Origin of the sequence: Halovenus rubra (genome assembly GCF_026586665.1) — an archaeon.
Taxonomy (GTDB): domain Archaea; phylum Halobacteriota; class Halobacteria; order Halobacteriales; family Haloarculaceae; genus Halovenus; species Halovenus rubra.
The window spans coordinates 53,903-168,488 of the sequence record NZ_JAODIY010000005.1; the positions used below are offsets into that span (position 1 = coordinate 53,903).

General features: G+C 54.9%; 110 protein-coding genes, 5 tRNA genes and 4 pseudogenes (2 of these 119 cut by a window edge). 63 read left to right on the top strand and 56 right to left on the bottom strand.

Annotated features, from left to right (window positions below):
• Nucleotides 1–14: the end of a phenylalanine--tRNA ligase subunit beta gene (pheT, locus tag N5098_RS04865; RefSeq protein WP_267636597.1), read on the top strand. 1,756 nt of this gene lie to the left of the window's left edge; 14 of the gene's 1,770 nt are visible here — the last part of the coding sequence; the start codon falls outside the window, past its left edge; the stop codon is at nt 12–14.
• A gap of 59 nt (nt 15–73) precedes the next feature.
• Nucleotides 74–697: a riboflavin synthase gene (locus tag N5098_RS04870; RefSeq protein ID WP_267636599.1), complete on the top strand. Its 624-nt coding sequence runs from the start codon at nt 74–76 to the stop codon at nt 695–697.
• Here the strand turns inward: N5098_RS04870 and N5098_RS04875 are convergent.
• Nucleotides 658–1,848 (bottom strand): tryptophan--tRNA ligase, encoded by a 1,191-nt coding sequence (locus tag N5098_RS04875; RefSeq protein ID WP_267636600.1) that lies wholly within the window; start codon nt 1,846–1,848, stop codon nt 658–660. The genes N5098_RS04870 and N5098_RS04875 overlap by 40 nt on opposite strands.
• Nucleotides 1,849–2,183: 335 nt before the next feature.
• On the opposite strand from N5098_RS04875, the gene N5098_RS04880 reads away from it, so the two are divergent.
• Complete coding sequence (locus tag N5098_RS04880) at nt 2,184–2,714, top strand: 50S ribosomal protein L16 (RefSeq protein WP_267636601.1); 531 nt, start codon at nt 2,184–2,186, stop codon at nt 2,712–2,714.
• 82 nt (nt 2,715–2,796) lie between these two features.
• Nucleotides 2,797–3,513 carry a hypothetical protein gene (locus tag N5098_RS04885; protein WP_267636602.1) on the top strand — a complete coding sequence of 239 codons (717 nt, stop codon included), beginning with the start codon at nt 2,797–2,799 and terminating at the stop codon, nt 3,511–3,513.
• 91 nt (nt 3,514–3,604) lie between these two features.
• Here N5098_RS04885 and N5098_RS04890 read toward each other — a convergent pair.
• The 3 genes and pseudogenes from N5098_RS04890 to N5098_RS04900 form a co-directional block, all read right to left on the bottom strand.
• Nucleotides 3,605–4,257, bottom strand: a pseudogene (locus N5098_RS04890) (APC family permease); the annotation flags it as partial.
• A complete protein-coding gene (locus N5098_RS04895; protein ID WP_267636603.1) occupies nt 4,254–4,694 on the bottom strand; it encodes a universal stress protein in 441 nt (146 codons plus the stop codon). The gene N5098_RS04895 and the pseudogene N5098_RS04890, both read right to left, overlap by 4 nt.
• A 486-nt stretch (nt 4,695–5,180) precedes the next feature.
• A tRNA-Arg gene (locus N5098_RS04900) sits at nt 5,181–5,253 on the bottom strand.
• 102 nt (nt 5,254–5,355) lie between these two features.
• Here N5098_RS04900 and N5098_RS04905 point away from each other — a divergent pair.
• From N5098_RS04905 to N5098_RS04940, 8 genes are all read left to right on the top strand, one after another.
• The gene (locus N5098_RS04905) at nt 5,356–5,970 is read left to right on the top strand and encodes a DUF7504 family protein (RefSeq protein ID WP_267636604.1); all 615 of its coding nucleotides are present in this window, start codon (nt 5,356–5,358) and stop codon (nt 5,968–5,970) included.
• Between the two features lie 150 nt (nt 5,971–6,120).
• The gene (locus tag N5098_RS04910) at nt 6,121–7,548 is read left to right on the top strand and encodes a single-stranded DNA binding protein (protein WP_267636605.1); all 1,428 of its coding nucleotides are present in this window, start codon (nt 6,121–6,123) and stop codon (nt 7,546–7,548) included.
• A gap of 54 nt (nt 7,549–7,602) precedes the next feature.
• Nucleotides 7,603–8,043 carry a histone gene (locus N5098_RS04915; protein ID WP_267636606.1) on the top strand — a complete coding sequence of 147 codons (441 nt, stop codon included), beginning with the start codon at nt 7,603–7,605 and terminating at the stop codon, nt 8,041–8,043.
• Entirely contained in the window at nt 8,040–9,056 is a 1,017-nt protein-coding gene (locus N5098_RS04920; RefSeq protein ID WP_267636607.1) for a histone deacetylase family protein, read from the top strand. Before N5098_RS04915 ends, N5098_RS04920 begins: the two co-directional genes overlap by 4 nt.
• An 84-nt stretch (nt 9,057–9,140) precedes the next feature.
• Nucleotides 9,141–10,709, top strand: a complete 1,569-nt coding sequence (locus N5098_RS04925) for a TraB/GumN family protein (RefSeq protein WP_267636608.1) — start codon at nt 9,141–9,143, stop codon at nt 10,707–10,709.
• A gap of 18 nt (nt 10,710–10,727) precedes the next feature.
• Complete coding sequence (locus tag N5098_RS04930) at nt 10,728–11,357, top strand: zinc metalloprotease (RefSeq protein WP_267636609.1); 630 nt, start codon at nt 10,728–10,730, stop codon at nt 11,355–11,357.
• A gap of 115 nt (nt 11,358–11,472) precedes the next feature.
• Nucleotides 11,473–12,474, top strand: a complete 1,002-nt coding sequence (purM, locus tag N5098_RS04935; protein WP_267636610.1) for a phosphoribosylformylglycinamidine cyclo-ligase — start codon at nt 11,473–11,475, stop codon at nt 12,472–12,474.
• A 143-nt stretch (nt 12,475–12,617) separates the two neighbouring features.
• Nucleotides 12,618–13,568 carry a metallophosphoesterase gene (locus tag N5098_RS04940; RefSeq protein ID WP_267636611.1) on the top strand — a complete coding sequence of 317 codons (951 nt, stop codon included), beginning with the start codon at nt 12,618–12,620 and terminating at the stop codon, nt 13,566–13,568.
• A gap of 18 nt (nt 13,569–13,586) precedes the next feature.
• Here the strand turns inward: N5098_RS04940 and N5098_RS04945 are convergent, their stop codons facing one another.
• Nucleotides 13,587–14,129 carry a CBS domain-containing protein gene (locus N5098_RS04945; RefSeq protein ID WP_267636612.1) on the bottom strand — a complete coding sequence of 181 codons (543 nt, stop codon included), beginning with the start codon at nt 14,127–14,129 and terminating at the stop codon, nt 13,587–13,589.
• Nucleotides 14,130–14,187: 58 nt separating this feature from the next.
• The gene (locus tag N5098_RS04950) at nt 14,188–14,547 is read right to left on the bottom strand and encodes a DUF555 domain-containing protein (protein WP_267636613.1); all 360 of its coding nucleotides are present in this window, start codon (nt 14,545–14,547) and stop codon (nt 14,188–14,190) included.
• Between the two features lie 295 nt (nt 14,548–14,842).
• Here N5098_RS04950 and N5098_RS04955 point away from each other — a divergent pair, with 295 nt between their 5' ends.
• From N5098_RS04955 to N5098_RS04970, 4 genes are all read left to right on the top strand, one after another.
• The gene (locus N5098_RS04955; RefSeq protein ID WP_267636614.1) at nt 14,843–15,019 is read left to right on the top strand and encodes a hypothetical protein; all 177 of its coding nucleotides are present in this window, start codon (nt 14,843–14,845) and stop codon (nt 15,017–15,019) included.
• Nucleotides 15,020–15,096: 77 nt separating this feature from the next.
• Nucleotides 15,097–15,822 (top strand): archaeal proteasome endopeptidase complex subunit beta, encoded by a 726-nt coding sequence (psmB, locus tag N5098_RS04960; RefSeq protein WP_267636616.1) that lies wholly within the window; start codon nt 15,097–15,099, stop codon nt 15,820–15,822.
• Between the two features lie 70 nt (nt 15,823–15,892).
• Nucleotides 15,893–16,210: a hypothetical protein gene (locus N5098_RS04965; RefSeq protein ID WP_267636617.1), complete on the top strand. Its 318-nt coding sequence runs from the start codon at nt 15,893–15,895 to the stop codon at nt 16,208–16,210.
• A 112-nt stretch (nt 16,211–16,322) separates the two neighbouring features.
• Nucleotides 16,323–17,003: a class I SAM-dependent methyltransferase gene (locus tag N5098_RS04970; RefSeq protein ID WP_267636618.1), complete on the top strand. Its 681-nt coding sequence runs from the start codon at nt 16,323–16,325 to the stop codon at nt 17,001–17,003.
• Nucleotides 17,004–17,025: 22 nt separating this feature from the next.
• Here the strand turns inward: N5098_RS04970 and N5098_RS04975 are convergent, their stop codons facing one another.
• Nucleotides 17,026–17,514 (bottom strand): COX15/CtaA family protein, encoded by a 489-nt coding sequence (locus N5098_RS04975; protein ID WP_267636619.1) that lies wholly within the window; start codon nt 17,512–17,514, stop codon nt 17,026–17,028.
• Between the two features lie 179 nt (nt 17,515–17,693).
• Between N5098_RS04975 and N5098_RS04980 the strand changes: the two genes are divergently transcribed.
• A complete protein-coding gene (locus N5098_RS04980; protein WP_267636620.1) occupies nt 17,694–19,946 on the top strand; it encodes an NADP-dependent malic enzyme in 2,253 nt (750 codons plus the stop codon).
• Here the strand turns inward: N5098_RS04980 and N5098_RS04985 are convergent, their stop codons facing one another.
• Both N5098_RS04985 and N5098_RS04990 read right to left on the bottom strand, forming a co-directional pair.
• On the bottom strand, nt 19,947–20,258 hold the full coding sequence (locus N5098_RS04985) for a DUF8015 family protein (RefSeq protein WP_267636621.1): 312 nt from the start codon (nt 20,256–20,258) through the stop codon (nt 19,947–19,949).
• Between the two features lie 88 nt (nt 20,259–20,346).
• Nucleotides 20,347–20,457 (bottom strand): annotated as a pseudogene (locus N5098_RS04990) (IS6 family transposase); the annotation flags it as partial.
• Between the two features lie 102 nt (nt 20,458–20,559).
• Between N5098_RS04990 and N5098_RS04995 the strand changes: the two are divergent.
• A complete protein-coding gene (locus tag N5098_RS04995; RefSeq protein WP_267636622.1) occupies nt 20,560–20,943 on the top strand; it encodes a NifU family protein in 384 nt (127 codons plus the stop codon).
• Nucleotides 20,944–20,988: 45 nt separating this feature from the next.
• On the opposite strand, the gene N5098_RS05000 is transcribed toward N5098_RS04995, so the two are convergent.
• Nucleotides 20,989–21,879 (bottom strand): ketopantoate reductase family protein, encoded by an 891-nt coding sequence (locus N5098_RS05000; RefSeq protein ID WP_267636623.1) that lies wholly within the window; start codon nt 21,877–21,879, stop codon nt 20,989–20,991.
• 84 nt (nt 21,880–21,963) lie between these two features.
• Between N5098_RS05000 and N5098_RS05005 the strand changes: the two genes are divergently transcribed.
• Nucleotides 21,964–23,178, top strand: a complete 1,215-nt coding sequence (locus tag N5098_RS05005) for a mechanosensitive ion channel family protein (protein ID WP_267636624.1) — start codon at nt 21,964–21,966, stop codon at nt 23,176–23,178.
• A gap of 1 nt (nt 23,179) precedes the next feature.
• Here N5098_RS05005 and N5098_RS05010 read toward each other — a convergent pair whose 3' ends face one another.
• The 6 genes from N5098_RS05010 to gyrB form a co-directional block, all read right to left on the bottom strand.
• Entirely contained in the window at nt 23,180–23,383 is a 204-nt protein-coding gene (locus tag N5098_RS05010) for a heavy-metal-associated domain-containing protein (protein WP_267636626.1), read from the bottom strand.
• 454 nt (nt 23,384–23,837) lie between these two features.
• Nucleotides 23,838–24,626: a carbon-nitrogen hydrolase family protein gene (locus tag N5098_RS05015; protein WP_267636627.1), complete on the bottom strand. Its 789-nt coding sequence runs from the start codon at nt 24,624–24,626 to the stop codon at nt 23,838–23,840.
• A 67-nt stretch (nt 24,627–24,693) separates the two neighbouring features.
• Nucleotides 24,694–24,885, bottom strand: coding sequence for a hypothetical protein (locus N5098_RS05020; RefSeq protein WP_267636628.1), 192 nt, complete (start codon nt 24,883–24,885; stop codon nt 24,694–24,696).
• 57 nt (nt 24,886–24,942) lie between these two features.
• The gene (locus N5098_RS05025) at nt 24,943–25,659 is read right to left on the bottom strand and encodes a CPBP family intramembrane glutamic endopeptidase (protein WP_267636629.1); all 717 of its coding nucleotides are present in this window, start codon (nt 25,657–25,659) and stop codon (nt 24,943–24,945) included.
• A 68-nt stretch (nt 25,660–25,727) separates the two neighbouring features.
• The gene (gyrA, locus tag N5098_RS05030) at nt 25,728–28,238 is read right to left on the bottom strand and encodes a DNA gyrase subunit A (protein WP_267636630.1); all 2,511 of its coding nucleotides are present in this window, start codon (nt 28,236–28,238) and stop codon (nt 25,728–25,730) included.
• 11 nt (nt 28,239–28,249) lie between these two features.
• Entirely contained in the window at nt 28,250–30,187 is a 1,938-nt protein-coding gene (gene gyrB, locus N5098_RS05035) for a DNA topoisomerase (ATP-hydrolyzing) subunit B (protein ID WP_267636631.1), read from the bottom strand.
• 161 nt (nt 30,188–30,348) lie between these two features.
• Here gyrB and N5098_RS05040 point away from each other — a divergent pair, with 161 nt between their 5' ends.
• A complete protein-coding gene (locus N5098_RS05040; RefSeq protein WP_267636632.1) occupies nt 30,349–32,730 on the top strand; it encodes a DNA topoisomerase VI subunit B in 2,382 nt (793 codons plus the stop codon).
• 15 nt (nt 32,731–32,745) lie between these two features.
• Entirely contained in the window at nt 32,746–33,837 is a 1,092-nt protein-coding gene (locus N5098_RS05045) for a DNA topoisomerase IV subunit A (protein WP_267636633.1), read from the top strand.
• Here the strand turns inward: N5098_RS05045 and N5098_RS05050 are convergent.
• Entirely contained in the window at nt 33,834–34,757 is a 924-nt protein-coding gene (locus N5098_RS05050; RefSeq protein WP_267636634.1) for a DUF8108 domain-containing protein, read from the bottom strand. The two genes, N5098_RS05045 and N5098_RS05050, sit on opposite strands and share 4 nt — an antisense overlap.
• 213 nt (nt 34,758–34,970) lie before the next feature.
• Between N5098_RS05050 and N5098_RS05055 the strand changes: the two genes are divergently transcribed.
• A complete protein-coding gene (locus N5098_RS05055) occupies nt 34,971–36,551 on the top strand; it encodes a Na+/H+ antiporter NhaC family protein (RefSeq protein ID WP_267636635.1) in 1,581 nt (526 codons plus the stop codon).
• A gap of 134 nt (nt 36,552–36,685) precedes the next feature.
• Here the strand turns inward: N5098_RS05055 and N5098_RS05060 are convergent, their stop codons facing one another.
• The 5 genes from N5098_RS05060 to N5098_RS05080 all read right to left on the bottom strand — a co-directional run bounded on the left by N5098_RS05060 (nt 36,686) and on the right by N5098_RS05080 (nt 40,983).
• Nucleotides 36,686–37,423 (bottom strand): amino acid ABC transporter ATP-binding protein, encoded by a 738-nt coding sequence (locus N5098_RS05060; RefSeq protein ID WP_303651833.1) that lies wholly within the window; start codon nt 37,421–37,423, stop codon nt 36,686–36,688.
• Complete coding sequence (locus N5098_RS05065) at nt 37,420–38,349, bottom strand: amino acid ABC transporter permease (protein WP_267636636.1); 930 nt, start codon at nt 38,347–38,349, stop codon at nt 37,420–37,422. The genes N5098_RS05060 and N5098_RS05065 overlap by 4 nt, the downstream gene beginning before the upstream one ends.
• Before the next feature lie 55 nt (nt 38,350–38,404).
• Nucleotides 38,405–39,310: a basic amino acid ABC transporter substrate-binding protein gene (locus N5098_RS05070; protein WP_267636637.1), complete on the bottom strand. Its 906-nt coding sequence runs from the start codon at nt 39,308–39,310 to the stop codon at nt 38,405–38,407.
• A gap of 126 nt (nt 39,311–39,436) precedes the next feature.
• Complete coding sequence (locus N5098_RS05075) at nt 39,437–40,651, bottom strand: M24 family metallopeptidase (RefSeq protein WP_267636638.1); 1,215 nt, start codon at nt 40,649–40,651, stop codon at nt 39,437–39,439.
• Between the two features lie 41 nt (nt 40,652–40,692).
• Nucleotides 40,693–40,983: a PadR family transcriptional regulator gene (locus tag N5098_RS05080; RefSeq protein ID WP_267636639.1), complete on the bottom strand. Its 291-nt coding sequence runs from the start codon at nt 40,981–40,983 to the stop codon at nt 40,693–40,695.
• A gap of 106 nt (nt 40,984–41,089) precedes the next feature.
• Here N5098_RS05080 and hisI point away from each other — a divergent pair, with 106 nt between their 5' ends.
• Both hisI and N5098_RS05090 read left to right on the top strand, forming a co-directional pair.
• Nucleotides 41,090–41,461 carry a phosphoribosyl-AMP cyclohydrolase gene (hisI, locus tag N5098_RS05085; protein WP_267636640.1) on the top strand — a complete coding sequence of 124 codons (372 nt, stop codon included), beginning with the start codon at nt 41,090–41,092 and terminating at the stop codon, nt 41,459–41,461.
• Complete coding sequence (locus N5098_RS05090) at nt 41,448–42,584, top strand: DUF7118 family protein (RefSeq protein ID WP_267636641.1); 1,137 nt, start codon at nt 41,448–41,450, stop codon at nt 42,582–42,584. Before hisI ends, N5098_RS05090 begins: the two co-directional genes overlap by 14 nt.
• A gap of 31 nt (nt 42,585–42,615) precedes the next feature.
• Here N5098_RS05090 and N5098_RS17520 read toward each other — a convergent pair whose 3' ends face one another.
• On the bottom strand, nt 42,616–43,761 hold the full coding sequence (locus tag N5098_RS17520; RefSeq protein ID WP_267636642.1) for a KaiC domain-containing protein: 1,146 nt from the start codon (nt 43,759–43,761) through the stop codon (nt 42,616–42,618).
• 147 nt (nt 43,762–43,908) lie between these two features.
• Between N5098_RS17520 and N5098_RS05100 the strand changes: the two genes are divergently transcribed.
• Nucleotides 43,909–44,094, top strand: a complete 186-nt coding sequence (locus N5098_RS05100; protein ID WP_267636643.1) for a DUF7550 family protein — start codon at nt 43,909–43,911, stop codon at nt 44,092–44,094.
• A gap of 74 nt (nt 44,095–44,168) precedes the next feature.
• A tRNA-Met gene (locus N5098_RS05105) sits at nt 44,169–44,302 on the top strand.
• A 222-nt stretch (nt 44,303–44,524) separates the two neighbouring features.
• On the opposite strand, the pseudogene N5098_RS05110 reads toward N5098_RS05105, so the two are convergent.
• From N5098_RS05110 to N5098_RS05125, 4 genes and pseudogenes are all read right to left on the bottom strand, one after another.
• Nucleotides 44,525–45,357, bottom strand: a pseudogene (locus N5098_RS05110) (IS5 family transposase).
• A 260-nt stretch (nt 45,358–45,617) separates the two neighbouring features.
• On the bottom strand, nt 45,618–46,190 hold the full coding sequence (locus N5098_RS05115) for a hypothetical protein (RefSeq protein WP_267636644.1): 573 nt from the start codon (nt 46,188–46,190) through the stop codon (nt 45,618–45,620).
• Nucleotides 46,191–46,612: 422 nt separating this feature from the next.
• Nucleotides 46,613–47,824: an outer membrane protein assembly factor BamB family protein gene (locus tag N5098_RS05120; RefSeq protein WP_267636645.1), complete on the bottom strand. Its 1,212-nt coding sequence runs from the start codon at nt 47,822–47,824 to the stop codon at nt 46,613–46,615.
• A 511-nt stretch (nt 47,825–48,335) separates the two neighbouring features.
• A tRNA-Gln gene (locus tag N5098_RS05125) sits at nt 48,336–48,408 on the bottom strand.
• A 314-nt stretch (nt 48,409–48,722) separates the two neighbouring features.
• Between N5098_RS05125 and N5098_RS05130 the strand changes: the two genes are divergently transcribed.
• From N5098_RS05130 to thrC, 4 genes are all read left to right on the top strand, one after another.
• Complete coding sequence (locus tag N5098_RS05130; RefSeq protein WP_267636646.1) at nt 48,723–49,325, top strand: IMP cyclohydrolase; 603 nt, start codon at nt 48,723–48,725, stop codon at nt 49,323–49,325.
• A 59-nt stretch (nt 49,326–49,384) separates the two neighbouring features.
• A complete protein-coding gene (gene larE / locus N5098_RS05135) occupies nt 49,385–50,185 on the top strand; it encodes an ATP-dependent sacrificial sulfur transferase LarE (RefSeq protein ID WP_267636647.1) in 801 nt (266 codons plus the stop codon).
• Nucleotides 50,186–50,252: 67 nt separating this feature from the next.
• Nucleotides 50,253–50,630 (top strand): helix-turn-helix domain-containing protein, encoded by a 378-nt coding sequence (locus tag N5098_RS05140; RefSeq protein WP_267636648.1) that lies wholly within the window; start codon nt 50,253–50,255, stop codon nt 50,628–50,630.
• 51 nt (nt 50,631–50,681) lie between these two features.
• On the top strand, nt 50,682–51,953 hold the full coding sequence (gene thrC, locus N5098_RS05145; RefSeq protein WP_267636649.1) for a threonine synthase: 1,272 nt from the start codon (nt 50,682–50,684) through the stop codon (nt 51,951–51,953).
• A gap of 50 nt (nt 51,954–52,003) precedes the next feature.
• On the opposite strand, the gene N5098_RS05150 is transcribed toward thrC, so the two are convergent.
• From N5098_RS05150 to N5098_RS05175, 6 genes are all read right to left on the bottom strand, one after another.
• Nucleotides 52,004–53,275 (bottom strand): RNA-guided endonuclease TnpB family protein, encoded by a 1,272-nt coding sequence (locus N5098_RS05150; protein ID WP_267636650.1) that lies wholly within the window; start codon nt 53,273–53,275, stop codon nt 52,004–52,006.
• Nucleotides 53,259–53,384 (bottom strand): hypothetical protein, encoded by a 126-nt coding sequence (locus N5098_RS05155; protein WP_267636651.1) that lies wholly within the window; start codon nt 53,382–53,384, stop codon nt 53,259–53,261. The genes N5098_RS05150 and N5098_RS05155 overlap by 17 nt, the downstream gene beginning before the upstream one ends.
• Nucleotides 53,385–53,689: 305 nt before the next feature.
• The gene (locus N5098_RS05160; protein ID WP_267636652.1) at nt 53,690–54,850 is read right to left on the bottom strand and encodes an HD domain-containing protein; all 1,161 of its coding nucleotides are present in this window, start codon (nt 54,848–54,850) and stop codon (nt 53,690–53,692) included.
• Between the two features lie 100 nt (nt 54,851–54,950).
• On the bottom strand, nt 54,951–55,310 hold the full coding sequence (locus N5098_RS05165) for a response regulator (RefSeq protein WP_267636653.1): 360 nt from the start codon (nt 55,308–55,310) through the stop codon (nt 54,951–54,953).
• A gap of 44 nt (nt 55,311–55,354) precedes the next feature.
• Nucleotides 55,355–55,984: a DsbA family oxidoreductase gene (locus N5098_RS05170; RefSeq protein WP_267636654.1), complete on the bottom strand. Its 630-nt coding sequence runs from the start codon at nt 55,982–55,984 to the stop codon at nt 55,355–55,357.
• 71 nt (nt 55,985–56,055) lie between these two features.
• The gene (locus N5098_RS05175; RefSeq protein WP_267636655.1) at nt 56,056–56,892 is read right to left on the bottom strand and encodes an aldo/keto reductase; all 837 of its coding nucleotides are present in this window, start codon (nt 56,890–56,892) and stop codon (nt 56,056–56,058) included.
• Between the two features lie 162 nt (nt 56,893–57,054).
• Here N5098_RS05175 and N5098_RS05180 point away from each other — a divergent pair, with 162 nt between their 5' ends.
• Nucleotides 57,055–57,312: a hypothetical protein gene (locus N5098_RS05180; protein WP_267636656.1), complete on the top strand. Its 258-nt coding sequence runs from the start codon at nt 57,055–57,057 to the stop codon at nt 57,310–57,312.
• Nucleotides 57,313–57,381: 69 nt separating this feature from the next.
• On the opposite strand, the gene hmgB is transcribed toward N5098_RS05180, so the two are convergent.
• Nucleotides 57,382–58,719 carry a hydroxymethylglutaryl-CoA synthase gene (hmgB, locus tag N5098_RS05185; RefSeq protein WP_267636657.1) on the bottom strand — a complete coding sequence of 446 codons (1,338 nt, stop codon included), beginning with the start codon at nt 58,717–58,719 and terminating at the stop codon, nt 57,382–57,384.
• Nucleotides 58,720–58,856: 137 nt separating this feature from the next.
• Here hmgB and N5098_RS05190 point away from each other — a divergent pair, with 137 nt between their 5' ends.
• Nucleotides 58,857–59,516: a metallophosphoesterase family protein gene (locus N5098_RS05190; protein ID WP_267636658.1), complete on the top strand. Its 660-nt coding sequence runs from the start codon at nt 58,857–58,859 to the stop codon at nt 59,514–59,516.
• 2 nt (nt 59,517–59,518) lie between these two features.
• Here N5098_RS05190 and N5098_RS05195 read toward each other — a convergent pair whose 3' ends face one another.
• The 3 genes from N5098_RS05195 to N5098_RS05205 form a co-directional block, all read right to left on the bottom strand.
• Entirely contained in the window at nt 59,519–60,700 is a 1,182-nt protein-coding gene (locus N5098_RS05195) for an aspartate kinase (RefSeq protein WP_267636659.1), read from the bottom strand.
• A gap of 98 nt (nt 60,701–60,798) precedes the next feature.
• Nucleotides 60,799–61,233, bottom strand: a complete 435-nt coding sequence (locus N5098_RS05200) for a hypothetical protein (protein ID WP_267636660.1) — start codon at nt 61,231–61,233, stop codon at nt 60,799–60,801.
• Nucleotides 61,234–61,344: 111 nt separating this feature from the next.
• Entirely contained in the window at nt 61,345–62,808 is a 1,464-nt protein-coding gene (locus N5098_RS05205) for an alpha/beta hydrolase family protein (protein ID WP_267636661.1), read from the bottom strand.
• Between the two features lie 296 nt (nt 62,809–63,104).
• Here N5098_RS05205 and N5098_RS17760 point away from each other — a divergent pair, with 296 nt between their 5' ends.
• Nucleotides 63,105–63,257, top strand: a complete 153-nt coding sequence (locus N5098_RS17760; protein ID WP_464379755.1) for a DUF8028 family protein — start codon at nt 63,105–63,107, stop codon at nt 63,255–63,257.
• A gap of 75 nt (nt 63,258–63,332) precedes the next feature.
• The gene (gene uvrA / locus N5098_RS05210) at nt 63,333–66,314 is read left to right on the top strand and encodes an excinuclease ABC subunit UvrA (RefSeq protein WP_267636662.1); all 2,982 of its coding nucleotides are present in this window, start codon (nt 63,333–63,335) and stop codon (nt 66,312–66,314) included.
• A gap of 162 nt (nt 66,315–66,476) precedes the next feature.
• Here the strand turns inward: uvrA and N5098_RS05215 are convergent, their stop codons facing one another.
• The 4 genes from N5098_RS05215 to N5098_RS05230 all read right to left on the bottom strand — a co-directional run bounded on the left by N5098_RS05215 (nt 66,477) and on the right by N5098_RS05230 (nt 69,103).
• Entirely contained in the window at nt 66,477–67,055 is a 579-nt protein-coding gene (locus tag N5098_RS05215; RefSeq protein WP_267636663.1) for a hypothetical protein, read from the bottom strand.
• A gap of 80 nt (nt 67,056–67,135) precedes the next feature.
• On the bottom strand, nt 67,136–67,444 hold the full coding sequence (locus tag N5098_RS05220; RefSeq protein ID WP_267636664.1) for a hypothetical protein: 309 nt from the start codon (nt 67,442–67,444) through the stop codon (nt 67,136–67,138).
• A gap of 60 nt (nt 67,445–67,504) precedes the next feature.
• On the bottom strand, nt 67,505–68,389 hold the full coding sequence (locus N5098_RS05225) for a DUF106 domain-containing protein (RefSeq protein ID WP_267636665.1): 885 nt from the start codon (nt 68,387–68,389) through the stop codon (nt 67,505–67,507).
• A gap of 72 nt (nt 68,390–68,461) precedes the next feature.
• Complete coding sequence (locus N5098_RS05230) at nt 68,462–69,103, bottom strand: adenylate kinase (protein ID WP_267636666.1); 642 nt, start codon at nt 69,101–69,103, stop codon at nt 68,462–68,464.
• Between the two features lie 55 nt (nt 69,104–69,158).
• Here N5098_RS05230 and N5098_RS05235 point away from each other — a divergent pair, with 55 nt between their 5' ends.
• Nucleotides 69,159–69,530 (top strand): CHY zinc finger protein, encoded by a 372-nt coding sequence (locus N5098_RS05235; protein WP_267636667.1) that lies wholly within the window; start codon nt 69,159–69,161, stop codon nt 69,528–69,530.
• Between the two features lie 104 nt (nt 69,531–69,634).
• Nucleotides 69,635–70,585 carry a DUF106 domain-containing protein gene (locus tag N5098_RS05240; RefSeq protein ID WP_267636669.1) on the top strand — a complete coding sequence of 317 codons (951 nt, stop codon included), beginning with the start codon at nt 69,635–69,637 and terminating at the stop codon, nt 70,583–70,585.
• Nucleotides 70,586–70,629: 44 nt separating this feature from the next.
• Here the strand turns inward: N5098_RS05240 and N5098_RS05245 are convergent, their stop codons facing one another.
• Together N5098_RS05245 and N5098_RS05250 are read right to left on the bottom strand one after the other, a co-directional pair.
• Nucleotides 70,630–71,442, bottom strand: a complete 813-nt coding sequence (locus N5098_RS05245) for an ABC transporter permease (RefSeq protein ID WP_267636670.1) — start codon at nt 71,440–71,442, stop codon at nt 70,630–70,632.
• The gene (locus N5098_RS05250; protein ID WP_267636672.1) at nt 71,439–72,494 is read right to left on the bottom strand and encodes an ABC transporter ATP-binding protein; all 1,056 of its coding nucleotides are present in this window, start codon (nt 72,492–72,494) and stop codon (nt 71,439–71,441) included. The genes N5098_RS05245 and N5098_RS05250 overlap by 4 nt, the downstream gene beginning before the upstream one ends.
• Nucleotides 72,495–72,742: 248 nt before the next feature.
• On the opposite strand from N5098_RS05250, the gene N5098_RS05255 reads away from it, so the two are divergent.
• From N5098_RS05255 to N5098_RS05285, 7 genes and pseudogenes are all read left to right on the top strand, one after another.
• A complete protein-coding gene (locus N5098_RS05255; protein ID WP_267636673.1) occupies nt 72,743–73,447 on the top strand; it encodes a DUF1028 domain-containing protein in 705 nt (234 codons plus the stop codon).
• Between the two features lie 166 nt (nt 73,448–73,613).
• Nucleotides 73,614–74,442 (top strand): annotated as a pseudogene (locus N5098_RS05260) (ABC transporter permease subunit).
• Between the two features lie 92 nt (nt 74,443–74,534).
• Nucleotides 74,535–74,693: a hypothetical protein gene (locus tag N5098_RS05265; protein ID WP_267636674.1), complete on the top strand. Its 159-nt coding sequence runs from the start codon at nt 74,535–74,537 to the stop codon at nt 74,691–74,693.
• Nucleotides 74,694–74,756: 63 nt separating this feature from the next.
• Nucleotides 74,757–75,302, top strand: a complete 546-nt coding sequence (locus tag N5098_RS05270) for an NUDIX hydrolase (protein WP_267636675.1) — start codon at nt 74,757–74,759, stop codon at nt 75,300–75,302.
• Nucleotides 75,303–75,588: 286 nt separating this feature from the next.
• Entirely contained in the window at nt 75,589–80,277 is a 4,689-nt protein-coding gene (locus N5098_RS05275) for a PAS domain S-box protein (protein WP_267636676.1), read from the top strand.
• Nucleotides 80,278–80,417: 140 nt separating this feature from the next.
• Nucleotides 80,418–81,926: a tRNA guanosine(15) transglycosylase TgtA gene (gene tgtA / locus N5098_RS05280; protein WP_267636677.1), complete on the top strand. Its 1,509-nt coding sequence runs from the start codon at nt 80,418–80,420 to the stop codon at nt 81,924–81,926.
• A gap of 26 nt (nt 81,927–81,952) precedes the next feature.
• On the top strand, nt 81,953–82,732 hold the full coding sequence (locus N5098_RS05285; protein WP_267636678.1) for an Nmad3 family putative nucleotide modification protein: 780 nt from the start codon (nt 81,953–81,955) through the stop codon (nt 82,730–82,732).
• Nucleotides 82,733–82,738: 6 nt separating this feature from the next.
• On the opposite strand, the gene N5098_RS05290 is transcribed toward N5098_RS05285, so the two are convergent.
• Nucleotides 82,739–83,674 carry a DMT family transporter gene (locus N5098_RS05290; protein ID WP_267636679.1) on the bottom strand — a complete coding sequence of 312 codons (936 nt, stop codon included), beginning with the start codon at nt 83,672–83,674 and terminating at the stop codon, nt 82,739–82,741.
• Nucleotides 83,675–83,803: 129 nt separating this feature from the next.
• Here N5098_RS05290 and N5098_RS05295 point away from each other — a divergent pair, with 129 nt between their 5' ends.
• Entirely contained in the window at nt 83,804–84,040 is a 237-nt protein-coding gene (locus tag N5098_RS05295) for a hypothetical protein (protein WP_267636680.1), read from the top strand.
• 198 nt (nt 84,041–84,238) lie between these two features.
• Nucleotides 84,239–85,990 (top strand): archaeosine synthase subunit alpha, encoded by a 1,752-nt coding sequence (gene arcS, locus N5098_RS05300; RefSeq protein WP_267636681.1) that lies wholly within the window; start codon nt 84,239–84,241, stop codon nt 85,988–85,990.
• 198 nt (nt 85,991–86,188) lie between these two features.
• Here arcS and N5098_RS05305 read toward each other — a convergent pair whose 3' ends face one another.
• Nucleotides 86,189–87,526, bottom strand: a complete 1,338-nt coding sequence (locus N5098_RS05305; protein ID WP_267636682.1) for a tRNA pseudouridine(54/55) synthase Pus10 — start codon at nt 87,524–87,526, stop codon at nt 86,189–86,191.
• 137 nt (nt 87,527–87,663) lie between these two features.
• On the opposite strand from N5098_RS05305, the gene N5098_RS05310 reads away from it, so the two are divergent.
• The 3 genes from N5098_RS05310 (at nt 87,664) to N5098_RS05320 (ending at nt 91,456) form a co-directional block, all read left to right on the top strand.
• Complete coding sequence (locus N5098_RS05310) at nt 87,664–89,802, top strand: S9 family peptidase (RefSeq protein ID WP_267636683.1); 2,139 nt, start codon at nt 87,664–87,666, stop codon at nt 89,800–89,802.
• Between the two features lie 52 nt (nt 89,803–89,854).
• Nucleotides 89,855–90,313, top strand: coding sequence for a universal stress protein (locus N5098_RS05315; protein ID WP_368407993.1), 459 nt, complete (start codon nt 89,855–89,857; stop codon nt 90,311–90,313).
• A gap of 543 nt (nt 90,314–90,856) precedes the next feature.
• Nucleotides 90,857–91,456: a type IV pilin domain-containing protein gene (locus N5098_RS05320; protein WP_267636684.1), complete on the top strand. Its 600-nt coding sequence runs from the start codon at nt 90,857–90,859 to the stop codon at nt 91,454–91,456.
• Between the two features lie 240 nt (nt 91,457–91,696).
• Here N5098_RS05320 and N5098_RS05325 read toward each other — a convergent pair whose 3' ends face one another.
• A complete protein-coding gene (locus tag N5098_RS05325) occupies nt 91,697–91,984 on the bottom strand; it encodes a hypothetical protein (protein ID WP_267636685.1) in 288 nt (95 codons plus the stop codon).
• A 363-nt stretch (nt 91,985–92,347) separates the two neighbouring features.
• On the opposite strand from N5098_RS05325, the gene N5098_RS05330 reads away from it, so the two are divergent.
• Nucleotides 92,348–92,554: a hypothetical protein gene (locus tag N5098_RS05330; RefSeq protein ID WP_267636686.1), complete on the top strand. Its 207-nt coding sequence runs from the start codon at nt 92,348–92,350 to the stop codon at nt 92,552–92,554.
• Between the two features lie 435 nt (nt 92,555–92,989).
• Here the strand turns inward: N5098_RS05330 and N5098_RS05335 are convergent.
• The 5 genes from N5098_RS05335 to N5098_RS05355 all read right to left on the bottom strand — a co-directional run bounded on the left by N5098_RS05335 (nt 92,990) and on the right by N5098_RS05355 (nt 96,285).
• Nucleotides 92,990–93,061: transfer RNA gene (locus N5098_RS05335), tRNA-Ala, on the bottom strand.
• A gap of 43 nt (nt 93,062–93,104) precedes the next feature.
• Entirely contained in the window at nt 93,105–93,413 is a 309-nt protein-coding gene (rpsJ, locus tag N5098_RS05340) for a 30S ribosomal protein S10 (protein WP_267636687.1), read from the bottom strand.
• Nucleotides 93,414–93,416: 3 nt separating this feature from the next.
• Entirely contained in the window at nt 93,417–94,685 is a 1,269-nt protein-coding gene (gene tuf, locus N5098_RS05345) for a translation elongation factor EF-1 subunit alpha (RefSeq protein ID WP_267636688.1), read from the bottom strand.
• Nucleotides 94,686–94,813: 128 nt separating this feature from the next.
• Nucleotides 94,814–95,758 (bottom strand): homoserine dehydrogenase, encoded by a 945-nt coding sequence (locus N5098_RS05350; protein WP_267636689.1) that lies wholly within the window; start codon nt 95,756–95,758, stop codon nt 94,814–94,816.
• Nucleotides 95,755–96,285, bottom strand: coding sequence for an amino acid-binding protein (locus tag N5098_RS05355; RefSeq protein ID WP_267636690.1), 531 nt, complete (start codon nt 96,283–96,285; stop codon nt 95,755–95,757). The genes N5098_RS05350 and N5098_RS05355 overlap by 4 nt, the downstream gene beginning before the upstream one ends.
• A gap of 275 nt (nt 96,286–96,560) precedes the next feature.
• On the opposite strand from N5098_RS05355, the gene N5098_RS05360 reads away from it, so the two are divergent.
• Together N5098_RS05360 and N5098_RS05365 are read left to right on the top strand one after the other, a co-directional pair.
• On the top strand, nt 96,561–97,553 hold the full coding sequence (locus N5098_RS05360) for a DUF5784 family protein (protein WP_267636691.1): 993 nt from the start codon (nt 96,561–96,563) through the stop codon (nt 97,551–97,553).
• 125 nt (nt 97,554–97,678) lie between these two features.
• Nucleotides 97,679–98,935 carry an ABC transporter permease gene (locus tag N5098_RS05365; protein ID WP_267636692.1) on the top strand — a complete coding sequence of 419 codons (1,257 nt, stop codon included), beginning with the start codon at nt 97,679–97,681 and terminating at the stop codon, nt 98,933–98,935.
• Nucleotides 98,936–98,937: 2 nt separating this feature from the next.
• Here the strand turns inward: N5098_RS05365 and N5098_RS17525 are convergent, their stop codons facing one another.
• Nucleotides 98,938–99,921, bottom strand: a complete 984-nt coding sequence (locus N5098_RS17525) for an ABC transporter permease (RefSeq protein ID WP_267636693.1) — start codon at nt 99,919–99,921, stop codon at nt 98,938–98,940.
• 171 nt (nt 99,922–100,092) lie between these two features.
• Here N5098_RS17525 and N5098_RS05375 point away from each other — a divergent pair, with 171 nt between their 5' ends.
• From N5098_RS05375 to N5098_RS05390, 4 genes are all read left to right on the top strand, one after another.
• Complete coding sequence (locus N5098_RS05375) at nt 100,093–101,886, top strand: ABC transporter substrate-binding protein (protein WP_267636694.1); 1,794 nt, start codon at nt 100,093–100,095, stop codon at nt 101,884–101,886.
• Nucleotides 101,883–102,752, top strand: a complete 870-nt coding sequence (locus tag N5098_RS05380; protein ID WP_267636695.1) for a phosphatase PAP2 family protein — start codon at nt 101,883–101,885, stop codon at nt 102,750–102,752. Before N5098_RS05375 ends, N5098_RS05380 begins: the two co-directional genes overlap by 4 nt.
• 122 nt (nt 102,753–102,874) lie before the next feature.
• Entirely contained in the window at nt 102,875–103,933 is a 1,059-nt protein-coding gene (locus N5098_RS05385; protein WP_267636696.1) for a Leu/Phe/Val dehydrogenase, read from the top strand.
• A 47-nt stretch (nt 103,934–103,980) separates the two neighbouring features.
• A complete protein-coding gene (locus N5098_RS05390; protein WP_267636698.1) occupies nt 103,981–105,243 on the top strand; it encodes a DNA double-strand break repair nuclease NurA in 1,263 nt (420 codons plus the stop codon).
• 335 nt (nt 105,244–105,578) lie between these two features.
• On the opposite strand, the gene N5098_RS05395 is transcribed toward N5098_RS05390, so the two are convergent.
• A complete protein-coding gene (locus N5098_RS05395; protein ID WP_267636699.1) occupies nt 105,579–105,890 on the bottom strand; it encodes a helix-turn-helix domain-containing protein in 312 nt (103 codons plus the stop codon).
• Nucleotides 105,891–106,022: 132 nt separating this feature from the next.
• Nucleotides 106,023–106,607, bottom strand: coding sequence for a DoxX family protein (locus tag N5098_RS05400; RefSeq protein ID WP_267636700.1), 585 nt, complete (start codon nt 106,605–106,607; stop codon nt 106,023–106,025).
• A 363-nt stretch (nt 106,608–106,970) separates the two neighbouring features.
• Here N5098_RS05400 and N5098_RS05405 point away from each other — a divergent pair, with 363 nt between their 5' ends.
• The 6 genes from N5098_RS05405 (at nt 106,971) to N5098_RS05425 (ending at nt 111,767) form a co-directional block, all read left to right on the top strand.
• A complete protein-coding gene (locus N5098_RS05405; protein WP_267636702.1) occupies nt 106,971–108,908 on the top strand; it encodes a PDC sensor domain-containing protein in 1,938 nt (645 codons plus the stop codon).
• Nucleotides 108,909–109,083: 175 nt separating this feature from the next.
• On the top strand, nt 109,084–109,224 hold the full coding sequence (locus tag N5098_RS17675; RefSeq protein ID WP_438267322.1) for a DUF7560 family zinc ribbon protein: 141 nt from the start codon (nt 109,084–109,086) through the stop codon (nt 109,222–109,224).
• A 177-nt stretch (nt 109,225–109,401) separates the two neighbouring features.
• Nucleotides 109,402–109,632 carry a hypothetical protein gene (locus N5098_RS05410; protein WP_267636703.1) on the top strand — a complete coding sequence of 77 codons (231 nt, stop codon included), beginning with the start codon at nt 109,402–109,404 and terminating at the stop codon, nt 109,630–109,632.
• Between the two features lie 174 nt (nt 109,633–109,806).
• Nucleotides 109,807–110,058, top strand: a complete 252-nt coding sequence (locus N5098_RS05415; RefSeq protein ID WP_267636704.1) for an MTH865 family protein — start codon at nt 109,807–109,809, stop codon at nt 110,056–110,058.
• Between the two features lie 112 nt (nt 110,059–110,170).
• A tRNA-Gln gene (locus N5098_RS05420) sits at nt 110,171–110,273 on the top strand.
• Nucleotides 110,274–110,354: 81 nt separating this feature from the next.
• Nucleotides 110,355–111,767 carry a dihydrolipoyl dehydrogenase family protein gene (locus tag N5098_RS05425; RefSeq protein WP_267636705.1) on the top strand — a complete coding sequence of 471 codons (1,413 nt, stop codon included), beginning with the start codon at nt 110,355–110,357 and terminating at the stop codon, nt 111,765–111,767.
• Nucleotides 111,768–111,770: 3 nt separating this feature from the next.
• On the opposite strand, the gene N5098_RS05430 is transcribed toward N5098_RS05425, so the two are convergent.
• Complete coding sequence (locus N5098_RS05430; RefSeq protein WP_267636707.1) at nt 111,771–112,214, bottom strand: acyl-CoA thioesterase; 444 nt, start codon at nt 112,212–112,214, stop codon at nt 111,771–111,773.
• 110 nt (nt 112,215–112,324) lie between these two features.
• Here N5098_RS05430 and N5098_RS05435 point away from each other — a divergent pair, with 110 nt between their 5' ends.
• Nucleotides 112,325–113,419 carry a matrixin family metalloprotease gene (locus tag N5098_RS05435; protein ID WP_267636708.1) on the top strand — a complete coding sequence of 365 codons (1,095 nt, stop codon included), beginning with the start codon at nt 112,325–112,327 and terminating at the stop codon, nt 113,417–113,419.
• Nucleotide 113,420: 1 nt separating this feature from the next.
• On the opposite strand, the gene N5098_RS05440 is transcribed toward N5098_RS05435, so the two are convergent.
• Nucleotides 113,421–113,891, bottom strand: a complete 471-nt coding sequence (locus tag N5098_RS05440) for a MaoC/PaaZ C-terminal domain-containing protein (RefSeq protein WP_267636709.1) — start codon at nt 113,889–113,891, stop codon at nt 113,421–113,423.
• A gap of 98 nt (nt 113,892–113,989) precedes the next feature.
• Here N5098_RS05440 and N5098_RS05445 point away from each other — a divergent pair, with 98 nt between their 5' ends.
• Nucleotides 113,990–114,586, top strand: the 5' portion of a protein-coding gene (locus N5098_RS05445) for an enoyl-CoA hydratase/isomerase family protein (protein ID WP_267636710.1). Its footprint extends 159 nt past the window's final position; 597 of the gene's 756 nt are visible here — the first part of the coding sequence; it begins with the start codon at nt 113,990–113,992; its stop codon lies beyond the right edge, outside the window.

Genomic DNA, 114,586 nt, shown 5'->3' on the forward strand with positions numbered 1-114,586 from the left:
ACGCGTTACAGTAACCATCTCACTTTTGAGAACCATAACAGTATTAGTATAGTATGGCGACCAATAAGACGCGATGTACACAGGCGTTGTCGAAGCCACAGGGCGGATTGAGTCGAACACACAGGTTGAGGACGGGTGCCGACTCCGTATTGAGACCGAGACCGCGGAACTGGAACCGGACAACAGCATCAACATTAGCGGGGTCTGTCTAACCGCAGAGGCGGTCGGTGACGGCTGGTTCGATGCGTTCCTCTCGGCTGAAACTGTCAGTCGGACATATCTCGCCAACGCAGCAGTCGGTGAGCAGGTAAATATCGAACGGCCACTGGAAACTGACGGACAACTCGATGGTCACGTTGTCAAGGGAACAGTCGATACGGTGGTCAACGTTGCCGATATCACGTCTCTTGGTGAGGACTGGCAGTTCACGTTTACCGTTCCGGACGGCTACGAACAGTACCTCGTCAACAAGGGAGCAGTCGCGCTTGATGGGGCTAGCCTCACAGTAACTGACCTTACTGAGGAGACGTTTACCGTTGCTATTGTTCCCCAGACCTACGAGATAACGACCTTTTCGGATAAGCAGGTCGGCGACCCGATACACTTCGAAGCAGACATCCTAGCGAAATATATCGAACGACAGCAAGCCCTGGCTGGTCACTCGGAGTCTTGCCGAGCCAGCGAGTCGTCAGGATAGCCGATTGTCTGAAGTGCTTGCCGTCGTTCCTCGTCGGTCAGTCGATACGGTTGGAGTTCCGTGTGTAGTGGACCTAACTGTTCGCGGCGTTGCTGGTGACCCTCAAGGAAGTCGGCTATTGTCGCCGCGGCTAGTTGCTTGAGTTCACCGGTCAGTAAAGAGCCGTCGCGATACTCCTGGGCCAGGCGCTGGACCCGCTGGTCGTCTTTTTCGAAGAAGTAGTATAAGAGTAAGTAGGCAACATCCACATCAGGGTTGCCACCCTGTTCGCGGTGTTTCGCAACGCTGGTTTGCCCACCAGAGTAAGCGTGTGTCTGTATTTTCTCACGAATAGTTTCGCGGTCGTCTGACAGGAGGATACTCGGCGTGTCGTCAGAAGAACTCATCTTGCCGGGGCCATCCAAGCTTGGGAGGAACTTCGAGAGCAGTGCGCCGGGTTTTTCGACGTCGTGGCGCTCCTTGCCAGCAACGTCCCGACAAACCCGGACATGGGGGTCTTGGTCAACTGCGATGGGAACCAGTGTCGGCTGTCGACCCTCAACCAGTTGCGGAAGCAAGAGGTGTGTCGCCTGAACTGCCGGATAAAACGAGAGGCCGACGTTCTCAGGGTCGCCGTAGGTTGCATCGACTGTTGCCTGTGTAATCTCTTTGCCCAGCGCCGATGCAACTGGGTAGACAACATCTGCGTCCGCACTGTCGACGACGATACGTGTCCGTTTGGGGTCAAATCCGACGGCAAGCAAATCCCTGAGATTCTCGCGCGTGTGGTCACTTATCGACTCTATTGACTGGTCTTTTAACAGATACTTCTCGTCGTCAGAGAATGGAATGTACACCGTTGTCCCTGCTGCCCTTTGGAGATAGCGAGCAAAATAAAACGGAAAAATGTGGCCGATATGCATCGGCCCTGATGGGCCTCGCCCGGTGACGAGAGCGTGGTCATCCCCGCTGTTCGCAGCAGCGAGGAACGGGTCAAGATTACGCTCTGCGTAGAATACTTCCCGGCGGACGAGCGGGTGAGTTGGGTCTGGGAACCGTTTGCGTTGGTCCGCTGTTAGTTTGTCTGCGCCAAACTGGTTGAGTAACTGTTCGTAGTCGACGTTCCCGTCGACGCTGTACGGCGTTACGGTGAATTCAGATTCTGCTGGCATTGTTTCTGGTGACTGTGGTGCTCAGTTGATGAGCGATACACGAAAGAAAGTGAGTGAGCACCGCGCCCAAAACGTCGGGTGAGGCCCGACGATTCAGGTGGCGATACTATCCACTCCCTGGCGGAAGCGCCAACGCCAGCTGTCTGCGACGGGAGTAGATAGCACGTCTACATCGGTAGCAAACACACAGTAACAGATAATTGCTTCGGGATTCGACGAGCTGGCAGCTTGGTTCGTCTGGCACCCTCTGAACTGCTCCGTTCGGATACTGCTTTGCCGCTCGTGGTTCGAAGCCCTTAATTACGGGCTCATCCTTCAACGCATAAGAACGACCTATGTCGGACAAACCAGCCTCGATGTACCGGGATATTGACAAGCCCGCCTACTCGCGACGCGAGTATATCACGGGCATCCCCGGTTCCAAGATTGCACAGCACGAGATGGGTGACAAGCAGACTGAGCCCGAAGATTACGCCGTCCAGATTTCGCTTGTTGTCGAGGAGTCCGTCCAGATTCGCCACGGCTCCCTTGAAGCAGCACGCCTATCGGCCAACCGCCATCTCATCAAAGAGTTTGGTGAAGGCAACTACCGGATGATTCTCCGGAAGTTCCCCCATCAGGTCATCAGGGAGAACAAACAGGCAACTGGTGCCGGTGCGGACCGTGTTTCTGACGGAATGCGCCAAGCCTTCGGTAAGATTGTTGGCACTGCTGCACGCATCCAGAGTGGTGAGCGACTGTTCACCGCATGGTGTACGGTCGACCAAGCCAAGGAAGTCAAAGAGGCCTACCGCCGTGCCTACAACAAGATTACGCCTCCTTGTCGCATCAAGGTCGAACGCGGCGAAGAACAGCTCGTCTCCTAATATCGCCTCATTTTTCGCCCTGAAAAACGACGGAAAGAATAATAACAGACAACGGAAAGTCCCTCACACCGGTTGATCTCAGATGCTTGTAACTGCACTCGGTGTGTTATCTCTTGTGCTTGGTACAGTCATCGCTTGGTACGCGCTTCGGTCGCTCGTTGTCGTCCCGAAACTGCTTCGGGCGGACGTAACCCCACCAGCCGATATCGAACCTGACAACTCCTTCGTTGTCTGTCGTGGGACCGCCACTGCCACGGACGACGCTGTCGCCAGCCCCTTTACTGGGACACGATGTGTCGGCTTCGAGTTCGCTGTGTCCGAACGCCAGCCCGGACCTCTCCCTCCTTGGTTTGTTGCGTCGATTGACGATGGCGTCTCGTCGATTCCGTTTCGACTCTCGGGCCAAGCGGGAGATATCGACGTTAATCCACCCTCGCGTCGTTTCTCGCTCGATACCAACGCGACAGTTATCAAAGCCGGCTCGAACGAGACACCTCCAAAACGAACCCAACAGTTCGTTGAGAAACACGACCGTCTCAACCCGGTAGCTGGATGGATTTCGATGATACCTGGAATGGGGACACGTCGGTACGTTGAGCGCCGTATTGACCCCAACGAGGAGTACCTGATTGCTGGCCAGACAGCACAGCGAAACGGCAAAACCGAGCTTACCGGGAACCTTGTTATTACCAATAAATCGCTGCGACAGTTTGTGCTTTCCCGTCTGAAACGTGCCGCGTTCCCCGCTCTTGTCGCCACTTTCTTTGTGGCTGTTGGTGGTGCACTACTCTTGGTCTAACCCAGAGGGCAGACACTCGATACTTTTGGACAACCCAACGCTATGGCTGCCGTAACTCTGACAGCCCATCAGGGTAGAACACACTGTTGCAGATAAGCCCGCCGGTAATGGCAATGGATTTGTACGGTGTCGAGAATCGGGAGTGGACCTCGTTGAGGCTCGGGGTGATGATTTTGTCCCGGCCCATGGCAAAGTTGATCCGCGACGACGCGAGGATTGAGGCGTTCGCTGAGGACGCTGTCGCCAGCAGGCCACCGAACAACATGGCGACGGCACCGACCGGTCCAAGAAGGCTGTCCGCAACCTCAACGACGGCAATCTCGTCGCCACCGATCCCGGCGATGAAGCCGGGTTCGAGGGACGCACTCATTACGGCTGACCGCGCCCGAGACACCGAGGATGAGCTGAATATACTCATCAAATCCGACCATGTAGAACGCCGAGGCGAACGCCAGCCCGAGCCAGTTCGCCCACCCGGCGACTGAGCCAAAGAGCGGACCAAGCGCATGGTTGACCTAAAAGTATGCCCCGCCAGATTTCGGCATTGCCGTCCCGAGTTCACTGGCAGACAACGCCGTCAGCAGTGCGATGACGCCGACGACGACGAACGCGGTCACCGCCCGATACGGCGGTCGTGACAGCTTCGCCTGGCAGGACGAAGATTCCCGCCCCGATCATGGTGCCGACTCCAATAGTCAGCGCCGCGAGTGGGCCCAGGTCTTTGGCGAGTTCTTGTTCACTCATTCGTTCGAGTCAGCACGTGGCAGGGCAATTACGGGCCGATCCGTGTCCGTGACAAGTTTAATCGAGATGTCGCCAGAGAGGAATCGTGTGAGTCGATTCCCCCCGCGGGGGCGGTACGCGATAGCGCTCGCTCCGACTTCGTCGGCGGCCTCGAAAATCGCTTTGGCGACATTTCGGCCGTAGGCCGTGTGATCGTCAGCGTTTGGAAACACGCTCTTGACGGCAGCATACGACTCTTCGGCGATTGATTCCGACTGCTCGACGGGTGTTTTGTCCGGCACACCGTCACCTTTTTCGATGACGTGCAAGGCGGTCACTCGAGCGGGCTGATACGGTTCGAGTGCAGTAGCCGTTGCCACTGCGTCTTCTTCGGTAGCAACTGGCAACAGAACGTGAGCAAGTATATCCTGGCCAGTGTTGGCGTCTGTACTGTTCATATCTGGCAGTGACACTCCGGTCTGTTAAGATTGGGTGTTCTGTGGGTTCGGCGGTAATCGCAATGTCATTTGGAACGATCATACCGTTGTCATTAATTGCTTTGTATATGTGGTCTTAGAAGACCGTTATTCCGATGGTGTCTTGCGATTTTGCTATGGTGAAATCGACTTCGCTTCTGGCATGTTGGTCACCTCAGGCTAGTGTAGACATTCTTATCCGATTTATCCGAAGTACGCGTGATGCAGACACAGCCAGCATGGATGGCCCTTCGCTGCTGAAAAAGCGTGTAAAATTCGCCGACCATAAATGATGAATTCTCTGAGCGGAGCGAAGACGTCGAAGAAGTAAGCGTCCTGGCGGAGATTTGAACTCGTGAAGACGGTCGGCCTTGCTCCGCCGCTGTGACTTCCCTGCTCAAATCTCCACGCGGCGTTACCTGCAGTATAGACTCCTCGCTACGCTCGTCGTATTGTGCTGCAAAGAAACGTCCTGGCGGAGATTTGAACTCCGGTCCCTGGCTCCGCAAGCCAAGAGGATAGTCCACTACCCTACCAGGACTCACTCATCCGTAATGTGCTACTGATTAAAGGGGTTACGATTCTCTTATCAGATGGTGCCACAATCAGCATTCTTATACGCGCCCGATACACAGTATCTTGTATGGCTGAGCGGGCAGGGCGGGACAATAATATCGATCTTTCGGAACTCGATAATGCATCCAACGTGTTACTATTGGTCCCGTCGTTGGGGAACCAGGGGCGAGAAGCTTCCCTGACGCTTCTTACACGAACACCGCCGGGTGAAACGAACGTTCTTTCGGTCACGTATACAGACACCGCTCAGGAGTGGGTAGATTTCTGGGACGACTTCGTGAACACAGAGCCAATCCGGGGTGGCGTCGTCGATATCGGTCAGCAAGATGGTGGCGTCGACGACCCTGTATGGGCGGTCAAGACTGTCGAAAACCCATCCGACCTAACTGGCATCGGTATCGAACTGAGTGAATTGCTCCAAACGATGGCCAGAGCCGCTCCCGATAGCGAGGAAATAGCGTTCTCTTTCGACTCAATCACGTCTCTCTTGCAGTACGCCGACCTCCAGCGTGCGTTTCGGTTTCTCCATGTTGTCACCGGGCGCGTCAAAACCGTTGACGGCACCGGATATTACCGGATCGACCCCGACGCCCACGACCGACAGACGCTGGCAACGCTGAAAGGACTATTTGATGCGGTCGTAGATGTCGACGAAGACGACAACTGGGAGATTCAGCAGTAAATAGCGAGCCAACGTCTTATATACGAAGCCGAACCATCCCCCGGTGATGCGACATTTACTGGAACCGTACAACAGCAAATGGCAACAGGGCAGTACAACAATTCCAACGACAACGCTTAAGCGGCGACCACTCCTGTATCCCGTACAGTAATGGGCGCGATTGAGGACATCTACGCAGATATCGATACGGACGTTCCTGAAGAGGAGTTCCGGGAGGCAATCGACGAGAAAGTCGAACAGATGGATGGGCTGGTCGACGAAGAAACAGCAGCTCAACTACTCGCACACGAACTTGCCGACAACGAAGTCGACACTATCGCAGACATCGAGCCAGCGATGGACGAGGTAAAATTCCTCGCCAAGGTGCGATCTGTTGGCGAGCTACGGACGTTCGACCGCGATGACGGAGAAGGACGAGTCATCAATGTCGAGGCTGCAGACGAGACGGGAAGTGTGCGTCTCGCGTTCTGGGACAAACAGGCTGAGGCAATCAGCTCTGGAGAACTTGATGAAGGGGTCGTGTTGCGTGTGATGGGGCGTCCCAAAGAAGGATACAATGGGCTGGAAGTAAGTGTCACCAAAGCTGAACCAGACGACAGCGTCGATATCGACGTTGCACTGGGTGGCGACAGCATCGACGCACTTAGGCTTGGACAGTCTGATGTCGCGCTCCGTGGGTTGGTTTTGGGGACCGACTCTGTGCGGACGTTCGACCGTGACGACGGCTCTGAAGGCCGTGTATCGAACCTTACACTCGGTGACGAGAGTGGTCGGATTCGCGTGACCCTGTGGGATGAACAGGCAGATCGTGCAAACGAACTCGACCCAGGAACAGCAGTCGAAGTCGTTGACGGATACGTCAAGGAGCGCGATGGCGACCTAGAGCTCCACGTCGGTGACAGGGGTGCGGTTGACGAAATCGACGAAGCTGTCGACTACGAACCCGAGACAACAGCAATCGAGCATGTGGCTATTGACGAGACAGTTGACATTGCAGGCGTTGTCCGCTCGACAGACCCCAAACGGACGTTCGACAGAGACGATGGCTCTGAGGGACAAGTTCGAAACGTCCGTCTGCAAGACGATACGGGTGATATCAGGGTTGCACTATGGGGTGAGAAAGCTGACCTCGATGTCGCCCCGGGTGACGAAATCCTCACTGCAGACGTCGAAATACAGGACGGCTGGCAAGACGACCTCGAAGCATCGGCCGGCTGGCAGTCGACGGTCGTTGTACTCGAAGACGCGGATACTGGTGTCGGTGATGGCCCAGTTGGTGCCACGGAACAGACTGCTACCGCGGCAAGCGATGATACGGCTGTTTCCGACGGCGGAGATGCTGGGCTTGACGCGTTTGCGGGCGATGAAACGCCCACTACGAGCGAGGCGACAAGCGAGGCCGACGGCGACACAGTCGAGTTTACCGGCACTGTCGTCCAGACGGGCGAGCCGGTCATTCTTGACGATGGAACAGAGACAATGAGTGTTGAGACTGATGCAACTGTTCGTCTCGGAGAAGAAATCACGGCCCGTGGAATGTACGACGGAGAAGTTCTTAATGCAGAGGATATTTTGTAACAGTTGTGTCATCGTTACACAACGCTTAAGATTACCACACCCCCGATGTGGCGTATGAGCGTTGAGTTACCGTTCGCCCCGGTTGACGACATCATCCGACGCAACGCCGACGGCTTGCGGGTCAGCGCCGGTGCGGCAGAAGAACTCGCACATCGTATCCAGGGTGAAGGGACTGAACGAGCCATTGTTGCGGCCGACCGCGCCGATGCAGATGGACGCAAGACGTTGATGGAGGCGGATTTTGGTGTCTCCTCCCTTCCTGATAAAGACACACTCAAACTCCCGATTGCGCCGGTCGACCGTGTAGCACGGCTGGACATTGACGACCGTTTTCGTGTCTCCATGGACGCTCGTATCGCCCTCACAGCCGAGCTAGAAGCATGGGCAGACACCGTCGCAACCGCGGCGGCAGCCCTTGCACGGCACGGTGACAGACGAACCGTCAAAGCTGAAGATATCCAAATGTACTTCGAACTCCACCAGTACTTCAAATGAACTTTGGCTACTGTGAGAGCTGCCTCCAACACGAGACAGGAAAGCGCCATCCTGAGAGCCCCGACCGCTTGCGAGCCATTCGTCAGGCGCTTGCAGAGAAACACGCAGTCGAGTATGTCGTCCCTGACTCGGTCAATCTTGAACGAGTCCACGCAGTCCACGATAAAGAGTACGTCGCGGAGTTTGAGGAGTTCTGTCAACAAGGTGGCGGTGACTGGGACGCAGATACGGTCGCCAGCGAGGAATCGTGGAAAGCTGCACTTGCAAGCGCTGGCATCGCCGAATGGGCCGCGATGGCTGCACTTGACGGAAAAGACGGTCGAGAGACGCCGTTTGCACTCGGTCGGCCACCAGGACACCACGCGGTCGAGGACGACGCCATGGGCTTTTGCTTTTTCAACAACGCCGCTATCGCCGCACGCTCGGTCATTGACCGAGGACGTGCCGACCGCGTCGCAATTCTTGACTGGGATGTCCACCACGGCAACGGCATCCAAGACATCTTTTATGATGATGAGTCGATTTTTTATGCTTCTATCCACGAGGACGGGCTCTATCCGGCTACCGGTACAATCGACGAAACCGGTACTGGAGAAGGCGAGGGCACGACGATGAACATCCCGTTCTCGCCCGGGACGACACAAAGTGCGTATCTTGCCGCGCTAACCGAACTTTTCGGCCCCGCCTTAGACGCGTTCGACCCGGACCTGTTGTTGATTAGTGCTGGCTTTGATGCCCATGAACATGACCCAATCTCCAGAATGCGCGTCTCCACCGAAGGGTACGGACTGCTAACCAAGCGTGTCCGACAAATTGCTGACGATACGGGGGCCGCTCTTGGGTTCGTGCTCGAAGGAGGGTATGGGCTCGATACACTCACAGCCAGCATCGGGATGGTCCACGAGGTATTCAGCGGCTATCAACCCGCACCCGACGATGGTGAAGTCTCAGACCCTGCGCGGGATGTTATCGACCAGGTTAAAGCGCAGGGATTCATCGGCGTTCCCGAGTAGCGCTGGACGGGGCCACCGCAACCACTTTTTTTATGAATAACCGAAGTCGTCAATGGTATACCCGATGACCCACAAGCGAGAACGATGACCGACGGAGGGTCCGGCGATGTCCTTGATACCAACGAGACGCCGTCCACGCCGCGCCAAAGCGACGGTGACGGGTCAGTCACGGTCGTCGGGACGGCACACGTCTCACACGAAAGCGTCGAGGAAGTCGAGCAGACAATTGCACAACGACAACCCGATGTTGTGGCAGTAGAGCTCGATGAGACGCGCTACAGACGGCTTAAAGGAGAATCGCCGGAAGATATCGACGCCGGAGAATTAATATCCGGCAAAACTGTGTATCAGTTCCTCGCCTACTGGATGTTATCGTACGTACAGGCTCGCTTGGGTGACCGGTTCGATATTGAACCCGGCGCGGATATGATGGCAGCTGTTGAATCCGCGGAGGAACACGGGAGCGGTGTCGCGTTGGTCGACCGGGATATCCAGCTGACGGTGCGTCGGCTCTGGTCCCGGATGCGCCTGCGCGAGAAGCTTGGTATTGTTGCTGCCTTGCTTGCCGAAATGGGTGGTCCCTGGACAGCCGGCCTTACTGTCGGCTTTTTCATCGGGACCATTGTGTCGATTATTGCCGGTGCGCTCGGTGGTCCGTTCTTTATCCCATCTGGGATTGAACTGGGCGTCCCGCTCATTGGCGGGATACTCAGTTCGTTACTTGGCCTTGCAGACGGACTCATCGTCGCAGGACTGGTCGCGTTCGCGATTGGACTGCCGATTGCAGCCCTCATCTCACGGTCGACCGAAGACCTCGAGGATGCAGAACTCGATATCGACCGGCTCACTGATGCCGATGTCGTAACGGCGATGATGGAAGAGTTTCGTCGGTTCTCGCCGGGAGGTGCAGAAGCACTTATCGACGAACGTGACGCATACATCGCCCACAAACTGGTTGCCCTGCGTGAAGCAGGCTACGATGTTGTTGCCATTGTCGGGGCGGGACACCGTGCGGGAATTGAGCAGTATCTCGAACACCCAGAGACGTTACCGCCAGCCGATTCCCTTGTCGACGAGCCAAGCCCAAGTCGGATACGGGCAATTGCGTACAAGGCAATTGGCTACGCGTTCACGCTCGGTTTCTTTGCATTCTTCGTCCTACTCGCAGTCGCTGGTGTACAGGGTGAGTTCCTGCTGAGAGTTTTCGGGGTCTGGTTCCTCGTCAACGGTATCGCGGCAGGCGTTCTTGCAAAAATTGCTGGGGCACACTGGACAAGCGCAAGCGTCGGCGGTGCGGTCGCATGGCTGACCAGTGTGAACCCGTTGCTCGCACCGGGCTGGTTCGCCGGGTACGTCGAACTCAAGTATACCAGCGTGAACGTTGCAGATATCAGCAAACTCAACGATATGCTCAGCGACGAGGAGCGACCGATGTCCACACTCGTCCGAGACATGCGTGATGAAGTTCCAACGTTCCGTCTTATCCTCATCGTGGCGATGACGAACCTCGGAAGCTTCCTCGCTAGCATCTTCTTTGCAACGGTGCTGTTGCCGTATCTTGCCTCCGATATTGGCGGGGTCACCGAACTCGGGCAACAGATGCTCAGCGGTGCTGAAGAGAGTGCACGTCTCATCTGGGAGACGCTGACGTAACAACAGACTGTGATACATATGTATGAGATAGCTGGCATCAAGTTCTACCGGGAGGAATTGCGCGATCTAGCAGTTGCCTGGCTGGCGCTCGGGGTCGCGTTTACGTTCTTTCTGGAAGGTGACTTTCTCAGGGGACAGCCAATCACGACGCCGAATCCGGCCATACTCGTGCGTGTGTTCTGTCTGAGCATGGTGACTGTCGGTACTGCTTTCCTGTTACACGAAATTTCTCATAAGGTCGTTGCGGTCCGCTTTGGACAGGTTGCAGCGTTTCGTGCCCAGTATAATATGCTGGCGCTGGCGGTTGCTTCCGGTATTGCAGGCTTTTTGTTTGCCGCACCGGGGGCAGTCCATCACCGTGGCCACATTACGCTTCGGGAAAACGGCCTTGTCGCCGTTGCAGGTCCGGTGACGAACCTGCTTCTCGCGGCTGTCTTTGTCATCCCGTTTCTCGTCGGGTCGGGCTTTATCGCTGAGTTGGGGTCGATGGGTGTTGTTATCAACCTCTTTCTTGGCGCGTTCAACATGGTTCCCGCCGGCCCACTTGATGGCAAGACTGTCTATCGGTGGAACAAAGCAGTATTTGCAGGAGTCTTTGCTGTCGCTGTCGGTTCCGGTCTCGCCTTCTTGTTGGTGTTTTTCCTCTAACGATTGCCCTAACTGTCTGTTTTGAATTACTGCGGTTCGGGTTTTGTGAGATCGCTGCTACTATTAGCTACCGGCAAACGGTGGGCTTTTGCCCACTCCCACCACTCTCACGACCATGAGCGAGGACGCGGACGAGACTGACTCGGAGGAGGGACTTACCTACGCAGAGACTGGCGTGGATATCGACAAAAGCGAGGCAGCAACACACGCGCTTATCGGCGCGGTTGGCGAGTTTGAAGGCGACTACGCGGGCCTTGTCGATATTGGTGACCAGTATCTTGCCCTGGCAACTGACGGCGTTGGAACGAAATTACTCGTTGCCGAGGCAATCGATGACTACTCCACCATCGGCATCGATTGTATTGCGATGAATGTCAACGACCTCGTCGCACAAGGGGTTGAACCCGTTGCATTCGTCGACTATCTTGCAGTCGAACAACCGGACGACGAAACTGCAACAGCAATTGGTGAGGGGCTCAGCCGGGGAGCCGAGCAGGCGACAGTCCAACTTATCGGTGGCGAGACAGCTGTCATGCCAGATGTAATCAAAGGGCTTGATATCGCTGGTGCGTGTGCTGGTCTCGCTCCGAAAGGAACGCTATTCCCCGGTGACGCCAGTCCAGGCGACGTACTCGTTGGCTGGCCCTCTAGTGGGGTTCACTCGAATGGGCTGACGTTGGCACGAGAGGCGGTGACGCGCGACCACGAGTATACGGACCCGTTCCCGCCCGAACCCGACAATACAATTGCAGAGACGCTACTGGAACCGACACGTATCTACACCGACTTGCTCGGACCGCTCCGCGAGCAAGAAACGCATGCGGCCGCACATGTCACTGGCGGCGGCTGGACGAACCTCACCCGGATGGGAGACCACCGGTATGAGATTACCGACCCATTTGCGGCCCAGCCAATCTTCGAGTTCGTCCAACGTGAGGGCAACATCGACGATGAGGAGATGCACCGAACGTTCAATATGGGGACTGGGTTCGTCGCTGCTATGCCGGAACGAGACGCTGAGGCTGTTCTGTCAGAAACTGAAGATGGGCGTCTTATCGGAAGCGTTGCCGAGTGTGATGAAGGCTGTGTCGAAGTACGTGAGTTACGCATCGCCTGACGCTCAGTCCGAGAAAAGACCAATAAAAGCAACCGACCACAAACAGTTACGTGATGGTCAAAACACCCCGTCTTTATGGGTACTGAGCACAGTTCCTATTTTTAGAAACCAGTTGTTTCTTATACCATCGCGTACCGACATAAATGGAGGAACGATTCATATCTGTGTTTAATTCACACGAAACACCGACAATCCCACAGTCAGAGCGTGATTCGGTCCGAGCGCTTGACTGCCCTCCTCGGCCGACTATCGTTAGCATCAGCGATATCCATGGCTTTCTCGGTGAGGCACGAAGCGCTCTTTTGACGCTTTCTGATCATCCTGACTACGACCCAATTGTCAAGACAGACCCAGCACGTCGACTGCACTGGGCAGGCGGCGAAGAGTATGTGCTAGTAATTAATGGCGACCTTATTGACAGAGGGCCACAAAGTGGCCGGGTTGTCGATATGGTTGACCGACTCATTGATGAAGCTCCGCGTGGGCACGTTCGGGTCACGGTTGGCAACCACGAAATGGGGGTATTGAACCAGGAACTGTACGGCTGGTCGGATTGGTATGCCGGGCAGCGGAGCCAAGACGAACGTCGTGCGTTCATGGATGCGGTTCTCGATGGCCACGTCGTCGCGGCCTACGAAGGGTATACTGTCACGTATGCCCATGCTGGTCAACCCGAGCCATACGAGATTAAGACGGTAAATGACGACCTCATCGACGGTGTCCAGCAGTTACAGGACAAACTTGGCGAACCCGAGGCAACGGAAAAACAGCGTGAACTCCTCGAAGAACATCCACAAGTGTTTGGCTTCGGGAACGAACATTCCCGAGGGCCAGGAGCAGGAATTACATGGCTTGACTTTGAATATATGCCCAGCGACGCCCCACCACAGATCGTTGGTCACAGCCGACATGATGCGCCGACTCGGCGTGGGGATGTCATTTGTGAGAATGTTATCCGCTCAAACCGCCGCGAGGATGGTGGTGAAGCGGTTCTTGTCGAGACACCCGAATCGATTACTGCATTGGGACGAACAGCTGACGGAAGTGTTGATACACACACATTCTCTTTTCCGAACCGGGACAATTCTGCCTAGCTACTTGGGCACAGATACTCAGGAGAGATAGCGTGCGATATCTGCCTCGGTGATGATACCGACGGTCTCTCCGGCTTCAACAACGAGTACAGCATCGTTATGGTCGAGATGAGCGTCGACAGTGTCGAGCAGGGCATCAGGCTCGACGATACTAATGGCCTCTCGCATTACCTCCGCAACCGGAAGGTCACCGACATTTCCTTCGGAGCGATGTCTAATATCTGATGTTCCGATTAGTCCCTCGGGAGTTCCCTCGCGTACCACAGGAACCTGCGAGAACCCTCGTTCGTTCATCATCTCTGTCGTTTTGTGGACGCTATCGTCGGGGGCAACACTTGTTACCGGTGCGTTCATCAGGTCTTTTGCCCGGTTGAGTCCACCCTCTGCCTCTTCTAATGCATTGACAATGCGCCTGAGCGTTGAGAGTCGTGGGTCAACATCTCCGCCTTCGATACGTGCAACCAGCGGCTGTGAGACTGACGCGCTCTCGGCTAACTCGCTCTGTGTGAGGTCGAGCTCAAGCCGACGCTCGCGTAGCTCCTCTGGCGTTGGGAGTTCCATACCCTTCGATAACTTGCAGTAATATATAAAAGTATCGACCGTTGTCTGGCGATGGGAGTCAGCCAGATTCCTCTTCGTCGTCGATTTCGAGGGTTTCGATGACCGTCAGTGGGACATCCCGCAGTGCTCCCCCAATATCGCTTTTGGCGATACGTTCGGCGTGTTCGTCACTCTCGGCGTTGAAGACTTTCATCTCGAGCATGAGTCCGACCAGCGATGTGTCTGCGGCAATAAACGCGGAGTCGAAGGGCTCAGCACAGGCGGGACACTCCGTGAAGCCGACTTCAACTTCCACGTAGTCCATATCTTCCTCGTTAAGACGCTTGCCAGCTTCGCTCACTGCGACACCAATGGCGTCGTCAATGTCATCGACGTCGTGAACCAGCCAGGCCGCTTCCAACACAACACGATAGTTCATAGCCTAACTATACTGGGGCACATACTCGTCCTTTTTGATTTCATTCCGCGAGTTGTCCAAGCGTACGTCACAAAAATTATCGCCATAACTTATACAGACATGGTCTCGGTGTAACCCTTTTCTTCTCTGCATATTGAGATCCTCTTGCATTTCATTTTGTATGGGACGCTATCTTTGGTAGATCATACAAAACACAATGCTGATCGGTGATAGCGGGGCTGTACGACTACACAGCTGATGAGAACTGCTACCCAAGGCTTATATATACGAACTCTCTGGTCAGGTGTATAAGACGATGCAACGCCTGTACAATGCACTGCTGTTGACGCTGTACCAACTAACGCTACTCACCGGCATCGCGCTACTGCCGGTCGCACTGCTCACGCGCCGTGTTGGCGTCACCCTCCCAATAGACCGCGCAGTCCTCCGCCTCAAGGAGGCCTACGAGGCACAGACATCGACAGGACAGTAGCCCGATTCGATACTCAACTCCCAGCCGTATTTTCTCGAACGAGAACCTTATTACGTCACCGGCCGCTACTGAGGTATATGCACGACCAATCGTTCGGCTCCGACGTTTCACCAGGTAAGCACATGGCCGGGCGCTACGACACAGAACCGTACGAGCCCGAGCTGGGTTCTCTCCCGAACGGTGACCGGGACGAAGAAGCTGTCAACAAGACTGGAACGACGACAATCGGCATTTCTACCGATGAGGGTGTTGTCATCGCTACAGACATGCGAGCCAGCCTTGGCGGCCGCTTTGTTTCAAACAAGAATGTCCAGAAAGTCGAACAGATTCACCCGAACGCGGCGCTGACACTCGTCGGGAGTGTCGGCGGTGCACAGTCCTTTATTCGTACACTGCGCTCGGAGGTCAACCTCTATGAGGCACGCCGCGGCAAGGAAATGAGCATGCAAGCGCTTTCGACACTTGCGGGCAATTTCGCCCGCGGTGGCCCGTTCCTCGCGATCAATCCGATTCTTGGCGGTGTTGACGACGAGGGCAGCCACGTTTACAGCATTGACCCCGCTGGCGGTGTCATGAAAGACGATTACACGATTACTGGCTCCGGCCTCACCGTTGCCTACGGGACGCTCGAAGACCGCTACGAACCGGACATGTCGCTTGACGAGGCACAGCGGGCTGCTGGCGCAGGTATCAAAGCTGCTGCCGAGCGTGACACTGGCTCCGGAAACGGGATTTACGTCGCAAAGGTCACCACTGACGGCGTGGAAATTACCGATTACGGACTCGACGAACTCGACGTCTAATCGGTCCTTTTTATTCTGTTTTCGAAAGCACCAGCGCCACGCTTAGGTCGTTTCAATACCTATACCCTGTATGGAGTGGCTGTTACTCAGCATCTTGATTGGCTTCCCGCTTTTGGCACTTGCTGCCGGGGCGGCGTACGTCTACTCTGATGCACTCGACCACGACATGGAGCCACGAAAGTGGGCGGCTCTGGCGTTTTTCGTGCCGTTTTTCGGGTTTTTTGCGTATCTGTTCGAGCGTGACGAACAGAACTTGGACACGAGCGACCGCGAGGAGATGTTCACAGATGGCCCGTTCCAGATTCACAAGTCGCGTGCCCAGGAGACACCCCTTGCACGGACCGAAGACGAGGACGGTGCTGAAGATACGTACCGGGACGACAGTTAACAGGGCGGCTGGACTCAGTGCGGCCAACAACTGCGTCGATGTGACTGGTTATAACGGGAACAAGAGTCTAACATCGGTGTGATTTAATCCCACCAAAGCGTTTTACTTGATAATGAGCGTTCAAGAGGAGTTTGACCAATGGGCTCAGACAGGCAAGGATAGAGGCATGGAAGAGCGACACTGGCACACTGCCAAACACGCGCTTGCACGGATGCCGGTCGAGTCCGGCGAAACGGTACTTGACCTCGGGACTGGTTCAGGGTACGCTCTCCGAGCACTCCGTGAAACCAGAGATGTCGGCCAAAGTGTGGGTCTCGATGGCTCCCCACAGATGGTCTACAACGCCAGAGAGTACACTGACGACGAGTTACTACGGTTTGTTGGTGGTGATTTTCATACACTCCCATTCGCCGACAATAGCGTCCACCACGTCTGGTCGATGGAAGCGTTCTACTACTCACAGCGTCCCGGCCAAGTGTTGCGCGAAATCCGGCGGATACTCCGTCCAGGTGGCACCTTCTACTGTGCGGTCAACTTCTTCGAGGAATCTCGATACACCCACGAATGGCAAGATCGCATCGAGGTTGAGATGCAACTATGGAACAAAGAACAGTACCGCGAGGCATTCCGTGAGGCTGGCCTTCACGTCGCTGAACAAGATACCATACCAGATCAGGAAATCGAAATACCGCCCGAATCGGAGTTCCCAACCGAAAACTGGGACAGTCGGGAGGCAATGGTTGACCGGTATCGAACCTACGGAACGCTGCTGACTGTCGGTGTTGCTCCGTAAACGAGGCTGACGTATACGATTCTCAGTCGTCAGCGTGCTTTGCGTTTGGGTGAACTTGGCTGCTTTCGGACCCGTTGAATTTTGCTTGGGCGTAGGCGAACGTCGTCGACACGACGAGTAGTCCAAATATCATCTGTGCCGCGAACTGGTGCATCATTGACGCGGCGACGCCAAAGTTGAGTACTGTGTTCGCGCCGAAGAAGACTTGGACTGGCAGGAATACAACTGCAAGCGACGTTGAGAACTTGAGGATCCGACCCCGGTCGCGTCGCCATGCCATAATCGCACCACCAAGAATCATAAAGCCAACAATCATGGCCACGAGGCGGTGGAACCATTCGACGAAACTCAGCCAGTTGGCTGGGAACAGGCCCATCCAGCCGTCACAGAGCGGCCACCGAGCTTCACAGGTAAGTCCTGCGCCGATTTTCCCGGTGTACACGCCCAGCAGTATCAGGAAGAAGGTACTCACTGTCGTGGTCGCCAAGTAGTGGCGAATGGGAACGCGCATACGCGGATATTCGTGTGCACCTATTTCAAAGGCTTCATTCTTCCCGTCCGGTGAGAACGAGTTTGTCACCCCCTACTAGCTACTCCGCCCTGCGTCTGGCCGAGAGTCTCTCTACAATTCGGCAATTGACGAAGGTATCTTCGATGCTCTTTTTGTGACGGCCTCGGTGGTTTCTGGTCATGGGACTCGACGAGGATGCACTTGACTATCACAGCTCGGAACCGCCGGGAAAACTCGAAATATCGACGACAAAACCGACGAACACGCAGCGTGATTTGAGCCTCGCATACTCGCCGGGGGTTGCTGCACCCTGTCGCGCGATTGACGACAACCCCGAAGACGCGTACAACTACACGGCAAAAGGAAATCTCGTCGGTGTTGTCTCCGACGGAAGCGCAACTCTTGGTCTCGGTGATATTGGACCACAGGCGTGTAAACCAGTCATGGAGGGCAAAGGTGTCCTGTTTAAGCGGTTTGCCGATATCGATGTCTTTGACATCGAACTTGACCACGACTCGACGGAAGCGATGATTCAGTCGATTCGGGCAATGGAACCAACGTTTGGCGGTATCAATCTCGAAGATATTGCTGCCCCTGCATGCTTCGAGATTGAGGAGACGCTACGCGAGGAGACCGATATTCCCGTCTTCCATGACGACCAGCACGGAACGGCTATTATCTCTGGTGCTGCACTACTGAATGCGGCTGACATCACCGATAAGGACCTCGATGACCTCGATATCGTCTTCTCGGGTGCCGGTGCAAGCGCGATTGCTTCTGCCCGGTTTTATGCCTCGCTCGGTGCAGACAAGGACCGAATCACGATGTGTGATTCAACTGGCATTATCACCGAACAGCGTGCCAACGCGGGCGAAGTTAACCAGTACAAAGAAGAGTTCGCTCGCGACGCCCCAGAGGGCGACCTTGCCGACGCGATGGAAGATGCTGACGTGTTTGTCGGCCTCTCTATTGGCGGTATCGTCGACCAGGAGATGATCCAGTCGATGGCCGACAACCCGATTATTTTCGCGATGGCCAACCCAGACCCCGAAATTGGCTATCAGGAGGCCAAAGAAGCACGCAAAGATACCGTTATCGTCGCCACTGGCCGGTCTGACTACCCCAATCAGGTGAACAACGTGCTTGGCTTCCCATTCATCTTCCGTGGCGCGCTTGACGCTGGTGCAACGGAAATCAACGAAGAGATGAAAGTCGCCGCTGCGCGGGCACTTGCGGACCTTTCCCGAGAAGACGTACCCGACGCGGTGGTCAAGGCTTATGGCGATGAACCGCTGCAGTTTGGCCCAGACTACATCATCCCGAAACCGCTTGACCCACGGGTGTTATTCGAGGTGGCTCCGGCAGTCGCACAGGCTGCAATCGAGAGCGGCTGTGCCCGACGGGAGCTCGACCCTGCCGACCACCGTGAGCAACTAGAGGCTCGCTTGGGCAAGTCCCGAGAGATGATGCGGGTCGTCTTGAACAAGGCAAAGAGTGACCCCAAACGACTCGTATTGGCCGAAGGGGACGACGAGAAGATGGTCAGGGCAGCCTACCAGATTGCCGAGCAGGGTATCGGCTCCCCAATCCTCCTCGGTGACCAAGACGAAATCTGGGCAATCATGGAGGAGTTGGGACTTGACTTTTCGCCCGAGATTGTCGACCCGGACCAAGACAATCTGGATGCCTATGCCGACCGTCTCTATGAACTCCGACAGCGCGAAGGAATCACTCGTCGCGAAGCCGAGGAACTCATCACGGATGGCAATCATCTCGGGAGTGTCATGGTCGAAGTTGGCGATGCGGATGCTATGCTCACCGGCCTGATGCATCACTACCCTGAGGCACTCCGGCCCCCACTACAGATTATCGGTACTGCTGATGACGCTAACTACGCCGCCGGCGTCTACATGCTAACGTTCAAGAACCGCGTTATCTTCTGTGCCGACGCTACCGTCAATCAAGACCCTGACGAGGAAGTTCTCGCCGAAGTCACCCAACACACAGCCAAAATAGCACGCCGATTCAACATCGAACCGCGCGCGGCGCTCCTGTCGTACTCCGACTTTGGCAGCGTCGACAATCAGGGCACCCGGAAGGTTCGTGACGCTGCGACACAGCTCCGGGGCGACCCGACTATCGACTTCGCTGTCGACGGTGAGATGCAGGCCGACACAGCGCTCGTCGAGGACATTCTTACTGACTCCTACGAATTCTCAGATCTTGAGGAGCCAGCGAACGTCCTCGTGTTCCCCAACCTCGAAGCTGGCAACATCGGCTACAAACTACTCCAGCGCCTCGGTGGCGCAGAGGCAATCGGTCCAATGCTCGTTGGGATGGACGAGCCTGTCCACGTTCTCCAACGTGGTGACGAGGTCAAAGATATTGTAAACCTCGCAGGTGTTGCTGTCGTCGACGCACAGGAACAGTAGTTACTCACTCGCTGTCTGGTCGGATGCGTGACTGACGACTGATTTCGCTTTTAGTGCTTTTGTCTGTTCGTTGACTTCGGAATCAACTGGTGGATTTAGGTACAACGCATCAGCGACGAGTAATGCATTTATCAATGCGCTCCCGCCGATAGCGACGTAGCCTGGTACCGACAATACAACAGCGAGGCCCATACCAAGCCCAAGCAGTAGCGCAATCGCAGCGAGTAACAGGTCGTACCGCGATAACTGACCACGCAATTGGTCCCAGACACTCACTTTCTCACGGTGCTCACTGATGTCACTAACTACCATTTCTATGCTCCCTCCAATCTGTATCTCTGTTGGTTGTCCCACTTAAAATTTTCTTCAGTGACGTTTGTAATGTCAGATAAGATTAGCAAAGATGCAGCTGCATACTGAGCTTTATTAGCAATCTCGGTGGCGCTTCGTGTTCGATAAACGCCAAGTCGATCTGGTCGATACTACCGCTGAGGCGGGCGTTTTTGCCCATGGACACTCGAAAACCGGGCCGCCTCACTTTTCAATCCTTATCTGAACACCGCCATTGGGTGAGACCCAAAGCCTAAGAACGCTGAATACATACGGTTAGGCGATGAGCACGGACACTAGCGAACAGAGTCCAGAGGATGAGCTTCGTGAGCGAATCACGAACTTCCTGCGTCGGAACTTCCCGCAGATTCAGATGCACGGTGGAAGCGCAGCAATTCAGGACCTTAACCTAGAAGAGGGTTCGGTCACTGTCCAACTCGGCGGCGCGTGTTCGGGCTGTGGTATTTCACCGATGACGATTCAGGCGATTAAGACCCGCATGACCAAAGAGATTCCTGAGATTGAGACTGTCCACGCCTCGACAGGCATGGGCGGACAAGAAGGAATGTCTGGTGGCGCTGGCGGTGATAGCGGTATGAGTCCCTCGTTCCCGGGCGACACTTCGGGTGACGGCGAGGAAGACGAAGGCCCACAAGCACCCTTCTAACGGGTTTTTTCTTTGTGGTTTTTTTATTGCCGAATAGCCATACGGCTACAGACGGAGGTCGTTTTCTTTCTCCCATGTCTTGATCAGCCCAGTCAGTGTCTCGTTGACGGGAACCGGTCTGTTTGCCTGTTCGACGACATAGCCGTTGATGGCGTCGATTTCTGTCCGACTTCCTGATTCGATATCCTGTAACATCGAGGAGCGATTCCGAGCGGTGGAGGCCGCGACCGACACGGTGGTTTGGGCTGCATCCGCTGGCTCGAGTGAAACTCCCTGTTTTCGACCAGTCTGTACGGCCTCGCGTGCAGCGTGTCGAGCAACGTCTTCTCCTGGGGTTTCGACTACTGCGCCGTTGGGTACCCGAGCGAGTGCCGTCGCCGCATTGATTCCTGCGTTAACAGCGAGTTTCTCCCAGAGATAGCGCGGCATCTCAGCGCTTACTGTCGTCTCGATACCACTTTCGGTGAACGCCTTACCCACGCTGTCGGCCAGAGTTGACTTCCCACCATCTGTTGGTCCGAGTACCACTTCTCCAAGTCCAGTACACTCAACAGTACCCGGCTCGGTTCGGTGAGCCCCATAGGTGGCGGTGCCTGCTAACACTGGAGCAGCGAGCTCGGCGGCAAGCTGTTCCTCGTTTCCCATCCCGTTTTGTAGTGAGAGGACACCGTCCAGCTCTACGGCTTGAAGAGCTTGTGCGGCCGCCTCAGTATCAAAACTTTTCACCGTTACAATAGCAAGCTCAGCTGTTGCCGGAACTGTCGTCACCGCATTGAGGGTTGCGCTCCGGTCAACAGCTCCAGTGATGGCAAGACCATCCGCTTCGATAGCGTCGACGTGTGGCTGTCGGCCGACTAATGTTACTTGGTGGTTGTCGGCGAGTAACCCACCAACGAGGCTCCCGAGGCTGCCCGCACCGAAGACACAAATCTCCATTACTGGTCGGTCTGTCCTCCTGCAAGTAATAGATATCCTCTCTCCCACTTTGGGAGGCGTTAGGTTTCGAGTTAGCGTTTCTTTATGTTGTTGTCGCTCATACAGGCCGAACATCTCTTCGAGGATGACACACACCAGGTTGCCCATAAGAGACAACGAGTCTTTTTTGTCCCTGAAGAGCAACCAACGAGTGACATGGGAGTGAGCTCTCTGTTTGGGCTAGAGGGTGTCGCTCTGTCGCTGGAGATTCGATTACTGTTCTCGCTGGTCTTGGCTGGTGTTGCCTCCGGGTTGGTTGTGCTGGTCCGCCGTCTTCGACGACGACTCGCCAAAACGTACATACCGATTGTGGTCGACCTCGCTACTTCGGTCATCGTCGTCGGGATTGTTGTCGGGACAACGCTTGTTCTTGCTGATTTGTGGGGCCACACGGAGACGCTTCGCGACCAGATAGGCTTTCTCAGCCTTGACAAACATGCCTCTGAGGTCATCATCTCGCTGGTTGTCCTGATTGCAGTACAGGTATTTGCCGGTGTCGTGGCGCGCCTTCTCGACAGCCTTGTGACCGAACAGGAGGTACTGAATCACCATCAGCGCGAGGTAACGTTACGTATCTCACAAGTCATCCTCTGGGGAACTGCCGCACTGCTTATCCTCGGCATCTGGAACATTGACCTCACTGGCTTGCTTGTCGGTGCCGGGTTCCTCGGTATCGTTGTCGGAATGGCCGCTCGCAAGACGCTTGGCTCCCTGCTTGGCGGCGTTGTACTCATGCTTTCACGCCCGTTCGAAGTTGGTGACTGGGTTGTTATCGACGAGAAAACAGGCATCGTCTCGGACATCACGCTGATGAGTACCCGTATTCAGGGGTTTGATGGAGAGTACATCGTCGTCCCTAACGATGTGGTGACGAACAAGACGATTACGAACCGTTCACGTCAGGGACGGCTCCGAGTCGCTGTCGAGGTCGGGGTGGATTACAGTACCGACACCGACCGTGCGCGTGAGGTGATTACTGAGGCTGTCGATTCAATCCAGACAGACAACGAGTTCGTCCGCGCCAGCCCTCCACCGAATGTGGTCGTTCGCACATTCGGCGATTCGGCGATTATTTTCGAGGCTGCTGTCTGGATTAATGAGCCGACGACCCGTCGAGTCATGCACACTGAGGACAGACTCGTGTCGGCAATCAATACTGCCTGCCGAGACAACGATATCAAGATTCCGTATCCTCAACGCGAACTCACAGGTCGTGAACCGCACGACGGCGTTGTTCGTGACAATCCGACCGAAAAGTAGCCTATGCGTCGATTTCGTACCCCGCGTCTTTGATTGCTGTCACGACATCTGTGTCTGACACGCCGTCGCCGATGACTTCGACCGAATTGTTCTCGTGGTCCGCGTCTACGTGGCTTACACTGTTAATCTCTCTGACACTGTTCTCGACGTTTTCCTCACAGCCGCCACATGACATGCCGGTGACGGTGTACGTTTGCTGTCCCATATTTGTGTTTTGACGCCTCTGATAATGTTGATTACGACTCTTTGGCGTCTCTGAGGTCTCTTTACTGAAGTTCAAGGCGAAAGCCTCGGGTTTCAGCGCGGGGAAGCAGACAATAGCGAACCATTCCAGATGAGCGGGCCATCCTGGAGTTTTATGTTTGATTGAGATGTAAATTAGGACTACACCGAGTCGGCCTCGCCGCCGTGGTAAACGGATAATATCGCGATTCGGCCCATACCATGACTGAAGGAATCCCCTTCGGGCTGCTGGCTGTGGATTCCGACACGACGGTAACTCTGAATCCCATGCCGGGATAGGAGTAACGGCGGCTTGGCCCCGCCAGCAGTCCGGTCATGCCGACCGCACTGCAAACCTGAAACTCCCAACGTGGGAATCTTCGCCCTTCAGGGCGGAGAAAAGGTCAACGATAGAACACTCTCGTCTCCGTATTGCCTCACTCGCCAGCCCGGCCAAGCGCGTCGCGGGGGTACGTCGATTTAGCGCTTTCGGCGATGTCGGGGTCAATTTCTGTTGTCGCAAACGGGTGGTCACTGTCGGTTCGAGCCAGAACGGACCCATCTGGGCTGATGACCCAGCCGTTCCCACCAAAGGTGACGCCGTCAGCGGCCCCGGCACGGTTTGAGGAGGCAAGATACGCTCCAGCTAGTACCCCCATCGTCTGGCTCCCGGCAAGCCATTTCTCCGTTGTCCGGCGTTCGGTGACTCGGGGGTTAATGAGCAAGCCGACGTCAGCCTGTGCGTACTCTCTGATTTCGTTACTTGCCCAGAGGTCGGTACAGACGAGCAGCCCCGATTTAATGCCTGCACACGCAACGGGTTCGAACTCCTGACCGCCTGCCTCGTACCATGTCGCTTCCCAGAAGCCCGGCTCGTCGGGGAGGTAGTGTTTCAGGTGGACGCCACGTGTTTGATCGTGCGTTCGGATAACTCCTTCATTTACTCGTCGACCGTCTCTGGTGGCCGGACGAGAGTAGACGACTGTTGTAGTCTCAAACGCATCGAGCTTGTCTTGCCACTGCTCATGTGTGATTTCGGCGTCTGCCCACGCCGTGTCGACGGAGTCGCTTGGCTTGCTAGCTGCGAGCCACGGGCTGAACGGCATCTCGGGGAGGACAACGATATCGCTGTCATGAGAACGAGTGTGCTCGACCAGTGCGTCAAACTGTGTCTCGAAGGACTGCGCCTCGAAATCCGGCAGTTCACAGACGGTGATTGTGACCATATGACTCGGTGAGGGTGGTGGCTCCAAAACGGTTCCCCATCGACGCTTGTTATCTCAGAGTTTCTCATCAACGCGAAGGAGTCGGAAATATCTGCCAGACGAGCAACGCGAGCACCACGAACAGAAGAACCCAGAACAGAACTGTCCAAACGATGTCCCCTGTGGCATCAAGCGTGGGGTGAACAGACTGGACGTCGACGACGGCCAGCACAGCAACGCCGACACAGAACCCGGCGAGTAACGTTGTCCGTCGGACCATACAATCTATTCGAGGGCTAATCGCTTAGGCCTTCTTGCCAGTTTCTGTAGCCGTAACTCAGGCGAGGACTTCGAGCGTTCGGACGAAAATCTGTGCCCCGTTGTATACCGCATGGCCAATAATCGGGACAAGCAGGTTCTCAGTTACGGCATAGCTCACACCAAGGACAACGCCTAGTGAGAAAAACAGCCCCAAGGCGAGCAATTCGCCACCGGTTCCAACCGAGACATTCGTGTGGACGACTACGAAAAACAGGCTTGCCACACCGATTGCGACGGCAGTATGGAAGCGCTGTTCAAGACGGGTCTGGACGAACCCTCTGAAGAACGCTTCTTCGATCGGCACGACAACAAGCGTCGAGACGACGAGCAAAACGACATAGAAGACAGGGTCAACAGCAACACCGGTAGCAGACTCGACCGTTTCGATATCAAGAACTCTGAACAATCCCGTCGCCAGCGATGCGACCACCATCATTGCAAGTCCGGTCGCTGTCCCGTAGAAAGCGTCCCATTCTGTCGGTCGCTGGATATGGAGAAACGACCGCCACTCTGCGCCCTGTCGCCAGATAGCAACACAGATAACGCTTCCAAAACCGACAATTTGGAGCGCAACGACGCCGACAAGCAGTTCTGAGATACTTCCTGACTCGCCAACCGTGATGAGCTGGCTGGCAAGCCAAGAGGTCGCTCTCCCAACTGTCAGCGCGGCACCGAAAGACATCGTGATGAACACCAGCAATCCCGGGCGGCTGTCGATTATCTTCTCGCTCATCCGTGCCTCTGGCTTTTCATACTGACAGCCATCTCATCGCTTGGAAAAAAGCGTTTGTCCTTCTTTGGCTACTCTTCGCCGGGGGCAACGGTGACAGTCGATACTTGATCGTCTTTGTCCGTCGTCATGACGGTAACACCCATCGTGTTCCGTCCCTGCGTTGATATTTCTGAAACAGGACAACGCATAATCTGTCCGCTCTCGCTCATTACGACGATGTCGTCGTCAGTCTCGACGGCTTTGACTGTTGCCACCAGCCCGTTGCGGTCGTTTGTCTTGATGTCGACCAGCCCTTTGCCGTAGCGTGACTGTCGTCGATACTCTGAGAGAAGGGTTCGCTTGCCGTAGCCGTTCCGTGTGACCGTCAGGAACGACCGGGCGTCATCGTCGTCTGTTGCGACCATTCCGGCGACCCGGTCGTTGCCTTCAAGGTCGATACCACGGACACCACGGGCGTTCCGTCCCATCTCCCGCACTTCTGATTCATCGAACCGGATTGTCATCCCCTGTTCGGTGGCAATAACGAGGTCGCCAGTGTCGTCGGTAACCTCAACGTCGACTAACTCGTCGTCATCTTCAAGCGAGGCGGCGATGATACCTGTCGAGAGGATATTGTCAAACTCCGTTACACAGGTTCGTTTGACGTACCCATCTCGGGTCACCATCGTGATACATTCGTCATCCTCGAACTCGTCGGTGTTAACAACGGCAGTTATCTCTTCTTGATCGCCGAGGTCGATGATATTGACGGCTGATTTCCCCCGAGCAGTGCGTGACATCTCGGGTATCTCGTACGTTTTGAGCTGATAGACTTGTCCCTGATTGGTGAAACAACAGAGATAGTCGTGAGTGTTAGCCCGGAAGACCTTCGAGACGCGGTCTCCATCCTTTGGATCTGACCCGATGATGCCTTTGCCTCCGCGGCCCTGTGGGTCGAACGTATCAGCAGGCATCCGCTTGATGTAGTCTTCCTCGGTGATAACAACGAGACAGTCTTCTTCCGGAATAAGGTCCTCGTGAGTGACCTGTCCTTCGTCTTCGAGAATTGACGTTTGGCGGTCGTCGCCATACTCGTCGACAATCTCTTGGAGTTCATCTTTGATGACTCCGAGTAGCTTTTTCTCGCTTGCGAGGATACTTTCGAGGTATTCGATTTCTTGTTGAAGCTCCTCGTATTCGGCTTCAATCTCACCAGCCTCCATCGACGTCAGCGACCCAATCTGCATACGAAGAATATGCTCGGCTTGCTCTTTCGAGAAGTCAAACGACGACTGCACCTCGGGGTACTCTAACTCCACGTCGAGCGTTGTTGGGTCGGTCTCGCCTTCGAGTACCTGCTGGGCTTGCTCGCGGTTGGCAGACTCAGTGACGAGGTTCACGATGGCTTCGGCCGTATCGACAGCTTCAAGGCGGCCTTCGAGGATGTGAGCGCGCTCCTCAGCCTCGTTAAGGTCATGCTGGGAGCGACGGCGGACAACCTCTTTGCGGTGGTCGATATAATGTTCTAGAGTCTCCTTTAGCGTCAGAACCTGTGGCTGCCCGTCGACCAATGCGAGGTTGATAACGCCGAACGTGGCTTCGAGATGATGGTCGAGAAGTTGGTTTTCGACGACATCGACATTAGCACCCCGCTTCAGGTCGATAACGATGCGCACACCCTCGCGGTCAGACTCATCGCGCAGGTCCGAGACGCCTTCGATAATACCTTCGTTAACATCGTCAGCAATGCGCTCGACGCGGCGAGCCTTGTTCTCTTGGTAGGGCAGTTCGGTGATAACGATACGGTCCGCACCTGAATCGTTTTGCTGTACCTCGTACTCCGCCCGCATCCGGAGGCGACCGCGGCCGGTCGAATACGCCGAGTAGATGGAGTCTTTCCCGACGATGTTCCCGCCTGTCGGGAAGTCGGGACCTTTGATATGTTCCATCAGGTCTTCGACCTCGCAGCTGGGATTGTCGATAAGATGGACAGTCGCGTCGACTACTTCGTTCAGGTTATGCGGGGGAACGTTGGTCGACATTCCAACTGCGATGCCCGAGGAGCCGTTAAGCAACAGGTTTGGGAGTTTCGCCGGAAGTACCTCGGGTTCGGTCAGTCGGTCATCGTAGTTTGACTGGAAATCTACGGTATCCTTGTCGAGATTCTCCAGTAGTTCCTCGGAAATCGAATCCATCCGAGCCTCCGTGTAGCGCATTGCAGCGGGCGGGTCACCGTCCATCGACCCGAAGTTCCCCTGTCCGTCGACAAGCGGATACCGAAGCGAGAAATCTTGTGCCATCCGTACGAGCGTATCGTAGATGGCTTTGTCGCCGTGAGGGTGGTAGTCACCCATCGTCTCGCCAACAATGGATGAACATTTACGATGGCCTGACCCCGATGTGACGCCCATCTCGTGCATAGCATAGAGGACACGCCGGTGGACTGGTTTGAGTCCATCCCGTACGTCAGGGAGCGCACGACCCGCGATGACGCTCATCGCGTAGTCGATGTAACTCTGTTCCATCTCGTCTTCGATTCGAACGCGCTCGACGTTCGCTGCCGGTACCTCCATGTCGTCGTCAGGGATATCTGAACTCATACTGTGTTACCTCAGATGTCGACCCACTCTGCCTCAGGAGCGTGCTCTTTGATGAACTCCTTGCGCGGTTCAACTGCGTCACCCATCAGCACGGAAAACATTCGGTCTGCCGCCGCGGCATCCTCGACTGTGATGCGTTTGAGGATGCGGTTTTCGGGGTTCATTGTCGTGTCCCACAGCTGTTTGGGATTCATCTCACCAAGTCCCTTGAATCGCTGGACTTGGCTTGGGCTTCCGCCACATTTCTCTGCGATTATCTCGTCGCGTTCGGTGTCGGTCATTGCGTCGTATGTCTCGCCACGGTATCGGATGCGATACAGCGGTGGTTGCGTGGCATAGACGTAGCCGTTTTCGAGCAACGGCTGCATATGTCTGTAGAAAAATGTCAACAGCAGCGTGCGGATATGTGCGCCGTCAACATCGGCGTCAGTCGCCATGATGATTTTCTGGTAGCGCACGTCGTCAAGGCTGAACTCGTCACCAATGCCCGCGCCAATTGCCGTGATGATGTTCCGAATCTGGTCGTTTTCGAGAATCCGGTCAAGCCGGTGTTTCTCGACGTTGAGCACCTTTCCACGAATGGGCAAGACAGCCTGGAACTCGGGGTTGCGTGCTTGTTTTGCACTCCCGCCTGCAGAGTCTCCTTCCGCGATGAACAGCTCTGCCTCGGTCGGGTCCCGAGTCTGGCAATCTGCGAGCTTGCCCGGCAGTGCGGTCGAATCGAGTGCGCTCTTTCGTCGGGTCAGCTCTTCGGCTTTCTGTGCAGCTTTCCGCGCTTTTGCGGCCTCGACTGCTTTCGTGACGATTGTCTCGGCAGTGTCTGGGTTTTCCTCGAAGAAGGTCCCGAGATGCTTGTGCATCGCAGACTCGACGATTCCTCGAACCTCACTGTTGCCGAGTTTGGTCTTGGTCTGGCCCTCGAACTGTGGGTCGGGATGTTTGACCGAGAGCACGGCCGTCAGTCCCTCCCGGATGTCGTCGCCCTTGAGAGTATCATCGAGGTCCTTGAGCAGGCTGTTCTCGCTGGCATAATCGTTGACAACCCGTGTTAGAGCGGTCTTGAACCCAGTCATGTGGGTACCACCTTCGCGGGTGTTGATGTTGTTCGCAAAGGCGTGTAGTGAGCCTTGGAGTTCATCTGTCGCCTGTAAGGCAACTTCGACGTGGACGACACCGCTCTCGCCTTCGCCCTCTATTTGGCCGTCGGTCTCGAAGTAGATGACATCCTCGTGAAGAACGGTCTTTGTCTCGTTGAGGAATTCAACAAACTCCTTGATACCGCCGTCGTACCGGAACGTCGTCTCCTCACCGCTGCGCTCATCAGCGAGCGTGATTGCGACACCGCTGTTGAGAAACGCAAGTTCGCGCAGTCGGGATTCAAGTGTCGAAAACGAAAAATCAGTGGTCTCGAAAATATCGTCATCCGGCCAGAACCGGATTTTCGTTCCCGTGTCCTCGTCAGGGTCTCTATCGCGGACGCGCTCAAGATCGTGGTCTGGTGCCCCTCGGGTGAACGACTGCTGCCAGACGGCCCCGTCACGCTTGACTTCGATATCCAGTGTCACTGAGAGAGCATTGACAACAGAGACACCGACTCCGTGGAGCCCACCCGACACTTGGTACGACTTGTTGTCGAATTTCCCGCCTGCGTGGAGGACAGTCATGATAACTTCGAGTGCGGGACGACCCTGCTCCTCATTCGTGTCGACGGGAATCCCTCGCCCGTCGTCGCGAACGGAAACGGAGTTGTCCTCATGTATCGTGACGGTTATATCGTCACAGTGGCCAGCAAGAGCCTCATCAATAGAGTTATCCACTACCTCGTACACCAGATGGTGAAGTCCTCTACCGTCTGTCGATCCGATATACATTGCCGGTCGTTTCCGGACCGCTTGTAACCCTTCGAGCACCTGAATTTGGTCTGCGCCGTACTCACTATCCTGGGACATAAAATCGTACCGAAGGCTAACCACCCCCTCCTCTTAAAGCTCACGCACGCGTGTGCGCGCATCGCGGTGATAGGATAATCCCTCGATGAACGCCCGACTGTTTACTTCCGCTCTGGTTGGCGATAACATTTAAACCCGGGTGCGATACATAGAGATACAAGATGACATCGTATCAGTCGCAACTCGGCAGCGGAGACGGAATTGCCGAGGAACTGGCCGAAGGCCAGCGAGCGATCTCAATCGCCGAGTTCTTCGAGAAGAACAAACACATGCTCGGGTTCGATTCCGGAGCCCGTGGACTGGTGACTGCAGTCAAAGAAGCCGTCGACAACAGCCTTGACGCCTGCGAGGAGGCGGCTATTCTCCCGGATATCTATGTCGAGCTACAAGACGAGGGTGATTATTATCGGCTCATCGTCGAGGACAATGGACCTGGTATTACCAAAGAGCAGATTCCGAAGATTTTCGGCAAACTCCTCTATGGCTCCCGATTTCATAAACGCGAGCAAGCACGGGGCCAGCAGGGAATCGGTATCTCTGCGGCAGTGTTGTACTCACAACTCACCTCGGGCAAACCTGCCAAAGTCACTTCCCGAACACAGGAGCGCGAGGATGCACAGTATTTCGAGGTTATCGTCGACACCGACGAGAACGAACCCGAGATAAGCGTCGAGGAGACAACTACTTGGGAACGCCCGCATGGGACCCGAATCGAATTAGAGATGGAAGCCAACATGCGCGCTCGCCAGCAACTCCACGACTACATTACCCACACTGCGGTCGTCAATCCTCACGCCCGAATCGAACTCCAAGAGCCCAAAGCCGAGTTCAAATACGAGCGAGCGACAGACACCCTCCCTGACGAGACCGAAGAGATTCGCCCACACCCACATGGCGTCGAACTCGGAACGCTCATCAAGATGGGAGAGGAGACCGATTCATACTCAATTTCGGGCTTTGTTCAAGAGGAGTTTACTAGAGTCGGCCAGAAGACGGCAAACTCCATTATCGATAGTTTTCGAGACAGATATTTCGGGCGTGAGATGGCTTGGCGCTTACCACAACAACACGAAGACGCTACTGTCACAGATGTTGTCACAGATGCTGTCGTCAACAAGGGACAGGACGCGACGGCTGATTTTGCGGCTGGTATCACAAAGCGACTCGAAAACGGCGACCGCGTTGCCCACCATCAGGTAGTTGAGGCGGCCGAGGAGGTCGGTGACGAGGTACAGACCGCGTACGGTACAACATTTGGGTCGACAGTCCGAGAAAATGCTGTCGAGGCCGCCTGGGACGCAATCACAGCCGAACGCGAATCGGATATCTACACACTGGTCGACGATGCGACGACAAAACGGAAAGACGACGCAGTGATTCAGGCAGTAACCGAGCGCCTCGCAGCAAAATTCGCGCAGGGTTCCCATCACCGCGTGACCGGTGGCGACCTTCGAGAGTACGTTGACCGTGCAGCCGATATGACCGAGGAGCGCGACGATGGGACCTTCGGAGATACTGCCCGTGAAAACATCGTTGACGCGCTTTGGGAGACTGCCAAGCAGGTTCCCGACGATCCACCGAAAATCCATGATGTGGCCGCCGACCGCGACAGCGCTTCGGAATTACTCGATGCAATGCGTGCGGTCGATATCATCTCGCCACCCACGGGTTGTCTTGCTCCCATCACCGAGGAACTTGTCGAGAAAGGCCTTGGCAAGGAGTACAATGCCGACTTTTTCGCAGCGGCGACCCGCGATGCCTCGGTACACGGTGGCGACCCGTTCATCGTCGAGGCTGGCATTGCCTACGGTGGCGATATCGAACATGAGGGCAGTGCAGAAGTACTCCGATTTGCCAACCGCGTCCCGTTGGTCTACCAACGTGGGGCCTGTGCGACGACCGATGTCGTAAAGAACATCAACTGGCGAAACTACGGACTCGACCAGCCCGGTGGGAGTGGTGTTCCCAACGGCCCGGCTGTGATCATGGTTCATATCGCCTCGACGAATGTCCCCTTTACCAGCGAGTCGAAAGACGCCGTGGCGAACGTCCCCGAAATGGAAGACGAAATCGAACTCGCTATCCGCGAGGCCGCGCGCGAACTGAAGAGTTTCCTGAACAAGCGCCGCTCGATGCGCCAGCGACGCGAGAAACAAAACAAGCTTGCGACCATTCTGCCTGAGATGGCTGAGAAACTGTCCTCGGTTACTGATAAAAAAGAGCTTGAAATTGACAACACGATGGCCCGTATCATGAACGATGTACTGGTTACTCGGGAGCGCGAAGGCGAGACAGTCCGGCTCGTGGTCGAAAACAACGACGACAGCAACGCCGAACTGGAGGTGACGGACATCGTGGATGCTGAACCAACAGCCGTCAACGGTGCCAACGTCGTCAAAATGGACGATGAGTGGTTCATCAAGTGGAATCCAACAGTTGGAGCTAGCGACGAATCCGTTCTTGAGTACACGCTCACCGACGACGCCAACTGTGACATCGCAGTCGACGGCATCGAGGACGAGAAACTGACTGTTGACGCCTGAAACCTAAAATTCACAATGAGTACTGACGACACATCCGACGCACGCGAACAGTTGTTGAGTCTTGCCAACCAGTTTTACGAGCAGTTCGACGATGGAACCGTCCCGAGCATGGAGGTACCCACTCGGACAAAGACCAACATCGAGTACAACGAAGAAAGCGATGTCTGGGTCTACGGCGACCGGACGTCAACCCGGAGTGCAAAATCAATTCGGGGCGCACAGAAGCTGCTGAAAGCGACATATGCTATCGATTTCCTCACCCGACAGCTCGAAGAAGATCGCTCCTCAACGCTGCGTGAACTCTATTATCTCTCTGAGTCATGGGATCTTGACGAGGCCCAATTCTCTAGCCAAGACGAGTCAAACCAGTTAATCGAAGACCTCGAAATCGTCTCTGGTGTCACGCGCGAGGATTTCCACATGCGCCCGGAAGAATCCGGCGCGACAGTGATGGGTCCCCTGAAGATTCGTGAGCAGACCCGCCGAGGCGAGCGTGAAATCCATTGCCAGAAGGATGTTGGCGAAGGGGGGTACCAGATTCCCAACAACCCCGACACAATCGACTTTCTCGACCATGACGCAGACTTCGTGCTGGCGGTCGAGACCGGTGGTATGCGTGACAGGCTCGTCGAAAATGGATTCGACGAGGAGTACAACGCGTTGGTGGTTCATCTCAAGGGACAACCTGCCCGTGCAACTCGGCGACTCACCAAGCGCCTGCACGACGAACTGGACCTTCCGGTTATGGTCTTTACCGACGGTGACCCCTGGAGCTACCGTATCTACGGCTCCGTCACGTACGGTTCAATCAAGAGCGCACACCTCTCAGAGTATCTCGCCACGCCCGAAGCAGAGTACGTCGGTATTCGGCCTGAAGATATCGTGGAGTACGATTTGCCGACGGACCCGCTCAGTGACTCAGACGTAAACGCGCTTGAATCCGAGCTGGAGGACCCACGGTTCCAGACCGAGTTCTGGGAGGAACAAATCAAACTCCAACTCGACATCGAGAAAAAATCCGAACAGCAGTCACTCGCCGCACGCGGGCTTGATTTCGTGACCGATACCTATCTTCCCGAGCGCCTGACTGAGATGGGTGTCCTCTAGGTATCCTCAGTCAGTGTTGACTCCTCATCGTTCTGGTCGGCTGCGTCCTCGGGTGTGTTGTCGCCGTTGTGTGTCGATTCCTTGGTTATCTCGGCAAGTTCGGCATCGAGGGTGTTAGTTACGTTAACACTCGTTTCTCGGCAGTCCTCGCAATACCAGTTCTCACCGCGCTCGATAGTATACAGTGGGACACCTGCGACGACATAGGACTGCTCGTACTCCCGCCTGATACCGCGTTCAACCTGGTCGAAACAGACAGAACACGGCTTATCGGTGCCCGTGACGTACTGTTCGTCAACAGATGTGGTTGGTCCAAACGTCGTCGGTGGGTGGCGATTTTCGATACGCTTGCGCGTTGGTGGCAAAAAGAGCATGGCCAAAGTTAGGCAGGCAACCGTAAGCGTCAGCCCTACTGGAGTGGTTCCCATCGAAGTAAAGATACTGACACCGATGACAACCGCTAATAATCCCTTGATGTACCCTGACATGGTTCCATCTTGGCTGGTACTGTCAGCTTGTTCACCGACAGCGGTTGTCGACTGACCGCTGGCGCTCGGTGCTGTATCGCTGCTGTGAGCACGAAGGACTTTTCGCGTGGCGTTGTGTTCGTAGTGGTACCAGCCATAGAAGATATTTCCCAGTCCGCCAGTGAACATAACGAGGAGAACGTGAATCGGAATAGAGCCGTACTCCCGGTCGATGAGTGCAACTTCATCGCCGCCGTCATACTGCAGTTCCCACCCGTTGGCAACGTGGTCACTAACTCGGGCACGGAACTGTTGGTGGCGTTTCTCGGTCGAAGCTTCTGACGCTGCCAGCTGCCGTCCACACTCTCCACAGTAACTGTCTTCCGGTACGACGCTGTTGCCACAGTCTGGACAGTAGGCTGTTGAATTGTCGCTGCCGCCGGCGGTTCCCATTATGTTTACCCTGTTGGTCTAGATAGAAAAGTTACCTTGTCGTGTTTCATTACATGGAACCACGGAACCGCACTCTCCCCCAGCATTCCCTCTTTTGGGGCTGTCCTTACTTTTCTCGGCTGCTATCCTAGCCGTATCACTGGTTGGTATCACATCTTCAATTTCTATGTATATCATACAAACTTATCCGATATAGCGTCTTCCGGCCAAACGATGGTAGAAGCAACCGTCTGGTCAGTGTTGCCACCACTCGTCGCCATTGGGTTGGCAATTATCACACGGAAAGCAATCCTATCGCTGTTTCTTGGGGTCTGGACAGGGGCTATCCTGTACACAGGAAATGTGGGCATCATCCAGACATTCGACTGGATGATTGCAGGTATCCTTGCCGACGACGGCTTTCACGTCCAGATTATCCTGTTCACGCTGTTACTCGGCTCCGGGGTAGCGATGATTTGGCGACTTGGGGGGGCGCTGGCGATACGAAACTGGGCAGTACAGCGTATCGACTCTCAGCGAAAGGCCGGTCTGATGGCGTGGGGGCTTGGGACTGGTTTCTTCTTCGACGACTACGCCAACACGGCTATCGTCGGGAGTACGATGAAAGACATCTCCGACAACCTCCGTATCTCGCGGGAGAAACTCTCCTATCTTGTCGACTCGACTGCAGCCCCGGCAGCGACGCTTGGCATCTCATCGTGGGTTGCGTTTCAGATTTCGATGATAAACCAGGGGTATGCAGAGATTGGGCTTCCTGAAGAGGAAGTGCCTGGCGGATTTGATGTGTTTCTGAGCGCGTGGCCGTTCAACATGTATTCGATTCTGTCAATCGTGATGGTGTTGTGTATTGTCGTGACAAAGCGAGACTTTGGTGAGATGTTACTCGCCGAGCGGCGGGCCGCTAGAACTGGGAAAGTAAACCGTGACGATGCGCGACCGATGCAGGACGTAGAGGGTGACCTAGGAAAGCCAAAGAGTGATAATCCACGTGTTGCGACGTTTATCGTTCCAATACTCGTACTCGTTACTGTTGTTCTGGGTGTCGCTGCTTGGACGGGGAACGGCTTTCAGGGCGCAGGAGCCCAAGAGTTCAGTGATAACGCTGATTTCACCCTCGCGTTGTTGCTTGGTTCTTTCGCGATGGTCGCATCGTCGTATGCGCTTGGCTACGCGTATGGTATCCTCTCGCTCGAAGAGAGCGTCGATACGACTATCGACGGGTTCGGTCTCATGTTGACTGCCGTGACGATTCTCGTCCTTGCGTGGTCGCTTGGCGAGGCCGTCTCTGCGCTGGAAACTGGCAAGTTCGTCTCCGAACAGATACAGGGCGTCGTCGGTGAAGAGACACTCCCTGTTGTCGTCTTCCTCGCGGCCGCGTTCACCGCGTTCTCGACCGGTTCCTCGTGGGGCACGATGACGATACTGACACCGATTGCTATTCCTGTCGCCTGGGATATCGCCGCAAGTCACGAACTGGTGTCGGTGATGGTCGGCGTCATCTTTTCGGGCGCTATCTTTGGCGACCACAGCTCACCTATTTCGGATACGACCGTCCTGTCGGCAACGTTTAGCGGTGCCGATCTCATCGACCACGTTCGAACGCAACTATACTACGCTGTCACGGTGGCTCTCGTCGTCGTTGTCCTATTACTCATCTGGGGTTACACAGGCATCACGCCGTGGCTGCTCCTTGTTCTCGGGATTGTTCTGATTGTAGGACTCGTCTACGCACTCCCTGCAATTCAAGAGCAACTGTTTAATGTCGACCCTGTCCAGGAACCCGAGTACGAGTAACGGATAGGTTCGACAAAACACCACACGTTTCTTTGTTCTCGTTTCTTACTCACGGTCGTCAGATTCGGTGGGTAGCCACGGCTCACAATCACGCCAGTACTGAACTTACACGAAAGGTGGTGCTCTGTCGCCGCTTAGAGCAACCGTGAAAGGAACTCCTGACCGCGCTCGGTCTGTGGCTGCTCGAAGAACTCTGCTGCCGGTCGACGCTCGGCAATTTTCCCATCAGACATCAGCGTGATGGTGTCTCCCACCTCGCGCGCAAAACCCATCTCGTGGGTGACAACGAGCATGGTCATCCCGCCTGTTGCAAGGTCTTTCATTACGTCGAGCACTTCGCCCACAAGTTCCGGGTCGAGCGCGCTCGTCACCTCATCAAACAGCATGACTTCTGGATCCATCGCGAGCGCACGAGCAATGGCGACCCGCTGTTGTTGTCCGCCCGAAAGCTCTTCAGGGTAGGAATCTCCCTGATCACCGAGTCCTACCTCGTCGATAAGTGACTCTGCCCGTTCCCGGGCTTCGTCCTCGGGGATTCCTTTGACCTCTGTCGGCCCGAGCATAATGTTCTCCTTAGCAGTCATATGCGGGAACAGGTTGAACGATTGGAACACCATGCCGATACGCTGGCGGAGTCGGTCAACATCTGCGTCCGGTGCAGAGATTGCCTCGCTATCAAGTCGAATCTCACCGCTCTGAATTTCTTCGAGACGGTTTGTACACCGTAACAACGTTGACTTCCCGGACCCCGATGGCCCGATGATGACGGTTACTTCCTGTTCCTTTACCTCCATGCTTACATCTTTGAGGACGTGTGTCTGGCCGAAGTACTTGTTCACGTTCTCAAATTCAACGATTGATTCGTTACTCATTGTCGCCTCCCGAGTCCTTCACCGATAGACCCAACTAGTCGCTTGAGGTGCGATTCACTCTCTTCTTGCTCGCTGCTCCAGTCAGCCCGCCGTTCAAGGATGCTGATGAGCAGGCTCATCGACATTGTCACCAAGAGATAGAACAAACAAACCCAGACCAGCGGCGTCCAAGGGTCGAGTTGGTTGCTGTTGATGTTCCGGAAGACGCTCATAATCTCTTGCAGTGCGATGACCGTCAGTAGCGAGGTGTCCTTGACAAGGATAATCTGGTCGTTTCCGATGGCTGGGAGCGCGTTACGCCAAGCTTGTGGCAAAACAACTCGCCGCATTGCTTGCACGTTAGACATGCCAAGCGAGCGGGCGGCCTCTAGCTGGCCATCATCGACAGCAGCGATGCCCCCACGAATTGCCTCTGCCACGTACGCGATGTGATTTAGCGTGAGACCGATGATAGCCGCAGGGAGTCGCCAGTCGCCGGCATACGAAAAGCCTGCAATGGCAATCTCCCAAGACCCAAGCGGAAACTGCCCGACAGCCCAAAGTCGTGGAATACCGAAGTAGATAACGAACAGTTGAAAGAGCAGCGGTGTTCCACGGAAGAACTCGACGTACACCTTCGAAATGCGCGACGTAACCGGTGACGACGATGTTCGTGCAAGCCCCATAAGTGTCCCAAGCGACACTGAGAGAATACTTGATATGACAACAATTGTCAGGACAAGCTTGAATGCCTCGACAAAGCGCGGAAACACAGACTGTAGAAGGCTATAATCAACCTGTGTAAACATAATCCAGCCGAGAAACGAAGCGACAGCCAGTCCCAGCGTAACAGAGAGGAGTTCACCAAGGCGTCTGACAAACGTGTCGTTTGCCAAAACCCCGCCGCTGCTTACATCCGATTCATTCTGTGAGTGAGTTTCTGACATGGGTAGATTCTGACCTGAATCTTACTAATGTTGAAAAGCCAAGTTATGAAGCGAGTTATCCAGCGAAGAACTCGTTGTAAATCTCGTCGTACCGCCCTGACTCTTTGACTGCAGCAAGTGCCTCGTTGACTGCTTTGTTGAACTCGTCGTCTTCCTGACGGAACGCGATTCCGTAGTTTTCGACTGTCAGCGTGAGATACGGCGGCGCGTCTTGCCCCGCTTCTTCGGCTGCGCCTTCGCCTTCAAGGAACCCAACACCGTCCTGTTCGGCGACGAACTCTCCGTTGACCGTGTTATCGTTGACGACCGCTGAGACCTGATTGTTGATGAGTGCATCAAAAGCCCCGGTAATCTGGTCGTAGCTCTGTATCTCAAGGTTACCGCCGAGTTCCTCTTTGAGTTGCTCGGCTGCGGTTTCACCTGTTGTTCCCTTCTGGACACCGACGGCTTTGCCCTCCAAGTCCTGCTTGGAGCTGACATCGCCGCCTTCGATTACGACGACTGTCTGATATGCAGTGAAGTATGGCTCTGAGAAGTCTACTTTCTCAGCACGCTCGTCGTTTATCGTCATCGCACTCATGATGACACGGAAGTTCCCGTTGTTTAGTGATGGGATGATTCCGTCCCACGCGGTCGGCTGGAACTCGTAATCAAGCCCCATTTCGTCGACGTAGATGGCTTCTGCCATCTTTACGTCGAAGCCGGTCAAATCACCATCCTCCGTTCTGTACTCGAAGGGTTTGTACGGAATGTCGGACCCAACGGTAACAACTCCGTTGCTCAGTCCGTACTGGGAGTCGCCCCCGTCGCTACTTTCATCGTCCCCATCGCCCCCATCGCTACTTTCGTCGCCCCCATCGCTACTTTCATCGTCCCCATCATCTCCGCCACCAACACAGCCAGCCAGTGCAAACGTTGCACTACCAGTTGCGATTGCTTTCAGGTATTTGCGCCGTTGCATGCTCCTCTGTGTAACCTCCTACTACTTAAATGACGGGGGAACGATTATTAGTATTGTTTTGTGACATGTACAGAAACACGACAATCAGCGGCTCTCTATTCGAAAAATACCGCCGCTGTCGGTGTGTTATCTGATGACGTTGTCGTTAATACCGCGCGGGAAGTAAGTCAGCTGTTCGGTCCCATTTTTCGTCACCGCGACTGTATCGGAGTGGCGATACCCTGCCTCGTTGGTGTAAATTCCCGGCTCTATCGTGTATACATGACCGGGCTCCATGACAGCATCAGCTTCGTCTCGACCGTCGCGTTCCTCACAGTGGGCCCCCCAGCCTCGGTCGATGTAGGGCGGTTCGTGAGCACCCATCCCGATGTTGTGTCCGACGTGATGTTGGGCAAGGTCAGTAACGCCCTGTTCCTCGAAGTACGACCAGACGGCGTCGTCGACTGCCGCGAGTTCGACACCGGGTCCCATCGCTTCGATGGCGATTGTCTGGGCTTCGAGCATGAGTTCGAAGTAATGCTCGTCCTCGTCGCTGACATCCCCGACGAACATAGTCCGTTCGAGCTCCGAGTGATAACCGTCGATGTTTGCTGAGGCCCCTGTAATCAGTACGTCTCCCCGCTCTAACTGTCGGTTTGCGGTGTGTCCGTGAGGGAGTCGTGTTTGCGGGCCGGAAATAAATCCCGCGTGAGCCGGGCCATCGCCCCGAACTGTCGGGACATACCGGTCACCCAGCGTGTCGAGCATGGACCGAGAAGCGCGCAAAGAAGCACGCTGACTCACTGTTGCTGGATGTGCACCGGGCTCAGTCTCTTCGGCAAGGTATCGGTGTGCCAGATTCCCCCAACGTGCCGATTCTCGGATGAGGTCAACTTCTGCGTCGGATTTTTCCCACCGCATCCGGTCGACCCACGATTGGCTCTCTACGTCGACAAACATCGATAATGCTGGCCCTTCGTAACCCATCACGCCGGGTGCCCCATCTGCGTCTGCGATAACGCTCTCTGCATCGAGTTCTGAAAGCATCTCGGCAACCGTCTCTATTGGCTGACCCTGTGGGTAATCGAAGTAGGTATGGACGCGGTCGATACGCGGGTTCGGTGCGACACGCTCAGCTTCGAGATGTGGGAGCGTGATAGCGACGGATTCTTCAGAAACTGCGAGCATAGCGGGACGCTCGGTCTGAATATGATGGAAGCCGGTCAGATAGCCGATACTAGTCGCACCAAACCAGCCAGCGGCGTCAGCGTCGGTCTCAGCGAGTTGCGCGCGGACTGTCTCTATTCGCTGTTCATATTCGTGTGCAGGCAGCTCCGTTGAGAGTTTGGCAGGCTCTGGCATATCCGGGTTTGGAGTGGTTCCATCCTAACCCTTTCCCCCACTCACTCGCTGTGTTCGTCTATGTCGACGTGGTCAAGCACCCATTCGATATGCTCGTCGAGCCGTTGTTCGCCCGCGTCAGTCAACGCGTAGATGTCATGAATACCCTCAGTTTTTGTCTCGATAAAGCCCGCATCTTTCATTGCTTCCAGCGCACCATAAAATGACTTTGGGTCGATCCGAACGTCGTAGAGCGATTCCAGCCGAGATTTGAGCGCCTGTGCTTGCCGTGGCTCTTCGGCAAGCAAGACACAGATATCTCGGCGACGCCCGCTCTGGAGAAACCTCGCCATGGTTCGAGTATGGTGGGCCTGTTGTTTGTGCATTTCGAGGCCGGGTCGGAGTCACTCCCTGAAACCCATCCCAAGACCTATGCGGATGAGCATCTAGCTCACGGATATGAGTACCGAGGCGCCCGCGCCTGCCTTCGACAAGCAGGACCTGTTGCCGGCAATCGCACAGGACGCTGACTCCGGCGACGTGTTGATGCTCGCCTACGTTTCCCAGGAAGCACTTGACCGGACCCAAGAGACCGGACTCGCTCACTACTACTCGCGCAGCCGTGAGGAACTCTGGAAGAAAGGTGACACGAGCGGCCATGTCCAGCACGTCGATGATATTCGTGTCGATTGTGACGGGGATTCGATCCTGTATCTCGTCAACCAGGAAGGGGGTGCCTGTCACACTGGCTTTGAATCGTGTTTCTACCGCTCACTCGACGGCGAGCGTGTCGCCGAGCGCGTGTTCGACCCTGACGATGTCTACGAATAACCTCTCAGAGCAGTCCGACCTCATTGCTGACCTCGACCGCCTAGAAGAGCGTATCGAGGAGGCTGAAGAGCACGTCGCGGAGTTTGGCGAGGAAGACTTACAGGAACTTGCCGATGTCTATGGACAGTTTACCGACGTGCTCGACCGCTTTGAGGAGGACGTTACCGACGATGGTGGCGATATCGAAACCAACATCGAATTCCAGAGCGCGATTGCCGAGGTTGTCGAAGATGTTTCCGATGACTTGTTGCTCTCGGAGACGTTCGAGGAGTGTGACGAGTCGCTCCAGAAACGCTGGTTTCATGAATCCGATTTCGAGGAGGTACGCGAGCTACTCGAACCGGTCGGCGACCTCGTCTCGCGACTCGAACGGCGCGATGAACTAATTTCTGAGTATCAAGAGAAGCGCGAAGATATCCGGTACCGAATCCGTGACCTTGACGAACAAATTATAGAGCTTGACCGGCTTGCTCGGCTCTCGGATGCGGACCTTGAGGCGCCAACAGAACGGCTCCGTGGCCCAATCGAGAGATACAACGACGCAGTCACCGATGCATTCGATTCGTTTATCCGCGAGTCATCGTCCCGTGAGGTAATTGATTTCCTCGTTGCTATGACGGAGTATCCACTTGTTTCCTTTGTGGAACCAGACGAGGAACTGGCCTCCTATGTTCGGGAGTATCCACTCGGCCAAGAGTCTGTTTCAACGCTGCTTGAGTATGCCGATTACTCTAACTCGAAACTCTCACACTACGTCGATGACCCTGAAAAGTTCACGCACGCCGTCGGGCGCAAACAGACCTACCTTGATGGGATTGACGGTGAGGCCCTGACTGTATCGTGGCCAGCGCCGCCAGCCGATGAGCTTGAGTATCGCTGTCGCGAACTTACTGCGGCAGTCAACCGGTTCGCACCGGCTGTCGTCGAACAACTTCGACATGTCGAGGCACTGCCCCGCGAAACAGAGTATGGACGCCTGCGCGATGCGGCGGTCGTTCGTGAAACCCTCTCTGATGAAGAACGTGACCGCATTCAGAACGCCGATATCGCGGCTGAACTCTCCGAAGCACGTGACCAGCGAGAAGCGCTCGAAACCGCACTCGAAGCGTATCCCAAACTCTAAAACGTCGTAAGCTGACGCCAATCTGTTCGGGTTAGAAGATATTGGCTTGCTGGTAGACAGAGATTCCGTCGTCAGTCATTGCGTAGGGTTTTTGCTCGCGGGAATGGTTTGCGTTTCGAATCTTTTGGATTTCGACGGCTAGCCGCGTCTCCTGTGTCTCGCCGCGGACATACTGGAGGATGAACACTGCGTCAGTAAGATATTCAATGATTCCATGCCGGGAGGCATACGGGTTCGTCTCGCTTGCTTCACTTGTAAGAAACGTCGTTACGCCGGCGTCTTTTAATGACCGTGTGAAATCGAACACTTCGGTGCGCCGGTTCGCTTGGTTGTCGTACATCATTTCGAGTAGTGACACTGAGTCGAGAACGAGTCTGTCAGCGCCAAAGTCCTCAATAAGCTCGGGCAGCTCCGCCTGAATATTATCGAGACTGTTTGCCATTTCTACCGGGTCGAGGTCGACCACGGCGAGTTTTCCGTTGTCCTCGTACGTATCGAAGTCCCAGCCCCACTCGTTTGCAGTTGCGTTGATTGCTTCATGGCTCTGTTCGAGCGTAATAAAGACCGTTTTTTCGCCGTTTTCGAGGCCATGATTGAGGAACTGGAGACCGAATGTTGTCTTGCCTGTCCCTGCACTGCCGATGACAACCATAAGATGCTTGCGCGGAACACCGCCCTGAACCATCTGGTCGAGGCCCTCGATGCCGAGATTCAGACGTGGAATGTCCGACTCATACTCTTCTTCAGAGAGTTCGTTGTCGTTCTTTGAGGAACCCAACGCGTCGCCAAATCCCTCGTCGAACAATTCGCTATCGTCTTCGTCTTTCCCACTGCTCTCTGGGCCAAACGAACCAACCGCGTCGTCACTGCTGTCGTCCGGACCGATACCTTCTGTCTCTGTGTCAACCCTTTCGGTCCAGTCTGTTGTGCTGTCTCTCTTTTTGCCGTCCTCAGTACGGCTATTGCTTGCCACGGTGCTGGTGTCTGTCTCATCAACATCGTCGACCCAGCTGGTCGTCCCGTCGTCTGCTTTGTCACTCTCTGTGCCTTCTGGCACCTCTTTGGTGTCTTCGTCCTCACTAGCTGCGTCCCAGTCTGACTCTTCTTCAGCGGCGTCGTCCGTCTCGCGTAGCCCCTGTTCGAACCAATCGTCGTCACTCCTCTCGTCGTCGCTCACTCCGGTGACACCCCTGCCAGCGCAGTCATGTAAGGCTGTTAGATACCCTGCCGGTTAAATGTATTCGCCGAAAGGGCAGGCATTTGGGGTCAGCGCCGGTCGTGTGAGTCCGATACATCGAAATAGTCCGACGCCGAAACGCTGGATATGACAGATGACAACGGCGATACGTCCGAGTACGACCCACAGGAACCGACGCCACCCGAGCGAGAACCACCGTACCGGCAGACTGCGCCACAGAGCACGTTCACTGGGAGTCAGGTTGGTATCGGATTGATCGTGACGCTGGTGGGGGTCGCCGTCACGTTTGGCGTACCGCTTCTCCTTGGCTGATTCCATGTGGATGTCTGTCGATGGCAACTCCGGATGAGAACGTTAAAGACAACCACCCCGTTACCATTGAGTGCGCCCGGGTGGCTTAGCTGGTCATAGCGCCGCACTCATAGGGTTTCACTAACGCGGCAACTCCGGCATTCCCGTGGGGGGTTTCCCCCACACCTGGGATATGCGGAGATCGAGGGTTCGGAGCCCTCCCCGGGCATACCTAAAAAGGGTTCAACACCCTCTTGCGTTTTCAATATATAAAGAGCAACTGCATAGAGTCAGATATCCGCCGCCGAGTCAGATGCATTCGACTCGCTCGTCCGTTTCTCGGTGAACACGCGCGACAGCATATGAATATCGGTATGCGAGAGCGGTAGAGTCGTGAGTTCCAAAAGACACTCATGGAGTTGTCAGGCTCTGGTGAATCGCCAGACGTAGCTTAATTTTGGTGGGTAACGGCTCGTTTGATGTTGCAGACGAAACACATTGCGACGAGTTCGCGGAACTCGCGGTACCACGCTCGGGCACGCACGGCGTGGCCGAGCGTACGTTTGATCGAGGAAAACACTGTTTCAGAGAGTGCTCGTTGACCGTAGTCAGCTGCATCGATCCGCGCGTCGTGTGCGTGATCGATGGGGCGGACTCACGATGTTTGATCAGTGGTCTTACGCCCTCTTCTCGTAATTTCTCGCGTAACTCCTGCCAGTCATAGCCTTTGTCAGCGGCGAGGCTGTGCAGGTCGCCCGCGTTGCGGAGGGCGACCTGCCAGCCGATCTGCGTGTCGTGGCGTTTCTCCGTCGTACAATGAACGTCAAGCACAACTTGTGAATCTGTGTCCACGAGCGCGGTTGTTTTCAGCGTCTGGACACGGTAGTTGGTTCGACGGCAGTAGTGTTTGCTGGCGTTCTCACGGTCGAAATACGTCGAATCGATGGCGGCGTGTCCAGACGGCTCGTGCTCCTGCGCGGAAAGGCGCAGGAGCACTCGCCAGACCGCCATCGTGATTCTATCAAACCACTTGACTAACGTCGAATGATCAGGTAGATCGTCCGGTTCGAGCCCTATTTCAGCCAAAGTTTGCTGTATCTTACTCAGCAAATCTAGTGCTTCGCGGTAGGATTTTGCCAAGTAAATCCGCAGACAGTGCAGGGAAACGACGGCGTAGTCGGCGAAGCCGCCACCCCCTTCGGGGGCGGCAGCTTCACCTCGGCCACCAACAGCATTTTTTGCTAACGTCACCACTCTCTGCGTGAAGCGGGAAATCTTCGACATAGGATAATCGCGGTTTCCCGCTTCAACCTTCTAGCTCTGACGGTTCGTTCCAGTGCCGTCTAGTGATTCACCAGAGCCCCATGAACTAACGCAGAGCCAGGCCCAGAGATACCCATCTTGCCTAATCTGAAGAGCAATGTATATATCACCTTCTCCTTTGAGTTCTCGGTACTATTGATGGACACTGTGTTACATCTTTCTGTAGTAACTACAAAAATTACTATGTCGGATCTTGAGTGAGTATAAATTGATATGGTATGTTACTCTTTTTCACTCAGAGAAAAGCTCCATTCAAATTGTTGTTTATCAGATTCTTTTTGCTGTGGCTTCGTAACTGTGAACGTAACCTCAAACGCAAATTCCGCAGGAATTTCCTTCGGGAGATCTTCGGTTTGTCTGCCGACTAAGACTAGTGGTTGTGTGTGAGTTTCGTCTGGTGATAGTTTGGCAGTTTGAATTTCTGCGTCGATACTTATCGGCGTCGAGGCTTGCCAGAAACCTAATTCTTCGTTGTACTCGTAAGGGCGCTCACCTTTTAGTAAGAGTATGAATTTATTGATTTCTAGAAATATACCTAAAACTTCACGCCGTTCATTGTACCTGATTAAATCATTTGTATTATTCGTCACTGAGATCTCAATCGTCAGTGGTGCCTCTTCTGATTGGATATCTGATTGTAGTATTGTGGCTTCATGGTGAAGTGGGCGGCTTGACGACACCTCTTTAGTCGTCGCTGTATATTGTTGGATTTCGTCTGAATCGGTAGATAAACACCCACTAAACGTGATCGTACAAAGACTTCCCAGACTGGAGAGGAATACCCGTCGTTCCATACAATTATATTTAATTTTAAATGGGGTATATTTTTCCCCGTAAAGAATTGTTTAGATTACTTTCAGTGTAAGGTTGTTTTGAGTTGTCGATAAAACCTGCACTGGTTATTATAAAATGGAACTTATTTAAGTCATAGACGGACCGCTGTTTGACTGAACACCTAGGATTTATGAAAACAATTTGTAGGGACTATGGTGGCAAATTATTGTTTGATGAGGTTTCGGCTGGTGTAATTAAGCCAACCAGGATAGACCGAACTTGCTGGTCAACCATCGCCATTATTCTCCTCGGGATCGTTGATGAGTTCGTATAGGCCCACGTCGTACAGGTTGACGACATGGTCATGCTCCTTGAAGCGTTGAAGGCGCTGGCCGATGTGCCAACAACTGTTATGCTGAATGAAAGAACAGCACTGTACTGCTCACGTACCAATAGCATAAATATCGCCAGCTGCCGTTCCGAGAAAAACACCGTCCTCTGTCACGACTGGTGCACACGAGACAGCTCGTTTTTTCTCGTGACCCACGATCCCTTCTTCGACTGTTTGTTCCCACAGGTGCGTCCCATCCGTCAAATCCAGACAGACTGCACGATCACCGGGAACGAGAAGTGTCTCACCCGCAATCACTGGCGCACTGCCGATAGATGTGTCACTGAGACTCTCTGTCCACTGATGTGTTCCGTCATCGCTATCAAAAATCTTGATGGTGTCCATCACAGGAACGTATACCGTGTTGGAGGTTGCTGCAACTGATGCACTCACATTCATCTCCTTACTCCATGTTTCCGTGCCTTCGGTAGCGTCGAGTGCGTATAGCCGGTCAGCAAAATCGGAGGCGATATAGACTGTCTCATCCACGACTGTCGGCGGCATATGCACCCGATCTGCCGTTGGAAACTCCCATTGCTTGTCGCCTGTCTCTGCATCTATTGCATACACGATACTTTCCTTGCCACCACCGACATAGACTGTCCCGTCGGCGACCGCTGGGGTTGGTGACATCTGTCCTGTTGGAAACCGCCAGAGCACACGTCCATCAGCAGCGTCTACCGCGAGAATTGCTTTGATCAGTGATTTACCGCTTTCAAGGGCAGAGACATAGATGGTCCCCTCAACGAGTGTCGGACTCGATATAGGATTAATTGAATCCAGCCACCACTGTTCGCTCCCGTCCGACAGGTCAAGTGCGCTGAGGCCGGCCTCGCCTTCCTTGTTCCAGGCCACGTAAGCAGTCTCAGCTGAGAGGACGGGCGTAACCGCAGGAGTCCGTCCGTTCTGACCAGATTCAGCCCGCCAGCGTTCGGTTCCGTCGCTGGGGTCAAGCGAATGAATCGCCTCCCGTGTCGCTACGACCAAGTGATCTTCACGGGCTACAAGCCCATCTATCGGCTCATCGTTAGCGTTTAATTCGTCTCGGCGTTTCCGCCACAGCAGATCGTTATCCGTCGGTGGACTCGTCCCGGTGACGTTCGTGTTCTGGGCGTCGTACTGGTACTGCTGGGGCTCAGTTGGGGGCTGTTCCGCTGGAGGGAGATCTCCGAGGGATCCTGAGTTGAGGCAACCAGCGAGGCTGACGGCGATTGCGGACCCACTCAGGGCGAGAGCGGACCGTCGTGTATATTGACGTGTCATTTATCTGTCTGGCCGTCTGAAACAATGGACGTATTGGTAATCAATTTTTTGCAGGCTAAAACGCCGAGGAATCATCACCTGCTACATACTGTGAAATAATTATACCCTGTATAGTTTTTTTATTTGACTATTTATAAGATTGTAATTAACTATGGACTCCTTGAGATATTTTCCCAACTTCTACCCACCACCCAGGGGTCTCCAGTCTCAGAAAACTACAGACATTCTGAAACCATGGCTGATGTTTACTCTTTCTCGGGTTTTTCCTACTGACAGCTATCATGCTGGTAATTTTCCTATGAGTGCGATTGAACTCCCGACCACGAACAGAAGCGACAGCAGAACCTCGAACACCAACGACTGACGGGCATGCAAAGCTCGGGTGTAGAACTCTCTCCGGGCATACTTTCAAACAATAACGAAAACTGTGAGTGATCGGTATTCGCTTTTATTTCCCAGTTGGAAACTTTGGCCTAATAGCTACTTGCTGTTCGTTTAGTACCACAAAAAGTAGTCCCGGGAAGATTCGAACTTCCGTCGTCAGCCCCAGAAGCTGACAGGATTGGCCACTACCCCACGGGACTTCGATTTTGCATAATTCGCGGGTGTATTTATGCGTGTCGAAGCAGCCGAATGGTATGTCACTTCTCAACGCACTAGCTAGCGACACCCCCTGAGTTTATATCCTCTGACGGAACCAGACGTCTCATGCGCTGACCAACTACCACGAAGCGACACACGAGAGTCCGGCAGACCGCTTCGTGTTTTTCGAGAGCTATCTGGTTATTAGCTCCCGTGTCGGCTGCTGGTTATTTATCTTACTGGCGGGGAATTGCATCACAGATAGCCAAGCACTATCGACACCTACATGCCACCTCGCGGGCGACACTCGGATAGCATGTACGTTGGACGGTTTGTCGTCGTTGGGCCCGAAGTAGGCGCGTACCGCGTCTCCTCACGGTCGTTCCCGAATAGACAAGCAACCGAGCGCGGAGACACCGTTACTGTCGGGCCGACCGCACAGGCAGCGGAGACAGAGAATCCCTACATCTCCTACAACTGCCTGCGACTCACCGACCGCGGTGCTGTCATCGGTAACGGCTCACACGTTGATCCTATTGCTGAGAAGCTTACTCTTGGCTATCCTGCCCGGGATGCACTCGCGGAGACACTACTTGCGTTGGATTTCGAGAAAGACGACTACGACACGCCGCGCATTGCTGGAATCGTTGGCGTAACCGACGACCCAACTGTAACGACATCACCAGCAGGATATATTGGAACGGTTCGCAGAGATGGCTTGCTGGTCAGGGAAGTCAACGAGCCAACGCTGGTCGCCACATACGAGCGTGACAGCCCTGTACAGTTTGACCTAACAGCCACTGGAGCAGCCGACGCGGCACACGAACTGTACAACCACGAGTTCGAACACGCAATCTGTGCCACAGGTGTCGAACTTGCTGATGGTGGTTTCGAGACTGCAGTCGTCAACGAGAAGTAACAACTCACCGGAGTGTCCGCGACAGTGTCTTTTTGGACATGGCGGTGGATACGCTGGATATGGCTGAGACGAACGCCGACGCTATCAAGTCGGACATAGCCGGGTACGATGGGGTACTCGTCGCGTTTTCAGGTGGCGTCGATTCGAGCGTTGTTGCAGCGATTGCACACGACACGTTGGGAAGAGATGCTGTAGCCTGCACCGCTCGGAGCGAGACACTTCCGGAGGCAGAACTCGCTGACGCGCGCGAGATTGCTCAGGAGATTGGCATCCGACACGAGATTGTCGAGTTCAGCGAATTAGATAGTGAGGCCTTCGTCCAGAACGACGAGCAGCGTTGCTATCACTGCCGGACGATGCGACTCGGTGCGATGTACGACCACGCTAAGAGTCTTGATATTCCCGTTGTCTGTGATGGAACAAACGCATCTGACCCCGGCGAAGGTCACAGACCTGGACTACGTGCGGTCGATGAACTTGATGTTTACTCTCCGTTGCTCGAACATGGTGTGAGCAAAGAGGAGGTCCGCGAAATTGCCCGTCAATACGACCTCTCTGTGAGTGAGAAGCCATCGATGGCTTGTCTCTCCTCGCGTATCCCGACTGGCCTCGATGTGACTGAACAACGACTCACCCGTATCGAGAAAGCCGAGAGTCTGCTCCGTACTTGGGGGTTCAAGCAATTTCGTGTGCGCGACCATGATGGGGTAGCTCGCATTGAGGTAGGGGAATCGGAACTTTCAGACGCACTAGATCCGGAATTTGCTAGAGCCGCGTGCGACCATATTGGGGATTTGGGATTTGACCACGTTACGCTTGACTTACAAGGTTACCAAACCGGCAGCGTCAGCCCTGACTAGAACTGAGAGAAGCAGTTACCCCGACGGAACTGTGGGATTTATCCTGCTCGCGTTCTCTGTTATGGGTATGGAGGCCGACCCGTCACCTCAACAGTTCCGCAACCTGATGATTGAGGAAGAACCGGGGCTACAGGAGGTACTCACCTGCGTCTTCGGGATTCAGCGTCACGAGGCACGCACGTACGAGTTGTTGCTGGATAACCCCGGTAGCACGGTTGAGGAGCTAGCGGAGAAACTCGACCGCGACCGGAGTAACGTCAACCGGTCGTTGTCTACCCTCCGGGAAAAGGAACTCGCCAAGCGCGAGCGTCGTTTACTCGACGGTGGTGGCCACATCTATCAGTATAACCCAACACCGCTCTCGGAGAGTCGTATGCTAATGCATGATACTCTCGACGCTTGGGCGGCGTACGTTCACGAACGTATCGACGAGTTCGGCGAATAGTCCGGACCGAAACACCCCTGATTTTTACCGATCCGTCTCTACGTGCCGATAATGACCACAGAATCCCACTTTGATGTCTCTGGTGAGGCACCCCCATCTGCAACCAACGGCGTTTGGCTCTCGTGTGTTGCCTGTGGTACAGAGTTTGCCCCATTCGAGACGGTACGGTATGTGTGTGATGACTGTGATGGGTTGTTGGAGGTCAGGTACGACGACTTGCCGGGTTGGGACGATTATGAGGGCGACGGCGTCTGGCGATATGCCCACTCACTCCCGTTCGAGGAAGGGGTTTCGCTTCCGGAAGGAGCAACACCACTGCACGAGGTTCCGCAACTGGAAAACGAGTTGGGTGTTGACCGATTACGCGTCAAACATGAGGGATTGAACCCGACTGGCAGCTTCAAGGACCGTGGCATGACTGTCGGCGTTCGGGTTGCTCAGGAGATGGGCGTCGACAGGTTAGCTTGCGCGTCGACAGGGAATACGAGTGCCGCACTCGCGGCTTACGGCTCCCGTGCCGGGTTGGAGACACTCGTTCTCCTTCCCCAAGGGAACGTTGCTGCCGGAAAGATTGCTCAGGCAAGCCTCCACGGAGCACGAATCCTCGAAGTTGAGGGCAACTTCGACACTTGTCTCGATATCGTCGGCGACCTCGCTGACAGCGGCGAGGTTTATCTGTTGAACTCGCTCAATCCATTTCGACTAGAGGGACAGAAGACCATCGGGTTCGAAATCCTAGAGCAGTTCCGTGACGAAGAAGGGACATATCCCGACCGCATTGTCCTCCCCGTTGGTAATGCCGGCAACACCGCCGCACTGTACAAGTGTTTCCGTGAGCTGGTAGCAAGCGGTGCGCTTTCTGAACGTGATGTCCCGAAGCTTACCGGCGTCCAGGCTGCGGGTGCGGCCCCGATGGTTGAGGCGGTTGAGGAGGATCTCGAAGAAACACGGCGGTGGGACGATGTTGAAACGCGTGCGACTGCAATCCGGATCGGTAACCCTGTCAACGCACCCAAAGCACTTCCGGGTATTCGCGAAACAGGTGGGACTGCAATTGCGGTTTCAGACGAGGAAATACAGAGCGCCCAGCGTGAACTTGCAGCCGAAGGCGTCGGCGTCGAGCCCGCATCGGCGGCCTCGATTGCGGGGCTTCGATTGCTCCGTGAGAATGGGGTCGTAACGGCGGACGAACGTGTCGTCTGTCTCACAACCGGCCACCTGCTAAAGGACCCTGATGCCGCGTTTACTGCCGGTGCTGATCCTGAAGACGTTCCGGGCACCACGGAGGGTGTTCGTGAGTATCTCGGCTTAGGGCACGAGTGACATCCTCCGCGCCGTGAACGGCGCGGCTTCCCACGCATGGGGAATACCAGCTAAGTTTCTCTGTTGCTGGCAGAGGGTTCCGACCCGTGGAACGCCGAGAGAGTCATTTGCGAGTGTTTCTCGCTCGTCTCTCGGTGGGTCGTGGTGCTGTCACAGGCACTCCCATCCCAAGGCGAGTCATTGCCTGCCGGTTTCAGCGGCACGCTCTCTCCCCACGGGTCAGCCCGTTGTGCAACGTTGATTGCGCCGTTTATGTCGCCCTGAAACTCCGATACGTGGCACTTGTCGTTGGTACACCGGAACGTGGCTTGTGCAGCTCTGTTTCCGATGTGGCCGCAAGCGTGGCACGTCTGGCTTGTGTACTCCGGTTGGACGTACTCGACAGGGATACCAGTCTCTCGTGCCTTGTCCTCGACACGGTTCTGTAACCGAGCGAACGCCCACGCATGGAGTCGCCGGTTCATGTACGAACCGTAGTCCAATTCTTCGCGGATGTACGTCAGATTCTCCATCACGAGTACTGGATTCTCGAATTGTCGGGCGTACTCGACAGCCTGCCGAGACGCCTTCTCGACAATATCGGTGAGCGCGTTCTGGTAGTGGTCGAATCGCTCGTCTATCCGCCACTCAGCGGCATCACGCTCTTGGAGTCGTTTCAGGGTCGTGTGCATCTCTTTGCGAAGATGCTTCGCACGGCTCCCGTCACACACGAACGGGCCAGTTGGTGAACCGTCCTTGAGGGCACAGCCCGTTATCAGGGCGGTTTCACCAATGTCCAGACCGATGTGCGTCACGTCGTCGCCGTCCGTCGCGTAGTCGGGTTCTTCGACCGGAAATTCGACAGTGACGTGTAGAGTCCACGATGTGCGATTCTGTTGCAGTCGGAGTTGCCCCGCCGAAGCATCCCCGTCTACGAGGTCGTACCACAGACCCTCTTGTTCGGGATTGATACGAAGTGGTATCCAGAAATTCGTCCCTCGTCCGGGTTGCGGTGCCCACCATGTAAACCCGTAATCTCGTGCCGGAGAGTGGTCAAACTCGGCGGCTTGGTTGGTGAGCCGAACCGGGTGGTCGTCGTCCAACTCCTGTGCGTCGTAAGTGTCGTGAAGTTGTGGGACGTAGTTGCATAGGGCCGCTTTCGCCTGATACGGCAGGTCGTAGGGCGTCACCACGTCACTGGTTGCGCTCATCGTGTCGCACCCGGCGTCGAACGCCTCGTGTAGCCCCTCACGGTAGGTTTCGAGCAGGTCACACAGTTTCCGCCCCTTGTGTGCTGTCGGTGGGGCGAGAGTCGCTTTGAGCGTCTTAGTCGTCGTTTCCATCCGTCTCTAATCCTTGTTCGATTAGCTCGCGGTAGGCACGCGGATGACGGATACCATTCTCACGGGCGTACTCTTTGACCCGCTCGTGAAGATCGCCACCGCGCTCCATATCTATCTCTGTTCGCACAAGAATTTGTACGTTTCTCTCCCACTAAATACTTACGTTGGGTATTCAGTCAGGCTACGGTCACGGAGATTGTGGCACGGAGCTTACGCGATTCACTCCCGCCCTGCTCAGTCCTCGGTTCCGACTGAGCGTCGGAACGCTCGTCTTTCGCGGGAAGGGCGGGATTCTCTCGCTGAATCAAGATTCACTCCCGCCCTGCTCAGTCCTCGGTTCCGACTGAGCGTCGGAACGCTCGTCTTTCGCGGGAAGGGCGGGATTCTCTCGCTGAATCAAGATAGCAGCGACGGTTACGAGCTCGCGAGGCCAAGTACTTCAGTTGCGGCCGCGCCCACAGCGTCTGTCTTTGCTTCTGGACAGTAGACTCCGAGCCGCCACCGTGCACGTTCGGCAGCCCTGATGCTCGACGCGAGTTCGGAAGCATCTTCGAGGCGCTGGACCATGCCATCAACGACAACGTTCGTACCAAGCTCTTTCATCCGGGGTCTATCCGGAATGTCAACAATAACAGTTCGAGGAGCGACGCCCGCAGCCTCCGCAATCTCGCGTTCAGCCTCGCGCTCAGCCTCATAGCTCACGTCGAGGATTCCGGAGGGGACACTGTCGAGTCCTGCCCAGATAGCACGTTTATACAGGTTACGTTGCTCAACTCGCTTGCCTAGGTCGAGTGGCTGTAGCTCTACGAGCAGGTCGTGATCAGCCATTCGGCGGAACTCTTTGACAGTCGTGTCGCTCGTTTTGATGTAGTGCTCACAGGCACGGTCAAGCATTGCGCCCGCAATGCGGGAGACGTGATGTCGGTAGACAATCGCGTTCATCAGTGAACGAGCAAGTAACAGCGATTCGGCTGTCGGGACGTTCCCTTCAGCGAGCGTGAGAGAGTCCTCTTCGAGGCGGAGTTCACGAACGAGTCGTCCGTGGTCAATTGTTCCGTACGGCGCGCCAGTATGGTGGGCATCTCTGACGAGGTAGTCCATTCGGTCGACGTCAAGCTCGCCCGCGACCAGCGAACCAAGCCGACCGTTCCCTTCAACTAGCTCCGCGACACGTTCCGGGTCCAGACCGTGTGATTCGAGCACCTGACAGACGTGCCGATCGCTGTCTGTAAGTATCCAGCCGATTTCGTCGTGGTCTGTTCCCGTTCGCCGACGAATCAGGTCCTCTGTCTGGTGGCCGTACGGTCCATGTCCCACATCGTGCAACAGCGCCGCCGCACGTACGTGTCTTGCAGTTTCTTCATCGACCGTGAGATGTTCGAGCGCAGTACTCGCGAGGTGATAGACGCCGAGACTGTGCTCGAAGCGGGTGTGGCTTGCCGAGGGAAACACCAGCCGAACTGTCGAAAGCTGTTTGATATGGCGCAACCGCTGGAATGTCGGGGTATCCACAAGATCTGCTGCGACCGGGTCGAGCCTAATATAATCATGGACGCTATCTTTGACCGCGTTCATTATCGGAGCAACCCGCTCGTGCGCTATTGTGGTTTCGTTTCGAATATTGGACGGGTCGGGACGCTCTGGCCGACCCACGTGGCACCCGTAAGTAGTTATCTCACTCTACCGGGGCGGTCACTGCTTGCAAAAAACTGTCCCGTTGGAACGGCTTCGTTATATAATCGACAGCGCCCGCCTGCTTTGCTTCGATTATTTTCTCTTCTTGGGCATTCCCTGAACAGATAACAATCGCTGCGTCGGGGTCGTAAGCCATAATCTTTTCAGTTACACTGATTCCGTCAAGCACTGGCATCCTAATATTCATCACCACAACATCGGGGTTGTGTTCTTTGTAGGCATCCACACCCTCGACGCCGTTCGACGCTTCCCCAACAATAGTTAACGCACTCTGCTCGAGGAGAACACGGTAGAGGCTTCGCATAAACGTCGAATCGTCAACGAGCAGAATAGTCCCCATCTGTCTCAAAGCGCGTCCGCTATCGGTATAGTTTCTGGGGTGTTTCAGGCCTCGTCAACTAGTCTCTGGAGGTGCTCGGGTGGTACTGCACCGCGCGCGCTGTGCTCGCCGTAACTGAACGTGGGTACACCCGTTATTCGCTGTCGTTTTCCAGCAGTGAACGCCTCTTCTAGCTTCGTTTTGCTCTCGTCGTCATCGAGTACCTCAGCAACGAACTCTGCAGGAATCTCAGCTTCCGTCGCAATCGATGTAAGCACCGACCGGTCCTCGATGTCACGGCCGTCTTCCCAGAGCGCGTTGAAGACACCCCGGTGAAAGTCGACGAATGCGTCAGGAATTTCCGCAGAGACGCGGAGTGCAACCCGCTGTGCATCGTAGGAGTCAATATCCTTCCTGAGATTCTGTGCTAACTCGACACCGTAGCGGTCTGCAAGTTTCTCGACGTTTTTGCGAGCTTCTTCGTAATACTCCTCGTCTTTGCCAGTCTCGACATCGTGGTCGATAGTTCCATCTGGCCGTCTCTGCTGTGCACGAAGGTCGAAGGGGTGCCAGTCGACAGCCAATGGCTCCTCGCGTTCCTCGCGGTACTGGTCAAGCGAGGCGTACCCGAGATAACAGAACGGGCAGACGTAGTCGGCGTACACTGTCAGAGACTGGGTTGTCTGTTTGCTCATAATCGCTGTATGTGTGCTGGATACAAAGGCCCGTCGTGGCCGTCTCTGGCGTGAAACCTCCTTCTTTAAAGCTATAATAGCCGGTTGTACTCGTCGGCGGTTAGCGGGATGTCTGCCGCAGCGATATTCTGCTGGAGGTGGTCGTAACTCGATGTACCGGGGATTGGGAGTGTCACGTCGGAGTGTTCGAGCAACCATGCAAGCGCAATCTGGTGTGGTGTGGCATTGTGATTTTGTGCGACTGCAGCTAGCGTGTCTTCTTTGTCACCGAAGTCACCAGCAGCCATCGGGTACCACGGGATGAAGCCGATATCGTACTCCTCACAGGCTTCAAGCACGTCTTCGTCGTCGCGGTACGTCACGTTATACCGGTTCTGGACTGTTGCAATCTCGACGTGGTCCCGGGCTGTCTCCAACTGGTCGACAGAAACGTTTGAAAGGCCGACGTGGTCAACGAATCCCGCGTCTTTGAGTTCTCCAAAGGCTTGGACACTGTCTTCGAACGGCGTCTCAGGATCCGGTCGGTGGTACTGGTAGAGGTCGATGGTATCGACACCAAGTCGGTCTTTGCTGGCAAGTACTTGATTCCGGATGTAATCTGGGTCGCCGTGTGGTAGCCATTCGCCCTCGCTGTTCCGAAGCAACCCCGCTTTCGTGGCGAGTACGACGCCGTCGTCGGGCGCTACTGCCTCTCCGAGGAGTCGTTCGCTTACACCCGGGCCGTAGGAATCTGCCGTGTCGATGAAATCTACGCCCATATCGACTGCTTCCCTGACGAGTTCGATTGCAGCTGACTCGTCGTCCGGTTGACCAATAATGTCCTCACCGGTAATGCGCATCGCACCGTAGCCGAGTCGATGAACTGTCAGTTCGCCGCCGATATCGAACGTGTCCGTGGACAATGCCATTGCCCTCTGATTCGTTGGCCACACAAAAACACCCCACGGTCGGTCTACACTTTCTTGATGGACGTTTCCCTTTCTCTGACTGAAGAACTCTTCAGTAACGGCTCTTACAGAAACTTAATTCTGATTACACTTATGTGGATACACCTCTTTGATACAGATACAATGAATGACCTACAACAAGCTGTAGACCCAACGAACCGAACGGTTAAATCCTCTGGTGACCGGACTGTTGGTGGCCTCATTGGAATGATACTGTTCTTCCCGCTTTTTATTGTGACCATGGCTGTTCCCGCTTTTGTCGTCGGCGTCGGACTGGGAGGTTTCGGTCTTAAACTCGCCGAGCAGTTGTCGGGCCATCTAAACGGAAAGAAAAGCAGTGCCAACTGCACAGACACGGTACGTACTCGCCAACTGGCGTGAATACACGACTTCCGAGATATTTTCTCCCGATACTGAAATCGAACAGTTGTTGTCGCGGGCCAAAGTGCCCTATTCGACGTATGTATACTTGCGCTCACCCATGCGACCCCAGCCGTCAAAGACAAACTCGTTGTCAGGCGTCGTCAATGGGTCCATCTCGCGGTTTTCGTCGTGGTTGTGAGCATCGTGAATCCGTTCGTACTCGGCAAACGAGATGTCCCGGCGCTGTTCCATCTGTTCGTCGATGTTGAGCTGACTAATTTCGTCCTCCCAGCCGGACTGAATCGTCTCGGCGTGGATTTCGGCCTGTGCGCCGCTGCCGTAGGAACCGATGAGAAGCTGCTTGCCGGTGAGGTCACGACCCTCGTCTAGGGCTTCCTGCATCCCTGCGGCACGGGCAATGTGCACGGAGCCGGTGTACCAGTTGCCAACGTACCGAGAGATAGCGAGCGTCGGCTCGATAGTCTGTTTGTACCAGTCTGTGTACTGGTCTGTCTCTGTGAGCGTCTCGGTATACTCTTTTTGCGCGTCGAGATAAGCCTCGTGTGAGTCGAACTCCTCTTGACGGGGTTGGCGGCCAATTTCTTCGGCGACTTCTTCTTCGACTTCGTTGCCACGAATGCAGTGGCGAAAGCCAAGCGCGGCGGCTCGCCGGACCATCCCGGGGAACGGCGTATGGAACGGAATAAGCGCGAAGTTGTCTGGATGGGTGTCGCCGCCGTTGCGCTCGAAGTCTTCCATTGCCTCGCGCATCCGAGCGAGATACACCTGCATCGAGCGTTTCCCGTCGACACTCGGGAACTGCTGATTGGGTTTGAGGAAATCCGTCTCGTCGGCGCTACCAAAGCCCTGCTGGTCACTGAACGTGACTAAATCTGGATTCTCGTCGACAACCATCGCGACCGCGCCGGCACCTTGTGTCGCCTCGCCAGCGTCGTCTCGGGCATACAGTGCGGTATCGGTAGCGATGACCAGCGCTTTTCGTCCTCGATTTCGGCCCGCACGAATCCAGTTGTAGGCGTCGTCGAGTGCCTGTGTTCCGGCAACGCAGGCGAATTTACGCTCGCCCTTGTTTGCGTGATGCAGGTCACCCTCGAACACCTGTTCGAGACAGCCCGCCACGTACGTCGACACCGGCTTCGATTTGTCAAAGGCGCTCTCGGTTGCCACATCGATTCGGCCGATATCCTCCAGTGAGATGTCTTTTCGGTCCAACAATCGGCGAGAGGCGTTGGCTGCCATTGTTACGATATCCTCGTAAACATCCGGGAATGACGACGTGAACAGGCCAAGCCCTTTCGTGTATTTTTCGGGGTCGTCTCCTTGTGCCGGGGCAAACGTCTCTGCTAAATCCAGTTGCAGCTTTCCGGTTCGTATCTCCATGCCGTCGATTCCTACTTCTGCCATATGTGTGGGTCGTGGTATCTGATATAAGTGTGTGTCGACTGTTCATTCGTCGATTGTCGAAATAACGAACCCACGGCACTGAGCGATAATTGTTTTTCGGACCAAGAATAAAGTCAGTCGACTGAGAAGTAGCGTCCATGGACATCGGCATTCTTTCTGATATCCATGGCAACAAAGTCGCACTGGAGACAGTGCTTGAAGATATGCCGCCGGTCGATGGCATTGTCTGTGCTGGCGATATTGTCGGATACAATCCCTGGCATGGTGAGTGTATCGAGACGATACACGAGCGCCAAATTCCGACCGTAATGGGCAACCACGACCGGGCTGTCGCTGGCAACTCTAGCTTTGGGTTCAACAGCATGGCAGGAGCCGGTGTTCAGCATGCCCAAGAAACGCTTTCAGACGACGAGACCGATTGGCTTGCAACACTCCCAGAACAGCGCCGAGAGTTCGACGGACGTATAAAAATTGTCCATAGTCACCCTGAGCGGCGTGGTCATTACACCTATCCCGAAGAGTTTAGCAGAGACCTTCTCGGTGAGGAGTCAGTCCTTGTATTGGGTCACACTCACGTCCAGCATCACGAAATCTACGCTGATGGCATTGTAATGAACCCCGGGAGTGTCGGACAGCCCCGTGATAGCGACCCCCGAGCAGCATACAGCATTCTTGACCTTGCGGACCTAAGCGTCACCGAACACCGGGTTGAGTACGATATCGAGCGCGTCCAAACGGAAGTCGACCGTGCCGGACTCCCCGAACGTATCGGGAACAGACTCGTCGAAGGGCGGTAAACTCAAAACAGGGTCTGTAGGAGTTCGAGCGCGTGGTCTCGGTTGTCCCAGTCGACGAAAATAGACACCGAAGTCGCACTCGTCATCACGTCGTTGATATGAATGTGTTCGTCCGACAGCGGTTCGAGCAACCTATGCAGTGAGCCACTCTGTTCAGGCAATTCTCCGCCGGTAATACGAATGACTGCAAAGTCGGAGTCGAGTGTTACGCTCGACATAACCTCGTCGTCGACAACCTCGTCGTGAACAAGTGTCTCCGCAGCCTCGGCACTTTCGCTCTCGGCGTAAAATGTCAATGAGTCCATGCCTGAGGATGTCGCTTCGACGTTGATACCTGCGTCTGCAAGCGCTGTCGAAACCACCGCGAGGATGCCCGGCTGGTTACGAATTGCGCGACCGGCCACCGTGATACAGGTAAGTTTCCGTTCCTGTAGGTCGATGAGGTTCTCAAACTCGCCTTCCACTGTTGTTCCGCCAGTGAGAAGGTCACCGTGCTGGTGGTGGACGACCCGTACTCCGAGTTCGTCTGTTTTGTACGTGAGTGCTGAAGGGGCGATAACCTCTGCACCGCGAAACGAGAGGCTCCGGATTTCGTCAACAGAAATCTCACCGACATTCCGTGCACCTTCAACGACGCTTGGGTCGCCAGTCATGACACCCTCGACATCGGTAACAATGACAACTTCGTCAGCATCGACGAAGTTTCCGAGCATCACCGCGGTCGTATCGCTTCCCCCTCGACCGAGTGTCGTGACGCTATCATTGTAATCTGCTGCGAGAAAGCCTGTGATAACTGGAACGACACCGTCATCGAGCATCTCTCGACAGTGCTCGACGCGCTCGTTTGTCGCGTCGACATCTACTTCGCCGTAGGCGTCGGTAATAATTGGCCACTCATCGTGACCTGGCTCCAGAAAGACAGCATCAATTCCTTTTGCTTCGAGCGCGCCCTTAAGCATTCGTACGGCGGTCCGCTCGCCCATGCTTACAATTTCTGCTCGGTCGTCTTCGCTTGCGTCGAACTCGATTGCTGATAGGAGTCGGTCGGTTGTCCCACCCATTGCGCTGGCGACGACGGCAATTTCGTGTCCCTCTTCGACGACTTCGGCAATCGACTCTGCAGCGCGAGTGATTCGCTGGCCATTCCCGACACTCGTCCCACCAAACTTTGCTACGACACGCATGCCGAACTCCTCCGTTTCGAACGCATTTCGTGCATGCTGGCGCTTTCGATGCCATCGTGGATAACTGCTTTCATTGTCGCAAATATCGACAACTGCCGTTACTCCGGCGACACTGCCTTTCCAAGAGCCGCCATCAACGAGAGCAAGATGAGCATCGGTGCCTGACAGACAAAAATGAGGACGAGAACCTGGTTTAGTGTCAGCCCCAATTCAAAATAGAAAACAATTTCGGGAAGTGCCCACCAGGAGACTGCGGCAACCAGAAACGACAGCACGACGAGGATGGCAACGAGATTACTCGGTGCAGCGAGGAACTGATTGTACCGTTCGACTCCCTCCCGTACGCGCACTAAGCCCAGCAACACGAACACCGCTCCAAGAACCCAAACGGCAACCAGTGGGTCGACGACGGTGAGTTGCTCAACAACCTCAGGAAGCACTTCACGGTTGAGATAGAGAAATGGTGGCCACGAAAGCAAGAGATAGCCAAGCAAAAACCCAAGGACGGTTCTATACCCTCCTTCTTTTTCCATACCGAACAATCTTCTCTCTTAATAAATATAACTTGTCACCAAATAATAGGAATAGGGGGTCGCTCAGAGAGTTGGGCGACACGATTATCGTAGAATGCGGGCTGAGCGCGCTTAGAGTGATTGTGTCCAGGACGCAATATCTTCGATAACAGATTTATCGACCGGGTTCGCGAGCGAATACTCGGACCGGGTTGACGGCCCCTCAGCGTACTGGAAGATGTGGTTAAGATTCTCATAGAGTTGGAACTGGGTGTCTGGACGGTCTGCTAGTTCGGTCTGCCACCGTCCGAAGTCTTCTTCGGGCGAGACTTGATAATCGCGATCGCCCTGCAAGATGAATGCGGGGGTATCGATTTCCTGTGCCGTCCCAATCTGGTCGTACTCGTCGACAGTTCGCCAGAGTGCGCCGGGGTAGTCGAGGATGATATCTCCATCCGAGTAGTCGCCGTTGCGGATCCGGTCGATTCGGTCTTTCCACCGCTCGTGGACATTTGCCATCTGCGTCCACTCATACTCACCGACTGTTGCGAGGTGATCAAACTGTTCGATGAAGATTTCATAGAAGTTCCGGGCCGGGCCTGCGAGCATGGCTATCCCCGCAAGGTCTTCGTCACGCTTTGCGATACGCGGTGCTGCTAGCCCACCCAGACTACTTCCAGCGACAACAGTCCGGGTAGAGTCCACTGCATCTACTCCACGAAGCTGTTCTAGCGCGACCAGCGGGTCATCAACGGTGATAGCATCAAGCGTCCACTCCGCAGCAGACAGTGAGTTTGGACAGGCGTGTGACCGTCGGTCGTACCGCAGGACAGCGACGCCACGACTTGACAGCCCTTCTGCCATATCTTTGAACGGTTTCGAACCGCCTGTGCTGAGGTCCTTGTCTGCACCACCGATAGCAGGGGGGTCACTCCCGTGGACAAGGACGACACCCGGCACATCCTGTGCATCTGTGGGTACTGTCAGTGTTGCGTCCATCAGACAGGACTCCGTCTCGACAGTCGCCTCCTTTATGTTGAACCGTTCGGTATCGACGTAGTCAGGCCGCTGATACTGGTCGTTGGCGAAAATACCGACAGTTGAGAACCCCTCTTCGTTGTCTACCAACACACGCATCACGTGTGTTCCTCGTTCGAACTCAAGTGCCATGTCTACGCCGTCGAACCCTCCCTGAACGATTTCTTCTGTTTCACCGATTCGCTGGAATGGGCCACCCACGGCAGTGTACGCGAGCCATAACTCTTCGATTCGCCCGGCAGAAAGTCCCTGCTGTGCGTCCGAGCGGAACCGGCCGAGTGCCTGAGGGAACGCGCCGTCTGCCATATCTCCGACGAGTTGCTTCCCCGCTTCGACAGCGTCTTCGGGGGTGTCGGGTGTCGGTGTGGCCGTCTCTTCTGGTGTGGCCGTTTTCTCGGGGGTTGGTGTTGGTGTAGCCGTTTCGGTTGGACTCGGTGTTTGTCTCTCAGTTTGGGCTGGTTCGGGTGTCTCGGTCGTGTCTCCATCACCGTCACCGAGACAGCCAGCGAGACCTGTAACTGCACTTCCTGCAACAAGAAGAACTGTCCGGCGTTTCATACCTGCTGTTTTCCGCTGAAAGAATAAAATATGTGTGCCTTTTGTTTATCGGTGGAAACACTACTGCAACCGCGCATTGTTGTTCCAATACAAACATTCCAGATAGTATTTACAGTTATAACACAAGACCTTGCGTGATCGTAGCACGGTTGGTTCCAGTTCTGTTGTGTCTGACGAGAGTCTGACCGGTATTTAACTGTCAACGAGACCGTCTTTCTTCCTGTCCCATGCCTTTCCCCCCGCGTTCCGCTCTTGGTCTAGAAAACATCGTTACGTGCACACTTGATGGCCTCCGAATGACTGCCTTCTGGGCAGCTATTGCTCTCCCATTCCTGCACATCCCACTTCTGTATGATGGGACACAGGATGTTGGTGCCCTCTTGGCACTCGTTGCGGTTAACGTGTGCTGTTTGCTGGTTGGTCACCGACATGCGCGGTCGGGTAGCTAAGTCGAGTTCCGTCAATGCCACACTGGTGGTGAACCGACAGCGTTTCAGTTGCGCGGTCCATGGCATGGATAACGAATGAGTCGCGACTACATCGAGGTTCGCGGGGCTGAGCAACACAATCTCAAAGATGTCGACGTAGAGATACCACGTGAGGAACTGACGGTCGTGACAGGCTTGTCAGGATCAGGGAAATCGTCGCTCGCGTTCGAGACGGTGTACGCTGAAGGGCAGCGACGATATATCGAATCGCTGTCAGCCTACGCCCGCAACTTTCTTGGGCAGATGGACAAGCCACAAGTCGAGAACGTTGAGGGACTCTCGCCCGCGATCTCCATTGACCAGAAAAACGCCGCAAACAATCCTCGCTCTACTGTCGGGACTGTGACCGAACTCCATGATTACCTCCGTCTGCTCTATGCCCGTGTCGGCACGCCACACTGCCCCGACTGTGGTCGCGAAGTCGACGACCAGAGCGCCCAGCAGATGGTCCGCCGACTCATGCAGGCTCCGGAAGAAACCCGAGCAAAACTCTGTGCCCCCGTCGTTCGCGACCAGAAAGGCGCATTCGAGGAGTTGTTCGACGACCTTGTCAGTGAGGGGTACACTCGCGTCGAGGTTGACGGCGAACGCTACGACCTCACCGTCGAGACGCCAGACCTTGACGAGAACTATGACCACACTGTAGATGTGGTTGTTGATCGCGTGAAAATCACCGAAAGCGAACGGTCACGACTCACCGACTCGGTCGAAACCGCTCTTGAAGAAGCTGATGGGCTCCTCAAAGTCATCTTCCCTGACCCGCCGGCTGAGCTTAGTGTTGGCGGGTCCCGGACACGTTCGACCGGTGACCTAGCCAAAGAGGAAGACACAGACAACGTGAGAGACGACCGCTTTATCGTCGAGTTTTCTGACGAACTTGCCTGTACACACTGCCACATTGATATCAGCGAAATCGAGACGCGCTCGTTTTCGTTCAACAGTCCACACGGTGCCTGCCCCGAATGCGAGGGGCTTGGCTCGACAAAGGAGGTTAGCGAGGACCTCGTGGTTACAGACTCATCGAAACCGCTGAAACACGTTTTCGAACCGTGGAGTTACAACCGGACCTACTACTCTCGTCAGTTGGATAACGTTGCCGAGCATTTCGGCATCTCGCTTGACACACCATTTGAGGACCTTGCCGACACCATCCAGCGACAGTTCCTCTATGGCACTGATAACCCGGTGCACTTCGAGTGGCAGACGAAAAACGGGACCCGCGAGAAAACCGAACGTTTCGAGGGCGTCATCCCGAACCTCGAACGCCGTCATATCGAGACAGACAGTGACCGCGCCCGCGACCACATTGAGGAGTTCATGGCTGTCACGACCTGTCCGATCTGTGAGGGAACACGCCTGAAGGCTGAGTCGCGGTCGGTCCTTGTCGATGACCGCTCGATTACAGCAGTCAACGAGATGTCCATCGGCGACGCACTCGCCCACTTCGAGGAGATGGAGGCCCACCTCAACGAACGCGAGACGAAAATTGCCACCGAGATTCTCAAGGAGATTCGCTCCCGGCTTGGGTTTATGTGTGAAGTTGGCCTCGATTACCTCACACTAGACAGAGAGGCCTCGACACTGTCTGGCGGGGAAAGTCAGCGTATTCGACTTGCGACTCAGATTGGCTCTGGCCTCGTAGGAGTGCTCTACGTGCTCGATGAACCGTCTATTGGGCTCCACCAGCGGGATAACGACCGCCTGCTCGACACGCTCGAAGAACTCCGAGACCTTGGAAACACACTGCTCGTGGTTGAACACGATACTGAGACGATGCGCCGGGCTGACAACATCATCGACATGGGTCCGGGACCGGGCAAACGCGGCGGCGAAGTCGTCGTCAACGGCTCTTTTGAAGACGTTGTCGGCGGTGAGGCGTCCATCACTGGGGACTACCTCAGCGGCGAGCGGTCGATTCCGGTCCCTACCAGCCGTCGGGAAGCAGACGGCCATCTCACTATCCGCGGCGCTCGACAGCACAACCTTGGGGACCTTACGGTCGAGTTACCCACCGGCTGCTTTACAGCAATTACCGGTGTTTCGGGTTCAGGCAAGTCGACGCTGATGCACGACGTACTCTACAAGGGGCTGGCTCGTGGCATGAACGACAACACGAGCGTCGACCCCGGCGACCACGACGCAATCGACGGGACCGATGCGGTCGAAACAGTCCGCCTCATCGACCAGTCGCCTATTGGCCGGACACCACGGTCGAACCCTGCAACCTATACTAACGTCTTTGATTTCATCCGTGAACTGTTCGCCGAAACGGAGCTGTCAAAACAGCGTGGCTACAAGAAGGGACGGTTCTCATTCAATGTCCAGGGTGGCCGCTGTGAGGAGTGTGGCGGGCAGGGAACGGTTAAAATCGACATGAACTTCCTCTCAGATGTGTCTGTTCCCTGTGAAGAGTGTGGCGGTGACCGGTACAACGACGAGACGCTTGACGTGACGTTCAAAGACAAGACTATCTCAGATGTGCTGGGGATGAGCGTTGACGAGGCCCACGCCTTCTTTGAGAGCCACAACCAACTTCGTCGGCGGCTGAAGCTTCTGAAAGATGTTGGCCTCGGTTACATGCGCCTCGGACAGCCATCAACAACTCTCTCCGGTGGCGAGGCCCAGCGAGTCAAGCTCGCCGAGGAACTCGGGAAAAAAGACACCGGCGAGACGCTTTATCTGCTTGACGAGCCGACGACGGGCCTCCACCCAGAAGACGAGCGCAAGCTGATCGACGTGCTCCATCGCCTGACTGATGACGGCAACACGGTCGTCGTTATCGAACACGAACTTGACCTTGTGAAAAATGCCGACAACATTGTCGACCTCGGTCCGGAGGGCGGCGAGAACGGCGGCGAAATCGTCGCTACGGGTACTCCCGAGGAGGTAGCCCGAACCGAAGAGTCCTACACTGGAACGTACCTGCGCGACTTGCTCCCCGACGTGGACCTAGAAGGACCACGTGCCGACCGAGAACTCGGTGACGACAGGAAGCCGGCCAAAGCTGACGACGACTGACGGTCACTGTCGCTTTCTATCAATAGATTCGCTCCTCTGTCGACATGGACGGTCCAGAGTGACACGAACACGCGGATTTACTTTCTGCGTTGATAACAAGGACGGCCTTACCTGATTGCATCAGGTGAGGTGATAAAATACCGTTCGTTTAACTAGCTCGATTCATCCCGACACATCCGTCTCTGAGACGAGAACGTAGTCGTATCCGCTTGCCTCAGCACCCTCGATAGCGATTTCGACGCTATACTGTGAATTAGAGTGTCCTTGGACGATATTGGCGCGGTGGCTCCCGACGCCTTTGATTGCGTCTACTGACGTGCCGTTCCGGTACGTCGCAGTCAGATTTGTGACGATGAGACCGTGCCCAGCGTCGAACCGCTCCGGGGCTGCATCCGCAAGCGTCTGCGTCCCGTTGAGTTCTGTGAGATCGATACTGACCTGCTGTGAGTCGTGGCAGTCGCCGCTTGGTTCCGAAATCGGCGTCGGTGTTGGCTTGTATGGCCCGAGGTAGGTTTCCTGCCAGCACGAGTTCCGGCTGAAGTCTTCGTTGCTCTCGACAAAGGTAACCTGCATCGTGGCGGTGGCGGATTCGATTTCCTCGGGAACGCCACCGGATTCGATTGTGTACTCGGCGGAGATGTTTTCGGATGGCGATTCTGCAGACGAGTCGGCTCCCAGTCCGAGACAGCCGGCAGCCACAACGAGGACGAGGAGGGCGACGAAGGAGACCGTTTGTCGCATACCTGACGATACTGTGGATGTTGAAAATACTTTGTGTTTCATTATTGTTGGCACAGTTCGTCTGGCGTCTTCCAGAGTTGTCACAGGCCACCGGTACCGCTGTCACCTACGCCACTGGCCTCGGCCATCGCTTTCTTTTCGGTGTCGCTTGTTTCTTCGGACTGCCTTTGGGCCGAGCGTAATTGCTCCGAGTGCCGATGCAGTGCCACGGAAACAACGAGCACGGCAATGCCCAAGACGCCGACGAACGCGCTCGGACCACCGACGACGGACAGGCCGACACCACTGATTGCGAGACAGGACAGCACTTTTGGGCATATATTCAGTCGAAAGAGGGCAATCGAAGATGACATCGACGTAACTTCTGTCGGGTATAACAATACTGTCATTCCCTGTTTCAACAGCTCCGAGCACAGCAGTACCGGCCTGCAAAGAAAATTCAGCGCGTGTTACGTCCCGGTCTGGACGTTCAGTGCCTTGCGCATAATCTGACCAAAGCTAATTGAGACGAAGGCGTACCAGATAATCCAGACTTGCATTGGCCCGATGATGCCAGTTGTCCAAGTCTCGATTTCACCAGCCAGTGGCAGAACAATCACCGGCGATGCAACGGTGATGCCGATGTCCCGAACAATCCAATACATCCAGAGGAACATCGGGATTGTAAAGGACATAATCCAGATCATCGGCCGGAACTGAGCTTTGAACATATCGAGGTTCTCGCTCATCATCGCCATCTGCTCTTCTTGAATTTTCTGGAGTTCCTCGTCATCGCCGCGCTCCTTTGCCCGCTTGCGGCGCTCTTTGAGGTCCTGTGTCTGTTCTTTGTACCCTTCCATGATTTCTGCGTTCATCAGGTTATCCTGAACGAGCGCCGAAAACAGGCCCGTCAGAATGGCGAGTACAAGAACAACGAGATAAAACGGTAATGTCTCTTCGAGTGGCCCAAGAGCGATGTTGAGTGTCTCGCCGACAAGTGTTCGGACAGGAGTGTAGGCGTATCCAATCATCATCACGAACACTGTCGCGACAGCCATCTTGTCGTAGGTCGTAAACGAGAACTCGACGCTATCCATCATCGCCGTCGGGTCACTGTCCTCAAGTGCATCCCGGGCACCGTCGGGGTCATCAACGACGAATCCATCACCACCTGCGTCGACGAGCAACCCTTTTTCGATGAGTCGCCCCCATTCACCGGAGGTGATGTCATCGCTTACATTGGCCCACGTGACAGCCCCCTGTTCCTCGGCTGTTTCGAGGACCGTCGCGAGGGCATCTGTCATATGCTCGCCCTCCTCGGCGAGTTCATCTACCTTCTGTTCTGTTCGTGGCATCGTCTGTTGTTAGTTATTCGGTGGTCATCCGGTTTGTATTTCCCGGTCTCTGCCGCGCCTGATTGGCCGTCGCTACGCGTCGGTCTGCTCGTCGATGGCCTGCTTAATATCTGTCCAGACATCGTCCGGTGACTGCTCGCCGTCGATTTCGACGAATTCGCTTTGGTCGTGGTAGCTCTCGATAACGGGCTTGGTGTTCTCATCGAAAACATCGAGTCGGTTCTCGGCTGCTTCCTGTGTATCGTCCTCGCGCTGGATAAGGCGTTCACGTACCTCTTCGTCGTCGGGCATGTCGTATTTGACGTGGTAGTTGTCGCCTGTCTCGGGGTCGACACGGCGGCCGGTTAGTCGGTCGAGCAACTCCTCGTTTCCGACTGAGACCGACAGCACTACATCGAGGTCGGTCATGCTGTCGAGCTCTTCGTTCTGTTCAGGATTACGAGGGTAGCCGTCGAGAACGAACCCATCGGCATCGTTGAGTGCTTTCTCGACGATGGCATTGACGACCTGGTCTGGGACGAGGTCGCCTGCATCCATATACTCGGCTGGCGTGTCGTACTCGGTATCCATGTCGCTGATATCCATCTGTTTGTTCGACCGGAGGGCATCGCCGGTGGTGATATGCTCAACATCGTAGGCATCGACGATGTTGCTGCATTGTGTCCCTTTTCCTGCGCCCGGCGGTCCCATGATGAGAATCTTCGGCGCTGTCATACGTTGCCGTTGCTATCCGGTAGTTAAATCATTGTCCAAATCGACGTGCCAGATAGTGACCCGTCACCATGTCCAGACGACGAACGCGCCTGCGACCGATGAGCGGTTCGACGTGTCGCTTCGTGGCGTTGGTGTCGACACAGAGACACGCTGTGACCACTGGCACAACGAGGTCGACGTGGTGGCACTACGCTTTGCCTGCTGTGAGACGTACTACCCCTGTTTTGAGTGTCACGCCGAAACAGCCGACCACGACCCCAAACAGTGGCCCCGAAACCGGTTTGACGAGGCGGCGGTCCTCTGTGGAGTCTGTCAGACCGAAATAACTGCTGAGGCGTATCTTGACTGTGATGATACCTGTCCTGACTGTGGCGTCTCGTTCAATCCGGGCTGTCGGGAGCACCGGAATCTGTATTTCGAGTTGTGAACGTCAGAACGCAAAACTGTCTGCCTCACTGTTGTAACCCCATTCGATGTCTGCTGTCTCAAACAAAGGGTTGATAATCCCGAACAGTGGATTTTCTACAGTGAATGTCTGTCGAACAACTCGAAATCCTACTTTCTGACCCTGCAACACAGGAGGCTGTTGCCGTCGTCTTTGAGCGGTCCGAAGGCGGGTCCAAGGAAGTCAACTGGAGCGATGTCAGCGATGAGTTAACCGACTCACAGTGGGGTAAACTCCTCGAAAAGGAAGTACTCGTTGGCGCGGGAACAGGATTTGCCCTCGCGGAACCCGAACGGGTTTACGAGCAGCTGACTGACGCCGATGAAATTGACGACCGTGACCTGTCAGCCTTCGAGCCCGCACCGGGACCGTCCGATGAGTCTGACTTGCTTGATGATTTCGAGTTGCCCGAGGTCGAACCCGTCGAGTGGTCAACATGGGATAAGGCCGCTGGTGGCTTCGCGTTGCTCCTCTTTACTGGATACTGGAGTACTAGTATCCGTGACGCCATCGCTTCTGTTGAGAACGTCGTCGTCGACTCGGCACTCGGAGCAGTCCCTTTCTACCTTGTCGTCTTGCTGTTGGCTACCGTAACCGGCTTTTATTCGACGTGGCTGCAGCGACGACTCGTCGACCAAGACAAACTCCAGCAGTACCGCGACCGCATGGAGAAATTAAGTGAGTACCGTCAGATGGCAAAAGAGAGTGATGACGAAGAAGCGATAAAACAACTCCAGGAAAAACAGCGAGAGGCTGCCGGGAGTCAAATCGGCATGATGAAACTGCAGTTTCGCTCGACAGTCTGGATTATGCTTCTGACGATACCGATTTTCCTCTGGCTTCGGTGGAAGGTCCGGGGCGGCCATCTCGGGGCTGACAAGGGTGAGTTAATACTTCCTCTGGCTGGTGATGTGACTTGGACACAGTCGCTTGCCGGACCAATGGCGACGTGGATTGTCTGGTATTTCGTCTGTTCTATGGCGTCCAGACAGATTATCCAAAAACTTAGTGAGTTCTGGTTCGAGCGTTCCGGGTAGAAACACCTCCTGTCTCGTGGTCGACCCGCGGAACGGCCATCTGGTCAGTAGTCACCGAGTACGCCGAGTCGGCGGGCACGTTTGGTTGCATATTGGAAGACAAGATAGCCCCCGATCAGGTAACCAAACGCAACCGCGACGAGTGTTCCCAACTCGACCGCCGAGAACTCCCAGAGGCGTGTCCCATCGACCATCGCACGCTGGAGGAGTCCGCTCCCATGGGCAAGTGGAAGAATGCGCAACAACGGCTGTTCGACTATTGGCGCAGAGATGAGCGGAATGAACAAAAACTGGAGGAGGTTTAGCCAGTTCCCGACACGCTTGTACAGCACTGTAATGCCGCCCGCAGCAAAGCCAAGTCCAAGTACGGACAAAACACTAAGCGTCGCGATAGTAACCGTCGTGACAATATTCAACGCAAGCGTCGTTCCAGTGAGAACGAGCATCACAACGAGCACAACAGCGGACGTGATGAATGTCCGAACAACTTTAGCAGCGCCTTTCAACAGGGCGACAGGAGCAAACCCAAACGGCGTCATGATGTGGCGTTCGAGAGTCCCCCACTGCACCTCGCTCCCGATGTCGTTGGCGAGTGACTGGTAGGACCCAATCGAGAGCGTCCACAGAAAATAACCGACGATGATTCCTTCCAGTGAGTCGTTGAGCGCCTGACCGCTAAGTACTTGTCCACCAAAGAAAAGCACGCCAAAGAAAAACAGCGAGATGAAGACACCGCCGACTGCGTTGGCCGGATATCGGACGAAAAGAAGAAACTCTCGGTAAAGCACCGCTTTGATGAGTTGGAGGTAGCCAGCGGTCTGTTGTCTTTCCCCCACAGCGTTCTGGTGGGAACTCATTCTAATTCACCGCCCACAGTGCGTGTATCTTGGTCGGTCAGGTCAAGGAAAAGGTCCTCAAGCCCAGGCTCGACAGTCATAACCCGTTCAGGCGTCACATCGCGTGCGCGAAGCCAGTCCATCAACTCATAGATACCGTCTCCTTCTGTTTCAACCTCGACACGTGCACCCGGTGAGAGCGCTTCGACGGTTGTCACTTCGAACATCTCGCGAAGCCTGCTGAGAATCTTTTCGTCGAAGTCTCCACTCACGATACGGACACCGTAGACGTCAGTACTGCGAAGTAGCTCCTCGACGCTATCGTCTGCGACAAACTCGCCGTCGGACATGATAAGCACCCGGTCACAGACTGTCTCGATAACATCCATATTGTGACTGGACAGGACAACGGTGATGTCCTGCTCGGTGGCAAGCCGCCGGAGTTCGGTCTGCAGCGTTCGGGAACTCTCAACATCGAGTCCGAGCGTTGGCTCGTCAAGAAAGACAAGTTTTGCACCGCCAGCTAGCACGCTCGCCAGTGAGACTTTCTGTTTCATCCCCCGTGAGAGGTCCCGAACAGCAACGTCGGCTTTCTCTTCGAGGTCGAGTTGCTCAAGCAGGCGCTGGTGCTCGTCAGCAACAGCGTCCGGATGAACCCCAGCGACTGTCGAAAAATACCGAAGGTTCTCTCGAACAGTCAGCCGCCAATAGTCGTTGCGTGCACCTTCGAGCATCGCGTCGACCTGTGCGTATGCTGTCCGAGGTTGGTCGCGGATATCGACCCCGTCAAGCCGAACAGTCCCGTCGTCGGGCAGCACCATCCCCAGAATCGACTTGATAAGGGTCGTTTTTCCCGCGCCATTTGGCCCAAGAAGCCCAACAATCGAGCCGGACTGAATTTCGAACGAGACGCTATCGACTGCCGTGACGGTTTCTGCTCCGTCACCGAACCGTTTGGAGAGATTGTCGACCTCCAGTGCAGCCTCTTCGGCGTCGTTCGACTGATTGTGACCTCTCTTGTGAGAACTCTCATCGACAGTCTTGTGGTCCAAGTTGCCTAAGTTTCCGTTCATTGCTGATGTGTTTTCGTTGTCGTTTTTTCGTCAGTACTTGGCCTTATTTGTGATTTGTCACGCGTATGTTTCTACATAACCGATACTTTCCTCGATTATAATATATCCGGTTCTCGTTGTATGGAACCATACCACAACTGGGTGGTCCTCTCACCAAGCAGGGTAGTCAGTGGCTGCCTACTGATAAATGTTATTTTGGAGTGACAGTTTCCGGGGACATTATAACCGCATCGGCCAACAAACAGCGTATGACGTTCAGTATCTGTGTTCGCGAGCAGTATGAAGACGACGAAGGAACTGAACAGTACCGGTTCGGTGTCGCCGTAACGACACGACTGGCCGGTGTCGGGACGCTTTGTCCGTTCGCCAACGAATATGGTGCTGTTGCGACACAGAGTCTCGTCAACGTCAATCTCGGTCGAACGGGAATCGAGTACCTCGAAGACGGGCTAGCTGTCGGCGATGCCCTAGAGGCACTGCTGCAGGCCGACGATGGGGAATCACAACGCCAACTCCATGGTGTCGACAAAAACGGTGAGTTTGCCTTCTCGGGGGAAGAATGCAAAGGCTGGTTTGGCCACACCGTCGGCGAAAACTACACTGTTGCAGGAAACCTGCTTACCGGCGAATCGGTTATCGATGCCACTGCGGAGGCGTACGAGGAAAGTAAAGACGAGGACCGCCCGCTTGCGTTTCGTCTCGCAGATGCACTTGCCACAGGGCACGCTGAGGGCGGTGACAAACGAGAGGAGTTACACGTTCAAAGCGCCGCACTCCTTGTGCGGGATACACAGGAGTATCCGCTCGACCCCTCGTATAATGACATTCGAGTCGACGCCACAGAGACGCCAGTTGTGGACCTCCAAGAGACACTTGCACTGGCCCAAGAGGGCCACGAGATGGCGATGGAACGATACGAGGAAGAATATGAAGAAGACGAAATGACGGACTAACGACTATTTGTCTACATTGTTGCCCTTTCTATATGGAGTGTAACGGTCTACACACAGATTGCTGCTCGTGGACTTCCCGAAGAGTGCAATAGTCGTTGTCCACTTTTTCACTCAGAGTGATTCCGATATTTATTTATTTTGACTATATCAATTAGTACAGAAGCATATGAGCCTGACAGTCATCGCACACAAAGAGATTGCGGATACACACCGCTCATATACGTTGATTGGAACAACAGTACTTTTCACTATTTGGGCCAGCTTTCTTGCTATAATCCAGTGGGTTCCAACTATCTATCGGGATAGTGAGCTGTCGACAGCCACGCTGGCGATGATGAATAGCATGCAACAGTCTGCGGTGGTTTTTGTCCCGTTTATCGGGCTGATGCTTGGGTACGCAGCAATCGTTTATGAACGGACGAATGGAAGTTACAAACTCCTGCTCAGCCTCCCACATACTCGCAGTGAGTTCGTTTTCGGGAAGTTCTTGGGCCGGACCGTTGTTCTCTGGACTGCCATCTCGGTGAGCTACGCTACTGCCGCGATTATCGCTGTGCTCACGTACAGTTCGTTTTCTCTCCGTATATTTCTCTTGTACACGCTGTTTACGCTACTCTACGGGGCGTATCGGAATCGGGTTGTCGGCATTTATGCAGTCTAGAGGCAAGGCACTTGTAGCGGTAACTGGATTGTATGCACTGTTTTTGCTAGTTTGGGACGCATTTCTTGTACTCTTGCAGTTTGTGACAGTCGGCTCAGAGCTTCCGGAGAGTGGTCTCCCAGAGTGGATTCGATTTGTTGGATTATTGAATCCAACTGCAGCGTTTCCGGTCGCTACACGGGCATTTATCCCAGAATTCTCCGACCTGACACGACTGCCGGAATCGGATACAGTGTTTCTTCAGGACTGGGTTGGATTCGTTGTCCTTACGCTGTGGCTCGTTGTTCCGATTGTCGTCGGGTATCTGCGATTCAATCGGGTTGATCTTGGGTAGACAGCCGAGATGAGTTGCTGCGTTATAAGCCGAGCGTCGGGTCGTTCTCTGTGGCGGTAACTATTTTATATCATGCGAACGTAAATTCAGATATGGTATCAGAAGCCGGTGTCAAACAGAAACAGTGTTTCAAGTGCCGGTTTGAGGCGGCTGCCGACGCCGGGGAGTGGGTAACAACGACACATCCCTCGCTTGGAGACATTACACAGTGTCCGGAGTGTGGCTCGACAAACATCCACGGAATCGAATAGCTACCGACTGGCTTGCATTGCGACGACCGCAGCACTTTACGCCCGTCACTCCCGAGTACGCGTATGACAGACCTTTCGTGGGAGACACTCGACTCGGACATCTCGTACACCTGTGGCGGATTTGATGTCATCAACGAACAGGTTCAGCTACCCGACGGAACGGCAGCCGAGTTTGACTATCTTTCTGAGAATCCAAGTGTGGTGGTATTACCGTTTACCTCCGACGGCGATGTGGTCCTCATCGAAGAGTGGCGACAGGCAGTCAAGCGACACAACAGGGGTCTCCCAGCCGGCGGTCTCGAAGGCGAGGAGTCACCCGAGGAGGCAGTCCACCGAGAACTCCGTGAGGAGACAGGATACGAAACTGACGCTATCGCACATCTAACGACGGTTGAACCGGCTAACGGCTTCTCGGATGCTGTCTTTCACTACTATGTTGCAAACGATTGCAAGCCAACCGGGAGTCAACATCTCGATACGGACGAATCTATCGAGGTGAGAAAAGCGCCGTTTTCGGCGGTACTGGAATCAGTCCGGACCGGTGAGATACGGGACGGTCGCTCAGCACACGCCCTCCTCTATTACGCACTGTTTGAGCGTGACCTGTAGTGGGGCCGTTCGCGCTCTGGCAGTCACTCTATCCCACGGGTAACACTGTGTTCACTTCTTTCTTCTCCGAGACGTTGGGTAGTCACAACCTTTCAAACGAGACGGTCAAGCGTCTGGTGTCAAACCTCTGGCCTGTTGGTGTCTCACTGAAGCGTTGTTTGCCGGTGTCGTATTCTGTGTTGAAACTGCCCATGTATGACCCCGATGAGCGAAACTACGCACAGTATCGCGGTTTGACTGACATATACCCATAGATTCATCTGACTCCTTGCCTGAGTATTCCGTAATGACTCATCGGATTCAGGTAGTCCATCTCGAAAATGAATCCGAAGCCAGAACGCTAACAGCCGAACAACTTGAAGGGGGAAACGACCGAATCGAGGTCACATCTGTCCCAACAGTAGACGAAGCGACTGAACGTTTGTCCGACATACCGGTCGACTGTGTACTTTCGGAGTACCAACTGCCAGAGTCTGATGGACTCGAATTCCTCTCGTGGGTCCGTGAGCGCTGGCCAGAACTGCCGTTTATTATGTATACGGCACACGATTCCGAAGCAGTCGCGTCTGAAGCACTGAGTGAAGGGGCCACAGACTACATCAAAAAATCCAATCTGGGCGAGAACTACGAACTGCTTGCACAGCGAATCGTTACTGCGACTGAACAATACCGGGCGAACAAAAACAAGCGAACAGCAGATCTTGTCAGAGAGATTCAGTCAACTCTCGTTCAGGCACAAACCCGCGAAGAGATCGAGGACAAAGTCTGTACACTGCTCACTGACGCCAACCCGTACGCTTTTTCCTGGATTGGCTCTGTCGACGTTGCACACAACAAAGTCGAAGCACGTGCCTCAGCAGGCGATAAAGATGGCTATCTCGATGCAATCGAGACCGCTATTGGGGACAGTACAATCGGGCAGGGACCGACAGGTGAAGCAATACGAACGCGCTCATCTCAAATTGTACAGGATATTTCGAACGACCCGGTGTCCGAACCGTGGCGTAAGGAAGCACTCGACTGTGGCTACCGGTCGAGTGCCTCGGTTCCCATCGAGTACGAGAGAGATCTATACGGTGTGTTGAACGTGTATGCAGCCCATCAAGGGGCATTCGATACGGCCGAACTGGCGCTGCTCGAGGAAATTGCTGAGGCTGTTGCACACGCGATGCATCAGATACGTATACAAAACCGGTACGAATCTCGCTATCAGTCGCTGTACGAGGATGCACCAGTGATGATTGCGCTGATACGCGCCGAGGAGGGTGAGCCAGTCATCGAGGACTGCAACCCACAGTTTGCTGCCAAGTTGGGGTACCCCACAGTAAACCTCTCTGGGGTCCCACTCGCTAACATATACTCCGATGAGTCGACAACGAAACTGCTCGATGAAGGAGGTCATCAGCGAGCCATCGACGGCGAATTCACACCAAGCGAACGTGAACTCATTACGGCCGACGGCGAGCGGCTGGTCACATTACTCCAAGCCTCACCGCGTCGTGACAAATCGGGGACCGTTGTTGGAACGTATGCAATGTTCGTAGACATCACCGACCGCAAACGAGCGCAGTCCGTCCTCGAACAGGCTGAAGCGATGGAGACATCGATGGACGGGATGGGTATCCTCGACGGTAGTGGTGAGTTCGTGTATCTGAATCAGGCCTACGCGGAAATTCATGGCTACGATAAAACGGACAGGCTACTTCACAGTACGTGGCAACAGCTCTATGACGACGATACAATTCAGCGATTCGAAGACGACATCATACCTGTAGTCGATGAGACTGGAGAGTGGCGGGGTGAAATAACCGGGCTACGAGCCGACGGGTCCACATTTCCACAGGAACTCTCGTTGACAAAACTCGACGATAACAGCTTTGTCGCTGTCGTGCGTGACATCACCGAACAAAAAGAGCGCGAACAAACGCTTGAGAAAATCATCAGCCAGATTGATAAAATCATCGACGCCCGGTCAAAAGAACAGATGGGCGAAATCGCAATCAACATTGCCGAAGATGCGCTTGGTTCACCGCTAACCGGCGTCCATCTGTTATCGCCTGACCAACAGCGACTTGAATCAATTGCTTTAATTGATCAAATCCGCGGAGAGTTCTCGGAGCCACCAACGTACGAGCGCGCTGCTGATAACATCGTCAGCGAAGTCGTCTGGAACGCATTTGAGCAGGACGGGCCACAGTATATCGACGATACGCGAACATACCAGAATCTCGCGGAACAGACGCCGGCGCGGTCGGCTGTTTTGCAGCCGCTGGGCGACCACGGTATCTTGATTATCTCGCGGACCGAGACACATGGGTTTGACCGGACCGAGCGAAATTTTGCTGAAGTTCTCTCACAGGTACTTACGGCCGGGATGGACCGATGTGAGCGCGAGAAAGAACTTGACCGTGCCCAAGAACGGATGCGGGCCCTGTTCGACGAAGCACCGGACTCGATAACGGTCCACAACACAGACGGCGACATTGTCGACACCAACGAGCAACTTACAGAGAAGCTCGGGTACACCCGTGACGAACTCACCTCGATGAATGTGCGCGATTTTGTGGCCACGGCCAATACCGAAGATACACAGGAAATCTGGCGTGGTCTAGATATTGGCGAGACGCACAAGACAGAGATCACCCACAGGCGAAAAGATGGGTCGACATACCCCGTCGAGGTCTGGCTGTCGAAAGTCCAGACCGGAGGGAAACAACGCTTCATCGCACTCAGCCGAGATATTACTGAGCGCAAAGAACGCGAGCGAGAGCTAGAACGAAAGCGCGAGTTTCTACAACGGACACAAGAAGTTTCTGAGGTCGGTGGCTGGGAGGCAGACCTCGAGAGTGAAACTTTGCGCTGGACCGATGAGGTGTACACAATTCACGGAAAGACACGGGATTTCAAACCGGAGATAGATGACGCTATCGAGCTGTATCACCCGGAAGACCGCGAGACAATCAAGAAGCTGTTTGACCGGCTGACGACCGAAGGTGAGAGCTATGACCGCGAGTTGCGTATTGTCAGAGATGATGGCGAGGTTCGATGGGTGCGTGCACGCGGGACACCTCAATATGATGACGATGTAATCGTCGGCGCAAGAGGAACCTTCCAAGATATCACGGACCGTAAAGAACGCGAACAGCAGATTCAGAAGCTCAAAGAGCGACTTGAACTTGCGGTCGAAGGTGCCGAAATCGGAGTCTGGGATTGGAACTTACGCACAGATGACGTGACTTACAACGAGCAGTGGGCAGCGATGCTCGGATACTCACTAGACGAAATAGACCAGAGCATCGAAGCCTGGGAAAGGCGTGTCCATCCAGACGATCTCGACTCAGCCCAAGCGGAGCTAGATGCCCACTTTGCCGGCGAGGTTGACTACTATGACGCCGAGCACCGGATGCGGACGGCCGACGGCGAGTGGAAGTGGATACGCACGCTCGGAAGAGTGTTTAAACGGGACGACAATGAAAATCCAGTTCGTGCTGTTGGGATTCATATCGATATCAACGGACCCAAACAGCGCGAACAGCAGTTAACACAGTTCCAAGCAGCCGTCGAACAGACTGCACAGGCAGTTTATATCCTCGACTCTGCGGGAGTAATTGAATACGTCAACCCAGCTGTTGCGGTCATTACCGGCTACACTGAAGACGAGAAACGTGGACAGACTGCCCAGTTCCTCGAAACCGGTTCTGATACCGATGAACCGTCTGCGTCTCTCTGGGAAACGATAACGGCCGGGGACCGCTGGGAGGATGAAATTCTCTACGAGCGGGCCGACGGCGAAGAGATAATTCTCTATCTGACTATCTCACCAATCACGGGTGACGAAGAAAAGCCAACGAAGTTTGTGGCTGTCGCCCAAGATGTCACCGACCGCAAGGAGTACGAAAAGACACTCGAACAGGCACAGGAGACGCTCAGAGAAATAATCGACTTGGTGCCGGATCCAATCTTTGTGAAAGACAGGGATGGTACGTTCCTTCTGGCGAACGAGGCAACTGCGGAGGTCTATGGACAGGCCCCAGAGACACTCGAAGAAAAAAAAGAGTCTGCTGTCGTTCAGGATGAAGAGAAGATTGCGACGTACCGACAACAGGACCGTGAGGTCATCGAGACTGGAGAGCCGATTCGGATTCCCGAACAGGACGTGATAACTGCCAACGGTGAGACGCGTATCTATCAGACAACCAAGATTCCGTACAAAGTCCCCGAAGTCAAAGAGGTAGCAGCTCTCGGATACGCCCGTGACGTGACCGAAATCAAAGAGTACGAACGTCGACTCGAAACTCAGCGTGATAACCTTGGCATCCTCAACCAGGTTGTCCGACACGACATTCGCAACCAACTCCAGCTTGTGTTAACGTATACTGAGGTTTTGCAGACAGAGCTCGGAGATGGGACTGACGAGTACATTACTCAGGTGCTTGAAGCGGCGCGCGATGCGATAAATATCACGAGAACGGCACGAGACGTTACTGAGGTGATGCTTCAGCCAGATATAGAGCAGCAATCGGTGCCACTGCGTTTCACGCTCGAAAACGAAATCGACGCCGTTCGCTCCAACAACCAACATGCACTAATCAAGATCAAGGGAGCTATTCCCAGTGTCAAGGTGCTTGCCGATGATATGCTTGAGTCGGTGTTCCGGAACTTGTTGAGCAACGCAATCCAGCACAACGACAAGGAGGTCCCTGAAATAACGGTCTCGGCGAGTCAGAAAGAAGAGACAGTTGTGGTGCGAATCGCAGATAACGGGCCTGGTATACCCGACGAGCAGAAAGACGATATTTTCCAGCAGGGTGAGATGGGTATCGACAGTGACGGGACGGGACTAGGACTGTATCTTGTCGACACACTCGTTGACCGCTACGACGGCAAGATTGAGGTCGCTGATAATGAACCCGAGGGCGCAGTGTTCGTGCTGGAACTCTCGACTGCAAAACAAGGGGAACTACAATCGCTTTGATACTGGATTTGCGTGTCGGCTGATAGTCGATAACTTTCACTCAGAGAAACGTCTAGTCGGAAAGTGATAGGAATGCCTGTCGCTGTGTCTGCCGGCCAAGAACACAATCCTTACCGCCCGTGCAACCGGAGCCGGTGGTAATGCGGGACAACTTTGAAGTCCGGAAGTACGACGGTGCGGGGCGACTCGGCAAGCTTACGGTCCCACGGTCGGGCGTGACCGTCGAAACACCAGCCCTGCTACCAGTTGTCAATCCCCACGTTCAGACAATCTCGCCCGCACAGCTTGAGTCAGAGTTCGGCGCTGAGATTCTCATCACGAACAGCTACATCATCTACGGGAGCGACCAGTTACGTGAGCCCGCAGTCGAAGAGGGGCTCCACGAGATGCTCGATTTCTCTGGCGCAATCATGACTGACTCGGGGTCGTTCCAGCTCGCGGAGTACGGCGATATCGACGTGACTACTGAGGAGATTCTTCAGTTCCAACACACCATTGGCTCGGATATTGGAACACCGGTTGACATCCCGACACCACCCGATGTTCCTCGTGAGCAGGCCAAAAGCGAGTGGGAGACAACCCGAGACCGTCTCAGTACTGCAGAGTCCGTCGATACCGACGAGATGCTGGTCACTGCGCCGGTTCAGGGGTCGACCTACCCCGAGTTGCGTGAGCGTGCTGCCCGGGAAGCAGCCGAGACGAGCCTCGATTTGTTCCCGCTCGGTGCGGTTGTCCCGTTGATGAACGAGTATCGGTACGACGACCTCGTCGAGGTGGTTGCAGCCTCGAAACGCGGTCTCCCCGAGAGTACGCCAGTCCATCTGTTCGGAGCTGGCCATCCCATGATGTTCGCACTGGCTGCTGCGCTTGGCTGTGACCTGTTTGACTCTGCGGCTTACGCGTTGTACGCCCGAGACGACCGCTATCTCACGGTCCGAGGGACGCGACACCTCGAAGACCTCGAATACTTCCCGTGTGAGTGTGCCGTCTGCTCGGCACACACTCCCACAGAGGTCGAGCAGATGGACGAAGACGACCGACATCGTCTGCTCGCCGAACACAATCTTGCTGTCTCATTCGGAGAAATTCGGCGTGTCAAGCAGGCCATCCAAGCCGGGACGCTGTTTGAGCTCGTCGAAACCCGTGTTCGTGGTCACCCAACACTTGTTGATGGGTATCGTACTCTGCTCGATTACGCAGAGCAGCTTGGAACGACGGACCCAATCACGAAAGACTCCTTTTTCTATCTCTCGGCCGACAGCGCGCGCCGCCCTGAGGTCAATCGCTACCACGACCGGCTTGAGCGCCTCGATGTTCCAGAGCACCTCCTCATCACGACCGGTCAGCACAGTGACCGGTACGACGAAAGTTGGCGACTCGTCCCGCCTTTTGGTCCAGTCCCGCGAAGTCTCTCGGATGTGTACCCACTCACTGCTACCCGGCCCGAGCGCCTCGATAACGCGGCCTACGAGGCGGCGGCCGAGGGTGTTGCCCGACTTGTCGAGAGTAACCCAGAAACGACGGTGACTGTCGTCCATGACGGCTGGCCTGATGGCGTGTTCACTACGATTTCGGATACCGTCGAAATTCACGACTACAAGCTTGAAGAGCAAACCGACGATGCCTCCGACAGGGACTGTAACAGTTAATACCGCTTCACGACAAGGGCGCAGGTATGGCAGTTGTTCTGGTCGGCGTCGGTGCTGATAGCGGTAACATTACACCCGTTCCAAAACTCGGAGAAAACGGCCGGTTCGAGTTTCTCCCGATACCCGAAAAGGCACCAGCGACAACCGAAACCCGGACGCTGGGCTCGATGTCCCAGCGATACGGGGACGGCCCTTTGGCGGAGCTGGTCGACGGTATCAGGCCAAATAGCGACGAGGATTGGATTCGTGACGAAAAAAGAGTACGCACGCATCCGGTTCACTACGACCCAAACCTCGAGGCGTTGACCTACGGGGAAGGAGGAAAAGACCAGAACGTCAACGCCATCGAGGAGCATCTCGGAGAGGGTGATATCCTCGCATTTTACACCGGGCTAGAGACGGCAGGACGGATGCATCGGTACGTCTTTGGCTATTTCACACTTGCTGAGGACCCGATCATCATCAACCCGGATACTGATGAGGAAAAAAAAGAGACAATCCTCGAAAACCACCCCGAAAACGGACATACCAAACGGTTCAAAGACAACGGCGAGTTGTACGCACTCGACCCGGAGATGTCACAAGGAGCCAGTCGTGTCGCAATCGTCGATGGCCGGAAACCGGGGAGGTTACTCGACCGTGCAGTCCGGCTTAGTGGCCCCGCAGACACAGGGAATTACTATATGAAAGACAGCATTGAGGAGACACTCAACCCTAATACAGCATATCTCGGCGGGTTCAAACCACCAATCCGGTGTGATATCTCGGCTGCCGACTTCGTCGAATTTGTCGAGAGCCAGCAGTAACGACACTCAGTCTGCGGCTGGAATACCGCGTTGGCGGCGAATCTCATCTTGGATGGCGCGACGCTTGATGAGGAGAAAGCCGGTAAAGATGAAAACAAACCCAGCAACTGTCGCCAGCGACACGCCTTCCGAGAGAAAAATCCAGCCTGAAATTGCCGCAAAGACTGGCGCGACGTAGGAGACAAGGTTAATTTCGATTGGTCCGAGCCGCTCCAGCAAGTCGAAATAGATGAGAAAGCCAAGCGCGCTAGCGACAACGGAGAGATACATCAGTGCGACCAGTGCCTCTGTTGTCCATTCGATGGCGGCGGGGGACTCGCCGAGTCCAAGCGCAAGGACATGCATCAACAGACCACCCAGTAACATCGCCCACCCTTCCAGCGTCTCGATTTCGAGGCTCGCGTTGGAACGGCGAATGAGGACGCTCCCAAATGCAAACGACCCGGCCGCGATGAAGACGAGTAGTTTCGAGACGGTTCCCTGTCCGGCTAGGTTCGATGGGTCGGGGTTAGCGAGAACAACAACGCCAACTAAGCCAAGCAAGAGACCCAGAACGCCAACGACAGTGAGCCGTTCGGCAGGGAGGAGAACGCGAGCGAATCCGGTCGTCAGAACCGGACTGAGACTGACGAGAACAGCAGCAACCGCGCTTGTCACTTCGGCGTCAGTCTGGCCGATAAATAGGAAAGCGTGATAAACCGCGATGAGGAACACTGCACCGATTGTGACTTGCCCCCACTCGCTGCGTGTCGTCGGGACTGGGTTGTCGGCTACCCAGGCGGCATAGCCAAGCATGATGACGCCGGCTACATCGTAGCGAAGTGCCGCGAACGTTACTGCCGGAAAAAAGTCCAGCCCAAGATTGATTGCCATGAATGCCGAGCCCCAGATGGCAGATAGCAACACAAACAACAGCGCGTTCCGTGATGTCCCCGTGAGCACAGAACCCATTTGACTTCGGGTATACTATGCGTTTCGGAATGGGCTGTTCGGTCTGGTCTGTCCCGGAAAATACCTACCTTGTAGTTAGATTCTGTCCCTGCTCGTGTCTCTCTGATACTGTCTCACTCTGTGTTTGAGAGACCTGACGAAGCCGGTACCACGATTGGGGTAGCTCTTGTCTGGGAGGGACTCGCCGAGGCTATCGACGAAGAGACTGTAATGACAGTTGGAGCGATGGAACTCATAGAGACAGAGGCCACAACTATCACTGCTTTTCTTATCTGTGCTGGTTGTCTCTGTCTCTGGGCTGTACGATACTGGGCAGACAGAGCCAAGAGCCCCGCTTACTGGCGCACTACTGTTTGAGGCGATAGTTTACACGGCGGTCAATCCACTTCTCAGGGCTTTCGGTGGCGACATTAATCGTCAGCTGGCGGCGTAATCTGGGGTTGGGTCTAACGAAATCGGAACCGACGAACTGTTATCGGACGCAAACGGATAACTGTGCATGAGCATCTTCGGTTCACGAGCTGAGAGACACTCCTATCGGCTGGAGGGGCACCGATGACGGAGTACTTTGAGGTACACGAGCGAGATTCTGCTGCCCGCCTCGGCGAGTTACGTCTAAACCAGTCACGGCAGACACCTGCACTCGTTGACGACGTACTCGAAGACGCTGGTAGTCTCTGGGCAAGCGACCGTGACGTGCCTGAAAGCGATGAGTCGTCTCTAACTGTGCTCCCCCATCGTTCGCTCCCGGGTGGGACACCTGATGAGGTTCAGGACACCTTCGCTGTTGAGTATCCCGACGTAGAATATCCAAGCGCAGCAGCCGTCTCACCGGAGACAGCGGGCGACTACGGGGCAGATGCCTATGTTCTCTCGAATGCACAAGAGATTTCGGGACATGCCAACGCGTTTGTCGACACCATCATTGAGACACGAGACGCCATTCCCGCTGATACTGCTCTCTATCTTGCTGGCGTAGCAACACCTGCAAACGCCGCGATTCTTGCGTACGCTGGGGTTGACCTCGTTGATGCCGACCGCGCTGTCGTGAAAGGAACACAGGGGAAATACCTCACCACGGACGGTGAGCGCTTCCTGTCTGCGCTCGATGAGCTTCCGTGTTCCTGTCCCGCCTGTCAGGTGCCCCGCGATTCGTTCGACCGCGAGGCCTGTACAGAACACAACAAGAACGTGCTTCGGGCGGAACTGCGTCGCATCCGCCAACGAATCCGAGAAGGGCGGCTTCGTGACTACATTGAAGGACAGTCTCGTCACGAGCAGTGGCACACCGCGGTGTTCCGCCGTCTTGACCAGCAATACGGCTACCTCGAAGAGCGAACACCTGTAGTTCGACAGGCTGACCTGACCGCGGCAACCGACGACACGCTTTCACGCGTCGAGATTCAGCGGTTTGCCAAGCGGGTGACCACGCGCTATCACAACCGGTTCGACAACCCGCTGGTACTGGTCCCGTGTTCGGCGCGAAAGCCCTACAGCGAGTCACAGAGCCACAGCCAGTTCCATGACGCTGTGCAGTTCCGCGCCCACACCGTCTCGATGACCTCTCCAATCGGTGTCGTTCCGCAGGAACTCGAACTCACTTACCCAGCACAGCACTACGATACCGTCGTCACTGGCGAGTGGTCACCAACCGAGCGTGATTTCGTCGCAAACGTACTCGAAGCCTATCTCAAGCGCAACGAGTACCCCCGCATTATCGCACACGTCTCTTGTGAGGGGTATCGCGACATCTGTGAACGCGTTGAGGACACACTCGGTCTCGACTTTGAGTACACTGCAGTTGACCATCCGACTGCGACTGAATCACTTGCCAATCTCGCCTCAACACTCGCTGACGAATTGAAGTACTCGAAACGCGAGCGTGAACATAACACAATCCGAGCCGTCGCGGACTACCAGTTTGGCGACGGAGCGGGAGACGAACTGTTCGGTGAGTTTCAGACCGGCGCACGGTATCCCAAACTCCGTGTTAACTCCTCAGATGGCGAACAACTGGCAATGCTCGTCGCGGGCTACGGCGTCCTCTCGCTGACACCCGCCGGCGCGCGTCGGTGGGTCGACAGTAACGTACCAACGAAGCGCATCGAGATAGACGCGTTCGTCCCGCATGGGTCTGTCCTTGCACCCGGTGTTGTCGATGCATCCCCGGAAATCCGCCCCGGCGACGAGGTTGTTATTGAGGGTCCCAAGGCCTTTGGCGTGGGCCGAGCGGCGATGTCTGGGTCGGCAATGGTTGAGAGCAGTCGGGGTATCGCAAGCTCCGTTCGTCACGTCGAAGAGCAGTAACCGGATACAGATACAAGAGCATGGAGCATGAAACCCAACTATGTCAGCAGGTGGCTCCGGCAAACAACTCGAGTGTCGCTGCACGCGGTGCAAGTACAACAACAACGGACAGTGTGGTTATACTGGGCGAGTAGTCATTGACACAAACGGCGAGTGTCAGTCCCGCGAGGATAGCTTCGGTAACGGTCCTGGTCCCTTCTAGCGGAAGTACTCGGGGTCCTCGAAGGATTCTTCGGTCCCAGTAACGTCAAGCACGTCAAGTGCTGTCACCGTCGCTTTCACGCTGAGTTCACCCGCAAGACTCGGTTCAGTTCGGCCTTCGTCACTGCTCACGAGTTCTTTGACGTACAGTCCACCTTCGCCGTGGACCTCGATTGTTGCATGGTCGTCAGCCTGTGGCGTGCCTTCGATTTCACTCTCTTCGCTTCTCATCTCCGGGCTCTGGTCTGGTTTGCCGAGGTGGCCGGATATCCCATACACCTCTCGGGTACGCGTCTTCGCAGCCCGGCGGTGGGCCACCCGCTGTGGGGTGTCCTGGTAAATCGTTGCGCCATCAAGCGCGTCGAGTGCGTCCTGTAACGCTGTTTTTGCCACGCTATCCTCGAACTCGACGGTCATCCGGTAGGTTTTGCTCGCGTCGAGTTCCTTGACACGCTCGACCATCTCGTAGGTTGCAAGCCGTATTCCCTCGACCTCGGCTTTTCCGTCGGCAAACTCGTTCATCTCGGCTTCCAGTGTCTCTTCATCGACAGCACGAACGCGTGGCTCGTCGATTTCAATGACGAACGGGCGACCTGATTGGAGCATCAGGGCGTCTACATCCTCGCGGCCAGCGCCGTGAAACGTTGCTGACTCCCCTTCCATTGCTTCACAAACGACAGGGGCCGTAAGTTGTTCGACACTCTCGTCGTACCGATAGCCCGAGCCATCACAGCCCTCGCAGGGCTGTCCTTGAACGCGACCGGTCCCGTTGCAGTCGTTACAGGGCCATCTCGTCTGTGGGATATCCCGCTCTAGCTTTCGGTAGCGCCCGTAGACGAACGCGGAGTTGACGGTAATGTCTACCTCGTCGGTTGCAAGGTCACAGAGAATCTGCACATCGGGCCGCCCGAGGTCAACCTCTGTCTCGGTCTGTTGTCCAAACCGCTTCCCAACCTCACGGTTGTACTCTTTTTTCATGCGCTCGCCGGCATCGGGCTCAAGACCCGAGTCATCACGAAGTAGCTTGTCGTTCTCTTCAAGTAGCGGCGGGACTTTCGTGCCAACTTGGTAGGTATCGAACTCGTAGCCCCGGACTGCAGTGGCGGCTTGCTCGGCCCACCAGTCGAACCGGTCACACTCGTCCTCACAGACCCAGCACATCCCGTCCTGTTGGTCAAAGTCGTCATCGTCTTCAAGAGCAAGCGCGACCCGTAGGCCCCGTCCACGTTCGGCATTGCCGAGTCCGAAACTCCGGTCTGCCACGAGTCGACCGAGGCAGTTGTTACACACCGGCCCGGTGGCGAGTGCACGCCGGGCGATATCCAGTACTGTCATTACCGGAGCGTCGGCCTTACCGCGTAATTCCCTTTCGGAGTTACCGTCATCTCCTGTCGTCGAACCGAATGGCACCTTTCAGTGTGGGCCAACATCTGAACCAAAGAGGCTATCAAACCGATGTACAATGACATGGTATGGCACAGTTAGAACTCGACGATTTCTATGATCTGTCGACGCCACAGCAGGTCGCCGTTTCGCCCGACGGTGACCGCGTCGCGTTTGTTACACAGGAGTTCGACCCGGACGAAGACCAGAGTCGAACGTCGCTATTTGTTGTCCCTACTGACGGCTCTCGGGACCCTCACCGACTGACTCGCGCCTCCGACGCTGGTATGCCGACGTGGTCGCCCGACGGCCGCTATCTCGGATTTATTGCCGCCCGTGACTCCGATGTCGAACGGTCTGTCGGCCGTGACGATGACGACGAGTCCGACGATACTGACAAATCTGAGGGTGAAGCTACTGACGACACCTCTGAGGAAGACGGTGACGAAGATGATGTTGCTGACACAGATGGCAAGAACGGTAACGATGGCCCAAAGCCACAGGTCTGGGCCTTCGATATGGAACTGGGAGGTGACGCTATCCAGCTCACGGACAGCGATGAGGGTGTCCGTGAGTTTGACTGGGGCCCCAACAGCGAGCGACTTGTCGTTTCGGCACGGGACCCAACTGATGATGAACAGGAGATGCTCGACCAACGCCGGGATGACGGCCCCATCGAGATTGAGCGCCTCCAGCACAAAGCCGACGGTCAGGGCTGGCTCGATGACGTGACTACCTATCTTTTCGTTGTCGACATTGATACCGGAGACAAGCAACGCCTCGACGACGCATTCGGTCAGGGTGCTCGCGAACCGCTGTTTGGTCTCCAGCCCGCATGGGGACATAGCGGACGTATCGCCTTTGGCAGTAACCGGACAGAGAATCCCGACGATTCCGGGGTTATTGATCTCTATACTATTGACCCCGATGGAAACAATATACGCAAGCTAACAGACTCGACACGACAAGTATACGGGTACGAGTGGAGTCCCAACGGAGAACGACTTGCGTTCGTTTCGGGAGACCCAAACAACTGGTACAAGCCGGGACAACTGTGTGTCGCCAACCCTGATGGAACTGAGAGTCCACCGTTGCGTTCGGTGACAGACTCGCTTGACCGGACGATTGCAATGCCTCCGTCATGGCTTAGTGCCGACCAGATACTCTTATCTATCGGTGATGAGGGGCACACACGCTTTGTTCGTGTCTCAGCGACCGAAGACACGCCAGACCAGACGTTTCCGGCGCTCACACGTGACCGGACGCTTGGATTTTCAGATGCAGCGGGTGGCACTGTCGCCACCGTCATCTCGGATCCACAGGCAGGCAGCGACGTGTTCGCGCTCGAAGCAACTGACCTCGACGATGAAGACCCTGACTCGCTGACGTGCCTCTCAGAGCTGAACGCCGGCCTGCTCGATGGACTGGAGATGCCGGATTGCCGTCGTGTGACGACCGAGAACAGTGACGGTATCGAAGTCGAAGCGATTACCTACCTGCCCCCGGATTTCGACCCCGAGACGGACGGACCGCGGCCAGTCATTGCCTCTATTCACGGCGGGCCAATGGCCTACGACGCGCCGACGTTCCAGTTCGCATTCACGTACTGGACGAACAAGGGATACGTCGTCTATCGCCCGAATTACCGCGGTTCAACCTCTTATGGGCAGGAGTTTGCGGAAACACTCAAGGGTACACGGGGCGACCTCGAAACCGATGACGTCGTTTCTTTGCTTGACGAACTTGCTGACCGTGGCTGGGTCGACGACGAGCGAAGTCTGGTAACTGGCTTCTCCTATGGGGGTATCACAACAGCGAATGTTGTTACACGGAGTGACCGCTTCGCTGCCGCTGGGGCTGAACACGGCATCTATGATTTTCGCTCGACGTTTGGAACCGACGATAACCACCTCTGGCACGACTGGGAGTTCGGGCTGCCATGGGAAGAGCCCGAACTGTTCGAGGAGATTTCTTCGATTACGGACGTAGACCAAATTGAGACGCCACTGCTGGTCAACGCCGGCGAGAACGACTGGCGGTGTCCACCGACACAGGCCGAGCAACTGTATGTCAGCGTCCGCAAGCAAGGTGTTCCCGCGAAACTGGTCATCTATCAGGACGAACACCACAACATTAGCACGCCTGACCGCGCCATCCACCGGCTTGAATCCCTTACCGAGTGGTTCCAAGAACATGACCCAGGGTCCGAAGTCGGCGACGAAGAGTAACGCTCGCGTCGAGTACACAGCACACTGATTCTGACAGGAAACCGAAAACGGTGTGTACGTACCGACAGTATCGTCGGTCACGATGTACCGAGACGTGCTGGTTCCGACTGACGGCAGCGAAACCATCGAGCGTGTATTCGAGCATACGGCGGAGGTCACTGACACGGCGGGAACTGTCCACCTCCTCTATGTTATCGACGACCAAGTGTTTCTCACACTGGCAGATGAGATGCAAGACGACGTTCTCGTCGACCTACGCGAGGAGGGCGCAAGCGCCGTCCGTGCGGCACGGGAACCGCTTGAGCAGAGGGGGTATGAGGTGTCGACGAGTATCCGAGAAGGGAAGCCGGCGGACGAAATCAACGCCTACGTCGAGGAACACGATATTGACCTCGTCACGATGGGAACGCGAGGCGACGAGTACACCCAGAATATGCTCGGCAGTACCGCACAAAACGTGGTTACGAACTGTCCAGCACCTGTACTCACTGTCGACCTCAGAGAGAACTGACTGCTGTCTGAGGCCGCTTTTTTACGTTCGAGTTACTCGGTAACACGTCTATGGCTATCGCTCTGGGAGTTCCCAGTGACAGACAATTGTCCAAGGCAGCGTACGATGGGATTATTCGGAGATTTGCCTGCTACATCGAGATATTCCTGACCAGTGGTGGTACTTATTTTCTACTCTCAGCGCAGAAGAGACAGTCTTAATCGCACCGTCGAGGAGAACCACAAGCTGGGGGACAGACAGCCACCCAAACCACTCGCGCGCCGTCGTCGCGCGCCACCTGTATCGGAAAAATATCAGATATGACGCAACATTAGGCAGGTAATACTTGACACATCTATACAAATTGATATATAACTAGTCTGTGACCAGTTTCGGTGGATAGAAACTCTCAAACGTATGATTATCAGGATTTTAACCACCCAATCAGATATTCAGACGGGCCCAGAAGGCACTTTCACGGCCAGAAAACACCTACAAACCTGCAAACTCACTGGAAAGAATCCGGCGAATTTATACCATGGTAGAGTAGTATATAGAATCGCAATGGAACTCAAGAATTTGTTCAAAGAAGATGACGCAGTGTCACCCGTGATTGGTGTGATTCTGATGGTCGCTATTACGGTTATTCTGGCGGCTGTTATTGCGTCCTTCGTGATTGGACTTGGCGACACCGCAGGGGAAACGCAACCGCAAGCAACATGGGAATCAAACTACGTTGAGGTTGGGGTTAGCAACTGGAGCAGTCCAAGTAATTCTACGGTGAACGCAGCAGACCTTAATTATGTAAATGCTGTTGACCACACTTACGCCACACCTCAGTTCCTAGGTAATTGGCGGAGTACGTCTGGTGGTCCGGGTCCAGCGAGCACCTCGAATGGAACGCTCTCATTTACCGTGAAATCTGGAACTGATGGTGTTCCGGTTGACAACCTCTACGTCCGTGGCGACGGAATAATTGAGGATGCAGAGTCGGGTGTCGGTACGACAGATGAGATTAAACTGACGAATCTTAACACAACGGACAGCTTCTCCGCAAGCCAAGGCTTCATGATTGCGGTGACGAGCGACTACGACCTTGAACTCGTCTGGGACACTGGCGACGATAACGCCATTCTCGTCGACGCACAAGGCCCTGACGCATAACGCACGACGACCAACCCACCGTACTTTTTTTGCGTGAGAAAACCACCGAACAGTGACGACACAGTGTACCCAACGCAGATACGTGGTGAATCTATTCTCCGGTGGTCTCCCACATCTCTAACCAATTACAACCGACCAATAGCAGCGTTCTCACTGTCTGTCGTTATCAGACACTCCCGAAACTGGTTCGCGATGACTAGCACGTAGCGTGCCATCGTCTCCTGTGCCCGTGACAGCCTTTCAGTGGCTGGGAATTGGCATACCGTATGTCCTGCCTTCGTCGGATTGTGGCGGCTCTTCGCTCCGTGTGAGGACAGCTGACTTGTCACCGTAGTTGTCGAGATGCTCATAGGACCTGAGCCACGCCGTACAGGCATGTTGGTAGTCACTGCCGTTGGGTAACAGTCGGGTGCCGTCGACGAGCCAGTGCTGGCATACATCGAGTACAGGAGACCATCGTCGGGGATGCTGGTACCGTTGCCAACCATGGTGGTCGGGTGCTGAAAGCGTTTCAGTGGTTGTTTCCATGGCTGCCTGCCGGCGAAGACCGTGACGAGTCTTGGTGTGATAGACACCACTAGTCTGGCTGTCCCAAACCCACCGTTACCTTGTTAGCAACACAGTGAGACTGTAGCTCACCGGTATCGTCAAAACCAACAACATCGAACTGTATACCTGTGACCGCGATGGTCTTCACGGTAACCTCCCTGTTTCTACTCGGCCAATCGACCAGTCGACTTCAACACGCTCGTTACTGGTAATCTCGTAGAGGGGTGTCGCAGGAACGAATCCTCTGAAGGCTTCACGTTCTAGCGGGAATAACTGACCGCCGCTAACTCTCTAGACATAAATTCCGTAAGACCGAATACATATCTCTGTTGAGTCGATACTGTGCTCTCTGAATCGCCACCACGCTACGGTGTGGCAACGATACTGATTATTGGCAGCTGTTCGTTGATTGGGCTCTTGGGTTCCATCGAGCAAGCGGGCGAGACAGGACCGTTGAAAACGTGGCTCTGGATAGGAATGGGGCTTGCTGGACTCTATTTGCTTACTGTTATCGCCAACGGTGTCGACCAGCTTAATCCGGATCACTGACTGTTCAGTGCCGCCGCCGATTCGTCGTTCATCGCTACTCTCTCCCAAGCACTCTGGACTCCCATATCCCTTGTAGTGGCCCAGGTAGGCGGCCGCTGAGACTGTTGTGTGCGTTTTTCTGACACCCATGTTGGACACGCAGGGCGGGTTTCATCACTGTTGGGGTCCAGGCGGTGAAGCGTGTCGGCGTACCGAGACCGATTGTGCACGACTGTCTCGGACACACCCTGCTGGACCTCGCCTGTGGCCGCTCTACTTACGGCAAACACCTCCAGTTCCCTCGGAAAAACCACGGGACACAGACTCTCGACTAACGGAACAGAATTCCCTCCTTCAAAATCGGTTTTTCTTTCGCTACTAACCTCTGAGTAATTTGCCATTAGAGTGGCTATACCATTTAAAGAGGCGAAACCTCGGAACGAAGAAAGGTCGTAGTGGACTCGTCGGGATTTGAACCCGAGGCCTCTTCCTTGCGAAGGAAGCGATCTACCACTGATCTACGAGCCCGCGAAATGCCCCTGCGCGTGGGGCCCGTGCCGGCGTGGCACGTTCAGTCTTCGAGGACGATCTCGATCGACACGTCGTTGGGAACCTGAATGCGCATCAATTGACGCAACGCGCGTTCGTCCGCGTCAATATCGATGAGGCGTTTGTGGACGCGCATCTCCCAGTGCTCCCACGTCGCAGTCCCCTCTCCGTCGGGGGACTTCCGCGCGGGGATTTCAAGCGTTTTCGTCGGCAGCGGAACTGGGCCCGAGAGCTTGACACCGGTCTTGTCGGCGATGTCCTGAACCTCGCCACAGATGCTGTCAAGATCTTCAGGGCTAGTTCCGGCCAGCCTGACGCGTGCTTGCTGCATGGATTACCGCTCGTTGACCGACAGGACCTGTCCGGCAGCGACTGTCTGGCCCATGTCGCGGATTGCGAACGAGCCGAGCTCGCTGATCTCGGAGGACGGCTCAAGGCTGAGAGGCTTTTGTGGTCGAACCGTGACCTTTGCGGCGTCACCGGACTGGATGAAGTCAGGGTCTTCCTCGGCAACCTCGCCGGTCGATGGGTCGATTTTTGCGTCGATGGATTCGATAGTACAGGCGACCTGTGCAGTGTGAGCGTGGAACACCGGCGTGTAACCGGCGGTGATGACGCTCGGGTGCTGCATCACGACAACCTGGGCTTCGAAGGTTTCGGCGACCGACGGCGGGTCGTCGGCGGGACCACAAACGTCGCCACGACGGATGTCGTCCTTACCGATGCCGCGGACATTGAATCCAACGTTGTCACCGGGGTTGGCACTTGGCACCTCTTCGTGGTGCATCTCGATGGTCTTGACCTCGCCACCGACATCGCTGGGCTGGAAACTGACGTTGTCGCCCGTGTTCATCGTTCCCGTCTCGATACGGCCAACCGGGACCGTACCGATACCGGAGATAGTGTACACGTCCTGGATTGGCAGTCGGAGCGGCGCGTCCGTCGGCGGCGCGGGCTCAGGAAGGCCGTTAAGTGCTTCCAGTAGCGTCTGCCCATCGTACCAAGGCGTGTTGTCGGATTCTTCAGAAACATTGTCGCCCTCGAACGCCGAGGTCGGAATAAAGCTCGCCTTGCTTCCGTCGAATGCGACCTGCTTGAGGAGCTGTTTGACTTCCTCGATGGTCTGCTCGAAGTCGGACTCGTCGTAGTCGACGAGGTCCATCTTGTTGACAGCGACAATCAGCTCGTCGATACCCAGCGTCTTCGAGAGGAAGACGTGCTCCTGAGTCTGCGGTTGGACACCATCGTCCGCTGCGACCACAAGCACAGCGTTATCGGCCTGGCTTGCGCCCGTGATCATGTTCTTCACGAAGTCACGGTGTCCGGGACAGTCGACGATTGTGAAGTAGTATTCGTCGGTGTCGAACTCTTGATGTGCGATGTCAATCGTGACACCACGCTCTCGCTCCTCAGCGAGGTTGTCCATGACGTAGGCGAACTCGAATCCGCCCTTGCCTTTCTCTTCGGCTTCTTCTTTGTGCTGTTCGATGACGTGCTCCGGTACGTTCTCGGTCTCGTACAGGAGTCGTCCGACCATTGTACTCTTTCCGTGGTCTACGTGGCCAATCACGGCCAAGTTCTGGTGTGGTTTACCTTCGCTCATATGTCTCACGCGCAGAGGCGCTCTATCCGAGATTTAACCTTGTGCCTCATAAAACCATTTCGATACAGTCTGTAGAGTGTCCGGGCTCCTTCCGGCGATTCTGTGAGGCGATACCATGGGACGACGAGTCAATTTTCCAGTTCTCGAAGGTCGCCCATAATCGCAGTTGCCGTTTCAGGACCACCGGCACCCCGACCTGAAATATTGAGCGTCCCGGCGTGGGTTGTTTCGAATTGGACAATATTCTGTGTCCCAGTCACGGCCAGTGTCCCGTGTTCGTCGACGAGTCGCGGGCCAACCCGGACACCGCTGTCGTCGACTTCTCCGATAAGCCGGATTGTCGAGCCGTCCTGCTGTGCCAACTCCAGCGCGCTTGCTGGAATCTCACTGATTCCTGTGACCGATACATCGTCAAGCGTGAACTCCGTCTCCATCAGGACGTTTCCAAGGATAGCGCATTTCAGTGCTGCATCGGTTCCCTCGACGTCGAATGTGGGGTCTGTCTCTGCCACACCGATATCCTGTGCCTCAGCTAATGCGTGCTCATACGCGAGCCCTTCAGCTGTCATCCGCGAGAGAATAAAGTTTGCAGTCCCGTTCAACACGCCACGAACGGCGGTGACCTGTTTGGCACCCACGTTGTCAATGGTCGAAAACACCGGGATTGCGCCGGCAACAGTGGCTTCGAAGCGGACACGGCCCTCACTCTCTCGCTCACGCGCTTGCACATCCGCGTACCGTTCAGCTACTGGCCCTTTATTCGCGAGGACGACATCGCGATCACGGTCAAGTGCTGTCTGGACGTGCCCGAACGCCGGTTGTGCGTCGTCCAGTGTTGTCGGCGACGCCTCAACGAGAACATCGTAGCTACTGTCGAGAGCTTCTTGGGCTGTTGCTGAGCCGACGACACCATCGTTGCGCTTTCGTTGAAGAACTGTCTCGCTGTCGAGACCGTTGGCATCGATAGCGCCTGTGCTTGAATCAGCAACGGCAGTGACCGTATGTCCGTACTCCTCTGCTAGCTCGACAACTGCTTTCCCAACTGCGCCAGCGCCGACGACTGCGAGTTTCATGCACTCTCACCCGTGGTCAGTGGCTCAACAACTGAAAGGCCCCGCTTTTCAGCGATTTCCTGCAGTGTCGCGAGTGTCTCGGCTGTTTCCTCGTTCTCTGTTGCAAGATGAACGCGTGCGCTCGACAGTCCCCCTGCCCCTTCTGGAGCCGCGAGTGTCACATCGCGGACTGTTGCATCCGTTGACTGCTCGATACTTGTCAATGTCTCAGAAATATCGCCGTCGATTCCCTGTCCGAACAGAATCGCTGTCACCTCTTCTGTGTAATACTGCGAGCCTGCCCGGACGACGGTGACATCTGCGTCACGAAGTGCTGTGACGATTGCTTCTAACTGCTCTGGTGTGGCTGCCAGATCGACTTCCACCGGAATATGACCACGCGGTGTAAGATTACCGCGCTCGTGGAACACTGAACGAAGGTTCCCGCCATGCTCTGCAATCGGCTCTAGTGCTCTTCGCAACTCACCCGGTCTATCAGGGAGTTCCAACCGGACAGTAAACATCTGCCTGTCGACGGAGTCACTCATTGTTATCCCAACACCCAGCCGTGTTCAAATACGCTCTCGTCCCCATGTAGTTTCGTTACGATGCGGTGTATCAATAAGTGTCTCGTCATGGCTGAAAGTATTGAAACAACCGAAAGCTGTTTATCAAAGTAAACACTGCCTGAACTTGGGACTTCTGGCTACTGTCACACCGTGAATTTTGCATCTTCTATCGGTCTCTCCGTAGGCTGGGTGAGCCATGGGCCCAAACGCTCTTGGACACAAACCACAAACCGCTGGCCCGCGTATGATTTAGCGTGGCAGGGCCACTTCGATTCCGTCATTCACCAGATAGCTGGGACCCAAATCGCATTGAGAGTTCCCTCTATCGCCCGCTTGACGACAAGTTCGGTGCAGCGCTTGAACCGCCCGGAGTCAACCCACCGCCAAAATACGAGGCACAGCGCCTAGAGATGGATAACGGCGACCTCGCACTGTTTGCTTGGACCGATAGTGATGCCTACTGGCTGGGTAATACCGAGACACCAAAAGCACTTTGGCGGACTGAGAAATACAGATTCGCTGAAGTCGAGTATCCGTTGGCTCGGTGGGCACAGCGAGAGTTGCTCCGTGACCTCGAAGCGAGCGACCCCTGGCTTACTGCGTATGACCACATCACGTGGTTCTTTCTTCCGGTATTTTTCTCCAAAGATGGTCGAGAGACGACCAGAGCGTTCTTTCGGGACCACGCCGCTGGCTTCCCAGATGCAGACCGTAAGGCCGGACTCACCTTTTATGAACAACTGCTCTCGGCTGGAACGCTTGACGACCACCGGTATACGATGGCAACAAAACTCGGGACAAGCGAACAACTCGACCTCGTTCGGATGCGGGCGGCCATGGCCGAACTGAATACGGCGAAGTTACTGGCCGACGCAGGCCACGCGTTTACGCCGGAAATCACTCTCGAATCCGGATATGCGCTTGATTTTCGCGTCGACGAGACAGGGACACTTGTCGAGGTAACGAGGCCAGAGCCACCAGCACGGCGACGGGCGGGGACTCCCGCAAGCGCGCTCCGAGAGACTGTTGACGGCAAGACTGGAACCCAGCTAAAGGCCCACCCGGGAACAATCCTTTTTGTCGATTGTACTTCGTTCCGTGACGATGAGTGGTTTGCTATCCGTGATGCACAACCATCGGTGGGCTACACGCCAGCCGTCGTCTACAGAATGCGGCCCGGAAAACCGCCGTCAGGGTACGTGATTGGTGAACCAAATCTAGATGTGGAACCACAGCTAAAATCTTGAGTCGGCTCTGTTCGTGGTGTGAAAACGCTCGACATACTAACGAAATGATTTAAGTAGATTCGCGAAAAGCGTACAGTCAACGATTCCGCACGTCCGCCCAGAACCCCGGCGTCAGACCCTTAACTATGTCCCCTCCACCTGACACCAACACAGACGCACAAGCAGAGACGACACTCGAACAGCAAGCCAGTTCTAGCCACGACAGACAGTTCGAAGCTGTCAGTTTCGATACGAAACGTACTGCAACTGGATTGTCCTGGATAGTTGTCCCCACACTCATAACAGCGGTTCTCAGCGTACTCATTGTCAGTGCGATCTACAGTGTCTGGACAGAATCTGACACTCTCCCGATTGCAGGATTCGAAGTCGAGATTCTCAACTGGCTGTACGGACTCGCACTGCTTTTTGTCACTATACTTGTCACCAAACGTGTCATCACTTCACCTGAGAGAACAGCAAAATTCCTTGGCCGCATTCGTCGTCAAAAGACCGTTCTTGTGGCGGCTGTGACCGCTCTCTTTCTGTTTTTGATCGGCTCTATTGTTCCTTTTCTTACGAACGAACCACTACTCGACCCACTTATCTCTCTCCAGCCACCCGGCTGGTCGTCAGTATCTGAAGTTTTCGTGCCCACGTGTCACGGAACAGTTGTTGACGGACAGTGTCAGGGAACGGCCTCCTATCCGCTGGGAACGAATGCTCTTGGTCAAGACGTGCTAGCAATGGGCTGGCTTGGACTGAACACGACACTTCAGGTTGCGATGACAGCGTCAACCATCGCGGCGACGTTTGGCGTCGTTGTCGGAGTTAGCGCCGGCTATCTTGGTGGTCGTGTCGACGAGATGTTGATGCGATACGTCGACATTCAGCGCGCACTCCCGGCGTTTTTCCTGTACATTCTGCTAGTGCTCCGGTTTGGACGGAGCTATCCGCTAATGATTCTCGTCTTTGGGCTGCTATCATGGGGCGGTATCGCCCGGGTCGTCCGAAGCGAGGTCATTCAACTGAAAACGACCTCGTTCGTTCAGGCAGCACAGCTATCTGGTGCCGAGGCCAAGACGATAATCAGACGGCACATTCTCCCGGCAGTAACGGGAACTGTTCTTACTACAGTCGCTGTCTTGTTCGCAAAATTCGCCGTTTATGAGGCTGCACTGGCGTTTCTTTGGTTAACCGAAATCGATGCTGTCTCGCTCGGCAGCGAGATTGCAACAGCAGTTGGTCGGCAGGCGGGCGACAATACTGTTGCTGGGGGGTCAACGTTCGATTGGTGGAGTGTGCCTTGGGTCGTCTACGTGCCAGCCGGCATTCTCTGTACACTGTTGTTGGTCGTGAGTTTCCTCGGTGACAGGGTTCAGGAGATGGTTGACCCGCGAACGTAATTTCACTCGTTCCTGTCGAGACGTGGGTCGAGCGCGACAGCGATGACATCCTCGAAAACGCTTGCGAGGATAATTGTTAGCGAGATCAAAAACGTTACCGTGAGTGCAAGTGGCGCATCATTGACACTGATGGCCCGCCAAGCGACCTCGCCGAGGCCAGGAACTTTGAGCACGGCTTCGACAACGAACACAGAGACAAGGAGCAACCCAAGCACTTCCGCGACAAACAACGAGGCGAGCGGGACTACGGTTGCACGGAGGATATGTCGCGCGAACCGCCATCGACCGACGCCTTTCGCGCGCAGCATCTTCGTGAGGTCAGTATCGAGATGTTCGCCGGTTAACGTCCGAACCTGACGAATCTGTACTGCGGCCACATGTGTCCCAAGAATGAGCGAAGCAACCACCAGCCAGAACAGGTTCCATTCGGCAAAGAATCCAGCCTCAATATCGTAGAACCGACCGTCGATCTCATAGATACGACGCTCGAAATAACCGACTAGTAACGCACCGGCCAGAAAGTTCGGAACCGCGAGCAGCAGATACGAAAGTGTCCTGATAAAGCGGTCGGACCACTGCCCCCGTTTGCGAGCCGCGATGTAGCCAAAACCCGTCGAGATGGCTGTTCCACCCAAGATAGCAGGGGTTAGGTAAGCGACAGTTATCGGGGCACGTTCGGCCAGCAACGCCGTGACAGGCTCGCCATACCGTTGTGAGATGCCCCAGTCGAGCGTTACAAGTGACTGGACCCAATCGACATACTGCACGTAGACCGGGTCTCCGGGATTCCAGAACGGCTCAGACCCAGAGAAGTTCCCGGCAAACGTCTGTTGAGTCAGGTCGCCAATCGAGTATGCAAACAAAAACAGTACAACTGTCACAACAAGGCTCGCACTGCCTGCCCACACGAGTCGATACCCCAGATACCGTTTCCAGTTCACGTTGATGAACGCATGCCGGAGAAACCTAAAGTGTGGGGTAGCCACAAGGATATTTTGAGCTACCTGTTGAGTGACTGTAACCAATCGACGATGTCACAAACGGGTTTTCGCCGGCGATTAGGGCACTCAGATCTCATAACCGCTTGAGAGCGAGACGCCGGGTGGCGCCAATCACCACTGTTATGTATGATTCCGATGCTTATGTAACCAATTACGATGAGTGAGGAACAGGACAAGCGAGCCACCCGTGTTAGCCGACGGGCAGTACTCGCATCAACAGCTATCGGCTCCGCCGGGCTTGCCGGCTGCTTGGGCCGACTGCGGACAGTCAGGAACCAAGACATTCCTGACCAACTATCGCTTAAAGTGCTGACAGTTCCTGGTGACGATGATGCTGTCGCAACCCAAATCGGCCGCATGCTTGCGGACAATCTCAATACAATCGGCGTGAACGTCGACCTCCAGCTATTTCCTGAAGATGAACTTCGTCGGAAAGTGCTTGTCAACCAGGAATATGACCTATTCATCTCGGCCTACCAGAACATCGAGCGACCGGATGCACTCCGTCCGCTGTTGCACTCCTCGTTTGTTGGCGAAGTTGGGTGGCAAAACCCGTTCGAATTTACGGATATTGGCATCGACGAACTACTCGAAGCGCAACAACAGCAGCGTGGCTCACAGCGCCGCCGAACGGTCGTCGACTTACAACACGAAATTGTACGAAAGCAGCCGTTTATCCCCGTCGCAGTTCCGGATCTGATTCGTGCATCCCGAACTGAAGAGTTTACTAACTGGCGGTGGTCATCCCGGGACCTCTCACAGTCACTCGTCAGAGTCAATAGTCGCGAAGCTGACACTGATACCCTTCCACTGGTCTCGACTGACGCACAGATAACACGAAGCCTCAACCCGATTGCAATTCAATCGCGGAACAAGGGACAGATTTCCGGCCTATTTTACGATTCACTGGGCCGATACATCGATGGAACTGTCGAGCCCTGGGCTGCCACAGGCTGGGACCTCTCAACCACTGATGAGGAAACCACGCTCACGGTAACGCTGCGGCCCGAGCTAACCTTTCATGATGGCACTCCACTGACAGCTGATGATGTCGCTTTCACAGTCGAACTTCTGCAAGATACGAGCCTCGGCGAGTTCGAGGTACCAGTACCGGCGCCACGGTTCCGTGGACGCTCTTCGATGGTTGAAAGCGTTACTGTACTCGACGACAGAACAGTCAAGTTAGCATTTTCCAATGTAAATCCACAGACAGCAGTTCGAATACTGACAGTCCCAATCTTTCCGGAACACGTATGGAGAAGCAAGGCGCGCCCAGCAGAGATTGCAGGCGTCGACATTTCCGAAGCGGTGACGGAAGCGCTCGTCTGGCAAAACCCCGAGCCGATTGGCAGTGGGCCCTTCAAGTTCGAATCGAGCGTCGAAGATGAGGAACTGGTCGTCCAGCGTAACGATGCCCACTTGCTCCATCGGAACCCTACTGCACTTCCCAAGCAGGTCGCCGAACGGTTTGCCGATGGTATCCCATTCAATCGGCTTCGTATCCAGATTGTTCGTTCGGACGATGCTGCGCTTGGGTTGCTTACGAGTGGGAGCGTCGATGCCACTGTCTCAAACCTGGGGCCCAGCGTTGTACCGCGAATTGGCCGCGAGCAGAGCGTCGAACTCCATGTCGAGCGGTCGCCGAGTCTGTACATAATCGGCTGTAACACGCTGAAAGAACCGCTCGGGAACCCACACTTCAGGCGACTCATTGCACGCCTTATTGATAAGGAAACAATTCGTGAGGAGGTGTTTGGTGGATTCGCTCGGCCAGCGACGAGTCCGCTGACGGGTACCGAGTGGGTACCTTCTGACCTCCGATGGGCCGGTGTCGACCCGGAACTTCCCTTCTTTGGCACCAACGGATCGCTCGATATCGAGGAAATCCACAGCTACCTACGCGACGCCGGCTTCGAGTTTTCTGACAACGATAACCTACTCCAACAATGACTCTCCTCATTCAATACCTCCAACTGGTAACAGTCGTGACTGTCTGTCTCGGCGTTGGCCTATACACAATTGTCGGACCTGCCCGAATCCGCTCATTTTACGTCGATTACCGAACTCGTCTCTGCCATGGTTTAGCCCATCTCAGTGTACTGGGTACTGTGTTTGGAATCAGTATGTACTGGCGACCGATTGGCGGTGAAGTCTCTTGGACCCTAGAGTATAACATCACACATACACTTTACAGCATCGAAGGTTATCTGGTCCCGACAATTCAAGAATTGGCGACGACGAAGTTAACGTGGGCTCTCTCGCTTGTGTACGTATTCGGGTATGTCTTTTTGGTTCTCTTTCCGCTGGTTTCATACCTGTTTCTTGACACGCTCCGGCCGTTCCGTGTGACCGCGCTATCGTACATTATCAACTATCTTATCGGATTGGGAAGTTACACACTGTTTATCGCATATGGACCACGGAACTACATGCCCGGAGAGGTCCGTGGTCTCATGTACGAAGTCTGGCCCGAAATCGAAGCGTTGACCACACACATCAACACGAACACCAACGTGTTTCCCTCACTTCATACGTCGCTTGCTGTTACAGTTGCATTGCTTGCGTGGTATACGCGAGACAGTTACCCAAGATGGTTCTACTTGGCTTCGGCCCTTGCCGGAACAATTGCCTTCTCGACGATGTATCTCGGTCTTCACTGGGGCACCGATGTTGTAACTGGGGCAGCCCTCGGTATCACCAGCGTCTGGGCCGCCTCATACCTCGCCGCGGAGTCTGATGAGCAGAGCCGAATTACCACAACGGGGCAACAGCTATTCGCAACTGCTGGTGACTACATCAAACAGTACCGGCCATGACTGTGTCTGGCTGAAATACAGGATAGGAACCATTGATATGTAGAAATATTGCATTTCTAGGGCCTAAGAGTGGTATTTTCCGATGTCGTGCTATTTTAATACAAGGGATATATATTCCTTATATGGTATTCGACGCACCTGACCACAGGGACCACGAGCAGGTAACACACTTTACAGATGAAGAGACGGGGCTAGAGGCAATCATTTCGATTCATGACACGACGCTGGGACCGAGCCTCGGTGGCACGCGTATTCTTGATTACGATACCGAAGAAGAGGCACTCACAGACGTACTCCGTCTCTCTCGTGCGATGACATACAAAGCTGCCGCCGCAGACCTCCATCTTGGTGGCGGCAAGGCTGTCATCATTGGTGACCCTGAGGAAATAAAAACAGACGCACTGATGCGGGCATACGGTCGTGCCGTTGACTGTCTTGACGGCCGATATATCACGTCTGTCGATGTCAACTCTGGTGTCAAGGATATGGAACTTATCGAGAGCCAGACCGACCACGTGGTTGGAACGAGTGACGGACTTGGGGACCCGTCGCCAATCACCGCACACGGTGTACTTCACGGACTCAAAGCCTGTGTCGAACACGTCTACGGAACGGATACGCTTTCAGATATTGACGTTGCAGTGCAAGGCCTCGGAAAAGTTGGTCACGGGCTTGCTGTCGGACTGGCCGAACGCGGTGCCTCGGTGACTGTCACAGATATTAACGAAGACAAGATGGCAGAGTTTACTGCTGAGTACGACGCGGAGGCGGTTGCCCCTGACGATATCTATGATGTCGACTGTGATGTGTTTGCGCCGTGTGCTTTCGGTGGCGCAATCAACGACGACACGCTTCCGCGTCTGACGTGTGATATCGTGGCCGGCGCAGCGAATAACATCCTCGCGGACGAGGAACGACACTCCGAGATGCTCAAAGACGAGGGTATTCTGTATGCACCTGACTACGTTATCAACGCTGGCGGCCTCATTACGGTCTACCACGAGCATCAGGGCGGTACCGAGGAACAGGCCTTCGAGGACGCCAAAGCGATTGGCGACCGTCTTCAGACAATGATTGAACGAGCCGAAGACGAGGATATAACGGTTCTCGACGCGGCAGACGCATACGCCGAAGAGCGAATCGGAAACCAAGATCGGACAACGCCTGCCCGGTCCTGGTAGAAAGTCAGTCACCGGACGTTTTTATTGACCGCCCCGAAACGGAGAGTATGACACTCGACCCCGTCCACGTGGACGGTATCGCGCAACTCGCGCGCCGGGTCACGAAAGAAGTCGACGATCAAGACCACACTGACATTGCCCAAGAGGCCTTCGAAGAGTTCCTCAACCCGCTGTTGGACCGCGATGGGGAGATCATTCTGGAACCTCTTGATGAGCTCAGCAGGCGACAGGTTGCCGTTGATGACGTGGCGCTCACCGAGTCACCGTTCCCGACACAGCATGGACTCGATGCCGGAACAATCAACCCAACAACGTTCAAGAACGGGCTGGTCATCGATGTCTCTCAGGCCGCGATGGCTGCTGTTCCCTCGGATATCGACCTGCATCGTGCCCGGACAATTGTCATGACTGTCCACACGAACGACGACACAATCGACGTACAAGACGCTGATTGGCGGATGGACGACGAGGGGTATGCGCGACGGCGTGTTCTGCACGCACCACGAGTCGACCGCTACGAGCAAACTGTCGTCCACGCACTGGCGCTGTATCGTGCCGAGAGCGAGCATGCCCTTGACCAGACAGACGTTGTCGACGACCTGCTGATTCTTGACGGCCCAATCTATCCAACAGGGCTGTTGAAGTGGGTTGAACGCGACCCCGAACTCAAACGACTCATCATCGAGCGGTCGGAGTTCACCGATGTCATCGAGAACTATCTCGAACTCGTCGAAGCGTTTGCAACACGTGATGTGCCCCTCGTTGGGTTCGTCAAGAACAGTAGCTCGAAGGCTCTGACACGCGAACTCCGACGATCGGTTGGCGCACCGTGGCTCAACGACGAGGCGTTTTTCCGTCGAGTACTCGAACGGACCGATGATGACGGCGACCTCCGAACTGACGCACTGACGTTTACAAACTGGTTTCGCTCACGCGCCGGAACGGATGCGGTTCTCTCTGATGAAACACTTTCATTGGATCACAGCCGAACACTGGACGACGAGGCGTACGAAGTCACCTTCTTCGTTGTCTACGACCCGCGGGAAGACCTTGTCTACCGCATTGAGTCACCACACTGTGTTACCCGCGATGAGAAGACCAGAGAGCAGTTGACAACACAGATACTTGCAGAGGTTGCCCGGGAGCGTGGGCCCCCACTAGCAGTTGAGAAAGCAGACGAGTTGGCACGCATCGACCGTGAGGGAAAGCAAACGCTCCGCCAGCGCATCGAAACAACCTTTGAGACGAGTCGCCAGCGGAGCTACAACGATAAACGGTGGGGCCCAATCGAGGGAATGGATATCGAGTAACGGTGCTAACTCGACAACGAAGGGACTCACCGGCTGCGCTGTCGTTTTATACGTTCCGAAGGGATTAACCAACGACATACAGCCCGAGAGGTGTTTACTCACTCCGGCTGAAAGAAAACAAAAATGCGACTGTTCGATACCCTGTTTGACGAAGATGCGAAATAACAACTGACTACAAACGCCGCGGAATCGAAGTACGCCATTGTCCTAAACGATGACCCGGACAACAGTTGGCATTGAGCGATTGGTATACACATGTCACGTCTGTTGCAGAACTCATAAACAACGGCGACGAAATTATGACAACTGGCTAGTTGCCGATGTGTACGCCTTTCTCAGCGATGGGCCTCGAATACGTTCCTGATGAGTTTCGTTTCAGCGGTTCGCAGGCGTTGAGATGTCGCCGACTTTGAGATGCCGAGTTGTTTGGCGAGCGTCGACAACTCTACCTTGCGTGGTCGCTCGTAGTACCCTTCGTGTAGAGCGAATTCGAGCGTCTCACGCTGCTTGTCGGTCAGCGTCCCTAACTCAAGCGTAACTACCTGGTCGTCGGTAAGTGTTGCTGGCATAATCTTCGCTGTTGTGGTGTCGACGCTCGCGTGCTGTATCGTCTGAAGGAGGTCCTGCAGTGCCTCCTGACCTGTCACCTCTAATACAACCTGTCACGGCTTGCTTCTGTCTGAGTTGTACATTTGTCTTTTGTGTGTCGAAAGGCTGAGCGACCGAGTACTGTTCGTACACGCGACAAAAGTCTACCTGAACCCGCTAGACAAGGGTGATTAGCCGAGTAGATACCGAAGCCACCTGTTGTTCTGGACGATACCTATCTCCTCAATGATGGAATCAAGCCCGACGACACGGCCAGCACCCCAGGCACCCAACCCAAACAGTAACAGCAGGTAGACGAACGTGCTGTCGACGACGTAACCGTGCTCAACTGGGAGACCCGCCATGAGACCGTCCTGCCAAGCAGCAGTCCAGAAGAACAACATCTGGATACCACCCATCAACGCAGCGAATCGGACCAACACGCCAAACAGAAGCGCTATCCCGATGAGCACCTGTCCGGTCACGACTAGGGGATCAACGACTGCCGCGAAATCTGCAAACCACATGAAAAGTCCATGTAACGGGTTTGAACCGGGGACAGCGTTTTCAAGGAATCCTCGAGATGACCAGACAACGGGGTCACCCCAGCCGCCTTCGGACCACTTTTCGAGACCGGCTTGTAAGAATACCCACGCCATCACGATTCGCAGGCTAAGCAGAGAGTATCCTAACCACGTCCCTGAGTAATTGAACGAAACATCTCGTCCGAGGAGTTCAGTATCAAGTATCTTATCATCCGACTGTTTAGTTGCCATTGGTCCTCACCTACGTGACAATACATCGAGATGTATAATACAGATTCTCCTGTATATTGGTCTTCTTTACGTACAATCCGCCGATTATACAGATTCGTATCCGAATGAATGCTGTCTGTGTACCTGCGCTCTTTGACTAAAACCACTATATACAGATTTAGTCTGTTACATAGGAGTTTATGTCAGTATTATCAGCGTTTTTATATCGTAGCTCCATGGTTGCACCTGATGTTCATCTCACTGGGACAGCGATGCCAGTACAACTGCACTATCAACTTGGAGGTCAGCAATAGCGTTGACACGTCTGTTCTGTTCTGTGGGCCGAGTACATCGCTGGCTGGCAACGGTGAGAGGTGAGTTCCGTTGTCTTCATCCCCACTCAGACCGCTCAAACAGTTGATTCCAAGCGTTATTCGCAAACATTACCTCGCAAAGTTTGGCTTGATTATCCTTGTAGTGATTCTTGCCACTGGTGGTGCCGGATTTTATTTTCAGCAAGAAGCATCAGCGGAGCTAACTACCCAAGTACACAACCAAATGGAGACTGTCGCGAGCCAAGAGGGAGATAAACTCACACAGTGGACGGATGAGCACCGCCAACACGTCAGGACACTGTCACGCGATTCAGTGTTTGGTTCCGGTGACCGAACAGAGATCGCCACAACACTTCTCTTTCTCCACGAAGATCAGCCTGATTCCGTTACTGCTATCCACTACGTCAATACCAACACCGGTGAGGTTCTCGAAAGCACAGCCAAGAATTGGAAAGGAGCCAATATAAACGACACACTGCAGTGGCGGGACAGTCCTGGGCTGGAATTTCGATTTACTCAATCTGTTGGCTCTTCACAGGTGTTCCAGTCTGACGGTGTGGACAAAATGGCGTTTACAAGCCCAACACACGCCAATACTGACAGCAGGGCTGTCGTAACTATGGTCAACACGGCGGAGATAACCGAGTCATTTCGGAACCCAATCGAGGGTGGTTACACACAGGTCATCAATAGCCAGCGTACTATCGAGTTAGCGAAGGAGCCAGAACAGATGCTGACCACCTACCGTGGCGCGACGGCTACCGCGCTCATCGACAGGGAGAAATCAGGAGTTGTAGAACTAGCGGAGACAGATGAAGTCGTTGCCTATGCACCTGTTTCAGGCATCAACTGGGTTGTCGTTACACATGCTCCCCAATCGAACGCCTACACGGTCATCTCAGCAGTCCGTAGTGAGTTTCTGTTTGTCATCGGCATTGCACTCGCGGGCTTTCTCATCCTCTCAGTTACCATTGGTCGCAACACTGTACGATCTCTCAACAGGCTAGAAACCAAGGCTACAGCGCTTGCCAACGGGAATGTCCAGACAGATATCGAACAGACAGACCGGATTGACGAAGTGGGGCGTCTCACTAATTCGTTCCAAGAAACACAGGCGTATCTTGAGACGGCCACAAAACAGACCGATGCAATCGCGACTCAAGACTTTGACGCCCCGGTCCTTGATGAAGAGGTACCCGGGACACTTGGCGACTCTCTTGACCGGACACGAACTGACCTAGAACAGTCGATCAAGGCACTTGAATTCGCACGCAAAGAAACGGAGACTGCTAGGAAAGAGGCCGAAGAGATGGCCACAGCCCTCACCGAGCAGGCAGCGGCGTACTCTGAGACGATGGAGCAAGTCAGCGACGGTGACATGACTCAGCGCATGACTGTCGATGGCAGGGAAGCGGCGATGGATCGGATTGGCACTGAATTTAACGAGATGGTTGATGAATTGGAGAAGACGATTGGACAACTCCAGAGTTACGTCGACGAGGTTGAGACAGCAGGAGCGGAAGTTGAACACAGCGTCAATACAGTACGGACAGCCAGTGAACAGATTGCAAGCTCCATTCAAAAGATATCTGATGATGCCCATAACCAGCGAGAACAGTTCGAGCATCTTTCGGAAACTCTTGGGGAGATTACAACTGAGATGGATAGTATCGCAGCGGAGACGGAACGGTCAGATATTAAGCAATTGTCGAAGCAACTCAAAGAAACTGAATCAGCAGTTACTGAGATGATTGACCTCAGCCAGCAGACGATGTCCGAAGCACAAACGGTTGCTGGAGCAGCACAGGAACAGGCTGCGGAACTCAACGGCGTCGCCGAACGAGCGGATGATCTCCAGCGCTATGCAGAACCGTTACGAATAATCCTCGAGCAGTTCGAGACTGAGCAACAACACGAGTTTGTTCTCTCTATTGGGTCTACTGGGTCAATGAGCCCATCAAAACTGCCCGGTGCAGACGAACAATAGCTAGCCATTTCGACCTGCGTTTCAATGTGTAAAAAGCGCGATGAAAGCTCTCTTTATGACACTATGTCACTACTATCGAACCGGTACTCTCTCTCATTTTCTAGGACGCATTTCAACCACCCACCATAGCTGGGATAACCTCTCTTTTTATCTGTGGGAGTATTCCCCGACAGAAATGAGTCGCTCTACAGACTCCACGTTTGTCTGTCCTGACTGCAACGGACCGATTGACGTCACCACCTCTACGCGCGAAGCCATCCTCAAAAGCGGTTGCCCTCGATGTGCTACACCTGTCTCACCCGACGATTTCGCTTGAGTACTGCTGGGTGCCTGTTGGTATCTCGGCGTTTGATTGGCTTGCCGATGGTTCCGTGCCGGATTCGTATGACAACTGCTGTCGAGAGCATCATGCTGTCGTTGGCCAGTTTTCTCAATATCACTGTCTGACGACTGTCTGACACCATTTAATTATGATGTGGGTCATAGTAAGTGTATGCGCATACGTCGAGGCGAGTTAGAGCGGATACGGTCGGTGCTTGAACAGACCGACCGGGAACAGCCGATGACGGCGCGCGAGATTCTTGAAGTACTCGACGAGCACGGCGAAGAGTTCGAGAGCGCACACCGTGTCGCAACGATTCTTGGTCGACACGCTCAGAACGGAACTGTCGAGGTAATCCGTGACCAACCCTACCGCTACCGGTTCATCGAAGAGCATAATTGACGGTCCCGTTGCTCATTTTTTGTTGTTACAACCTCACTGATAGCGTGACCTGACTGCAGTGGTCGAACGTAACTAACTCGGTTGTGTCTGTCCGAGCGACTCTGATAAACTCACAACTGCGGAAAAGTTTTCCCAGATAAAAATCTTTTTCAGCGGCTACCGGGTAGTACGTGTATGGTCAACAAAGACGACCTGCGCGAGCAGTTCATCGAAGCGTTTGAAGGAGCAGATTACCCGATCAAAAGCCCTATGGACCTCGTTCCGGCACTCCCGCAGGGTCCGTCAACGACGTTCGAGTCAGGCGACTTCTCGATGACTGCAATGGAACTGAACACAAAAATTAGCGGAGGCGACTGGCCCTACGACGACGTCGAAGCGTTCGTTGACGACGTCATTGACCAGCTTGAAGACCAAGACCTCTTCTAAGCGACTAAGATTCGAGTCTTCTCAGACGGTTTTGCACCGGACTGTGCTAGGCGTCGCCTACCCTGTCTGAGAAAGTAATGTACTTGTATGTCCAATCGGTAAGATTGCGTGAAGCCTTGTGGTGTAGTGGCCAATCATAGCGGCCTTTGGACGCATTCGGTTGTTCCGTCTGCGGAAGATAGCCGCTGACGCTGGTTCGAATCCAGCCAAGGCTACTGTTTTTTGAACACGCGCTGTCGAAGACCTCGCGATTGTGCACTCGGTAGGGTTAATGTGCTTCCAGCCAAGAAAGCGGTATGAGCATCCACGTTGCTATTATCGGTGCCTATGGAAGTGCAGGTGCTGCAGCCGCAGGCAAACTCGTCGACGAGTCGGAGGTCGAGCTGACACTCATCGATGACGGGGACCCCGGTGGCGGCCTCTGTATTCTTCGGGGTTGTATGCCATCGAAAGAGGTACTTTCAGCAGGGGCACATCGCTATCAGGCACGCCATGACGACCGGCTCGAAGGCAATCTTCCTGATGTCAACCTTGACCGTGTTGTCGAGCGCAAGGACGACCACACACTCGGATGGGCTGGCCATCGTCGTGACTCAGTCCAGGAGTATGCTGAACAAGAGAACGTGACGTTCATCCGAGACACTGCGACGTTCGTCGATGACCACGTTATCGAAGCCGGAGGCGAAACAATCGAACCTGACTACGTTGTCGTTGCTACTGGCTCGTCAGTGAATGTCCCTGATGTCCCCGGTATTGAGGATATTGACTACATGACTAGTGCAGACGTACTTGACGCCACGTCATTCCCCGATTCAGGTATCGTCATGGGGCTTGGGTATATCGGTCTGGAGATGGTCCCCTATCTTGCCGAGGCCGGTGAGATGGATATCACTGCAGTCGAACACGATAACCAGCCAATCGACGAAGCGCCGCCGGCGTTCGGGCAAGCTATCCTCGATATTTACCGTGAGGACTTCGATGTCGAAATCCCGACGAACGTCCACGAGCAACGGCTCGAACCGACCGAAGATGGCGGTGTACGACTCGTTTTAACAGATGACGATGGGAGCGAGATGGTCAGGGAAGCCGACCAACTGTTCTGTTTTACTGGTCGCCGCCCGTCGCTTGACCGCCTTGGACTGGAGAACACCAGACTCGAACCTGAAGGCTGGTGGGTCGAAGAGACTATGCAGGCCACTGATGACGAGCGTGTGTTCGTCGTTGGCGATGTGAATATGAAAGAGCCAATTCTTCACGTCGCAAAAGAACAAGCGTTCCAGGCGGCCGAAAATATCCTTGCACACGCAAACAGTCGAGAACTGGGAACCTACGATAACGTGCACCATCACGTCATTTTCTCGGGTCTTGGGGTCTATCCGTTCGCACGGGTCGGTCACACAGAAGAGTCCGCACAAGCAGAAGGCCACAGAGTTATCACAGTGACACGACAGGCAGCTGACGATGGGGTGTTCAAAACTAAAGACGTGCCCGCCGGCCTGGCAACGCTTGTTGTCGACCGCAACGATGGGACCGTGCTCGGCTATCAAGGACTGCATTACCACGCTGACGTGATGGCCAAAACGCTCCAGGTAATTGTCGAGCTTGGCCTCGACGTTCGGGACGTTCCGGACCGCGCGTACCACCCGACAACGCCAGAGATCCTTGACGGCCTGTTCCGTGAAGCTGCTGAGGCAGTCGAAGACGACTGACTGTTAGCTATCTCGCTCACCCGCAAGTGCTTCGTCTCTGAGCTCCCGACACTCTTGGGAGCCGACGGACAACGTCTCAACCGTGACTGGTGACTGGTTTTTGTCGACGGCAACGAAAACAAAATAGGAATCAGTCGTCTGTTCGCGCTCACCGGTTCGCGGGTTTTCGCGGTACACTTGTACGCGGACTCGGATACTACTCTCGCCGGTATCGTACGCATAGGATTCGATAACGCAGGTATCTCCCTGCGGCACTGGTCGTCTGAAATCGAGGTCGCTGATGTGTGCGGTGACACAACTCGTGCCTGCATGTCGCATCGCGCTCATCGCCCCAACCTCGTCCATCCATTTCACGACATTGCCCCCGTGGGCCGTCGCGTGATTGTTCGTGTCGTTGGGTTGGACCCGCTCTCGGTTTTCGATATGTGTCTCACTCACACTCGTCATACTATTTTATGGTATGTGTTAGCAAAAAGAGCGGCGCACGCTGTGAGGCAGACACCCATCGTTTTTCATCCATGATACTATTTTGCTCCGTCACAAAGTATCAGTTGATAATGGGTCGTTTCGACGGACCGAACCGACAGTCACGGCGGGCTATTCTCGCCGTCGCCAGTACAGTTGCGACAGCTGGCTGTCTAGATACACTCCAGACTGGTGGCTCAGATGGTAAACAGTCACAGACTGATACGGCAGTTGACGGGGCAACCGATACTAAACTGTCCGACGAACAGACAGCGACGGAGACAGAAACACCCGAGTCACACCCCTTGGCGGGCCGAACAGCAGTAGTCAGTATCGAACAGGTTGAGGCTGACCGCACGCGTCTTGAACAACTGCTCGGTGAGGCAATCACGTTCTGGAACGAGAACCACGAGCAGTATCTCTCCTATACAACGACCCTCGAATACAAACCTGCAGCAGACGACCCGACTATCGCTGTCTCAGAACGCTCCTCAATCGACGACTGTGGTATCCACGATGGCGGCGATTTTGCTGGCTGTGCGACGTATCTCACCGCTGGTGATGATGAAGGGCTACCAGCAGATGTGCGACTGGTCCCAGACGAGAGTGACTGGCTGTACCGGATGGTCATCAAACACGAATTGGGTCACGTACTAGGGCTTAGTCACGAAGACGAGCCTGCAAACATCATGGCAACTGCTATCAAAAAACGCTTTCCAGAGTTCGAGAAACGCCAGACAGTTTTGGATCTCCGCGACCAGTGGGTTATGGAGTACAACGCCGCTGCTGACACTCTCTCGACGGCGTTTGACCACGCCGAAAACGGCGAGTACGAGGCGGCTGCACGCGAGTACGAGACCGCCGGAGAGCAGTATCGGGCTGCCGCCAAACTGATAACATCGGCGTCTGAGACGGCAACGGAACTGAGTACATTCGAGCCTGCCAACCGTGACCGGCTTCTCGAAATGCTCGATTCAGAACAGGCGTTTGTCGACTCGATGCAGTCAGCAATCAAACGACTGCACGCGGGGAGTAAGCAGATTGTCGCCGATGAGGACGGGTACGAGACGTACAACAAAGGCGTAGACCTATACAACGCGACGATACAACAGTCACTGCCCGAAACTGAGGCATACATCGCGGCAGTCGGACTGGTGCATATCACCGTCGAATCTGACGACGAGTGAGTTACTCTTTGGCGTCGCGGTTGTAGATGAGGAACTTCATATCGCCCTCGAAAACTGCCACGTCGTCCTGATTGGTTACCACGGTGTCGATAGTCACCATGTTAGCATCGTCGACGCTGTCTATTTCCTTTTTCTCGATGACCTCCATCTCCATTGAGATGGTGTCGTCCATGTAGACGGGTTCGTTGACATCCATGTAGTTCATTCCGAGGAACGCGTAGACAGTCCGCTCGACGATACCTGTCCGGTAGACAAACCCGGTCGCAAGAGTGAACGTCATCGGGCCGTGGGCGACACGGGCACCGAACGGTCCGTCTTTGGCGTACTCGCTGTTGCTATGGAGCTCTGTCCAGTCTCCAGTGAACATAGAATGGAGTGTAAAGTCCGACTCAGTAACTGTTCGTCCGACCGTCTCGAAGGTCTGCCCTACTTCGAAATCTTCCCAGTGGTGTGGCTCATAGCTGTAGGCCATATCCGTGTTCTCTCAGAGAGCCAGTAAATACGTTCCGTTCGTACATGCCTCCGGCCAGGGTCGGCCACAGTTAAGACTCCGCGTAGAGAAGTATTGCTATGCACACGACGACCGATGAGGGCGTGCTCTACATTACCTTTGACAGACCGGAGTCGCTGAATGCATTCAACGGCGAGGAAGCGACTGCTCTCGCGGATGCAGTGGCAGATGCCGAGCCCGGGAGCCACGATGCTGTTGTTCTTACTGGGAAAGGAGAAGCCTTCAGCGCAGGCGGCGATATCGAGGCGATGGCCGAGCGCGAGGAGACACCACGGGCTGCGTACGAACGATACAATCGCACGTACGGGCGAGTCGCTGAGGAACTGTTTCGGTGTCCTGTTCCTGTCGTCGCCAAAATCAACGGTGACGCTGTCGGGGCAGGCCTCGCAGTGACCGCTCTCTCTGACTTTGCGTATGCTGTCGAGACCGCGACCTTCGGCTGTGCGTTCGTCCATGTCGGGTTGATTCCCGACACCGGCGGCTCGTATCTCCTGCCGAAACTGGTTGGGCTGCGGGCTGCCAAGCGCCTCGCCTTTACCGGCGAGTACTTTGACGCGACGGAGGCTGCTGACCTGGGACTGATAACTGAGACCGTCAGCGCCGACGAACTTGATAGTCGTGTTTCTGCCCTTCTCGATACACTCGGTGACCGGCCA

Excerpts from the sequence above, each read along its gene's own strand:
- N5098_RS04870 (WP_267636599.1), top strand. The coding sequence starts at position 74 with ATGTACACAGGCGTTGTCGAAGCCACAGGGCGGATTGAGTCGAACACA.
- N5098_RS04875 (WP_267636600.1), bottom strand. The coding sequence starts at position 1,848 with ATGCCAGCAGAATCTGAATTCACCGTAACGCCGTACAGCGTCGACGGG.
- N5098_RS04880 (WP_267636601.1), top strand. The coding sequence starts at position 2,184 with ATGTCGGACAAACCAGCCTCGATGTACCGGGATATTGACAAGCCCGCC.
- N5098_RS04885 (WP_267636602.1), top strand. The coding sequence starts at position 2,797 with ATGCTTGTAACTGCACTCGGTGTGTTATCTCTTGTGCTTGGTACAGTC.
- N5098_RS04895 (WP_267636603.1), bottom strand. The coding sequence starts at position 4,694 with ATGAACAGTACAGACGCCAACACTGGCCAGGATATACTTGCTCACGTT.
- N5098_RS04905 (WP_267636604.1), top strand. The coding sequence starts at position 5,356 with ATGGCTGAGCGGGCAGGGCGGGACAATAATATCGATCTTTCGGAACTC.
- N5098_RS04910 (WP_267636605.1), top strand. The coding sequence starts at position 6,121 with ATGGGCGCGATTGAGGACATCTACGCAGATATCGATACGGACGTTCCT.
- N5098_RS04915 (WP_267636606.1), top strand. The coding sequence starts at position 7,603 with ATGAGCGTTGAGTTACCGTTCGCCCCGGTTGACGACATCATCCGACGC.
- N5098_RS04920 (WP_267636607.1), top strand. The coding sequence starts at position 8,040 with ATGAACTTTGGCTACTGTGAGAGCTGCCTCCAACACGAGACAGGAAAG.
- N5098_RS04925 (WP_267636608.1), top strand. The coding sequence starts at position 9,141 with ATGACCGACGGAGGGTCCGGCGATGTCCTTGATACCAACGAGACGCCG.
- N5098_RS04930 (WP_267636609.1), top strand. The coding sequence starts at position 10,728 with ATGTATGAGATAGCTGGCATCAAGTTCTACCGGGAGGAATTGCGCGAT.
- purM (WP_267636610.1), top strand. The coding sequence starts at position 11,473 with ATGAGCGAGGACGCGGACGAGACTGACTCGGAGGAGGGACTTACCTAC.
- N5098_RS04940 (WP_267636611.1), top strand. The coding sequence starts at position 12,618 with ATGGAGGAACGATTCATATCTGTGTTTAATTCACACGAAACACCGACA.
- N5098_RS04945 (WP_267636612.1), bottom strand. The coding sequence starts at position 14,129 with ATGGAACTCCCAACGCCAGAGGAGCTACGCGAGCGTCGGCTTGAGCTC.
- N5098_RS04950 (WP_267636613.1), bottom strand. The coding sequence starts at position 14,547 with ATGAACTATCGTGTTGTGTTGGAAGCGGCCTGGCTGGTTCACGACGTC.
- N5098_RS04955 (WP_267636614.1), top strand. The coding sequence starts at position 14,843 with ATGCAACGCCTGTACAATGCACTGCTGTTGACGCTGTACCAACTAACG.
- psmB (WP_267636616.1), top strand. The coding sequence starts at position 15,097 with ATGCACGACCAATCGTTCGGCTCCGACGTTTCACCAGGTAAGCACATG.
- N5098_RS04965 (WP_267636617.1), top strand. The coding sequence starts at position 15,893 with ATGGAGTGGCTGTTACTCAGCATCTTGATTGGCTTCCCGCTTTTGGCA.
- N5098_RS04970 (WP_267636618.1), top strand. The coding sequence starts at position 16,323 with ATGAGCGTTCAAGAGGAGTTTGACCAATGGGCTCAGACAGGCAAGGAT.
- N5098_RS04975 (WP_267636619.1), bottom strand. The coding sequence starts at position 17,514 with ATGCGCGTTCCCATTCGCCACTACTTGGCGACCACGACAGTGAGTACC.
- N5098_RS04980 (WP_267636620.1), top strand. The coding sequence starts at position 17,694 with ATGGGACTCGACGAGGATGCACTTGACTATCACAGCTCGGAACCGCCG.
- N5098_RS04985 (WP_267636621.1), bottom strand. The coding sequence starts at position 20,258 with ATGGTAGTTAGTGACATCAGTGAGCACCGTGAGAAAGTGAGTGTCTGG.
- N5098_RS04995 (WP_267636622.1), top strand. The coding sequence starts at position 20,560 with ATGAGCACGGACACTAGCGAACAGAGTCCAGAGGATGAGCTTCGTGAG.
- N5098_RS05000 (WP_267636623.1), bottom strand. The coding sequence starts at position 21,879 with ATGGAGATTTGTGTCTTCGGTGCGGGCAGCCTCGGGAGCCTCGTTGGT.
- N5098_RS05005 (WP_267636624.1), top strand. The coding sequence starts at position 21,964 with ATGTTGTTGTCGCTCATACAGGCCGAACATCTCTTCGAGGATGACACA.
- N5098_RS05010 (WP_267636626.1), bottom strand. The coding sequence starts at position 23,383 with ATGGGACAGCAAACGTACACCGTCACCGGCATGTCATGTGGCGGCTGT.
- N5098_RS05015 (WP_267636627.1), bottom strand. The coding sequence starts at position 24,626 with ATGGTCACAATCACCGTCTGTGAACTGCCGGATTTCGAGGCGCAGTCC.
- N5098_RS05020 (WP_267636628.1), bottom strand. The coding sequence starts at position 24,885 with ATGGTCCGACGGACAACGTTACTCGCCGGGTTCTGTGTCGGCGTTGCT.
- N5098_RS05025 (WP_267636629.1), bottom strand. The coding sequence starts at position 25,659 with ATGAGCGAGAAGATAATCGACAGCCGCCCGGGATTGCTGGTGTTCATC.
- gyrA (WP_267636630.1), bottom strand. The coding sequence starts at position 28,238 with ATGAGTTCAGATATCCCTGACGACGACATGGAGGTACCGGCAGCGAAC.
- gyrB (WP_267636631.1), bottom strand. The coding sequence starts at position 30,187 with ATGTCCCAGGATAGTGAGTACGGCGCAGACCAAATTCAGGTGCTCGAA.
- N5098_RS05040 (WP_267636632.1), top strand. The coding sequence starts at position 30,349 with ATGACATCGTATCAGTCGCAACTCGGCAGCGGAGACGGAATTGCCGAG.
- N5098_RS05045 (WP_267636633.1), top strand. The coding sequence starts at position 32,746 with ATGAGTACTGACGACACATCCGACGCACGCGAACAGTTGTTGAGTCTT.
- N5098_RS05050 (WP_267636634.1), bottom strand. The coding sequence starts at position 34,757 with ATGGGAACCGCCGGCGGCAGCGACAATTCAACAGCCTACTGTCCAGAC.
- N5098_RS05055 (WP_267636635.1), top strand. The coding sequence starts at position 34,971 with ATGGTAGAAGCAACCGTCTGGTCAGTGTTGCCACCACTCGTCGCCATT.
- N5098_RS05060 (WP_303651833.1), bottom strand. The coding sequence starts at position 37,423 with ATGAGTAACGAATCAATCGTTGAATTTGAGAACGTGAACAAGTACTTC.
- N5098_RS05065 (WP_267636636.1), bottom strand. The coding sequence starts at position 38,349 with ATGTCAGAAACTCACTCACAGAATGAATCGGATGTAAGCAGCGGCGGG.
- N5098_RS05070 (WP_267636637.1), bottom strand. The coding sequence starts at position 39,310 with ATGCAACGGCGCAAATACCTGAAAGCAATCGCAACTGGTAGTGCAACG.
- N5098_RS05075 (WP_267636638.1), bottom strand. The coding sequence starts at position 40,651 with ATGCCAGAGCCTGCCAAACTCTCAACGGAGCTGCCTGCACACGAATAT.
- N5098_RS05080 (WP_267636639.1), bottom strand. The coding sequence starts at position 40,983 with ATGGCGAGGTTTCTCCAGAGCGGGCGTCGCCGAGATATCTGTGTCTTG.
- hisI (WP_267636640.1), top strand. The coding sequence starts at position 41,090 with ATGAGTACCGAGGCGCCCGCGCCTGCCTTCGACAAGCAGGACCTGTTG.
- N5098_RS05090 (WP_267636641.1), top strand. The coding sequence starts at position 41,448 with ATGTCTACGAATAACCTCTCAGAGCAGTCCGACCTCATTGCTGACCTC.
- N5098_RS05100 (WP_267636643.1), top strand. The coding sequence starts at position 43,909 with ATGACAGATGACAACGGCGATACGTCCGAGTACGACCCACAGGAACCG.
- N5098_RS05115 (WP_267636644.1), bottom strand. The coding sequence starts at position 46,190 with ATGGAACGACGGGTATTCCTCTCCAGTCTGGGAAGTCTTTGTACGATC.
- N5098_RS05120 (WP_267636645.1), bottom strand. The coding sequence starts at position 47,824 with ATGACACGTCAATATACACGACGGTCCGCTCTCGCCCTGAGTGGGTCC.
- N5098_RS05130 (WP_267636646.1), top strand. The coding sequence starts at position 48,723 with ATGTACGTTGGACGGTTTGTCGTCGTTGGGCCCGAAGTAGGCGCGTAC.
- larE (WP_267636647.1), top strand. The coding sequence starts at position 49,385 with ATGGCTGAGACGAACGCCGACGCTATCAAGTCGGACATAGCCGGGTAC.
- N5098_RS05140 (WP_267636648.1), top strand. The coding sequence starts at position 50,253 with ATGGAGGCCGACCCGTCACCTCAACAGTTCCGCAACCTGATGATTGAG.
- thrC (WP_267636649.1), top strand. The coding sequence starts at position 50,682 with ATGACCACAGAATCCCACTTTGATGTCTCTGGTGAGGCACCCCCATCT.
- N5098_RS05150 (WP_267636650.1), bottom strand. The coding sequence starts at position 53,275 with ATGGAAACGACGACTAAGACGCTCAAAGCGACTCTCGCCCCACCGACA.
- N5098_RS05155 (WP_267636651.1), bottom strand. The coding sequence starts at position 53,384 with ATGGAGCGCGGTGGCGATCTTCACGAGCGGGTCAAAGAGTACGCCCGT.
- N5098_RS05160 (WP_267636652.1), bottom strand. The coding sequence starts at position 54,850 with ATGAACGCGGTCAAAGATAGCGTCCATGATTATATTAGGCTCGACCCG.
- N5098_RS05165 (WP_267636653.1), bottom strand. The coding sequence starts at position 55,310 with ATGGGGACTATTCTGCTCGTTGACGATTCGACGTTTATGCGAAGCCTC.
- N5098_RS05170 (WP_267636654.1), bottom strand. The coding sequence starts at position 55,984 with ATGAGCAAACAGACAACCCAGTCTCTGACAGTGTACGCCGACTACGTC.
- N5098_RS05175 (WP_267636655.1), bottom strand. The coding sequence starts at position 56,892 with ATGGCATTGTCCACGGACACGTTCGATATCGGCGGCGAACTGACAGTT.
- N5098_RS05180 (WP_267636656.1), top strand. The coding sequence starts at position 57,055 with ATGAATGACCTACAACAAGCTGTAGACCCAACGAACCGAACGGTTAAA.
- hmgB (WP_267636657.1), bottom strand. The coding sequence starts at position 58,719 with ATGGCAGAAGTAGGAATCGACGGCATGGAGATACGAACCGGAAAGCTG.
- N5098_RS05190 (WP_267636658.1), top strand. The coding sequence starts at position 58,857 with ATGGACATCGGCATTCTTTCTGATATCCATGGCAACAAAGTCGCACTG.
- N5098_RS05195 (WP_267636659.1), bottom strand. The coding sequence starts at position 60,700 with ATGCGTGTCGTAGCAAAGTTTGGTGGGACGAGTGTCGGGAATGGCCAG.
- N5098_RS05200 (WP_267636660.1), bottom strand. The coding sequence starts at position 61,233 with ATGGAAAAAGAAGGAGGGTATAGAACCGTCCTTGGGTTTTTGCTTGGC.
- N5098_RS05205 (WP_267636661.1), bottom strand. The coding sequence starts at position 62,808 with ATGAAACGCCGGACAGTTCTTCTTGTTGCAGGAAGTGCAGTTACAGGT.
- N5098_RS17760 (WP_464379755.1), top strand. The coding sequence starts at position 63,105 with ATGACTGCCTTCTGGGCAGCTATTGCTCTCCCATTCCTGCACATCCCA.
- uvrA (WP_267636662.1), top strand. The coding sequence starts at position 63,333 with ATGAGTCGCGACTACATCGAGGTTCGCGGGGCTGAGCAACACAATCTC.
- N5098_RS05215 (WP_267636663.1), bottom strand. The coding sequence starts at position 67,055 with ATGCGACAAACGGTCTCCTTCGTCGCCCTCCTCGTCCTCGTTGTGGCT.
- N5098_RS05220 (WP_267636664.1), bottom strand. The coding sequence starts at position 67,444 with ATGACAGTATTGTTATACCCGACAGAAGTTACGTCGATGTCATCTTCG.
- N5098_RS05225 (WP_267636665.1), bottom strand. The coding sequence starts at position 68,389 with ATGCCACGAACAGAACAGAAGGTAGATGAACTCGCCGAGGAGGGCGAG.
- N5098_RS05230 (WP_267636666.1), bottom strand. The coding sequence starts at position 69,103 with ATGACAGCGCCGAAGATTCTCATCATGGGACCGCCGGGCGCAGGAAAA.
- N5098_RS05240 (WP_267636669.1), top strand. The coding sequence starts at position 69,635 with ATGTCTGTCGAACAACTCGAAATCCTACTTTCTGACCCTGCAACACAG.
- N5098_RS05245 (WP_267636670.1), bottom strand. The coding sequence starts at position 71,442 with ATGAGTTCCCACCAGAACGCTGTGGGGGAAAGACAACAGACCGCTGGC.
- N5098_RS05250 (WP_267636672.1), bottom strand. The coding sequence starts at position 72,494 with ATGAACGGAAACTTAGGCAACTTGGACCACAAGACTGTCGATGAGAGT.
- N5098_RS05255 (WP_267636673.1), top strand. The coding sequence starts at position 72,743 with ATGACGTTCAGTATCTGTGTTCGCGAGCAGTATGAAGACGACGAAGGA.
- N5098_RS05265 (WP_267636674.1), top strand. The coding sequence starts at position 74,535 with ATGGTATCAGAAGCCGGTGTCAAACAGAAACAGTGTTTCAAGTGCCGG.
- N5098_RS05270 (WP_267636675.1), top strand. The coding sequence starts at position 74,757 with ATGACAGACCTTTCGTGGGAGACACTCGACTCGGACATCTCGTACACC.
- N5098_RS05275 (WP_267636676.1), top strand. The coding sequence starts at position 75,589 with ATGACTCATCGGATTCAGGTAGTCCATCTCGAAAATGAATCCGAAGCC.
- tgtA (WP_267636677.1), top strand. The coding sequence starts at position 80,418 with ATGCGGGACAACTTTGAAGTCCGGAAGTACGACGGTGCGGGGCGACTC.
- N5098_RS05285 (WP_267636678.1), top strand. The coding sequence starts at position 81,953 with ATGGCAGTTGTTCTGGTCGGCGTCGGTGCTGATAGCGGTAACATTACA.
- arcS (WP_267636681.1), top strand. The coding sequence starts at position 84,239 with ATGACGGAGTACTTTGAGGTACACGAGCGAGATTCTGCTGCCCGCCTC.
- N5098_RS05305 (WP_267636682.1), bottom strand. The coding sequence starts at position 87,526 with ATGACAGTACTGGATATCGCCCGGCGTGCACTCGCCACCGGGCCGGTG.
- N5098_RS05310 (WP_267636683.1), top strand. The coding sequence starts at position 87,664 with ATGGCACAGTTAGAACTCGACGATTTCTATGATCTGTCGACGCCACAG.
- N5098_RS05320 (WP_267636684.1), top strand. The coding sequence starts at position 90,857 with ATGGAACTCAAGAATTTGTTCAAAGAAGATGACGCAGTGTCACCCGTG.
- N5098_RS05325 (WP_267636685.1), bottom strand. The coding sequence starts at position 91,984 with ATGGAAACAACCACTGAAACGCTTTCAGCACCCGACCACCATGGTTGG.
- rpsJ (WP_267636687.1), bottom strand. The coding sequence starts at position 93,413 with ATGCAGCAAGCACGCGTCAGGCTGGCCGGAACTAGCCCTGAAGATCTT.
- tuf (WP_267636688.1), bottom strand. The coding sequence starts at position 94,685 with ATGAGCGAAGGTAAACCACACCAGAACTTGGCCGTGATTGGCCACGTA.
- N5098_RS05350 (WP_267636689.1), bottom strand. The coding sequence starts at position 95,758 with ATGAAACTCGCAGTCGTCGGCGCTGGCGCAGTTGGGAAAGCAGTTGTC.
- N5098_RS05355 (WP_267636690.1), bottom strand. The coding sequence starts at position 96,285 with ATGAGTGACTCCGTCGACAGGCAGATGTTTACTGTCCGGTTGGAACTC.
- N5098_RS05365 (WP_267636692.1), top strand. The coding sequence starts at position 97,679 with ATGTCCCCTCCACCTGACACCAACACAGACGCACAAGCAGAGACGACA.
- N5098_RS05375 (WP_267636694.1), top strand. The coding sequence starts at position 100,093 with ATGAGTGAGGAACAGGACAAGCGAGCCACCCGTGTTAGCCGACGGGCA.
- N5098_RS05380 (WP_267636695.1), top strand. The coding sequence starts at position 101,883 with ATGACTCTCCTCATTCAATACCTCCAACTGGTAACAGTCGTGACTGTC.
- N5098_RS05385 (WP_267636696.1), top strand. The coding sequence starts at position 102,875 with ATGGTATTCGACGCACCTGACCACAGGGACCACGAGCAGGTAACACAC.
- N5098_RS05390 (WP_267636698.1), top strand. The coding sequence starts at position 103,981 with ATGACACTCGACCCCGTCCACGTGGACGGTATCGCGCAACTCGCGCGC.
- N5098_RS05400 (WP_267636700.1), bottom strand. The coding sequence starts at position 106,607 with ATGGCAACTAAACAGTCGGATGATAAGATACTTGATACTGAACTCCTC.
- N5098_RS17675 (WP_438267322.1), top strand. The coding sequence starts at position 109,084 with ATGAGTCGCTCTACAGACTCCACGTTTGTCTGTCCTGACTGCAACGGA.
- N5098_RS05410 (WP_267636703.1), top strand. The coding sequence starts at position 109,402 with ATGCGCATACGTCGAGGCGAGTTAGAGCGGATACGGTCGGTGCTTGAA.
- N5098_RS05415 (WP_267636704.1), top strand. The coding sequence starts at position 109,807 with ATGGTCAACAAAGACGACCTGCGCGAGCAGTTCATCGAAGCGTTTGAA.
- N5098_RS05425 (WP_267636705.1), top strand. The coding sequence starts at position 110,355 with ATGAGCATCCACGTTGCTATTATCGGTGCCTATGGAAGTGCAGGTGCT.
- N5098_RS05430 (WP_267636707.1), bottom strand. The coding sequence starts at position 112,214 with ATGACGAGTGTGAGTGAGACACATATCGAAAACCGAGAGCGGGTCCAA.
- N5098_RS05435 (WP_267636708.1), top strand. The coding sequence starts at position 112,325 with ATGGGTCGTTTCGACGGACCGAACCGACAGTCACGGCGGGCTATTCTC.
- N5098_RS05440 (WP_267636709.1), bottom strand. The coding sequence starts at position 113,891 with ATGGCCTACAGCTATGAGCCACACCACTGGGAAGATTTCGAAGTAGGG.